Below are 115,343 nucleotides of genomic sequence, written 5' to 3' on the forward strand. Positions count from 1 at the left end.
GTGGTGGCGCGTTCCATCATGATCGAAATCCGTGAAGGTCGCGGCTGCGACGGCCCGTGGGGTCCGCACGCTAAGCTGAAACTCGACCACCTGGGTAAAGAAGTGCTGGAATCCCGTCTGCCGGGCATTCTCGAACTGTCCCGTACCTTTGCTCACGTTGACCCGGTTAAAGAGCCGATTCCGGTTATCCCAACCTGCCACTATATGATGGGCGGTATTCCGACCAAAGTTACTGGCCAGGCGCTGACTGTGAATGAGCAGGGCGAAGATGTGGTGATCCCGGGACTGTTTGCGGTAGGTGAAATCGCCTGCGTATCGGTTCACGGCGCCAACCGTCTCGGCGGTAACTCGCTGCTGGACCTGGTGGTGTTTGGTCGTGCGGTGGGTCTGCATCTGCAGGAATCTATCGCTGAGCAGGGTGACCTGCTGGATGCGACCGAAGATGAAATCGATGCTTCTCTGGCACGACTGAACCGCTGGAACGGTAACCGTAACGGTGAAGACCCGGTGGCGATTCGCAAAGCGCTGCAAGAATGTATGCAGCATAACTTCTCGGTTTTCCGCGAAGGCGATGCGATGGCGAAAGGTCTGGAAGAGCTGAAAGCGATTCGCGAACGCCTGAAAAATGCCCGTCTGGACGATACCTCCAGCGAGTTCAACACCCAGCGCGTTGAGTGTCTGGAGCTGGATAACCTGATGGAGACCGCGTACGCCACTGCAGTATCTGCAAACTTCCGTACCGAAAGCCGTGGCGCGCATAGCCGCTTCGACTTCCCGGAACGTGATGATGAAAACTGGCTGTGCCATTCCCTGTACCTGCCAGAGTCGGAATCCATGACGCGACGTCAAGTCAATATGGAACCGAAGCTGCGCCCGGCATTCCCGCCGAAGATTCGTACTTATTAATGCGGAGACAGGACAATGAAACTCGAGTTTTCAGTTTATCGCTATAACCCGGATGTTGACGACGCTCCGCGTATGCAGGATTACACCCTGGAGGCGGAAGAAGGGCGCGACATGATGCTGCTGGATGCATTGATGCAGCTGAAAGAAAAAGATCCGTCTCTGTCGTTCCGCCGCTCCTGCCGTGAAGGGGTCTGCGGCTCCGACGGTCTGAATATGAACGGCAAAAATGGACTGGCCTGTATCACACCTATTTCTGCGCTGAATCAGCCGGGCAAGAAAATTGTCATTCGCCCGCTGCCGGGTTTACCGGTTGTGCGCGATTTGGTGGTAGACATGGGGCAATTCTACGCACAGTATGAGAAGATTAAGCCTTACTTGTTGAATAATGGGAAAAATCCGCCGGCTCGTGAGCATTTACAAATGCCTGAGCAGCGTGAGAAGCTCGATGGGCTGTATGAATGTATTTTGTGTGCATGCTGCTCAACGTCCTGCCCATCATTCTGGTGGAATCCGGACAAGTTTATTGGCCCGGCAGGCCTGCTGGCCGCGTATCGCTTCTTAATTGATAGCCGCGATACCGAGACCGACAGCCGCCTGGAAGGTTTAAGTGACGCTTTCAGCGTATTCCGCTGTCATAGCATCATGAACTGCGTCAGCGTATGTCCTAAAGGACTGAACCCGACGCGCGCCATCGGCCATATTAAGTCGATGCTGCTCAAACGTAGTGCGTAAGTTTTTGTAGTCGTTGCCGGGGAAGTGATTCCCCGGTAGTACAGGAAACCTCTAAAAACTGCCATATGAGTAGTAATAATCGAGATGTTCAGAGCGAGACAAGACCGCAACGCAGTCGTAGCCTGAACAGCGAAGATTATTAGACAGTTTTTAAAGGTTCCTTAGCGGACGCAGATGACACGACAGTCCGCAACAAGTGAACCCCGGCACGCACATCGGTGTGCGTGGTAGTATCCACGGCGAAATACTCGTCATAGTTCACGTTGCATGTGCGTTGGCTGCACTTGCTCACCCTGGTCACTTACTGGATGTAAGCTCCCAGGGATTCGCAAGCTTGCCACCTTCCTGAAACGCGATCTATTTAGAGTATTAAATAAGCAGAAAAGATGCTTAAGGGATCACGATGCAGAACAGCGCTTTGAAAGCCTGGTTGGACTCTTCTTACCTCTCTGGTTCTAACCAGAGCTGGATAGAACAGCTCTATGAAGACTTCTTAACCGACCCTGACTCGGTAGATGCTAACTGGCGTTCGACGTTCCAGCAGTTACCTGGTACCGGAGTCAAACCGGATCAACTCCACTCAAAAACACGTGATTATTTCCGTCGGCAGGCGTTGATTACTCCACGTTACTCTTCTTCTATCTCCGACCCTGATGCCAATGTGAAGCAGGTTAAAGTCCTGCAGCTCATTAACGCCTACCGTTTCCGCGGTCATCAGCATGCGAATCTTGATCCGCTGGGACTGTGGCAGCAAGAAAATGTGGCCGATCTGGACCCGTCTTTCCACGATCTGACCGATGCGGATTTCCAGGAAAGCTTTAACGTAGGTTCTTTTGCCGGCGGCAAAGACACCATGAAGCTGAGCGACCTGGTTGTTGCGCTGAAACAAACCTACTGCGGCCCAATTGGCGCCGAGTATATGCACATCACCAGCACCGAAGAAAAACGCTGGCTTCAACAGCGTATCGAGTCTGGCCGTGCCGCATTCAGTAGCGAAGAGAAGAAACGCTTCCTGAGCGAACTGACCGCAGCAGAAGGTCTGGAACGCTACCTGGGCGCTAAGTTCCCGGGCGCGAAACGCTTCTCGCTGGAAGGCGGTGATGCGTTAATCCCAATGCTCAAAGAGATGATCCGTCACGCTGGTAACAGCGGTACCCGTGAAGTGGTGTTGGGCATGGCGCACCGTGGTCGTCTGAACGTTCTGGTTAACGTACTGGGCAAACGCCCGCAGGAACTGTTCGACGAATTTGCGGGCAAACATAAAGAACACCTCGGCACCGGTGACGTGAAGTACCACATGGGCTTCTCGTCTGATATCGAAACCGAAGGCGGTCTGGTACACCTGGCGCTGGCGTTTAACCCGTCGCACCTGGAAATCGTTAGCCCGGTGGTTATCGGCTCCGTACGTGCACGCCTGGATCGTCTGGACGAGCCGAGCAGCAATAAAGTACTGCCAATCACCATCCACGGCGATGCGGCGGTAACCGGGCAGGGCGTGGTTCAGGAAACCCTGAACATGTCGAAAGCGCGTGGTTACGAAGTGGGCGGTACCGTGCGTATCGTCATTAACAACCAGGTTGGCTTTACTACCTCTAACCCGTTGGATGCGCGTTCTACGCCGTACTGCACCGACATCGGTAAGATGGTTCAGGCACCAATCTTCCACGTTAACGCGGATGACCCGGAAGCGGTCGCTTTCGTGACGCGTCTGGCTCTGGATTTCCGTAACACCTTCAAACGCGATGTGTTCATCGATCTGGTGTGCTACCGCCGTCACGGCCACAACGAAGCCGACGAGCCGAGCGCAACCCAGCCGCTGATGTATCAGAAAATCAAAAAGCATCCGACCCCGCGTAAAATCTACGCTGACAAGCTGGAAGCGGACAAAGTCGCCACGCTGGAAGATGCGACCGAAATGGTCAATCTGTACCGTGATGCGCTGGATGCTGGTGAATGCGTGGTGAAAGAGTGGCGTCCAATGAACATGCACTCCTTCACCTGGTCGCCGTACCTCAACCACGAGTGGGACGAAAGCTACCCGAACAAGGTTGAGATGAAGCGTCTGCAGGAGCTGGCAAAACGCATCAGCACCGTGCCTGAAGCCGTTGAAATGCAGTCGCGTGTTGCCAAAATTTACGGCGACCGTCAGGCCATGGCCGCAGGCGAGAAGCTATTCGACTGGGGTGGTGCAGAGAATCTGGCTTACGCCACGCTGGTTGACGAAGGCATTCCGGTTCGTCTGTCGGGTGAAGACTCCGGTCGCGGAACCTTCTTCCACCGTCACGCGGTCATTCATAATCAGGCTAACGGTTCAACCTACACGCCGCTGCAGCATGTGCATAACGGTCAGGGCACGTTCCGCGTATGGGACTCCGTACTGTCTGAAGAAGCGGTACTGGCGTTTGAATACGGTTATGCCACGGCAGAACCGCGCACGCTGACCATCTGGGAAGCGCAGTTCGGCGACTTCGCCAACGGTGCGCAGGTGGTTATCGACCAGTTCATCTCTTCCGGCGAGCAGAAATGGGGCCGTATGTGCGGTCTGGTGATGCTGCTGCCGCACGGCTACGAAGGTCAGGGTCCGGAGCACTCCTCCGCGCGTCTGGAACGTTATCTGCAACTTTGCGCTGAGCAAAACATGCAGGTTTGCGTCCCGTCTACCCCGGCACAGGTCTACCACATGCTGCGTCGTCAGGCGCTGCGCGGTATGCGCCGTCCGCTGGTGGTGATGTCACCGAAGTCGCTGCTGCGTCATCCGTTGGCGGTGTCTACGCTGGACGAACTGGCAAATGGCACCTTCCTGCCAGCCATTGGCGAAGTCGATGAACTTGATCCGAAAGGCGTGAAGCGTGTCGTGATGTGTTCTGGTAAGGTTTATTACGACCTGCTGGAGCAACGCCGCAAGAACGACCAAAAAGATGTTGCCATTGTGCGCATCGAACAGCTCTATCCGTTCCCGCATAAAGCGGTGCAGGAAGCGCTGAAACCGTTTGCTCATGTACATGATTTTGTCTGGTGCCAGGAAGAGCCGCTCAACCAGGGCGCATGGTACTGCAGCCAGCATCATTTCCGTGAAGTAATTCCATTTGGGTCAGCTCTGCGTTATGCAGGTCGCCCGGCCTCTGCCTCTCCGGCAGTAGGGTATATGTCCGTTCACCAGAAGCAGCAACAAGATCTGGTAAATGACGCGCTGAACGTCGATTAAATAAAGGATAAATAATGAGTAGCGTAGATATTCTTGTTCCCGACCTGCCTGAATCCGTAGCGGATGCAACGGTTGCAACCTGGCACAAAAAACCGGGCGATGCAGTACGTCGTGATGAAGTACTGGTAGAAATCGAAACTGACAAAGTGGTACTGGAAGTACCGGCATCAGCGGACGGTATTCTTGATGCGGTTCTGGAAGATGAAGGGACAACCGTCACTTCTCGCCAGATCCTTGGTCGCCTGCGTGAAGGCAACAGCACCGGTAAAGAAACCAGCGCTAAGTCTGAAGAGAAAGATTCTACTCCGGCACAGCGCCAGCAGGCGTCTCTTGCTGAGCAGAACAACGATGCCCTGAGCCCGGCGATCCGTCGCCTGCTGGGTGAGCATAACCTCGAAGCCAGCGCTATCAACGGCACCGGTGTCGGCGGTCGTATCACGCGTGAAGATGTTGAAAAACATCTGGCGAAAGCCCCGGCTGCGAAAGCCGAAGCAAAAGCGCCGGCAGCAGCACCTGCACCACAGGCTCAACTGGGCGCGCGTGGCGAAAAACGTGTTCCGATGACCCGTCTGCGCAAACGCGTAGCCGAGCGTCTGCTGGAAGCGAAAAATTCCACCGCCATGCTGACCACCTTCAACGAAGTCAACATGAAGCCAATCATGGACCTGCGTAAGCAATACGGTGATGCATTCGAGAAACGCCACGGTATCCGTCTGGGCTTTATGTCTTTCTACGTGAAAGCGGTAGTTGAAGCGCTGAAACGCTATCCGGAAGTGAACGCGTCCATCGACGGCGATGACGTGGTTTATCACAACTACTTTGATGTCAGCATGGCGGTCTCCACGCCGCGTGGCCTGGTCACGCCGGTCCTGCGTGATGTGGATCTGCTGGGTATGGCAGACATCGAGAAGAACATTAAAGAATTGGCAGTTAAAGGTCGCGACGGCAAGTTGACGGTTGAAGATCTGACGGGCGGTAACTTCACCATCACTAACGGTGGTGTGTTCGGTTCCCTGATGTCCACGCCGATCATCAACCCACCGCAGAGTGCCATCCTGGGTATGCATGCCATCAAAGATCGTCCGATGGCGGTAGACGGCAAGGTTGAAATCCTGCCGATGATGTATCTGGCGCTGTCTTATGACCACCGTCTGATCGATGGTCGTGAGTCAGTAGGCTTCCTGGTAACCATTAAAGAGTTGCTGGAAGATCCAACGCGTCTGCTGCTGGACGTGTAGTTAATAAGAGTATCACCTGCCCCGTAGGTCTGGATGCCTATCAGACCTACGGGTAAAAGATAACGATTACCTGAAGGATGGACAGAACACATGAACTTACATGAATATCAGGCAAAACAACTTTTTGCCCGCTATGGCTTACCGGCACCGGTGGGTTATGCCTGTACTACTCCGCGTGAAGCAGAAGAAGCCGCTTCAAAAATCGGCGCTGGCCCGTGGGTAGTGAAATGTCAGGTTCACGCTGGTGGCCGCGGTAAAGCGGGCGGTGTGAAGGTTGTGAACAGCAAAGAAGACATTCGCGCTTTTGCTGAACACTGGCTGGGTAAACGTCTGGTGACTTACCAGACAGACGCTCATGGCCAACCGGTAAATCAGATTCTGGTTGAAGCCGCGACCGACATTGGTAAAGAACTTTACCTCGGCGCAGTTGTTGACCGTAGCTCCCGTCGCGTGGTCTTCATGGCCTCTACCGAAGGTGGCGTGGAAATCGAAAAAGTAGCGGAAGAAACCCCGCACCTGATCCACAAAGTGGCGCTCGATCCGCTGGCAGGCCCGATGCCTTACCAGGGGCGCGAGCTGGCGTTCAAACTGGGTCTGGAAGGTAAACAGGTTCAGCAGTTCACCAAGATCTTCATGGGTCTGGCGACTATCTTCCTGGAGCGCGACCTGGCGCTGATCGAAATCAACCCGCTGGTTGTCACCAAACAGGGTGACCTGATCTGCCTCGACGGCAAACTGGGCGCTGACGGCAACGCGCTGTTCCGCCAGGCTGACCTGCGCGAAATGCGCGACCAGTCTCAGGAAGATCCGCGTGAAGCGCAGGCTGCGCAGTGGGAACTGAACTACGTTGCGCTCGATGGCAACATCGGTTGTATGGTTAACGGTGCGGGCCTGGCAATGGGCACCATGGACATCGTTAAGCTGCACGGCGGCGAACCGGCTAACTTCCTCGACGTTGGTGGCGGTGCGACCAAAGAGCGTGTAACCGAAGCGTTCAAAATTATCCTCTCTGATGACAATGTTAAAGCCGTACTGGTTAACATCTTCGGCGGTATCGTACGTTGCGACCTGATCGCCGACGGTATCATCGGCGCGGTAGCAGAAGTAGGTGTAAACGTTCCGGTCGTGGTACGTCTGGAAGGTAATAACGCTGAACTCGGCGCGAAAAAACTGGCTGATAGTGGCCTGAATATTATTGCAGCGAAAAGTCTGACGGATGCAGCTCAGCAGGTTGTTGCCGCAGTGGAGGGGAAATAATGTCAGTTTTAATTAATAAAGATACCAAGGTTATCTGCCAGGGCTTCACCGGTAGCCAGGGGACATTCCACTCCGAACAAGCGATTGCTTACGGTACTCAGATGGTTGGCGGCGTAACGCCAGGTAAAGGCGGCACCACGCACCTGGGCCTGCCGGTGTTCAACACCGTGCGTGAAGCTGTAGAAGCGACTGGCGCTACCGCCACCGTTATCTACGTTCCGGCACCGTTCTGCAAAGACTCCATACTGGAAGCGATTGATGCTGGTATCAAACTGATTATCACCATCACCGAAGGCATCCCGACGCTGGATATGCTGACCGTGAAGGTGAAGCTGGATGAAGCTGGCGTGCGCATGATCGGCCCGAACTGCCCAGGTGTGATCACCCCGGGCGAGTGCAAAATCGGCATCATGCCGGGCCACATTCACAAGCCGGGTAAAGTGGGTATCGTTTCCCGTTCAGGTACCCTGACCTATGAAGCGGTTAAGCAGACTACCGACTACGGTTTCGGCCAGTCCACCTGTGTGGGCATCGGTGGTGACCCGATCCCAGGCTCTAACTTCATCGACATCCTGAAGCTGTTCCAGGAAGATCCGCAGACCGAAGCGATCGTCATGATCGGTGAAATCGGCGGTAGTGCAGAAGAAGAAGCCGCTGCATACATTAAAGATCATGTAACCAAGCCGGTTGTGGGTTACATCGCGGGTGTGACTGCACCGAAAGGTAAGCGTATGGGTCACGCGGGTGCGATCATCGCAGGTGGGAAAGGTACGGCGGATGAGAAATTCGCTGCGCTGGAAGCCGCAGGCGTGAAAACTGTTCGTAGCCTGGCCGATATCGGCGAAGCGCTGAAAACCGTTATTAAGTAATAAATAAAAAACAGCCCTGACTCTCTGCGTAGTCAAGGGCTGGTCCCGTTTCGACATGGTTGGCCATCTGATGATGGCCTTTTTTTATTTTTAGTTATCTGAATCTTGCAAATTACTCATAATCATCTGCATAAATGAGATTATTTTTTGCGGTGAACATCATTCTTTCTCTTGATTAAATTCTGCATATTACCGGCTTTAATTTCATTAATGCCGGAGGATACCGTGTCGTTGAAAATTCAGGATGATTACCTACAACGTTTTTTCTCAATAGCAAAGGTATTTTCCAGTGCGACTGGATTAGCCACCGTCGTGGTTGATGTTACCGGAAAAATTCTCTCGGATTGTCATAATTTTAATTCGTTCTGCACATTAATGCGGGCGGATGAACGCTATTGTGTGAGTTGTCAAAAGTGTGACAAGTATTGTGCTTTTGAAGGATTAAAACACCTTAAACCCAGAATACTCAGCTGTCATGCGGGGCTAAGTCTGTTTTCTATGCCATTAATTCGCGAGGGGAATCTGTACGGTTTTATGCTCTGTGGGCAGGTGCGGGCAAAATATCAGGAATATAAAACTATCATTATTGATAATGAATACTCATGGATGGATGAACCAAAAATAAAAACTGAATGGAGTAAGGTGGCGGTAGTCGATAATAATACGCTGGTGGCATCAGCAAATTTATTGAATTTTATTATTGATAATTTTGAGACAGAACAACAATCTGATGAGATTGTTATCCCAGCGACCAGTTACATGCGTCATTATTTTACAGAACCTTCCCGACACGAGAAAAAGCTACTGGCAGCGTTGCGTTATATCGATGAGAATTTGTATGGTGAATTATCCCTTGAATCCGTAGCAGCTCACGTCTGCTTAAGCGCAAACTATTTCAGCCGTTTTTTTAAGAAACGGCAGGGCGTTAACTTTAAAACCTGGGTGAATCAGAAAAAAATGCAAAAAGCGGGAGAGTTATTGCACGATCCCGTTCATTCCATAGACAGCATTGCCCGGAAACTCCAATACGCACAAACCAGCTACTTTTGCCGCGTTTTCCGGGCGGCGCATCAAACGTCGCCCCAGTCTTTTCGTCATGCCAGACTCTCACAGTAAAGGTTTTCTGGCAGCTTGAAGGCTTCAGGGATAAAAGAGAGCCGATCGCTCAGGGTTACCACATCACCAATCACTATCAGTGCAGGGGGAAGGATGTTAGCTTCCTGCGCCTTGCTCAGTAGTGAACCGAGCGTACAGGTCAGTCGGCGCTGATTATCGCGGGTGGCAGACATAATTAGCGCTGCAGGCGTATCTGCTGATTTTCCACCCATCAATAATTCCTCACAGATAAACGCCAGATTGGCGATGCCCATGACGATAACCAGCGTACCATTCAGTTTTGCCAGTTGACGCCAGTCCTGCTGTTGGTTGCCCTCCCGTGTATGGCCGGTAACTACGTGAAACCCCGAGGCGAAATCGCGGTGTGTTACCGGAATCCCGGCATAGGTCAGGCCACCAATGGTTGAGCTGATACCCGGCACCACTTCAAACGGGATGCCCGTCTCGACGAGATCCTCAACTTCTTCAGCCCCGCGTCCAAAAACATACGGATCGCCACTTTTCAGGCGTACAATATTATTGTGAGTTTGGGCATACTGGACAAGCAGCGCATTGATTTCATCTTGGGGTACACAATGGAAGCCTGGGTTTTTGCCGACATTGATAAGCATGCAATCTGGTAATGCCCATTCCAAAATTTTAGGATTGACCAGCCGATCGTAAATAATGACATCAGCCTGTTTAATGCACATCATTGCTTTGAGGGTGAGCAATGAAATATCACCGGGACCTGCCCCAACGAGCCAGACCTTTCCGAAAGTTTTCACATTGTGTCCTTTATCACATCGATCAAAAAAAGGCAGAAACTACATCAAGGAATGATAAAAAGCAGTCGTTTGCCCGTAAGTTATAACGTGAAATTATCCAAAATTATCGCACTGATAATATTGATTAATCTCGCAAAGTTTTTTCTGCAATAAACAAGATGACTTGAAAAATTATTAAGAACTTATTGGCACTATTTGCTTAAGTTTAACCTTATTTAAATTGTGTTTATTGTTTCCCTTAAGTATTATTGGTTAATATTCATCCACCATCAGTGTGAGCAAATCATGGATTGGATCAATGACATTAATGGATGAAATAAAATATAACTCTCGATGCTTATCTGGGTGTCTTGAATTATTTTTTATAAATTAAACTATTTTTGCACGCTGCATATGGAAGAGGTTATGAGAGGAAAAATACCTAAGACGGAGTTGCTGGTAACTTTTGAAGTTGTTGCGCGTCACGAAAGTTATACCCGGGCAGCTGAAGAGCTGGCCCTAACACAAAGTGCTGTTTTCCGCCAGGTAAATGCACTGGAGGATTTTCTCAATACCGCGCTATTTAATCACGCCAAAAAACGCATTTTTTTAAATGCGGCGGGCAAACACTATTTAAGCATCGTTAAAGAAACGTTAAATAAGCTTGAACGAGATACGACGACGATAATGACCTGGCAGCCGACGGTACAGGTTATTGAGCTGGCGGTGAATCCGACGTTCAGCACGCACTGGCTGATCCCAAACCTGCGGGAATTTAACAAACTTAATCCTGATATTATCGTGAACATTCATTCCCTGGCGAATATTGGTGATTTTCTCAATCGAGAGTATGACGCGGCAATCATGCGCGAAGACTTTTATTCGCCATGGTCAGGGGTTGAGTACCTGTTTGAAGAGGAGATTCTGCCGGTATGCAGTCGCTGTTTGCTGGCCGAACCGGAACGAAAACTGGCGGTAAACGAATTACTAAACGAATTCCCGCTATTGCACCAAAGCACGCGTATCAAAGGTTGGCAGGAATGGTTTGCGCTGTCAGATGTCAGCAGTCCGCTGGTGAATAAAGGTCCGAGATTTGATTTGTTATCGATGCTGATCGCGGCGGTCCGCTCTAATCTGGGCGTTGCGCTGCTCCCGCGTTTTGCCATTCAGCACGATCTGGACAGTGGCGATATGGTCATTCCTTGCGATGTTCCGATGCGTACCGGAAATCGATTTATTATGACATGGCGTGAAGAAAAATCGGAATCCGAGCATTTACAGATTTTCCGCAACTGGTTGCTCAGTAAGTCCGTAGTATCGGCTGCCTGAGGGTGGCTTATGCCTTATCAGGCCTACAACGATGGGTAGGCCGGATAAGACGCGTTAGCATCGTTATCCGGCAAAAGAACGGCTACCAGTCGATCCCAATCTGTGCCTGAATACCGCGGTCAAACGCGTGTTTGACCGGGCGTATTTCACTGACCGTATCGGCCAGTTCCAGTAACAGCGTATGGCATCCGCGTCCTGTGACGATAACGCTCTGACCGGCAGGACGATTTTCGATGGCGCTGATAACCTCTTGCGTATCCAGATAGTGGTAAGCCAGCATGTAGGTGAGTTCATCCAGCACCACTAGATCGTAATGCGCATCAGCCAGCATGCGCTTACTTTCCTGCCAGACAATTGTTGCCGCCTCGATATCTGCTTGCCGATTTTGGGTTTCCCAGGTAAATCCGGTACCCATAATATGGAATTCGACGCCGAGCGGTTGCAGTGTGTTGTACTCACCATTATCCCACTGACCTTTAATAAACTGCGCGATGCCAACGGTTTTTCCGTGACCCACTGCGCGCGTTGCCGTGCCAAAGGCTGCGGTGGATTTTCCTTTTCCGTTGCCGGTGAAGACAATCAGGATCCCTTTCTTCTCCGTTGCCGCCGCTACGCGGGTATCAACCTGCTCTTTCAGCTTCTGCTGACGCTGACGGTGTCTGTCGTTATTGGCGCGCGCTTCCATGGAAACTCCTTAATGCCCTGCCGGACAGGTTGCGCAGCGATGCTGCTGCTCGAACTGGCTGAAGAAGTTATTACCTTTGTCATCCACTAATACGAAGGCGGGCATATTTTTAACTTCCATCATCCACACCGCTTCCATTCCCAGTTCTGGATATTCAAGACACTGCAGACTCTTCACGTACTGTTGCGCCAGTAGGGCTGCGGCACCGCCAATGCTGCCGAGGCTAAATCCACCGTGTTTGTGACAGGCATCAGTGACCTGCTGGCTGCGGTTACCTTTGGTGAGCATAATGAGGCTGCCGCCTTGTGCCTGGAAAGCATCGACATACCCATCCATGCGCCCGCCGGTGGTGGGTCCCATTGAGCCACAGGCCTGATTTTCCGGGGTTTTGGCTGGACCAGCATAGTAAACGATATGCTTTTTCATGTATTCCGGCATCGGTTCACCGTTATCCAGTCGCGCTTTGATGTTCGCGTGAGCGATATCGCGAGCCACAACAATCGGGCCGCTTAACGACAGACGTGTACCAATGGGCAAGGCGGAGAGATCATGCAGGATCTCGCGCAGCGGACGGTTCAGATCCAGTTGTACGGTCTGGGCGCCGTTTTCTACCCGGTGAGAATCGGGGATAAATTTGCCCGGATTATGCTCGAGTTTTTCCAGCCAGATACCGTGTTTATTAATTTTGGCTTTAATATTGCGGTCGGCAGAGCAGGAGAGGGCCATCGCGATTGGGCAGGAGCCGCCGTGGCGCGGTAAGCGAATTACGCGAATATCGTGGGCAAAGTATTTGCCGCCAAACTGCGCCCCGATGCCAAACTCACGGCTGGCATTGAGCAACTCGGCTTCCAGCGCCGTATCACGGAACGCCTGGCCCAGCTCGTTCCCGCTGGTGGGCAGATTATCGTAATATTTGGTTGAAGCCAGTTTGGCGACTTTCAGCGTCTGGTCGGCGGATAAGCCCCCAACCACAAAAGCGATGTGATACGGCGGACAAGCGGCTGTACCCAGTGATTTCATTTTTTCGATCAGGAACGCGGTGAGCTTTTCCGGCTGCAGAATGGATTTGGTTTCCTGGAATAACGCCGCCTTATTGGCAGAACCGCCGCCTTTGTTGACGAACAGGAATTTATATTCATTGCCCGGCGTGGCGCTGATGTCGATTTGCGCCGGCAGGTTTGTCTGAGTATTGACCTCGGTATACATGTCCAGCGGGGCATTTTGCGAGTAACGCAGATTGTTTTCGGTGAAGGTGGTATACACGCCTTTGCTTAAGGCTTCGGCGTCATCGCCGCCTGTCCAGACATGTTGTCCTTTGCAGGCCACAATGGTTGCCGTCCCGGTGTCCTGGCAGTTAGGCAGTACACCTTTAGCTGAAACCTCTGCATTGCGCAGCAGCTGCAATGCGACGTACTTATCGTTACCGCTGGCCTGTGGGTCGTGCAAAATGCTGGCAATCTGTTTTAAATGTCCGGCGCGCAGGAAAAATGAAGCCTCATAAAACGCCTGCTGTGCTAACAAGGTTAACGCTTCCGGTGCAACCTTGATAACTTCCTCTCCGTCTAACTCCGTTACCGTAACGTGCTGGTTACTGAGTAATTCATATTCGGTACTATCTTTACTCTGAACAAAGAGTTCCTGCCAGACAAATGGTTTAGACATGTTTACTTCTCACCTCTTCGTATTGTTTGCCGGATAAGCAATGTGCCATCCGGCGTAAAGTTATTTGGCTAAAAAGACGTTGGCTTTTGTCGCTTCGGCGACATATTCGATAGTTTTTTGGGCACGAACGCTGTTTCCGGCTTCATCAAGCGGCGGAGAATAGACCGCAATCGCATATTCGCCTGGGACGACGGCAACCATGCCGCCGCCGACGCCGCTTTTCGCCGGAATGCCAACGGTGTACAGCCATTTACCGCTGCCGTCGTACAGTCCGGCAATTGCCATTTCTGCCAGTACCTGTGGAACATATTTCTCATTCAGCAACTGTTTGCCGTTGAACGGAGATTTGCCTTTGTTCGCCAGTACGGCACCCATTTTGGCCAGTTGCTCAACGGTGATATCCACCGAGCACTGGCGGGTATAAATTTCAACGGCTTCGTCAGTGTTGCCATAGAAGCTGTTATAGGATTCCATCAGTTTGGCCAGCGCCTGATTGTGCTGGTTGGTTTCCATTTCAGATTTGAAAACCGGTTCGTTTACGGTGAGAGTGGCGTCGGCCCAGACGTTCAGGTTGTCGAGGATTTTGTTCCAACGATCGGTTTTGTCTTTGGCTTCAATCAGGCTAACGGTGCTCATGGCCCCGGCGTTTACCAGTGGGTTTTCAGGCGCGCCTTTGGTCAGTTCAACGGCCAAACCTGAGTTGAACGGCATGCCGGTGGCATTGGCGCCAAGTTTATCCAGCACTACCTGTGGACCGTGCTGCTCCATGGCGAGCGCCATGGTGAACACTTTACTCAGGGATTCCATTGGGAAAGGTTTGTTAACATCGCCAACCTGGTAGATCTTGCCGTCCACCGTCGCAATGGTGATGGCAAAATTTTTCGGGCTATAGGTCGCCAGAGCAGGGATGTAGTCGGCGACTTTTCCATCGTTATTACTTTTGTACTTCTGATGAGCCTGTTCTATCAGCTTGGCGTAGTCGGGCGTGGTTTGCGCGAATGTGGTTGCGCTAAACAAGACGCTGAAAGAAAAGAGACTCACGCCGATAATTGTTTTATTCATTGTGCGTTCCTGTTGGTGTGCTCATCTTGATGCCGGATGGCGGCGTACCGCCTAATCCGGCCTACGGATAGTTAAACGTTATGTAGGCCGGATAAGCGCAAGCGCCATCCGGCAATAACGTAGTATCAGGACAAAGCGACTTCCGTTTCGGTAACCGGGCGTTCCTGTTCCGGTGACTTCACTGGCGCAGTTCCACGGCAACCCTGGCCGAAGTGTTCGCCTTCCCAACGGCCCACAATGGCAGCGCCCATGGCGTTACTCATGACGTTGGTAGCGGAACGACCCATATCGAGGAACGGATCGACGCCCATCAGAAGGATCAAACCCGCTTCCGGAATGTTGAACTGGTTCAGGGTAGCGGCGATAACGACCATCGAGGCACGCGGTACACCCGCCATCCCTTTAGAAGTCAGCATCAGAATTAACAGCATGGTAATTTGCTCGCCCATGCTCAGTTCGATGTTGCACGCCTGAGCAATAAAGACAGTGGCAAAGGAGCAATAAGCCATGGAGCCGACCAGGTTAAAGGAGTAACCGATAGGCAGAACGAAGCTGGCGATTTTTGAAGAAACACCGAATTTTTCCAGCTTGTCCAGCGTACCCGGGAAGGCGGCTTCAGAGCTTGAAGTGGTAAAGGCCAGCAGAGCGGGTTCGAGGATTGATTTAGTTAACCGTGCGATGCAAGGCCCGACGATCATAGTAGACAGGCCAATCAGGATCGCCCACAGCATACCCAGCGTCAGGTAGAACTCACCCATGAAGATCCCGGCGCTAACCATCACACCCAGACCACGTTCGGCAATCAGACCTGAAATAGCGGCAAAAACGGTCAGTGGCGCAAACAGCATGACGTAACCCGTCAGCTTCAGCATCACGTGCACCAGTGAATCCAGCACTTTCACAATAGGGTCGGCTTTTTCACCAATCGCAGCGAGGCTGCAACCAAGGAAGATTGAGAACACGACGATCTGAAGAATTTCGTTACGCGCCATCGCATCGACAATACTGGTCGGTACCGCGTGTGAGATGAACACTTTCAGCGTGAATGGCTCTGACTTAACGGCGGCAACAGCGCCGACATCATGTGGCACAAAGTTGATACCTGCGCCTGGCTGGAAGATATTTACGATAACCAGACCCAGCGCGATTGACAGCAATGACGCGCAAATAAACAGGAAGAAGGTTTTCGAAAATATACGTCCCAGCGTTTTAGCATCGCCCATTTTGGCAATACCCACAACCAGAGTTGAAATAACCAATGGTGCGATAATCATTTTCACCATACGTAAGAATATAGTGGTAAAAATGGAAATGTCTGCTGCATAAGATTTTGCTGTTTCAGCCGCGGCCATATTATTTATGGCCACCCCGGCAATCATGCCGAGTATCAGGCCTAATATGATCATCTTCGTTAAACTTATTTTCTTCATGTGTACTCCATCGGATAAAGGTTGGTAATTGGAATTGTGTAGGGTGGCGTGCGCCTGAGCCTGGACAGCAGCTTAGACGCACGCCTGTTGTGACCAACCGCATGAATAATTCGAAGCACTGTGATACAGCTGAATTCTGTGCCCCAATGGTTGTTATTGTGTTTTTTGTTACAAGTCGAACTCAATACTTAATAATGGTGCGTGTTGCTGTGCACCATAAACATCATTGTCACCGACGTTACCGGAAATAATATCGCGCGGCATGACGATTTTTACGGCATTCGCCGGATCGAACCATACAATATTGTGAATAAAGTCAGGTTTAACGTTATATAAACCGGCAATAAGCTGCGGTGTTAATTGCTCTGAGCGTTTTACGCGCTGATAATCTTCCCGGGTTTTAAATAAAATATCTAAAACCAGTTCGTACGGTCCGGCGTTTTTCGAGCGAATAACTTGTGCCAGTGAACAAATTGAGTGTTTCATGCCTGAACTCCTTCTGGCGTCACCTGTTCAATGTGGAAATCAAAACGCAGCGCATCACTCGCTTCAATCAGGTGATAGATCGAGAACTCATACACCGGCCCACTCTGAATATCAGATGGCGAGAACGGGAAGGCGAGGTTGCCCGCAGTCGCAATGCGATTTTCATAGCCGTAGTGCAGCAGGGTAGAGCGCACCAGCGAGCAAACGCTGTTGGCTATGTCCTGCGTCGGCGCAACGACATCCAGTAAAATTCCCAGTTCATGGCCCGCAGTTTTCATCGGCTCATGGTTGCCCATCACACCGTTCTTACCGTACAAGTGGAACGTCATGCGGATACTGTCGTCATTCAGGGAGAGGTTACGTGCAACGCTTGCCTGTACCTCTTCAAGAATCGTGTCAATCCCGGCAATCATAATCGGGTCGCGTGTTCCGGCGATGGTCAGGCAACGGAAGCCAACCTGGCGTGCACCTTCCAGTTTCAACGCATACGGTGTTTCTTCATGGCGTGAACCGCTGACATACACTTCACCCTCGTTAACCTGGGTAAAGGTGCACGCTTTTAGGTTCAGCACACCGCCTGGCCCTGGCAGGAAGTAAGGATCTGACTTCTCGTACAGGGTGTGCGCCGCAGCAGAAGTTTCAGTGAACTTACGCTTGGGATTGAACGCCTTCAGCGTAAAGCCGTTGTCGTCGATAATCCCCATCGCACAATCGGAGCCGGAGCCAGGGGTGGCGGCAATGGCAGCACACTCAAGGATCTTACCGCAATGAAGCGCCAGACCTTCATCAAAGCCCTGCATAATCGGCAGCGCGGCGAAGCAGGCCGGATCGTAGGCTCGTCCGCCCAGGACCACCTGTGCACCGGCTTTCAGCGCACGCTGGAAAGGCTCGACGCCCATCTGCGCGACAATGTAGGTGCTCTCTTCAATGGCCTCGTGAGTCAGTTCAGGCACAAAATCGAGCGCGGTGATTTTGCCGTTATCCAGTGCCTGATGAACGATTTCTTTGTCGACATCAGACGGAATTAGCGCCATTGAGAAAGACAGTTTTTCTTCCTGCGCGATCTCATGGATTATTTGGCGACACCACTCCAGATGCGGAGCTGCGCCAGAACCACCGGCTGTGCCGATCACTACCGGGATGTTGTTCTTAACGCCTGCCACAATCATATAGCGCAGATCGCGTTTCACACCGGCCCTGTCAGTAAAGGGTTTACCTGCCCCCAGGTAGTGGGGGCCAGGATCGGAGGAACCTGCGTCAACAGCAATAAGATCCGGTGACTCTTCCATGGCTTTACGAAAACTTTCTTCCGGGAAGCCATAACCCAGGATAGCCGTAGGCGATAAGATCTTAAATGTGCGTGCCATCTCTTAATCCTTAGTTTGCAACAGCGCGATGGTGCGGTTCATTTCGTTAAACACGATGTTGAGACCTTCATCGAAACCCATACCCGGTTTGATCAGCATGCGCATTGGACGCGCGGCCAGCGCGACGTGTACGCAGGTACGAGCACTGATTTCCGTTTCGTTACAGGTACCGCCCTGATAGGCTTCCATTCCGTGTTTGTTGCAATACAGCACTGCATCAACGATGTTGTGAATACCGCCCAGATCCGGGGTTTTAATCTGCACCATGTGGCAGCTGCCCGCGTCGGTGAAGTCCACGATGTCCTGATAGGTGTTACACCATTCATCCGCAACGATTTTCACGCCGGAACCCAGACGAGTCAGCTCCTGAGTGATCTCGGTTAACATGCGGATCTGATCCGGCTTGTTACCGGCATCAACCGGGCCTTCAATGTACAGCGGTAGACCTTGAGCTTCGGCTTCCAGGCTGGCGATGTATTCGGCGCAACGCACTGGATCCATATCGAAGATCAGACCAATGGTGCCGTAGACATCAATATGCAGCGTCGGGTGATAGCTTTCGTTGGTGCGCAGGCTCAGGATGCGGTTAGACAACCAGCGGACGTACTCACGCAGTTTTTCACCTTTAAAGCCCAGCTTCTCTTCAACGTTATTGATCAGGGCATGCGGCAGGACATCCACACCTTTGAGGATCATCTTGTCGACGGCGATATAACGGTCGTCGCCGCTCTGACCAAATAACGGAATGGCTTCCGGAACGCATGGCAGTTGCCATTCATCACAAACCACTTCGGCTTTCAGACGACCGGTAGCCAGTGCCGCCGCGTCGAGCAGTGCCTGAGACAGACCATAACGTACGGCGGTATGCAGCAGATGGCCGTCAATACGCAATTCATCAAAGAAACGGGCGTTGGTCAGGAACGAATCAACGTCACGACCTTCCAGCAACGGCTTGATGTGGTCGTTGAGGAACGGAATGAAGTTTTCAGCCAGGAACAGCGGGTCACGACCGCCTGCACCTGAATATTGCACCGCTGCGCAATCGCCCACAGCTACCGCGCCGTTTTCCAGAATCAGTTGTACGGAAACACATTCACCCGCCTGACGAACAGAGGTAAATCCAGGCGTGACCGGATCGCCGGTGTAGATAAACCCGTCATGACCGGCGCCATTTTTGATGGCCTGCTGATCGTCAAAATAAAATGAGGAGTAGCCAGCGGTGAAAAGGGCCTTTTTGATTTTCATTATGGTCTTCCTATTAATTTACTGTGGGATACGGCGTTGATGTCATCAATGACCATCTGGAAAGAAGGCTTGCGGCCTTCAAAATGTGCGCGCTCTGCGACATAGTCGTGGTGCAGGGCGAGAATATCTTTCGGCAGCGGCACGGCACCGGCTTCAAGAATACGGATTGCGCCTGTGTTATCGCGAACAGGCAGGATCTTACCGGCGTTACAGGCGGCAGGAGCGAAAGGTACATCCAGTACGCCAGCTTCAAAGGCCAGCACCGTACCGCGCGCAATGTCGCCATTGCCCAGTTCGAAGACTTTCTTCAACACCGCGCGGACTTCGCTCTTAATCAGGTCAACTTCCTGCTCCACGGCAGCGCACTGCGGGAATTTCTGGTCGCTGACCATGTTGAGCATCTGGCGTGACGCTTTCAGACCCTGGGCGTTAGCTGCGGCGGTTGGGATACCGAACGCTTCGTGCGGGCTTTTGGTTATCACTTTTGTGGCACCCGACATACCAGCAACCGCTGCACCCCAGGCGATAACGGAGAAGGCTTTCGCTTCATCTTCCGGGAATCCGCCCATCCACTGGTGGAAAACGGTGCTCAGTTCGTAATCGTCGAAGCCATGGTTATGGAAGTATTCGTGGGACAGTTCACGCAGCGCCTGAATAGCGGCGATATCCTGCGTCAGGCTACCGACCTGGCCGTAGCCGACGGTAATGGATTTCACGCCTTGTTCCAGCGCCAGCAGACCTTCAATAATCGCCACCGAGTGGGACATAAACGGCGGGATCAGGGTACCGGTCAGCGGGCCAAACGGCTCACGGTTGATGCGAATGCCGTTCTCTTCGTACAGACCCATCAGACGGTCGCAGTACTGCCAGTCGCGAATGGATTTTTCCAGGGTGACGCGTTTGGCGTAAGGGATGTTGTAGGAGATACCGCCGCCTTCGTAGCTGGTGAAGCCACTGGCCATGGCGATTTCTGCCAGCAGGCGCGCATCCGGTGTACCGTGGCGAACCTGGATCGGTTTTTCCAGCGATTCAGTCATCCGGCGGCAGGCAGCAACCCCGTGATTGACGACTGGTAAACCATTCAGCTTGGAAGTACCTGCTTCGATGGATTTCTGGATCCCGACAGCGGCTTCTTCATAGCGGTTCAGACGGGTATAGGCATCGATAGTACTCGGCAGGAGGTCGCACTCTTCCTGCAATGTTTTGAGCAGCGCAATATGCTCATCCATTAATGCTACGCCTGCACGCGGCTGGCTCAGGGTTTTACCTTCCTGATCGGCTCTCAGCAGGGCAAGGGAGAAGCGTTTTTTATCTGGAATTGATTGCTGGTACTTCACGCCATCTTCGAAGTTCTCAACGTCTTTGCCGGTTTCCCAGGTTTGTAATACCTGATGCCTTTCGGTCATGAATTCGTCATGGGTCAATTTTTTATTTCGAAGTTCCATTCGTAGCTGCCTTAAGTTTTATAGGGTTAAACACTGAATGCTGGTGCGAGCAGCGGCTTGCGGGTACAGCCTGGCGACGTTTGCCAGAAGCGGGAGCAGGCCATTTGAATCGCGGTAATACTCAAACTGATTCGGTAACAGAATTCTTTTCCCCTGGTCGTCCAGCTCCCGGTATTTGAGCCAGTTATGGATATCGAACTGGCTGGCGCGAGAGAGCCATCCCCCTGAACCGACGACTTTGCGTACGGTGGTGAGATCGCGACCCATCTGTAAATCCACGTTACCCACGCAGGTGCAAACCTGCTTTTTAGTGCCCGCGTGGCGCTCAGCGGCATAGCCCACGCATAAACCTGCCAGCAGGGTGTCGAAATATTTCTCTTCCTCACTGAGTGGCAGGTAATCCGGTTGCCCTACCAGATGGCGCAGGTAGCGATAAAACGCTTCCTCGCGCTGTGGTTGTTGGGCGAAGATGACTTTCACCATATCCTGCGTGCTTTCTCCCACCACGACGGCGGAAACGCGCATGCCCAGGTCGCCTTCTACTGTACGTTTGACGAACGGTTCAGGAACACCATGCAGGACGGTATCGGGGGAGAGGGTATTCGCGCTGGCCGAATAGACATCCGTGGTGGCTCCGCCCATATCAATCAGCATGAATTCCTTCCATGCGCTGTCGTAATCGCTAATGGCTTTGACTAACTCATAGACCGTCCATGGCGTCGGCATTGGCTCTTCGCCTGTTTCGCCAACAATGACGTCCAGACCTTTGCCTTTGACAATACGTGACAAGAACACATCACAAATCGCCTGGCGTGCGGCAAACGGATTCGGGTGATCGAGGTCAGGCAGAATGTTGTCTACCGTGGTCAAATCCTTATGTCCCAGAATCGTTTGTATTTCGTCCTGAATGTCCCGGTTTCCGGCGTAGATAATGGCGCAATCAAGCTTTGAGCCTGCCAGCGCATGCGCATTCGCCAGGCCGTAACTTTCTTCGCCACCGTCTGTACCGCCGGTAAACAGCAGAATATCTGGAGGGGATGACTCCAGCTCCTGGATGTCATGACGGTTCAGCTTGTACGAATAATATTGCGCGATTTTCGCTCCTGCCGAATGGGCGGTAACTTTTGCCGATTCCAACGTAATGGAAGGCACCAGCCCCATTGCTGCAACGGCAAGCCCACCTTTCGCTGAGGAGGAGTATTTCAACTGCACTTCACCACTTTTCAGTAACGGGCGAGCATCGGCAACATTCAGCACCTGATTCAGGCTGGCAAAAAAACCGTCTGCCAGATGATGTGTGGTGGTTGGGGTCAGGACATGGTTTACCAGGGTTAATTCCTCGCCTTCATGGGCGAAGAGGGCTGCCTTGGTCCATGTCGAGCCGATATCGACAGAAACTGTTTGCATCAGATGGCCTCTTCCAGGCAACGCTGTTCGAGGCCATTGTGTTGGTGAATATCATTAGTGATAAGCGCGCAAACATCTTCCAGATCGTGACTGGGGGCGAAGACCCGGTTAAAGCCCATCTCTTTAAACTTTACTTCCACATCGGCGAAGTCATGTTTACCGACGACCAGGTTGCCGCCGACGTACAGCAGAATGTCGCCAAGGCCGCGTTCGATGCAGCGCTCACGTAATCCGAGGCAATCAATGTCGCCATGACCGTAGATAGAGGACACCACGATGGCATCGGCGCCTGTTTCAATCGCAGCATCAATATATTCATCCTGGCTCACCATCACCCCGAGGTTGATTACGTGAAAATCATGAGCGGTAAAAACGCGATCCAGAACTTTATTACCTACTGCATGGCAGTCAGCACCGATGACGCCAATAACAAGTGTAGATTTCTTCATGGGTAATCCTCTGTAGGGCTGATGGTCAATAAGTGAAATTATTTTCTAATATTTAGAACATGGATTGTGACAACCTCTTAATAGGGTTGGAGTTTCTGTGGAAGCGAAAAAGGAAGCAATTGATCTATTTTCAAAATATCCTGAGAAAAATGATTGTTATATTTGGTTGTTATAAAATCCCTTTATAATCAGTAGGATGTATCATATTCTCTTGGCCGGTTTTAATTTATTAGAAAAATGGGTAATAAATTACTTGCCATGTTTGTGATCGAAATCTTATTTTGTTATGCGCGCCATTTATGTCGTGTTTTTAATAATTTCAAAAATCACAATTACTAATTAACTTGTGAACGACGTAACGGTTTTTTATTTTTTAATCTTATATGTCACAATTCATTTTTGTTAATTTTAGGATAAAAATGATAATGAAATGTTTGTGGCATATTTAATCTTTGCCACATAAGTGCAGAGTGGGCGTTAAAGATAACTTTCAGTGATGATTTAAGCGAAACGCCAGCGTTTTCTCGCAGAACACCAAACGCAATGCATCGGTCAATGTGGAACGTTTTCTCTTCCAGCTGAGATAGTTACATCTCGGTGTTAATTATAAGTAAAATTTAAATGAATAATTTGTATGAAATAACAAGTCCATGACTTGCTAAACAAAAAACTGTGAGCTACCTAGCATTAGTGATTCTTTATCTGCTATCAATTTTGTCAGCCGGGCTGGTTAAAAGATCGTGTACATTTAAATAAATATCCTATCATTTGTAGTAACGGCAATTACTCATTGAAAAACATGTTGTTAACATCGTATTCACTAGTCATGCGAGTGTTAAACACTATTAACATTAAATTTGAAAATTGATTTAAATCAATGTTTAAAACTTGGAAAACAGCATCAAAAGAGGTTAAATTGCTGCAGATCAAATTGGTCTGAAAGTGGTAAATTAGCTATAAATTGATCACTATCGAAAAATGCAAATTTGTCTCGATAAAAACCTGTTTATTGTAAGGATTTTACGGCGTAATATAATTGCGGGATCAATTTGAGTGTTTTATTAACATGTTTGTAACCTTTCTCCATTGTCCTTTCTTCACAAGAGAAGAAAGAGTAGCGGCGTAAGGAAGCAGATAAATTTGTATTGGGGCATGCGTGTGACCCTTTCTAACGGGGTTCACTCTCGGAGTCTTCATGCGATGAGCAAGGAGTCATGATGTTAGATATAGTCGAACTGTCGCGCTTACAGTTTGCCTTGACCGCGATGTACCACTTCCTGTTTGTGCCACTGACGCTCGGTATGGCGTTCTTGCTGGCCATTATGGAAACGGTCTACGTCCTTTCCGGCAAACAGATTTATAAAGATATGACCAAGTTCTGGGGCAAGTTGTTTGGTATCAACTTCGCTCTGGGTGTGGCTACCGGTCTGACCATGGAGTTCCAGTTCGGGACTAACTGGTCTTACTACTCCCACTATGTAGGGGATATTTTCGGTGCGCCACTGGCGATCGAAGGTTTGATGGCCTTCTTCCTCGAATCCACCTTTGTAGGTCTGTTCTTCTTCGGCTGGGACCGTTTGGGTAAAGTCCAGCATATGTGTGTCACCTGGCTGGTGGCCCTGGGTTCTAACCTGTCTGCGTTGTGGATTCTGGTTGCGAACGGCTGGATGCAGAACCCAATCGCAGCGGATTTCAACTTCGAAACCATGCGTATGGAGATGCTGAGCTTCTCTGAACTGGTGCTCAACCCGGTAGCACAGGTGAAATTTGTTCACACTGTGGCATCTGGTTATGTATGCGGCGCGATGTTCGTTCTGGGTATCAGCTCCTACTATATGTTGCGCGGTCGTGACTTCGCGTTTGCTAAACGTTCTTTTGCCATCGCTGCCAGCTTTGGTATGGCTGCCATTCTGTCTGTTATCGTTCTGGGTGATGAATCCGGTTACGAAATGGGCGACGTGCAGAAAACCAAACTCGCAGCGATTGAAGCAGAATGGGAAACTCAGCCTGCACCGGCTTCCTTTACGCTGTTCGGTATTCCGGACCAGGATGCGCAGGAAAACCATTTTGCGATTCAAATTCCTTATGCGCTGGGCATCATCGCCACCCGCTCTGTTGATACACCGGTCATTGGTCTGAAAGACCTGATGGTGCAGCACGAAGAGCGTATCCGTAACGGGATGAAAGCGTATCAGTTGCTGGAAGAACTGCGTGCTGGTACTACCGACCAGGTCGTTCGCGACCAGTTCAACAGCATGAAGAAAGACCTGGGTTATGGTCTGCTGCTGAAACGCTATACGGATAACGTCACCGACGCGACCGAAGCGCAAATTCAGCAGGCAACGAAAGATTCTATCCCTCGCGTTGCGCCGCTGTACTTCGCTTTCCGTATCATGGTGGCATGCGGCATTCTGATGCTGGCAATTATCGCGGTGTCCTTCTGGACTGTGCTTCGTAACCGTATCGGTGAGAAAAAATGGCTACTGCGCACAGCGCTGTACGCGATTCCTCTGCCGTGGATTGCTATTGAATCCGGTTGGTTTGTCGCAGAGTACGGTCGTCAACCGTGGGCGATTGGTGAAGTGTTACCAACAGCCGTAGCGAACTCTTCGCTGACTGCTGGCGACCTCATCTTCTCGATGCTGTTGATTTGCGGCCTGTATACCCTGTTCCTGGTGGCTGAACTTTATCTGATGTTCAAGTTCGCACGCCTTGGGCCGAGTAGCCTGAAAACCGGTCGTTATCACTACGAGCAGTCCACTGTGACTTCTCAGCCGGCACGCTAAGACAGGAGTCGTCAAATGATCGATTATGAAGTATTGCGTTTTATCTGGTGGCTGCTGGTTGGCATTCTGCTGATTGGTTTCGCGGTCACTGATGGCTTCGACATGGGGGTGGGCATGCTCACCCGTTTCCTCGGTCGTAATGATACCGAGCGTCGAATTATGATTAACTCCATCGCCCCGCACTGGGACGGTAACCAGGTTTGGCTCATCACCGCGGGTGGCGCACTGTTCGCTGCCTGGCCGATGGTGTATGCCGCTGCGTTCTCCGGTTTCTATGTGGCGATGATCCTGGTACTGGCGTCTTTGTTCTTCCGTCCGGTCGGTTTTGATTACCGCTCCAAGATTGAAGACATGCGCTGGCGCAACATGTGGGACTGGGGCATCTTCATTGGTAGCTTCGTGCCACCGCTGGTGATTGGCGTGGCGTTCGGCAACCTGCTGCAAGGGGTTCCGTTCCACGTAGATGACTACATGCGTTTGTACTACACCGGTAACTTCTTCCAGTTGCTGAATCCGTTTGGTCTGCTGGCAGGTGTCGTGAGCGTTGGGATGATCATCACCCAGGGTGCGACCTATCTGCAGATGCGTACGGTAGGTGAACTGCATCTGCGTGCTCGTGCAACTTCACAGGTTGCGGCGCTGGTGACTCTGGTCTGCTTCGCGCTGGCCGGTGTATGGGTGATTTACGGTATTGACGGTTATGTTGTGACCTCAGCCCTGGATCATCATGCCGCCTCCAACCCGCTGACCAAAGAAGTGGCTCGCGTGGCTGGCGCATGGATGGTGAACTTTAACAATGCACCTATCCTGTGGCTGGTTCCTGCACTGGGCGTGGTTCTGCCGCTGTTGACCATTCTGACTTCTCGTATGGAGAAAGGGGCCTGGGCATTCGTCTTCTCTTCACTGACGTTAGCCTGCATCATCTTGACTGCCGGTATCGCAATGTTCCCGTTTGTGATGCCATCCAGCACCATGATGAACGCAAGTTTGACCATGTGGGATGCAACGTCCAGCCAGCTGACGCTGAATCTGATGACGTATGTAGCTTGTGTGTTCGTACCGATCATTCTGCTGTACACCGGCTGGTGTTACTGGAAGATGTTTGGTCGCATCACTAAAGAAGATATTGAAAGTAACACCCACTCTCTGTACTAAGTAAGGAGCTTAAAATGTGGTATTTCGCATGGATTTTGGGAACGCTTCTTGCCTGTGCATTTGGGATAATCACAGCGCTGGCGCTTGAGCACGTTGAATCAGGCAAAGCCGGACAAGAAGATAGCTAATGACCAATATTATCGCGATGTTATACAACGCGATGGACAAGCGCCCCTTGCGGGCGCTTTCATTTGTGCTGGCAATCGTATTAGCCGGCTGCATATTCTGGGATCCGTCACGTTTCGCGGCCAAAACCAGTGAGCTTGAAATCTGGCATGGTTTTCTGCTGATGTGGGCGGTCTGCGCAGGCATCATTCACGGCGTTGGCTTTCGTCCTCGTGCCGTACACTGGCAGGGTATCTTCTGCCCGCTGATCGCGGATATCGTCCTCGTTGTTGGTCTGTTTTTCTTCTTCTTTTGAATAAGAAACATCCTTAAATATTTATGGGCTTGCATAAGCCCATAATTTTTTACTCTCCGTTTACTTTCCCCCATTCCAAAGCACCATTCCCGCGCGTATAGTAGCGAAGTTTGAAAGCACTAACCTTTTGTTGCATTACCGGGATGTAAAGTGAATACAACGCTGTTTCGATGGCCGGTTCGTGTCTACTATGAAGATACCGATGCCGGTGGGGTGGTTTACCACGCCAGCTACGTCGCTTTTTATGAAAGAGCGCGCACAGAGATGCTGCGTCATCATCACTTCAGTCAGCAGGTCCTGTTGGCTGAACGTGTAGCCTTTGTGGTGCGCAAAATGACCCTCGAGTATTTTGCGCCTGCCCGGCTCGACGATATGCTCGAAGTTCAAACCGAAATTACGTCAATGCGTGGCACCTCTTTGGTTTTCACGCAACGCATTGTCAACGCAGAGAACACCGTGCTGAATGAAGCCGAAGTTCTGATTGTTTGCGTTGATCCACTCAAAATGAAGCCTCGTGCGCTTCCCAAGTCTATTGTCGCGGAGTTTAAGCAGTGACTGACATGAATATCCTTGATTTGTTCCTGAAGGCAAGCCTTCTGGTTAAACTTATCATGTTGATTTTGATTGGTTTCTCAATCGCATCCTGGGCCATTATTATCCAGCGGACCCGTATTCTTAATGCTGCTTCACGTGAAGCCGAAGCATTTGAAGACAAGTTCTGGTCCGGCATTGAATTGTCGCGCCTGTACCAGGAAAGCCAGGGGCGTCGTGATAATTTGGCTGGCTCAGAACAAATTTTCTACAGCGGGTTCAAAGAGTTTGCTCGTTTGCATCGGGCAAATAGCCACGCGCCGGAAGCGGTCGTTGAGGGGGCTTCCCGTGCGATGCGTATCTCGATGAACCGTGAGCTGGAAACGCTGGAAACGCATATTCCATTCCTCGGAACCGTTGGCTCCATCAGCCCGTATATCGGTCTGTTCGGTACCGTTTGGGGGATCATGCACGCATTTATCGCGCTGGGCGCGGTAAAACAGGCGACGCTGCAAATGGTTGCACCGGGTATCGCGGAGGCGTTGATTGCAACGGCTATCGGTCTGTTTGCGGCAATCCCGGCGGTTATGGCCTACAACCGTCTGAACCAGCGCGTGAACAAACTGGAACTGAATTACGACAACTTTATGGAAGAGTTCACCGCGATTCTGCACCGCCAGGCGTTTACCGTTAGCGAGAGCAACAAGGGGTAAGCCATGGCCAGAACGCGTGGACGAGGTCGTCGCGAACTCAAGTCCGAAATCAATATTGTACCGCTGCTCGACGTACTGCTGGTGCTGTTGCTGATCTTTATGGCTACCGCACCGATCATTACGCAGAGTGTGGAAGTCGACCTGCCGGATGCGACCGAATCGCAAGCCGTCAGCAGTAACGACGAACCCCCGGTCATTATTGAAGTTTCCGGTATTGGGCAATACAGCGTGGTGGTTGAGAAAGATCGTATGGATCAACTGCCGCCGGAGCAGGTTATCGCGGAAGCGAAAAGTCGCCTGCAGACCAATCCGAAAACGGTCTTTTTAATCGGTGGTGCGAAAGACGTGCCTTATGATGAAATAATTAAAGCGCTGAACTTGTTACACAGTGCAGGCGTAAAATCGGTTGGCTTGATGACGCAGCCAATCTGATGACGGCGTTTTGCTGACTTGAAAGATAGCACGTAACAGGCGAACAGTTTTTTGGGAACCGAGAGTGTCAAAGGCAACCGAACAAAACGACAAGCTCAAAAGGGCGATAATTATTTCAGCGGTGCTGCATGTCATTTTATTTGCAGCGCTGATCTGGAGTTCGTTCGATGAGCACATTGATGCTTCAGCCGGCGGCGGTGGCGGTTCGTCCATCGACGCCGTTATGGTCGATCCTGGCGCCGTTGTGCAACAGTACGACAGGCAGCAGCAACAGCAGGCAAGCGCGAAACGTGCTGAAGAGCAGCGTGAAAAGCAGGCGCAGCAGCAAGCTGAAGAACTTCGCGAGAAACAGGCAGCTGAGCAAGAGCGACTGAAGCAGCTGGAAAAAGAACGCTTAGCCGCGCAGGAAAAAGTGCGCGAACAGGCGCAACAGCAGAAGCAAGCTGAAGCCGCCGCCGCGAAAGCGCAAGAGCAACAGAAACAGGCTGAAGAAGCTGCGACGAAGGCTGCTGCAGACGCGAAGGCTAAAGCTGATGCACAGGCGAAACAAGCGGCAGATGCCGCGAAGAAAGCCGCTGCTGACGCACAGAAAAAAGCTGAGGCGGAAGCTGCTAAAGCCGCTGCTGATGCGAAGAAAGTTGCCGAAGCACAAGCTGCTAAGGCTGCCGCGGACGCTGCGAAGAAAGCACAGGCTGAAGCCGCTAAGCAAGCAGCAGCCGAGAAAGCTGCCGCTGAGAAAGCAGAAAAAGCCGCCGCCGCGAAAGCGGCCGCTGCTGAAAAAGCGGCGGCTGATAAGAAAGCCGCAGCGGAAAAAGCAGCAGCAGACAAAAAAGCTGCAGCCGAGAAAGCCGCTGCCGATAAGAAAGCTGCGGCAGATAAAGCAGCAGCTGCTAAAAAGGCTGCGGCCGAAAAAGCCGCTGCAGCCTCTGGCGTTGACGACTTGTTGGGTGACCTGAGCTCCGGTAAGAATGCACCGAAATCGGGCGGTGGAGCGAAAGGAAACGGCCAACCGGCGAAAGATAGTGGTACAAGTGGTGCCAATGGCGGTGCATCTGGTGCTGATATCAGTGCTTACGCATCTCAAATTCGTAATGCGATCCAGAGCCGTCTGTATGGTGCAGATTTGTATGCAGGTAAATCTTGCGTATTACATATCAAGTTAGCACCCGATGGTCTGTTACTGGATGTGACCGAAGAGGGTGGGGATCCAGCATTGTGTCAGGCTGCGCTGACGGCTGCGAAAACCGCCAGAATTCCCAAACCGCCTAGCCAGGCAGTTTATGAAAAAGTAAAAGATGCCAAACTGGACTTCAAACTGTAATAACGACCCCTGAGAAATCAGGGGAAACGGTCTAAGGTTGATACTGAGTTGTGGTAGTTTTGTGTATTTGAGTTTGTTAACATTCTGCTAAATTATCGTGGGCTTTCCGTCCAGATAAGGGAGATATGATGAAGCAGGCATTACGAGTAGCATTTGGTTTTCTGATGCTGTGGGCAGCGGTGCTGCACGCAGAAGTACGTATCGAGATCACCCAGGGGGTGGACTCGGCGCGCCCGATTGGTGTTGTCCCCTTCCAGTGGGCAGGACCGGGTGCTGCACCTGAAGATATCGGTGGTATCGTAGGTGCTGACCTGCGTAACAGCGGTAAATTTAACCCGTTAGACCGTTCTCGTCTGCCTCAGCAGCCTGGTACCGCGCAGGAAGTTCAACCTGCCGCTTGGTCTGCGCTGGGCATTGATGCCGTAGTCGTCGGCCAGGTTACGCCGAACCCGGATGGTTCTTACAGCGTTGCCTATCAGCTGGTTGACACCGGTGGCGCACCGGGTACCGTACTGGCACAGAACACTTATAAAGTGAACAAGCAGTGGCTGCGTTACGCGGGGCATACTGCAAGTGACGAAGTGTTTGAAAAACTGACCGGCATTAAAGGTGCATTCCGTACCCGTATCGCTTATGTTGTTCAGACCAACGGTGGTCAGTTCCCGTACGAATTACGTGTGTCCGACTACGATGGTTACAACCAGTTCGTGGTACACCGTTCTCCGCAGCCGCTGATGTCTCCGGCGTGGTCTCCGGACGGTTCAAAACTGGCGTACGTAACCTTCGAGAGTGGTCGTTCTGCACTGGTTATTCAGACGTTGTCTAATGGCGCGGTTCGTCAGGTAGCGTCGTTCCCACGTCACAACGGTGCGCCTGCGTTTTCTCCGGATGGCAGCAAACTGGCGTTTGCCCTGTCTAAAACCGGTAGCCTGAACCTGTATGTCATGGACATTGGTTCCGGTCAGATCCGTCAGGTGACGGATGGTCGTAGCAACAACACGGAACCGACCTGGTTCCCGGACAGCCAAAACCTGGCCTTTACATCTGACCAGGCCGGTCGTCCGCAGGTATATAAAGTTAACGTCAACGGCGGTGCTCCGCAGCGCATTACCTGGGAAGGTTCGCAAAACCAGGATGCGGATGTGAGCAGCGACGGTAAATTTATGGTAATGGTAAGTTCGGCCAACGGTCAGCAGCACATTGCCAAACAAGATCTGGTAGCGGGTGGCGTACAAGTTCTGTCGTCAACGTTCCTGGACGAAACGCCAAGTCTGGCACCTAACGGCACTATGGTAATCTACAGCTCTTCTCAGGGGATGGGATCCGTGCTGAATTTGGTTTCTACAGATGGGCGTTTCAAAGCGCGTCTTCCGGCAACTGATGGACAGGTTAAATTCCCTGCCTGGTCGCCGTATCTGTGATAATAAATAATTGATTAATAAAGGAATCATTGAAATGCAACTGAACAAAGTGCTGAAAGGGCTGATGATTGCTCTGCCTGTTATGGCTATTGCAGCGTGTTCTTCTAACAAGAACGCCAGCAATGACGGCAGCGAAGGCATGCTGGGTGCCGGCACTGGTATGGATGCAAACGGCAGCGGCAACATGTCTTCTGAAGAGCAAGCGCGTCTTCAGATGCAACAGCTGCAGCAGAACAACATCGTTTACTTCGATCTGGACAAGTACGATATCCGTTCTGATTTCGCTGCAATGCTGGATGCTCACGCTAACTTCCTGCGTAGCAACCCGTCTTACAAAGTCACCGTAGAAGGTCATGCGGACGAACGTGGTACTCCTGAGTACAACATCTCCCTGGGTGAGCGTCGTGCGAACGCCGTTAAGATGTACCTGCAGGGTAAAGGCGTTTCTGCTGACCAGATCTCCATCGTTTCTTACGGTAAAGAAAAACCTGCAGTACTGGGTCATGACGAAGCGGCTTACGCCAAAAACCGTCGCGCCGTACTGGTTTACTAAGAGAATTGCATGAGCAGTAACTTCAGACATCATCTGTTGAGTCTGTCGTTACTGGTTGGCATAGCGGCCCCTTGGGCCGCTTTTGCTCAGGCGCCAATCAGTAGTGTCGGCTCAGGCTCGGTCGAAGACCGTGTCACTCAACTCGAGCGTATTTCTAACGCTCACAGTCAGCTTTTAACCCAACTCCAGCAACAACTCTCCGATAATCAGTCCGATATTGATTCCCTGCGTGGTCAAATTCAGGAAAATCAGTATCAGTTGAACCAGGTTGTTGAACGCCAGAAGCAAATATTGTTGCAGATTAATAATCTTGGCAGCGGTAGTGCGCCTGCGGCGCAGTCTGCAGGTAGCGATCAGAGTGGGGCAGCAGCAACCCCTACGCCTGATGCGGGCGCAGCGGCAGCGTCAGGAGCCCCGGCGCAGACTGGCGATGCGAACACTGATTACAATGCGGCCATTGCTCTGGTGCAGGATAAATCCCGCCAGGATGATGCGATTGAAGCATTTCAGAACTTCATCAAAAAGTACCCAGACTCGACTTACCTGCCAAATGCGAATTACTGGCTGGGTCAGTTGAATTACAACAAGGGGAAAAAAGATGATGCAGCGTTCTATTTTGCTTCAGTAGTTAAAAACTTCCCGAAATCACCAAAGGCTGCAGACGCGATGTATAAAGTCGGCGTCATCATGCAGGACAAAGGTGACACAGCAAAAGCTAAAGCCGTTTATCAGCAGGTTATCACTAAATACCCTGGCACTGATGGCGCGAAACAAGCGCAAAAACGCCTTGGCGCGATGTAATGAACACCATGCGACCAGAAATCGTGTTAATTCTGGTCGCGTCGTGTGATTCCTAAGCAGTTGAGCTATTTACATCGAAATTTTTGTTGCGCTAAAATCTGAAATCAGTAATATATGCCGCCGTTGCCAAGGGATATCAAACAGCCCGAAAGCGGCAAAAAAAGTGGGTCGTTAGCTCAGTTGGTAGAGCAGTTGACTTTTAATCAATTGGTCGCAGGTTCGAATCCTGCACGACCCACCAATCGCTAAGGTGGAACGCGATTGTAAAACGTGAAGGATAACGTTGCGTAAGCAACGGCCCGTAGGGCGAGACGAGGTCGAGTCATCCTGCACGACCCACCACTAACTCAGTTAGTAAGTAGTATCCAGCGTAGTATCGGGTGATTAGCTCAGCTGGGAGAGCACCTCCCTTACAAGGAGGGGGTCGGCGGTTCGATCCCGTCATCACCCACCACTCGGGGCGTTAGCTCAGTTGGTAGAGCAGTTGACTTTTAATCAATTGGTCGCAGGTTCGAATCCTGCACGCCCCACCAATTTATTGGTGGTACCGAGTAAAAATTTTCAGGTTATACCCGAGCGGGTCGTTAGCTCAGTTGGTAGAGCAGTTGACTTTTAATCAATTGGTCGCAGGTTCGAATCCTGCACGACCCACCAATCGCTAAGGTAGAACGCGATTGCAAAACGTGAAGGATAACGTTGCGTAAGCAACGGCCCGTAGGGCGAGGCAAAGCCGAGTCATCCTGCACGACCCACCATCCTGAAAGTATAAAAAAGTAAACCCCATAAGGGGGCGTTAGCTCAGTTGGTAGAGCAGTTGACTTTTAATCAATTGGTCGCAGGTTCGAATCCTGCACGCCCCACCAGTGTAAAAAGGCGCCCTAAAGGCGCCTTTTTGCTATGCGCAGAATCAACGATTCGAACCTGCTTGCCTGATGCGCTTCGCTTATCAGTCCTACAGACGACACTATTCACGTAGGCCGGATAAGACGTCAGTCGCCATCCGGCATTCATCACACGCAATTATTGTGACTTTCTTACGCCAATCCGCTATCTTGTTTAGCATATAAAACAAATCTAACCGAATATGGCGTGCGTCACGCTTTTAATCGGTTATTTCGTTAAGCTAGTAAAACGAGAAAGCAAGATGAGCGTGATGTTTGATCCAGAAACAGCAATTTATCCGTTTCCGCCGAAGCCAGCCCCGCTGAGTGTGGATGAAAAGCAATTTTATCGTGAAAAAATCAAGCGCCTGTTGAAAGAGCGTGATGCCGTTATGGTCGCGCACTATTACACCGATCCTGAAATTCAGCAATTGGCCGAAGAGACCGGTGGCTGTATTTCTGATTCTCTGGAGATGGCGCGGTTCGGCTCAAAACATTCTGCCTCTACGCTGTTGGTTGCAGGAGTGAGGTTTATGGGGGAAACCGCCAAAATCCTCAGCCCGGAAAAGACCATCCTGATGCCGACCTTACAGGCGGAATGTTCATTAGATCTGGGTTGTCCGATTGATGCTTTCAGCGCGTTTTGCGATGCGCATCCTGATCGTACCGTGGTGGTTTACGCCAATACCTCCGCTGCCGTTAAAGCGCGGGCGGACTGGGTTGTCACGTCCAGTATCGCGGTAGAACTTATTGAGCATCTTGATAGTTTAGGTGAAAAAATCATCTGGGCTCCGGACAGACATCTGGGCAACTACGTGCAAAAACAGACCGGTGCAGACGTTCTTTGTTGGCAGGGGGCCTGTATCGTCCACGACGAATTTAAAACTCAGGCTTTAACACGCATGAAGGGGCTTTACCCTGATGCTGCGGTGTTGGTGCACCCGGAGTCCCCTCAGTCTATAGTTGATATGGCCGATGCGGTTGGCTCAACCAGCCAGTTAATCAACGCAGCTAAATCGTTACCGCATCAACAGCTGATTGTGGCGACTGACCGGGGCATTTTTTACAAAATGCAGCAGGCCGTTCCGGATAAAGAATTGCTTGAAGCGCCGACGGCTGGCGAGGGGGCAACCTGTCGCAGCTGTGCGCATTGTCCGTGGATGGCGATGAACGGCCTCAAGGCGATTGCTGAGGGCCTGGAACAAGGCGGAGCGGCTCATGAGATACATGTTGATGCTGCGCTGCGAGAAGGGGCGTTGTTGCCGTTAAACCGCATGTTGGAATTTGCGGCTACACTTCGAGCTTAATTAATTTTTTTGCTCTGGGGGAAAAGATGGACTTTTTTAGCACGCAGAACATTCTGGTACATATTCCGATCGGCGCTGGCGGTTACGATCTGTCGTGGATCGAAGCTGTGGGGACGATCGCCGGGTTGCTGTGTATTGGTCTGGCGAGTCTTGAGAAAATAAGCAATTACTTCTTCGGCCTGATAAACGTCACGCTGTTTGCGATTATCTTCTTTCAGATCCAGCTCTATGCAAGCCTGTTGCTGCAAGTTTTCTTCTTTGCCGCCAACATCTACGGCTGGTATGCCTGGTCCAGGCAAACTAACCAGCATGAAGCGGAACTGAAAATTCGCTGGCTGCCGTTACCAAAAGCGATCGGCTGGCTGGCGGCTTGCGTGGTAGCGATCGGTCTGATGTCGGTCTATATCGACCCGGTCTTTGCATTCCTGACCCGCATTGCGGTGAACATTATGCAGGCATTAGGATTACAGGTTGTTGTGCCTGAGTTGCAACCCGATGCATTCCCGTTCTGGGACTCCTGCATGATGGTGTTGTCGATTGCGGCGATGATCCTGATGACGCGCAAATACGTCGAAAACTGGCTGCTGTGGGTGATCATTAACGTAATAAGCGTAGTGATTTTCGCCCTACAAGGCGTATATGCCATGTCGCTGGAGTATATGATCCTGACGGTTATCGCCCTGAATGGTAGCAGGATGTGGATTAACAGCGCGCGTGAGCGGGGTTCCCGCGCGCTGTCCCATTAATGGTGATGATGTGAATGGCCGGACACGCCTTGGTACAGGTGGCAGTCCGGCCCATTGCACGGCTGATACTCCATCTGGATCGTCGCGTGTTCAATCTGGTAGTGGTGGATAAGGAAATGCTGAATACGTTCCAGCAGGGCATCATGATCGTGCGGCGGGATCACCTGCACATGCAGCGTCATTACCGGTTTTTCACCCACCATCCAGACATGGACATGGTGTACATTGCGGACTTCGGGGATATCCCGGCTGAGATGGCGCTGCAGTGCGGCAATATCCAGCGTCAGCGGGGCACCTTCCAGTAATTCATTAACGCTATCCTTTAACAGTCGCCAGGCGCTGCACAGTACCAGCACGGAAACCAGAATCGAGAGAATCGGGTCCGCAGGCGTCCAGCCCGTCCAGATAATAATAAGCGCAGCGATGATCGCCCCGACCGAGCCGAGTAAATCGCCCATCACATGTAGTGCCGCAGCGCGGACGTTCAGGTTTTTCTCCTCACTGCCGCGGTGTAGAACCCAAAAAGCCAGCACGTTAGCGAGTAAACCCGCGACAGCTATAACCATCATCATGCCGCCTGCTACGGGGCGGGGCGTATGGAAGCGCTCAATGGCTTCCCAGACGATTAAAATAGTGATCACGACCAATGCGATGGCATTAACAAACGCGGCCAGTGTCGTGAGCCTCAGCCAGCCGAAGGTGTGTCGTATTGTGGGCGGTCGATGGGAAAACCGGACGGCCAGCAGCGCGAAAAGGAGCGCTGCGGCATCAGTGAGCATATGCCCGGCATCAGCCAACAAGGCCAGTGAACCTGAAAGTATTCCACCTACCACTTCAACCAACATAAATCCGGCTGTAATGCAGAATGCAAACATCAAGCGGCGGGCATTATTGTCCTTGGGTTGCTCAGAGGAATTATGAGTATGCGAGTGCGCCATTATGCCATCCCTTTGTTATTCTCATCTTTACTGTATGCCATCATACCGTTTTTGGGATGATAAAATTAAAAAGGAGAGCTATTGCTCTCCCGTTATTAGCTTTATTTTCAGCGTTACTGCGTAGTGCCATCAGTTTTTGTCTCGGCATCATTATTAATGCCGTTTCCGGTCTGAACCTTCTTATTCACATCAGGGCAGCGACCGTCCTTACACATGGTGTTTTTGTGCATCTCGTCTTTGGTCATCCCTTCATGGTTCATTGATGAACCGTTCGGGTGCAGCATTGTGCCACCCGAATTCACGTTACTGTTGTCGACATTATTTGGTGCCACGTTTTCGCGTGCGTCTGGGGCGACCTGACCGGCATCCGCCGAGGAATTTGCCTGGCCGTTATTGGACTGCGTATTGGTTTCAGCAGCCAGCGCCGCGCCGCTGGCGAGGCTGAGTGTAGCGGTAAGAAAGAGTGAAGCCAGCTTTGTCATATGCATAATATGCTCCTGTTATGGTCGATATGTCGGATAACGTCTTCCAACAGTGCATGTGCCAGTTACATCATTAATATGTGGTTAATAGTTTTGCCTGAGAAATCAAACCCAGCATAGAATCTTGAAATTTATGAAAATTAAAGCTGTTACAGTTATAAATTGTAGGTTGGATCTCGTTTTTCGCTACTTTATTGCGTTTTTTTGGCCAATTCCAGGATTAATCCGTCCAAAGTGTAAAACCCCGTTTACACTTTATGACTGAAGATATAGATTGGAGGGATTGCATTCATTTATATAAGTATGGCAACGCTGGAATAATCATGAATTATCAGAACGACGATTTACGCATTAAAGAGATCAACGAGTTATTACCGCCAGTCGCATTGCTGGAAAAATTCCCCGCTACTGAAAATGCCGCAAACACGGTGGCTCATGCCCGTAAAGCGATTCATAAAATTCTGAAAGGAAGCGATGATCGCCTGTTAGTGGTAATTGGGCCGTGCTCTATTCATGATCCGGCAGCCGCTAAAGAGTACGCCGCCCGCCTGCTGGCGCTGCGCGAAGAGTTAAAAGGCGAGCTTGAAATTGTCATGCGCGTCTATTTTGAAAAACCGCGAACCACCGTCGGCTGGAAAGGGCTTATCAACGATCCGCATATGGACAACAGCTTCCAAATCAACGATGGGCTGCGCATTGCACGTAAATTGCTGCTGGATATCAATGATAGCGGATTGCCGGCTGCGGGTGAGTTCCTCGATATGATCACGCCGCAATACCTTGCCGATCTGATGAGCTGGGGCGCGATTGGGGCTCGTACCACTGAATCTCAGGTACACCGCGAGCTGGCATCAGGTCTGTCTTGCCCGGTTGGTTTTAAAAACGGTACCGATGGCACGATCAAAGTTGCGATAGATGCAATCAACGCAGCAGGGGCGCCACACTGCTTCCTGTCTGTGACCAAATGGGGTCATTCGGCGATCGTGAATACCAGCGGTAACGGCGATTGCCATATTATTTTGCGCGGCGGCAAAGAACCAAACTACAGCGCTCAGCACGTTGCCGATGTGAAAGAAGGTCTGATCAAAGCAGGGCTCTCTGCACAAGTGATGATCGACTTTAGCCATGCCAACTCCTGCAAGCAGTTCAAAAAGCAGATGGATGTTGCGAAAGACGTTTGCGGACAAGTCGCTGGTGGAGAAAAAGCGATTATTGGCGTGATGATCGAAAGCCATCTGGTCGAGGGTAATCAGAACCCGGATAGCGGCGAGCCGCTGACCTACGGTAAGAGCATCACCGACGCCTGCATTGGCTGGGAAGACACCGATGCGGTGCTGCGCCAGTTGGCGGATGCGGTAAAAGCGCGTCGCGGTTAAAACGTTAGCCTTCCAGAAAAATAAAAAAGCGCGGATAATCCGCGCTTTTTTATGTGTCGCGAAGAAATTACTTTGCTTTACCCTGGTTCGCAACGGCCGCAGCTTTTGCGGCGATCTCGTCAGCGTTACCCAGATAGTAGTGTTTGATCGGTTTGAAGTTTTCGTCGAACTCATATACCAGCGGTACGCCGGTCGGAATGTTCAGTTCAAGGATCTCATCTTCGCCCATGTTATCCAGGTATTTAACCAGCGCACGCAGAGAGTTACCGTGAGCGGCGATAATCACACGCTCACCGCTTTTCATGCGCGGCAGAATGGTTTCGTTCCAGTAGGGGATAACGCGATCGATGGTCAGCGCCAGGCTTTCGGTAACCGGTAACTCTTTGTCGGTCAGCTTCGCATAACGCGGATCGTGACCCGGATAACGCTCGTCATCTTTGGTCAGTTCCGGTGGCGTTACCGCAAAGCCGCGACGCCATTGTTTAACCTGCTCGTCACCGTATTTTTCAGCGGTTTCAGCTTTGTTCAGACCCTGCAGCGCGCCGTAATGACGTTCGTTCAGTTTCCAGGATTTCTCAACTGGCAGCCAGGCCTGATCCAGTTCGTCCAGTACGTTCCACAGGGTGTGAATGGCACGTTTCAGCACAGAGGTATAAGCAAAATCGAAGCTGTAGCCTTCCTCTTTCAGCAGTTTACCTGCCGCTTTTGCTTCGCCCACACCTTTCTCGGACAGATCAACGTCATACCAACCGGTAAAACGGTTCTCGTTGTTCCACTGACTTTCACCGTGACGTACCAGAACCAGCTTAGTTACAGCCATACACTCACTCCTATAAATCATATTTAATGATAATAATTCTCATTATATTGCCGTAATGCGTCAGCGGCAATCCTTACGCATAACCATAGCGAAAATAGCGCCACAGTGTAAGGTTCTTGTGAACTCAAGGTTGCGATTTTGTCTTTGAACGGTGGGGATTTGAGCGGTTCTACTGTGATAAACAAGCAACAGGCCCGATACGTTACGTCATCGGGCCTGGGAGGGGGAACGATTAGGCTGGAATAAACCGGTATTCCGTCACGTTGGCATACTCTTCGCCAGGACGCAGGAAGCAGTCTGGCTGCGGCCATTCCGGATGGTTCGGGCTGTCCGGCAGGAACTCGCTTTCCAGTGCCAGACCTTGCCAGTCGGCGTAGGCATCAGGACCACGGGATGGCGTACCGCCGAGGAAATTCCCGGAATAAAACTGTAATGCCGGGGCGGAGGTGTAGACCTCCATCTGCAGTTTTTCATCCTGGGACCACAGTCGAGCGACCGGCGTATGCGTATTGCCCTGTGCCTGGAGCAGGAAGGCGTGATCGTAACCTTTTACCTTGCGCTGATCGTCATCGGCAAGAAATTCACTGCTGATGATCTTAGGCGTACGGAAATCGAAAGTGCTACCAGCGACGGATTTCAGTCCGTCGTGCGGGATGCCCATTTCATCAACCGGCAAGTACTCGTCGGCGAGGATTTGCAGCTTGTGTTGGCGCACATCCGTTTTGTCACCGTCGAGGTTGAAATAAACGTGATTCGTCAGATTCACCGGGCAGGGCTTATCGACCGTGGCGCGGTAGGTTATCGAAATACGATTATCGTCAGTCAGGCGATACTGCACGGTAGCGCAAAGATGGCCAGGGAAGCCCTGATCGCCATCGTCGGACGTTAAGGCGAACAGCACCTGGCGGTCATTTTGATTGACTATCTGCCAGCGACGTTTGTCGAAACCGTCCGGCCCGCCGTGCAGCTGGTTGTCGCCCTGACTTGGTATTAATTCAACGGTTTCGCCAGCAAAGGTATAACGGCTGTTGGCGATACGATTAGCGTAGCGACCAATCGAAGCCCCCAGAAATGCAGCCTGTTCCGGGTATTGTTCCGGGCTGGCGCAACCGAGTAATGCTTCGCGCACGCTACCATCGCTGAGCGGAATACGCGCAGAGAGTAGGGTCGCGCCCCAATCCATCAGCGTGACCACCATCCCTGCGTCATTGCGCAGGGTGAGCAGGCGAAACGGCTGACCGTCCGGAGCCTGCACGGGGATTTCGTTTAACATTGTCCGGCTCCTTGAGAAGGTTTGCAGACGTAGAATGTTTCTTTAATTCCAGTTTTTGCTTCGTACTGCTCAGCGACAGCTTGCTGTACGGCTGGCACCAAATCTTGCGGGATCAGCGCCACTATACAGCCGCCGAAGCCGCCGCCGGTCATGCGTACACCGCCTTTATCGCCAATGGTCGCTTTGACAATCTCAACCAGCGTATCAATTTGCGGCACGGTAATTTCAAAGTCATCGCGCATTGAGGCGTGAGATTCCGCCATCAGTTGGCCCATACGCAGCAGGTCGCCTTTTTCCAGCGCCTGTGCTGCTTCAACGGTACGCGCATTTTCCGTGATCACGTGGCGAACGCGTTTGGCGACGATCGGATCCAATTCGTGGGCGACGGCGTTAAACGCTTCAAGGTTAACATCACGCAGCGCTGGCTGCTGGAAGAAACGAGCGCCGGTTTCACACTGTTCGCGACGGGTGTTGTATTCGCTACCGACCAGCGTACGTTTAAAGTTACTGTTGATGATCACCACCGCTACGCCCTCAGGCATAGAAACTGCTTTGGTGCCAAGCGTTCGGCAGTCGATCAGTAGCGCATGATCTTTCTTACCAAGTGCCGAGATCAACTGATCCATAATGCCGCAGTTACAGCCGACAAACTGGTTTTCAGCTTCCTGACCGTTCAGGGCAATCTGCGCGCCGTCGAGCGGCAGATGATAGAGCTGCTGGAATACCGTACCCACAGCAACTTCCAGCGAGGCAGAAGAACTTAACCCCGCGCCCTGTGGGACGTTACCGCTGATCACCAGATCAGCGCCGCCAAAGGTGTTATTGCGCTTTTGCAGATGTTTCACTACGCCACGCACGTAGTTTGACCACTGCTGGCTGTCGTGGGCGATAATCGGCGCATCAAGCGAGAACTCATCAATCTGATTGTCGTAATCAGCGGCGATCACGCGGACTTTTCGATCGTCGCGTGCCGCACAACTGATAACGGTTTGATAGTTGATGGCGCAAGGCAGAACGAAGCCGTCGTTATAATCGGTATGCTCGCCGATCAGGTTTACACGACCCGGTGCCTGAATAGTATGGGTGGTAGGGTAGCCAAATGTTTCTGCAAACAGAGATTGTGTTTTTTCTTTCAGACTCATTATTTAAACTCCGGATTCGCGAAAATGGATGTCGCTGACCGCACGCAGTCGTTCAGCCGCTTGTTCTGCCGTCAGGTCGCGCTGGGTTTCTGCCAGCATTTCATATCCGACCATAAATTTACGCACAGTCGCGGAACGCAGCAGCGGCGGATAAAAGTGTGCATGCAACTGCCAGTGTTGGTTTTCTTCACCGTTAAACGGTGCGCCGTGCCAGCCCATGGAGTAGGGGAATGAACACTGGAACAGATTGTCGTAACGACTGGTCAGTTTTTTCAACGCCAGCGCCAGGTCAGCACGCTGTTCGTCGCTCAAATCGGTAATACGCAGCACATGCGCTTTCGGCAGCAGCAGCGTTTCGAACGGCCACGCGGCCCAGTAAGGCACAACCGCCAGCCAGTGCTCGGTTTCTACGACCGTACGACTGCCGTCCGCCAGTTCGCGCTGGACGTAATCAACGAGCATTGGCGCGCCTTGTTCGGCGAAGTACGCTTTCTGCAGGCGATCTTCACGTTCGGCTTCGTTAGGCAAAAAGCTGTTGGCCCAAATTTGTCCGTGTGGGTGCGGGTTCGAGCACCCCATCGCTGCGCCTTTATTCTCAAATACCTGCACCCAGGGATAGGTTTTCCCTAAGTCTTCGGTCTGCTCCTGCCACGTTTTTACGATTTCTGTCAGTGCAGGGACGCTGAGTTCCGGCAACGTTTTGCTGTGATCGGGTGAGAAGCAAATCACGCGGCTGGTACCGCGCGCTCTCTGGCAGCGCATCAACGGATCGTGACTGTCCGGCGCGTCCGGGGTATCGGACATCAGCGCCGCAAAGTCATTGGTAAAGACATAGGTCCCGGTGTAATCCGGGTTTTTGTCGCCGGTAACGCGCGTATTGCCAGCGCACAGGAAGCAGTCCGGGTCATGTGCAGGTAGTACCTGCTTAGACGGAGTTTCCTGCGCCCCTTGCCACGGGCGTTTGGCGCGATGCGGTGATACGAGGATCCACTGCCCGGTGAGCGGGTTAAAACGGCGGTGTGGATGATCGACAGGATTGAATTGCGTCATGATTGGTCCTTAATCCGAATATCCCTGTGGGTGGCGTGACTGCCAGTGCCAGGTATCTTGTGCCATTTCATCCAATGTGCGGGTCACGCGCCAGTTGAGCTCGCGATCGGCTTTGCTGGCATCAGCCCAGTAGGCCGGAAGATCGCCTTCACGGCGCGGGGCGAAATGGTAATTCACCGGTTTACCACAGGCTTTGCTGAAGGCGTGGACCACGTCCAGCACGCTGCTGCCGATGCCTGCACCGAGGTTATAAATATGCACACCCTGAATGCCTGCCAGTTTTTCCATGGCGGCAACGTGGCCGTCGGCGAGATCCATCACATGGATGTAGTCGCGTACGCCGGTGCCATCTTCAGTAGGGTAGTCATTGCCAAATATGGCAAGAGACTCGCGGCGGCCAACGGCAACCTGCGCGATGTAAGGCATCAGGTTGTTTGGAATACCTTGCGGATCTTCCCCCATATCTCCTGACGGATGAGCGCCAACTGGGTTAAAGTAGCGCAGCAGGGCAATGCTCCAGTCGGGCTGAGCTTTTTGCAGATCGGTCAGGATCTGTTCCACCATCAGCTTGCTTTTGCCGTACGGACTTTGTGGCGTGCCGGTGGGGAAGCTTTCAACGTAAGGAATTTGCGGCTGATCGCCATAGACGGTCGCGGAGGAGCTGAAAATAAAGTTTTTCACGTTGGCTGCGCGCATTGCATTCACCAGACGCAGAGTGCCGTTGACGTTGTTGTCATAGTACTCCAGCGGCTTGGCAACGGATTCTCCAACGGCTTTTAAACCGGCAAAATGGATGACCGTATCAATGGCATGATCGTGCAGAATTTCGGTTATCAGCGCTTCGTTACGGATGTCTCCTTCCACGAAGGTCGGATGCTTGCCGCCTAAACGCTCAATGACGGGCAGTACGCTGCGCTTGCTGTTGCAGAGATTATCCAGGATCACCACCTCGTGACCGTTTTTCAGCAACTGCACGCAAGTGTGGCTTCCAATGTAACCGCTACCACCTGTAACCAATACTCTCATAATTCGCTCCGTTAAGCCTATGGTATGCAATAACCATAGCATAACAAAGATGCGAAAAGTGTGACACGGAATAAATTAGTGGAATCGTTTACACTCCAGAATTTTCACTCGACGCTGCTAGTTAATTTATTATAAATCATTATGTTAGGTTGTTATTACAGCGATTGTCTGAAAAAAAAGCAGAAAAAAGGGCGTGATAAACGCCCTGGCATGAAAATTAACGCAGAGAAGTTTGTCGATAGCCGTAGATATCTCCCTCGGGTACAAACTCTAGCCGATGGGTAATGCAGGCCGGGGCATCTTCGGCGTGATGAGAGACGAACAAAAGCTGAGTTTCGCCTTCACCGATCAGGACATCCACAAACCGACGGATCAGTTGGCGGTTGAGCGGATCTAATCCTTGCAAGGGTTCATCGAGGATCAGCAATGTAGGATGTTTCACCAGAGCACGAACAATCAATGCCAGCCGCTGTTGTCCCCAGGAAAGACTATGAAATGGCGCATCCGCGGTACGTTTATCGATGCCAAGAATATCCAGCCACTGCTGTACCAGCTTGTGCTGCCTGTCGGAGACGGCCTGATAAATGCCGATTGAATCGAAATAACCGGAGAGAATAACGTTGCGAACTGTTGTACTTACCCGGTAATCCAAATGCAGGCTGCTGCTGACATAGCCAATGTGTTTTTTGATATCCCAGATAGTTTCACCGCTGCCCCGGCGTCGGCCAAACAGGGTCAAGTCGTTGCTATATCCCTGGGGATGATCGCCGGTGATTAAACTGAGCAGGGTTGATTTCCCCGCACCGTTGGGGCCGACGATTTGCCAGTGTTCTCCCGGATTTACCCGCCAGCTCAGATGATGCAGGATAGGGCGATCGTTATACGAGACGGTGCCATCGTTAAGCACAATGCGCGGCTCGTTATCTGACAATGTGTGGCGTACTGAAGGCTCATCCGGCTCGGGTAACTGGATGCCTTCCAGCCGCTCGCTATGGGCAAGCTGAGCGATTAATGCCTGTTGCAGAAGGTCGATTTTTGCGCCGGTTTCCGTCAGTGTGCAATCGGCAAGCACGCCGGCAAACTGCACGAATTCGGGAATTTCATCAAAGCGATTAAGCACCAGTACCAGCGTTAAGCCGGCCTGGTGCAGCTCATCGAGCAGTTCTGCTAACTGGCTACGGGACGCGACGTCCAGCCCGTCAAAGGGTTCATCAAGGATCAGCAAATCTGGCGTGGACATTAATGCCTGGCAGAGCAGAGTTTTGCGTGTTTCACCGGTGGAAAGATATTTGAAACGCCTGTTGAGTAAGGCTGAAATGCCAAACTGCTGCGCCAGCACAGCGCAGCGGGCGGGATCGTTGACCTCATCCTGAATGATTTCTGCGGTAGTGCGCCCTGTGTCGTCTTCACCGGGACTAAGAAGATCGGTGTTGTTCCGCTGCCACTCGTCGCTGACCAGCTTTTGGAGCTGCTCAAAGGAGAGTCGGGTAATACGTGTGAACTGGCAGCGGCGCTCGCCTTTCAGGAGCGGCAACTCGCCCGCCAGCGCGCGGGCCAGCGCAGATTTCCCGCTACCATTAGAGCCAACAAACGCCCAGCTATCACCTGCGTTTAACGTCAACGCATCTAACTGGAGCGTTTTTGTGTCGCTAAGACGAAACATGCCTTGCGAAATTTGCAACGATGACATTTTGTATCCCATTATTTGCAGCGATGAATAACAGGGATACGTGTTCTTAGGGCTGATGTCAATCAACTCAGCACAGCGTGGCGATAATCACTCTATCAGCATTAAAATATGCTGTGACGTTAGCGCCTTCAGTTAATGTGTGGGTCTGATCTATCGGCAACGTCGCGCAGAGCGTCTGGCCATCTGGCAACGTCATCAGCACTTCACACTGTTCCGCACCGCGTTCAATATGGCTAATCGTGCCCTGCAACTGGTTATCGGCAGCCTGAGCGATAGCGTCGTCCTGAGTGATTCCCACCCACGGCGCTTTCAGCAAAATCAGTACTTCTTTGCCTTCCTCAAGACCCAGACGCTCGCCGCTTTGCGCAGTGATTGCCACTTTCAGGCGCGTTTCGCCATCGGCCAGCAGGACGTCAACATGCTGCTGGACTTGATCGTGGTCGCGAGCGGTAATGGTGCCAAACCACTGGTTACGGGCGCTGGTTTGCAGTGAAAAACGCGAGATAGCTGCCAGCAGGCTGTTGAGCGGTAGCGCATCGTCATCGCTCAACACATCAAAAGCTTTTTGTTGGATTTGCGCCAGTAAATCATATAACTGGATTAAACGTTGGCCATAGCGCGTTAACACCGCGCCACCGCCGCCTTTACCGCCTGTGGCACGTTCAACCAGCGTCTGCTCGCTGAGCTGGTTCATTTCGTTAATCGCATCCCAGGCGCTTTTGTAGCTGATACCTGCATCCTTCGCGCCCTGACTGATGGAACCGGAAAGCGCAATGTGCTTAAGCAGAGAAATGCGACGGGGATCAGCAAACAGTTTTTGCTGAAGTTTCAGCGTAAGAAGGATTTCGGCCTGCATCACAAGCTCCTGGCAAAAAAGGGTATTGTGACGGAAAACCGTGCCTGAGCAAAGCCGACCGCACAAAAGGGGAGTGCTTTTCTGCGTTATGTGGTTAGAATACAACTAAGGACTATATCTGGAGTTGACCATGTTAGAGTTATTGAAAAGTCTGGTATTCGCCGTAATCATGGTACCTGTGGTAATGGCCATCATTCTGGGTCTGATTTACGGACTGGGTGAAGTGTTCAACATTTTCTCCGGTATCGGTCAGAAAGACCAGTCCAGACAGAATCATTGATTCCCCAAACGCCCGCTCAGTCGGGCGTTTATATTTTTTGCCTTCCTACTCGTTTTCTCTCGCTACAGTTTCTCAAGATCCTACTTTCCCTGCCGATATTTTCTTTGTGTAACCTCTAATTGGTATCAATAACCACTGGGAAAATCCTGGTTTAATCGTTATATTTGCGCCTACATAACGAAACGCAAAGGAGTTACAGATGGCACGTACATGGTTACGCTTGTTTGCAGGGGCAACTCTTTCTCTTACTGTTGCCGGACATGCGCTGGCGGATGAAGGAAAGATTACCGTTTTCGCAGCGGCTTCGCTGACCAACGCGATGCAGGACATTGCAACGCAATATAAAAAAGAGAAGAACGTTGATGTTGTCTCCTCTTTTGCTTCTTCTTCCACACTGGCGCGTCAGATTGAAGCAGGCGCACCGGCCGATCTGTTTATTTCTGCCGATCAGAAATGGATGGACTACGCGGTAGACAAGAAGTCGATTGATACCGCAACGCGTGAAACGCTGTTGGGTAACAGCCTGGTGGTGGTTGCACCGAAAGCCAGCGCACAGAAAGACTTCACCATCGACAGCAAAACCAACTGGACCAGTCTGTTGAACGGTGGACGCCTGGCTGTTGGCGATCCGGAACATGTTCCGGCAGGCATTTATGCCAAAGAAGCGCTGCAAAAACTGGGTGCATGGGATACCCTGGCCCCGAAACTGGCTCCTGCTGAAGACGTGCGCGGTGCGCTGGCGCTGGTAGAGCGTAACGAAGCGCCGCTGGGGATCGTCTATGGTTCTGACGCCGTCGCCAGCAAGGGCGTAAAAGTTGTGGCGACCTTCCCGGAAGATTCGCACAAAAAAGTGGAATACCCTATCGCGATTGTTGATGGGCACAAAAACGCAACGGTTAGCGCGTTCTATGATTACCTGAAAGGACCGCAGGCTACTGAAATCTTTAAACGTTATGGATTTACGACCAAGTAATGATACTGACCGATCCTGAATGGCAGGCCGTTATACTGAGCCTGAAAGTTTCTTCCCTGGCCGTGTTGTTTAGTCTGCCATTTGGGATCTTCTTTGCCTGGCTACTGGTGCGATGCAAGTTCCCGGGCAAAGCGCTGCTCGACAGCGTACTGCATTTGCCGCTGGTTCTGCCGCCTGTGGTGGTGGGGTATCTGCTGTTGGTCTCTATGGGACGGCGCGGATTCATTGGCGAATGGCTGTACGACTGGTTTGGCATCACTTTTGCCTTTAGCTGGCGTGGGGCGGTGCTGGCCGCTGCGGTGATGTCCTTCCCGCTCATGGTGCGGGCTATTCGTCTGGCGCTGGAAGGTGTCGACGTCAAGCTGGAGCAGGCGGCTCGCACGCTGGGAGCCGGACGCTGGCGCGTCTTTATGACCATTACGTTACCGCTGATGCTGCCCGGTATTATTGTTGGTACGGTGCTGGCGTTTGCGCGTTCCCTTGGGGAATTTGGTGCAACCATTACCTTTGTTTCCAACATTCCTGGTGAAACCCGCACCATTCCTTCGGCGATGTATACCCTGATCCAAACCCCGGGCGGCGAAAGCGCGGCGGCGAGGTTATGTATCATTTCCATTGTGTTGGCGCTGATTTCGCTGCTGATTTCTGAATGGCTGGCGCGTATTAGCCGTGAGCGGACGGGGCGATAATCATGCTTGAACTTAATTTCTCTCAGACGCTGGGGACGCATTGTCTGACGCTCAACGAAACGCTGCCAGCGAGCGGCATCACCGCTATTTTTGGCGTTTCCGGTGCGGGAAAAACCTCACTGATTAACGCCATCAGTGGTCTGACGCAGCCGCAGTCCGGGCGCATCGTGCTCAACGGTCGGGTCTTAAACGACGTCGAGAACGGTATCTGTTTAACGCCGGAAAAACGCCGGGTGGGCTATGTTTTCCAGGATGCGCGCCTGTTCCCGCACTATAAAGTGCGCGGCAACCTGCGTTACGGAATGGCGAAAAGCATGGCCGGACAGTTTGATAAGCTGGTGGCGTTGTTGGGCATTGAACCGCTGCTTGACCGTCTGCCAGGCGGTCTTTCTGGCGGTGAAAAGCAGCGTGTCGCCATCGGTCGGGCGCTGCTGACCGCGCCTGAGTTATTGCTTCTTGATGAGCCGTTAGCCTCGCTGGATATACCGCGTAAACGCGAACTGCTGCCTTATCTGCAACGCCTGGCGCGGGAAATTAATATTCCGATGCTGTACGTCAGCCACTCGCTTGATGAGATTTTGCACCTGGCAGATAAAGTGATGGTGCTGGAAAACGGGCAGGTCAAAGCGTTTGGTTCGTTGGAAGATGTCTGGGGCAGCAGCGTGATGCACCCCTGGCTGCCTAAGGAACAGCAAAGCAGTATTCTGAAAGTCAGCGTGCTGGAACATCATCCACACTACGCGATGACCGCGCTGGCGCTTGGCGATCAGCATCTATGGGTCAACAAGCTGGAGCAACCGCTGCAAACCGCGCTGCGTATTCGTATTCAGGCCTCTGATGTTTCACTGGTTCTGCAGCCGCCGCAACAGACCAGTATTCGTAATGTTCTCCGGGCAAAAGTCGCGCAATGCTATGACGATAACGGTCAGGTGGAAGTTCAGCTTGAGGTGGGCGGTAAGACGCTGTGGGCGAAGATCAGCCCATGGGCCAGGGATGAACTGGGTATCAAACCTGGCCTGTGGCTGTACGCGCAAATTAAGAGCGTATCGATTACCGCCTGATTACAGCAGGTGAGAGTAGATAAATTTCGCGATGCTGTCGGTGGTGTTATCACCAATCACGATGTTGGCGCGTGCTTTGACCGCGTCATCCGCGTTGCCCATCGCCACGCCAGTGCCTGCGGCTTCCAGCATGCTGATATCGTTAAAGTTATCGCCAAAGGCAATCACGTTTTCCATTGACCCGCCCTGTGCTTCTATCCACTGGGTCAAGCGTCGTCCTTTACTGTTGCCTTTACGGGCAATGTCGACCTGATCGTGCCAGGACCATTCACACTCCAGCCCCAGTTGTTGCTCGACATACCGGCCAAACTGCTGCAGTTTCGGAATATCTTCGTCGGTCAGAGCAAATTTCCAGACGGCGTTAACGTCATGCGCCGCCTGCGCCAGCGAAGGAACCTGGGTGAAGGTCGGGCGCTGTTCCGGCGGCAGCGTTTGTGCCCAGTTAGCAGTACGCACTACATGCCCGGTAGGGCGCTCATACAGCATGGCCTCATCCACATACATCAGCCCGTGGATCTGATGTTCATCCAGCATTTCGATCAGCTGTAATGCCTGGTCTACCGGAAGGGGATCGGATTCCAGCACCTTTTTTGCTTGATAATCATACAAATAGGTACCGTTACAGCAAATTGCAGGTGTATCCAGCGCCAGTGCCTGATAAAAAGGATGAATAGCAACGTGATGGCGACCTGTGACAATGATAAGTTGGTAGCCTGCTTCTCTGGCGCGCGAGAGCGCTTCGAGAGAGGATGGCAGCAAGGTTTTTTTCGGGGTCAAGAGGGTACCGTCTAAATCCAGGGCAATCACGCGTGCGGTCATAGGTTTATCCAGATTAAGGTTGAGAATTATGTCTGTTGGAATGGTACACCGAGACGGGAGCCGGACAAAATTCTGAGCCTTAATTAAGCATTCACCGTTAAAAGCGTCTACCCTAGGCGTGTGTCAGGCAATTGCAGCCACCTGCCAAAAAGTAAAGGAGTATTCATGAAGCAAACCGTTTATACCGCCAGCCCTGAAAGTCAGCAAATCCACGTCTGGAGCCTGAATCACGATGGTTCTCTGACGCTGACACAGGTGGTTGATGTGCCGGGTCAGGTACAGCCGATGGTCGTCAGCCCGGATAAGCGTTACCTCTATGTTGGCGTGCGCCCGGAGTTTCGCGTGTTGGCTTATCGTATTGCGCCTGATGACGGTGCGCTGACCTTCGCGGCAGAGTCTGCGCTGCCGGGTAGCCCGACGCATATTTCTACCGATCATCAGGGACGTTTCGTGTTCGTGGGTTCTTATAACGCTGGCAGCGTGAGCGTCACGCGTCTGGAAGATGGCCTGCCGGTGGAACTGGTTGACGTGGTTGAGGGCCTGGATGGTTGCCACTCAGCCAACATCTCTCCGGATAACCGTACTTTGTGGATTCCGGCGTTGAAACAGGATCGTATCTGCCTGTTTGACGTAAGCGATGATGGCCATCTGGTCGCGCAGGAACCGGCTGAAGTGACTACCGTGGAAGGCGCGGGCCCGCGTCATATGGCGTTCCATCCGAATAAGCAATATGCCTACTGTGTGAACGAGCTGAACAGCTCTGTTGATGTCTGGGAGCTGAAAGATCCGTACGGCAAAATTGAGTGTGTGCAGACGCTGGATATGATGCCTGCAGATTTCGCTGATACCCGTTGGGCAGCAGATATTCATATCACACCTGATGGGCGTCATCTGTATGCCTGTGATCGTACCGCCAGCCTGATTACGGTCTTTAGCGTGTCTGAAGACGGTAGCGTACTGACTAAAGAGGGTTTCCAGCCTACCGAAACTCAGCCGCGTGGTTTTAATATCGATCACAGCGGAAAATACCTGATTGCCGCCGGGCAAAAATCGCACCATATCGCGGTGTATAAGATTGCAGGCGAACAAGGACTGTTGACAGAGAACGGTCGTTACGCGGTAGGACAAGGCCCGATGTGGGTGGTGGTTAACGCGTACTAAAACGTCAGGTGTTACAAACGATCCGCAATCTTTTGAAGATTGCGGATTTTTTTATGTTCATTCAACAAGCGGTAAATTTTCATGACGTTCAGCAACGGATGTCCAAAGACAGTCTTTGTCATCTGCCCATAAATTAAGCAGAAGAGAGAAGAAACGTTCAGCGGGAGGTGAGAGAATAGCGTCTTTACGCCGAATAACTCCCAGCGTGCGTCTAATAACAGGCTCAACCAGTGGGATACCTGTCAGGGTGGGATGCGGCGTTTGCGGCATTGCTAACCCTGGTAACGCGGAAACGCCCAGTCCAGCTTCAACCAGACCCAGCGAAGTGGACAGATGACGAACCTCGTAAAACCAGTTCAACTTCCACGGTTTATCGGCCAAATGTTGTTCAATCAATAATCGGTTACCGCTTGAGGAGCGAACGCCTATCAATTTGTAATTCAGCAATTCCTGCCACTCCACCAACTGTTTATTGGCGAGTGGATGATCGCGCCGACAGGCCAGAACAAACGGTTCATTAACCAGTGGAGTGAACTCGATAGAGGAATTTGTGATGTTGTTCATATTTATTCCAAAATCAGCCTCATTGCAAAGTACGGATTCCATACAATTATTCGTACCTTGTTCAATAATTCGCACTTTGATATTGGGATACCGCTCATTAAATTTTCCTATTGCCAACGGCAAGAATTAGAAAACTGCGGTAGGAATACAGGATAATGTCACTATGCCATGATGATGAACATTCACATCGCTAATATTAAAAATAGTTTCATCTAATGCCCTGATTAATTCTCTGGCTTCAGGTAAAAGCATTTTTCCCGCTTTTGTTAATGTGACTTTGCGAGTTGTTCTTTCAAAGAGTTGAGTGTGTAAATACTCTTCCATCTTTTTAATTCTGCGTGTTAATGCAGGTTGCGTAATATTAAGTAACTTGGCGGCATTGTTAAAAGAATCGGACTCTGCCAGTGTGACAAACGCCTTCATGCTTGATAATTCGTGTTTCATTCTGACTCCGGACTAAATCGGGGAAGCCCCTGTCTAAGATGAAAGTGTTCAGTGTATCTGCAATTCATAACTTTTAATTAATAAAAATAAATCACTAATCACGAAAATGAAGTCATTAGTCACCCTAATCATGACATGCAACCATGTACATAGTGAAAATAATATCGAGAGCATAATCATGAAAAAAATACCTTGCGTTATGATGCGCGGAGGAACTTCAAGGGGCGCATTTTTATTAGCACAAGATCTACCACAAGAAGAAAAACTGCGTGATGAAGTATTGATTAAAATTATGGGTTCTGGCAATGCGCTGGAAATAGACGGCATTGGTGGTGGCAATCCGTTAACCAGCAAAGTAGCGATCATTAGTCGTTCAAACGACCCGAAAGCTGATATCGATTATTTATTTGCTCAGGTATTGGTGCATGAGCAACGGGTCGATACCACGCCGAACTGCGGCAATATGCTTTCCGCCGTTGGCGCGTTTGCTATCGAAAAGGGATTAATTAATGCCGCAACGCCGACCACCCGCGTTCGTATTCGCAATGTAAACACCAACACGTTTATCGAAGCTGATATACAGACACCAAACGGCGTTGTTGAGTATGAAGGAACAGCAAGAATTGACGGTGTCCCGGGAACATCGGCCCCGATTGCATTGACATTCCTGAATGCTGCAGGTTCTAAAACCGGGCATATTTTTCCAACGGGCCAACACATCGATTATATCAACTCCGTTCCCGTGACCTGTATGGATATGGCGACACCTGTCGTAATTATTCCTGCCGAATACCTGGGGAAAACGGGTTATGAATCCGCGCAAGATTTAGATGCAGACCGCGAATTATTGGCGCGCATCGAGTCTATTCGTTTACAGGCCGGTGAAGCTATGGGCCTGGGAAATGTCAGTAATAAGGTTATCCCTAAACCTATTCTCATCTCGGCACCTCAGCACGATGGCGCAATTAATGTTCGCTATTTTATGCCGCATTCTTGCCATAAAGCACTGGCAATTACCGGGGCGATAGCGATCGCCAGCAGTTGCGCCATTAACGGTACCGTTACGCGTCAGGTAACGGCAGGCGCGCATTACGGGAATATCACTATCGAACATCCAGGCGGCGCTCTTGATATTTATTTAACCAATGAAGGGGATGAGCCTGAAACTATCAGAGCTTCGGTTATTCGCACCGCCAGAAAAATATTCGCCGGTGATGTTTATCTTCCCTGACAGCATTGGCCACATGTTGCTGTGATTATGGAAAATCGAAAAACATTCTGTATTGCTTGTACAGATTATTCAGGACCCCAAAATGAACGTTAAATCATTATGGAAGCTAATATTAATATTGGCCATCCCTTGCATTATAGGACTTATGCCAGCACCGGCAGGATTAAGTGAACTGGCCTGGGTGCTATTTGGTATTTATCTCGCAGCCATTGTCGGGCTGGTGATCAAACCGTTTCCTGAACCGGTGGTATTATTGATTGCTGTTGCCGCTTCAATGGTGGTTGTCGGAAATTTAGGCAGCGGCGTACTTAAAACCAGCAGCGTGCTGAGTGGCTATGCTTCCGGTACGACATGGCTGGTGTTCTCCGCGTTTACTTTAAGCGCTGCTTTTGTGACGACGGGACTGGGCAAGCGAATTGCCTATATTCTGATTGGTAAAATAGGTAACACCACGCTTGGCCTGGGCTACGTGACCGTATTTCTTGACCTGGTATTAGCCCCGGCAACACCGTCAAATACTGCGCGTGCGGGAGGCATTGTCTTGCCCATCATCAATAGCGTGGCGGTGGCGTTAGGCTCTGAGCCGGACAAGAGCCCCCGCCGCGTCGGCCACTACCTGATGATGACGGTGTATATGGTCACTAAAACGACCAGCTATATGTTTTTTACTGCGATGGCAGGAAACATTCTGGCATTGAAGATGATCAACGATATCTGTCAGTTACAACTAAGCTGGGGAGGATGGCTCTTGCAGCTGCTTTGCCTGGACTGGTTATGCTGTTGGTAACGCCTTTAGTCATCTATTTTATGTATCCACCTGAAATTAAAAAGGTTGATAACAAAACTATCGCCAAAGCCGGGCTTCAGGATTTAGGGCCAATGAAAGGGCGCGAAAAAATGCTGCTGGGCATTTTCGTCCTCGCGCTATTAGGATGGATCTTTAGTAAAACTCTCGGCGTTGATGAATCAACGGTTGCCATTGTAGTAATGGGTACGATGCTTTTGTTTGGCGTAGTCACCTGGGATGATGTGGTTAAAAATAAGGGCGGCTGGAATACCTTAATCTGGTACGGCGGTATTATCGGTTTGAGTTCGCTGTTATCGAAAGTGAAATTCTTCGATTGGTTAGCCGAACTCTTCAAGAATAACCTCGACTTTGGTAACCACGGCAACGTTGCGTTCTTTGTTATTCTCTTTTTGAGCATTATTGTTCGTTATTTCTTTGCCTCTGGCAGCGCCTATATTGTGGCAATGATGCCGGTATTTGCCATGCTGGCGAACGTTTCTGGTGCACCACTGATGTTAACTGCATTGGCATTACTCTTTTCTAACTCTTACGGCGGTATGGTTACCCATTATGGCGGCGCCGCGGGACCGGTTATTTTTGGCGTTGGATATAACGACATCAAATCGTGGTGGCTGGTCGGCGCAATGCTGACGTTCTTGACGTTCCTCGTCCATATTACGCTGGGTCTTTGGTGGTGGAATATGTTGATTGGCTGGAACATGCTCTAACTATACCCGTCATACTTCAAGTTGCATGTGCGTTGGCTGCGCTCGCTCACCCCAGTCACTTACTGGAGTAAGCTCTTGGGGATTCGCTCCCTTGCCGCCTTCCTGCAACTCGAATTATTTAGGGTATAAATTACATCGTTCATTGGTTGTCTGTGCTCTGGTTGGAGCACAGCAATGTGGAGTATCTAATGATTAAATTATATGAGAAAGGGATTTACCTCTCCGGTAATAATGAAATTATCGCTGAGGATGAGGTGTCTGAACCAATCTGTAAAGAAGATGCGAAAAAAGGAACTATCGCGTGGTCGATTCTCTCAGCGCATAATACGTCCGGTGACATGAATAAGCTAAAAATTAAGTTTGATTCATTAGCATCACACGATATTACCTTTGTCGGTATTATTCAGACCGCTAAAGCATCAGGAATGGAGCGCTTTCCTTTACCGTACGTTCTGACGAACTGCCATAACTCATTATGCGCGGTAGGGGGAACCATTAACGGTGACGATCATATGTTTGGTCTGTCTGCGGCACAGCGTTACGGCGGAATCTTTGTGCCGCCACATATTGCTGTCATCCATCAGTACATGCGTGAAATGATGGCCGGGGGCGGCAAAATGATCCTCGGCTCAGACAGCCACACGCGTTACGGCGCATTAGGCACGATGGCGGTAGGAGAAGGGGGCGGTGAGCTGGTCAAGCAGCTGTTAAACGATACCTGGGATATTGATTATCCTGGCGTTGTTGCCGTTTATCTGACCGGCAAGCCTGTTGCGGGCATCGGCCCGCAGGATGTGGCTTTGGCTATCATTGGCGCAGTGTTTAAAAATGGCTACGTCAAAAATAAGGTCATGGAGTTTGTCGGCCCTGGCATTCGCCATCTCTCAACGGATTTTCGCAACAGCGTTGATGTAATGACCACCGAAACCACCTGCCTGAGCTCTGTCTGGCAAACGGATGATGAAACTCGCAGTTGGCTGGCATTACATGGTCGCGAACAGGATTATCGCCCGCTCAACCCGCAGCCGATGGCCTGGTACGATGGGTGTATTCATGTTGATTTGAGTGCGGTTAAGCCGATGATTGCGCTGCCATTCCATCCAAGTAATGTCTATGAGATTGCTACACTCAATGAAAATCTGACGGATATTCTCCGGGAGATTGAAGTTGAATCTTCGCGAATCGCGCAAGGTAAAGCCAGCCTCTCGTTGTTGGATAAAGTGGAGAACGGACGCTTAAAAGTACAGCAGGGGATCATTGCTGGATGCTCGGGCGGCAACTTTGAAAACGTGATTGCTGCGGCGCAGGCATTACGTGGTCAATCCTGCGGTAATGATGCTTTCTCGCTGGCTGTCTACCCCTCGTCACAGCCGGTGTTTATGGATTTAGCGCAGAAAGGTGTCGTTGCGGATTTACTGGGAGCGGGGGCCGTCATCAGAACCGCATTCTGTGGACCATGCTTTGGTGCGGGCGATACGCCAATCAACAATGCTCTTAGCATCCGCCATACCACGCGCAACTTCCCTAACCGTGAAGGCTCGAAACCGGGCAATGGTCAAATGTCAGCCGTTGCGCTGATGGATGCGCGATCAATTGCGGCTACGGCAGCAAATGGAGGATTCCTCACTGCCGCGACGGATCTGGACTGCTGGGAAGCTGTACCTGATTATGCGTTTAATCCTGCGCCATATAAGAGCCGCGTATACCAGGGGTTTGTTAAAGGGGCCACGCAACAGCCGCTCATTTACGGCCCGAATATTAAAGACTGGCCGGAACTGGGCGCGTTAACAGAAAATATTCTGCTGAAAGTGGCCTCAAAAATACTTGATGATGTGACAACGACGGATGAGCTTATCCCGTCCGGAGAAACCTCTTCGTATCGTTCCAATCCTTTGGGGCTGGCGGAATTTACCCTTTCCCGACGCGATCCCGGCTATGTTGGCAGAAGCAAGGCGGTCGCTGAACGGGAAAAACAACGTCAGGCGGGTGACGTTAGCGAACTGGCGTCAGTTTTCGCACGCATCCAGCAGATTACCGGTCAGGAAAACACGCGACCACTGGAGACTGAGATTGGCAGCATGATTTATGCCGTCAAGCCTGGTGATGGTTCTGCGCGCGAGCAGGCGGCAAGCTGTCAGCGAGTGATCGGTGGGCTGGCAAACATCGCCGAGGAATATGCTACCAAGCGTTACCGTTCCAATGTCATTAACTGGGGAATGTTACCGCTACAAATGGCTGAGAAACCCTCTTTTGAAGTCGGGGACTATATCTATATTCCCGGTATTCGCCGTGCGCTGGATGAGTGCAGTCGCGAGATAAAAGCGTACGTTCTTCATGCTGATGGCGCGATGAGTGAAATCAGCTTGTATATGGAAAGCCTGACCGCCGAGGAGCGTGAGATTATTAAAGCCGGGAGTTTGATTAACTTTAATAAATCGCGTTTGGTGTAACGCCATAAAAAAGGTCGCCAGCGTAAATATGGCGACCTTTTTTTTCTCTGGGATTACTGCTTCGGCTCGGCAACCACTTTGCTACCGATACCGCGGTTGTTGTATTCCCACATGCGGTTGAAGTTGGTGTCGTTCAGGTTGCGCTGGATTTCACCTTTGTCATCTTCCGCACCGGTATTACCGGCAAACGGGCGTTTTGCGATAACGCTGTCAGCCCATGGTTTTGCCATGTTAAAGCCTTCGTTAATCACGCTGTCACGGATAACGACCTGGCCGTTAGTGTTGGAATCGACATCCAGCGATCGGCCTAACTGCGCCACGCCATCGCCGCTTGCCGTGAAGCGGCTATTAATCGCCAGGAAACCGTAGTAGATGTTTGACAGAGTAGCCGGTGCGAACACGTAACCTTCCTGCTGCGTACGGGAATTCACAACACGGAAATCGGTGTTCTCGAACACCACTGCGCCACGACCAGAAACGATATCCACATCACCTTCAATGTAGCTGTTGGTTACCAGCGTGCGAGGCTGACGATCGTTTTCCAGACGGTTTTGTACGCCGCTGTTGGTTACAAAGAACGTATTCTGACGACCCAGAATATTGACCTTGTTGATCTGCACTTTATCACCATCGGTACGCAGTGCAACGGCCGGGTGGTTGCCTGCATCAACGCTATCACCCAGGTTGTTTTCGATGGTCAGGTTCTGCAATTGCAGACCGTTGTTTTGCGACCAGACGACGGCAGAACACATCACACCAATATTTGTGCCACGTTTGTTCTGGCAATTATCAAACATATACCACGCAGGTTTACCCGGCATATATTTACCGCCTGGGTTCACCGTACGACGCCAGTCTGCGGTGCTCATGTCACCGTCAATAGCCTGGCCAATTTTTACATCCAGCGGTTTTTCGCCCATACCGTACAGCGTCAGGCTACCCGTTGCTGCCGGGATGTATACCGTGCCCTGATACTCGCCCGGCATAATCGCGATGTACTGACGTTTGTTCGTACGTTTGATGATTGCCGCATCCACCGCAGCCTGAATGCTGGTATGGGTTACGCCCTGAGTGCCTGCCGGGCCAACGACGAAGTCAGGTTGTGCAGGCAGAGAAATTGAAGAAGGGCTCCATGGCGCGGTGTTTGGCGTCAGCGCGGAAAAATAGTGCGCAGCAACGAAGTTTTTCGCTTCATTGGCCGACAAGATCGGGCGCGAAGAGGTACCTGGCGCGGTCTGATCGGAAGGAATTTGATCGGGCGGCGTAGAGCTACAGGCGGTCAGCGTCACGCCAAAAGCCATTGCCAGCGCCAGACGGGAAACTGATGATATATTCACAGGTTGCTCCGGGCTTTGAAAGTTATCCATTAAAGCCTGCTTTTTTATACTAAGTTGAGCGAAACGGGAAGGCGAAAAGGTAAAAAGTTGTTTTTTATCGCAGCAATGTCTGGCGCGGAGAGTCTTTATATCACAAATAGATAACAATTATGGCTCTTCAGGTTGACAACATCCCTATAATCAAAAATAAATGTCTATACAACCTATGACAAGTGGTGAGTCGAATGCAGCAATTCTTCCCTGATGATGTTATCTGGCGCAATGTTCGTCTGGCGACTATGGATCCTGAACGTGGTACCCCATATGGGCTGGTGGATGGTCATGCGCTGATCGTCCGCCAGGGCAAGATTCGCGATATCGTCCCGGAATCATCGTTATATCTCACACATGACAATACTTTTGATATGCAGGGCCGGCTGATTACGCCTGGCCTGATTGATTGCCATACGCATCTCGTCTTTGGCGGAAACCGCGCAGGTGAATGGGAGCAGCGGCTAAATGGTGTCTCCTACCAGCAGATAAGCGCTCAGGGTGGGGGGATCAATGCCACCGTATCGGCGACCCGCAGCGCCACGGATGAACAACTCTTACACGTAGCCCATCAGCGGATGGAACAGCTGATCAAAGAAGGTGTTACGCTGTTGGAAATAAAATCAGGCTACGGCCTGGATTTGCCGACAGAAGAGAAAATATTGCGCGTGGTGGCAGCGCTGGCGGCAGAGAATATCGTTGAAATCAGTCCGACGCTGTTGGCTGCGCATGCGACGCCAACGGAATTCAGAGATGATCCTGACGGCTATATTACGCTGGTGTGCGAGACCATTTTGCCGCAGCTGTGGGAACAAGGGCTGTTTGAGACCGTTGATCTGTTCTGTGAAAGCGTTGGTTTTTCGTTGGCGCAGAGTGAGCGGGTGTTTCAGGCTGCGCAGGCGCTGGGCATCCCGATTAAAGGCCATGTCGAACAACTGTCATTGCTTGGCGGCGCACAGTTGGTAAGCCGCTACCATGGGCTATCCGCCGATCATATTGAATACCTCGATGAAGCAGGCGTGGCGGCAATGAGCCAAAGCGGTACGGTCGGCGTGCTGCTGCCCGGCGCATTCTATTTCCTCAAAGAGCAGCAGCGCCCACCGGTAGCGTTGCTGCGTCAATATCAGGTACCGATGGCGGTAGCGACAGATTTTAACCCCGGTACCAGCCCGTTTATCAGCCTGCACTGGGCGATGAATATGGCCTGCGTTCAGTTTGGCTTAACGCCGGAAGAAGCATGGGCGGGCGTAACCCGTCATGCGGCCCGGGCGCTGGGGCGTCACGCCACCCACGGTCAATTGAAGGCCGGGTTTGTGGCCGATTTTGTGGTGTGGGATGCCACACTTCCTGTTGAGATCCTGTATGAACCAGGACGCAACCCGCTCTACCAACGCGTATTCAAAGGACAAATAGCATGACTCACTGGCAACCTGCTTCACCTGCGCTATGGCAGGGACGTGATGACCGGGCCGAATCGCCGAATGCGCTGCGCCTGTTTCAGACTATCACCCAGAGCCCGACGTTTAGCCCAGAAATGTATCGCGAGCAGATAGCGTTGCTCGGGTTTGCCTGCGACGAAGGTGTTAAACGTAATCAGGGGCGCACGGGAGCTGCCGGAGCGCCCGATGTGCTGCGCAAGGCGCTGGCGAATTTAGCCAGTCACAATGGGCATCATCGACTGGTGGATCTGGGCAATATTGTGGCGCAGGCCCCCGATCTTGAGGGCGCGCAGCAGGCGCTACGGAATGCGGTACAGCGTTGCCAGCAGGAAAATATGCGCACCTTTGTTCTGGGGGGCGGACACGAAACCGCATATGCCCATGGCGCAGGTGTGCTGGACGCGTTCCCGCAGGCGAAAGTGGGGATAGTCAACTTCGATGCACATCTCGATTTGCGCCATGCCGGGCAGGCTACATCCGGTACGCCGTTTCGCCAGCTGGCGCAGCTTTGCGATGAACAACAGCGTGAATTTCACTATGCCTGTATCGGCGTCAGCCGGGCGGCAAACACCCAGGCGCTTTGGGATGAGGCCCAGCGGCTCGGTGTGACCATAGTGGAGGATCTGCATTGTGATACGGCGCAGGCGCAGTTAGCGCAGTTCATTGCCAATCTGGATGTCATCTATCTGACAATCGACCTCGACGTGCTGCCGGTGTGGGAAATGCCCGGTGTGTCGGCCCCCGCCGCGCTTGGCGTACCGTTGGCGACGCTGCTGAGACTGATTGAGCCTCTGTGTCGTAGCGGTAAACTACAGGCGGTGGATATGGTTGAATTTAATCCACGCTTTGACGATGATGGCAGGGCGGCGCGGGTTGCGGCGCGATTAGGCTGGCAAATCGCCCACTGGTGGCACTGATATACCTGATGGCGTTGCGCTTATCAGGTTCGGGTAATGCCTGTAAACTGTACCCACTCACATTTTCAGCTTAAGGAAGGCTCACGCATGCTCCCATCCCGTTCTGCTCCGGCTCCTTTTTACGAAAAGGTCAAACAGGAGATCAGCGAAAAAATTGCCAGCGGTATCTGGCTGCCTCACGATCGCATTCCGTCTGAGGCTGAGCTGGTGGCGCAGTATGGTTTCAGCCGCATGACCATCAACCGGGCGCTGCGTGAGTTAACGGATGAAGGTTTACTGGTGCGTTTGCAGGGCGTGGGGACGTTTGTCGCCGAGCCAAAAGGTCAGTCCGCGCTGTTTGAAATTCGTAGCATCGCGGATGAAATTAACGCCCGTCAGCATCAGCACCGGTGCGAAGTGCTGACGCTGGAAAGAACCCGGGCAAACGCGCAGCAGGCTTTGGTATTAAACGTCAAAGAAGGCACCTCTATTTTTCACTCTGTCATGGTGCACTACGAGAACGATCTGCCGGTACAGATTGAAGATCGCTGCGTGAATGCCGAAATTGTGCCCGAGTATCTGGGGCAGGATTACAGCCAGACCACGCCGCACGCTTACCTGTCGCTGATAGCCCCCTTGACCGAAGGTGAGCATATTGTTGAAGCGGTACGCGCCAGCGCCGAAGAGTGCGCGCTGCTGAACATCAAAGAACACGATCCCTGCCTGCTGATCCGCCGTAAGACCTGGTCCGCGTCATCCATTGTCTCTCATGCCCGTTTGCTGTTCCCTGGTTCCCGCTATCGACTGCAAGGGCGGTTTATGTCCTGATACAGGAGATGAAAACCGTGATTGCTGACGCAATATAATAAAAATGTATCTTAATTGTTAAAATCATCCTTGCAGTGACTTGTATAGACAAGTATATGTTACTTATCTATCCGACGTTCGCGAGGAGTTTTCTGTCATGTCCCATAGCAAATATCGTCAGCAGGATATTCGTGCCCCACGCGGCACCACCTTAACGGCCAAAAGCTGGCTGACCGAAGCGCCGCTGCGCATGTTAATGAATAATCTGGATCCCGATGTGGCGGAAAATCCTCATGAGCTGGTGGTTTACGGCGGGATTGGCCGCGCCGCACGGGACTGGGAATGCTATGACGCCATCGTCAACGCGCTGACCAAACTGGAGACCGATGAGACGCTGCTGGTCCAGTCCGGAAAACCGGTAGGCGTATTCAAAACTCACGACAACGCACCGCGCGTGCTGATTGCCAACTCCAACCTGGTGCCACATTGGGCTACCTGGGAACATTTCAACGAACTGGACGCCAAAGGGTTGGCGATGTACGGCCAGATGACCGCCGGGAGCTGGATCTACATCGGCAGCCAGGGCATCGTGCAGGGGACTTATGAAACCTTCGTTGAGGCCGGGCGTCAGCATTATCAGGGTAACCTGAGCGGGCGCTGGGTACTGACCGCCGGACTGGGCGGCATGGGCGGGGCGCAGCCGTTAGCCGCTACGCTTGCGGGGGCGTGTTCGCTGAACATTGAATGCCAGCAAAGCCGAATCGATTTCCGTCTGCGTACCCGTTACGTGGACGAGCAGGCGACATCGCTTGACGATGCGCTGGCGCGTCTCGACAAATACACTCGCGAGGGTAAAGCAGTCTCCATTGCGCTGTGTGCGAACGCCGCCGACGTTGTGCCGGAACTGGTGAAGCGCGGTGTGCGCCCGGATATGGTCACCGACCAGACCAGCGCCCACGATCCGCTGCATGGTTATCTGCCGTCTGGCTGGAGCTGGGAAGAGTATCAGGCAAAAGCGGTGTCCGATCCGCAGGGCACGGTGCAGGCGGCGAAACGTTCAATGGCAACGCACGTTGAGGCGATGCTGGCGTTTAGCAAAATGGGCGTGCCAACGTTTGATTACGGCAACAACATTCGCCAGATGGCCAAAGAGATGGGCGTGGAAAATGCCTTTGATTTCCCCGGCTTCGTACCTGCTTATATTCGACCGTTGTTCTGTCGCGGCATTGGCCCGTTCCGTTGGGTGGCGCTGTCCGGCGATCCGCAGGATATTTATAAAACAGATGCCAAAGTGAAAGAGATCGTGGCAGATGATAAGCACCTTCATCACTGGCTGGATATGGCGCGTGAGCGGATTAATTTCCAGGGTTTACCGGCGCGTATCTGCTGGGTCGGCCTGGAGTGGCGTCAGAAACTGGGGCTGGCGTTTAATGAAATGGTGCGCAGCGGTGAAGTATCCGCGCCAATTGTTATTGGCCGTGACCATCTGGACTCCGGTTCTGTTGCCAGCCCGAACCGCGAAACTGAAGCTATGCGCGACGGTTCAGACGCCGTATCCGACTGGCCGCTGCTGAACGCGCTGCTTAACACCGCCAGCGGCGCGACCTGGGTGTCGCTGCATCACGGTGGCGGGGTCGGTATGGGCTTCTCTCAGCATGCCGGGATGGTGATTGTTTGCGATGGCACCGATGAAGCCGCGGCGCGTATCGCCCGGGTCTTACATAACGATCCGGCGACCGGGGTGATGCGTCACGCCGACGCCGGATATGACATTGCGGTGGAATGCGCCGTCGAAGAAGGGCTGAATTTGCCGATGGTTGCCGCGACGCAGGAGAAACGCTGATATGAACACCATGACACTCACGCCGGGCCATCTGAGTTTTATCCAGCTACGTGAAATCTGGCAGCAGCCGGTCAAACTGAGTCTGGATGCCGGGGCGATCGATGCTATTAACGCCAGCGTCGCCTGCGTCAATAATATTGTCGCTGAAGGCCGTACGGCGTATGGCATTAATACCGGCTTTGGCCTGCTGGCCCAGACCCGTATCGCCACGGAAGATTTGCAGAATTTGCAGCGTTCGCTGGTGCTTTCCCATGCGGCAGGCGTCGGCGAGGCGCTGGACGACGCGATGGTGCGTCTGATTATGGTGCTGAAAATCAACAGCCTGGCGCGCGGTTTTTCCGGTATTCGCCTGAGCGTGATTGAAGCGCTGATTGCGCTGGTGAATGCCGAGGTGTATCCGCTGATCCCGGCGAAAGGCTCCGTGGGGGCATCGGGTGACCTGGCGCCGCTGGCGCATATGTCTTTGACGCTGTTGGGAGAAGGGAAGGCGCGCTGGCAGGGTGAATGGCTCCCGGCGACCGAAGCGCTGAATAAGGCCGGGCTGGAGCCGATAACGCTGGAGGCAAAAGAAGGGCTGGCGTTGCTCAACGGTACCCAGGCTTCGACGGCCTTTGCGCTGCGTGGGCTAATTGAAGCTCAGGAACTGTTTGCGTCTGCAACGGTGTGCGGGGCGCTGACCACCGAAGCCGTGCTGGGTTCCCGTCGTCCGTTTGATGCCCGTATTCACGCCGCGCGAGGGCAGCGTGGGCAGATTGATGCCGCAATGCTGTATCGTCACGTATTGACCGACACCAGCGCGCTTTCGCAGTCGCATCATAACTGTGAGAAAGTGCAGGATCCGTATTCTCTGCGCTGTCAGCCACAGGTGATGGGGGCATGTCTGACGCAAATGCGCCAGGTGATGGATGTTCTGCTGGTGGAAGCCAATGCGGTTTCCGACAACCCGCTGGTATTTGCCGAGGAGGGGGATGTCATTTCTGGCGGCAACTTCCATGCTGAACCGGTGGCGATGGCGGCAGATAATCTGGCGCTGGCGATTGCGGAAATCGGCTCGTTATCGGAGCGACGCATTGCGTTAATGATGGATAAACACATGTCGCAACTGCCGCCGTTTTTGGTGAAAAACGGTGGGGTGAACTCCGGCTTTATGATTGCTCAAGTCACGGCTGCCGCGCTGGCGAGTGAGAACAAAGCGCTGGCGCATCCGCATAGCGTAGACAGTTTACCGACGTCCGCCAACCAGGAAGATCACGTATCTATGGCTCCGGCGGCGGGGCGCAGACTGTGGGAGATGGCAGCAAATACGCGCGGCGTGATTGCCGTAGAGTGGCTGGCGGCGTGTCAGGGGATTGACCTGCGCGAAGGGTTAACCTCAAGCCCGCTGCTGGAGCAGGCGCGCCAGGCTTTACGCGAGCAGGTTGCTCATTACACGCAGGATCGCTTTTTCGCCCCGGATATCGAGTGCGCGACCGAACTGTTAGCGCAAGGAACGTTGCTGAAATTGCTGCCTGAATTTCTCTAGAGAATTGCCTGATGGCGACGCTGACGCGTCTTATCAGACTTACGGTCGGCTTTGTAGGCCGGATGAGGCTAAGTCGACATCCGGCATAACAGAACTTAGCTAAATATTGCGGTAACAGAAGCGCTGGCGAGCGAGTGGAAATGGACGTTAAATCCAACCATCGCGCCGCTGGCGTCCTCATCGACATCAATACGCTCCACATCCAGTGCGTGAACCGTAAAGATATAGCGGTGGTTTTCCCCCTTCGGCGGCGCAGCGCCACCATAACCGGCTTTACCAAAATCCGTGCGTGTTTGCAGCACGCCTTCCGGCAACGCAACCAGCCCCGAGCCGTAACCTTGTGGTAAAACCCGGGTATCTGCAGGCAGGTTAACCACCACCCAGTGCCACCAGCCGGAGCCGGTTGGCGCATCAGGATCGTAACAGGTCACGACAAAGCTTTTAGTCCCGGCGGGCACATCATCCCATGCCAGATGCGGGGAAATATTATCCCCGTCATATCCCATGCCGTTAAAGACGTGGCGATGAGGAAGCTTTTCGCCATCGCGCAGATCGTTACTGATTAGTTTCATGCTGACTCCTCTCGTTAGCCAAAAAGTGTAGCCAGAAACCGTAGAGCTTACCGCCGATTAATCGCTAAAAAATGTTGCATTGCGCACAGCCTCGTTGACGGCCTGCGTCAGGCTGCGCAGTTGTTCGGGCTTGATGATGTACGGCGGCATCAGATAAATGAGCTTACCAAACGGTCTTACCCACACGCCCTGTTCGACAAAGAACTTCTGTAACGCGGCCATATTCACCGGATGCGTGGTTTCTATCACGCCGATGGCACCAAGCACGCGCACGTCGGCGACCCAACGGGAATCTGCCGCCGGGGCGAGTTCTTCACGCAACTGCGCTTCAATGGCCGCGACCTGCGAGCGCCATTCGCCGGTTTCGAGCAGCGACAGGCTGGCAGAGGCGACGGCGCAGGCCAGTGGATTACCCATGAAAGTCGGGCCGTGCATAAAACATCCGGCTTCACCGTTGCTGATGGTTTCCGCAACCAGGCGCGTGGTCAGGGTGGCGGAAAGGGTCATCGTTCCGCCGGTTAACGCTTTGCCAAGGCACAAAATGTCCGGAGTGATATCAGCGTGCTCACAGGCAAACAGCTTGCCCGTGCGACCAAATCCGGTGGCGATTTCATCGGCAATCAGCAAAATGCCTTCCCGGTCACACATCTTACGGATGCGCTTTAACCACTCAGGATGGTACATGCGCATGCCGCCAGCGCCCTGCACAATCGGTTCAAGGATCACTGCCGCAATTTCGTGGCGATGTGCGGCCATCAGACGGGCAAAAGGCACCATATCCAGTTCGTCCCATTCGCCGCCCATCCGACTTTGCGGAGCGGGTGCAAACAGGTTATCAGGCAGATAACCCTTCCACAGACTGTGCATCGAGTTGTCAGGATCGCAGACCGACATCGCGCCGAAAGTATCGCCGTGATAACCGTTACGAAATGTCAGGAAACGCTGACGGGATTCACCTTTGGCCTGCCAGTATTGCAGCGCCATTTTCATCGCGACTTCCACGGCGACCGAACCAGAATCCGCGAGAAAAACGCACTCCAGCGCCTCGGGCGTCATCGCCACCAACTGGCGACACAGCGCAATAGCCGGGGCATGGGTAATGCCGCCAAACATCACGTGCGACATGGCATCAATCTGCGTTTTCATCGCGGCATTCAGCTGCGGGTGATTGTAACCGTGGATTGCCGCCCACCAGGATGACATGCCGTCAATCAGCTTCTCACCGCTGGCTAATATCAGTTCACAACCTTCGGCACGCGTCACCGGATAAACCGGCAGCGGGGAGGTCATGGAGGTGTAAGGGTGCCAGATATGGCGTTGGTCAAACGCAAGATCGTCCGTTGTCATAATCGACTTGTAAACCAAATTAAAAAGATTTAGGTTTACGAGTCTACACCAAACTAACAACGAAACGTATACCCATATGGCTCATTCTTCTCGCTGGACAATGTCGCAAGTCACCGAACTATTTGAAAAACCGCTGCTGGATCTGTTGTTTGAAGCGCAGCAGGTTCATCGTCAGCATTTCGATCCGCGGCAGGTACAAGTTAGTACGCTGCTGTCGATAAAGACCGGTGCTTGCCCGGAAGACTGCAAATACTGCCCGCAAAGTTCCCGCTATAAAACCGGACTGGAAACGGAACGTTTGATGGAAGTTGAACAGGTTCTGGACTCTGCCCGTAAGGCGAAACAAGCCGGTTCAACGCGGTTTTGCATGGGCGCGGCGTGGAAGAACCCTCACGAACGCGATATGCCGTACCTGGAACAAATGGTTCAGGGTGTGAAAGAACTGGGGCTGGAAGCCTGTATGACGCTGGGCACGCTGGACGAATCTCAGGCCCAGCGCCTGGCCAATGCGGGTCTGGACTACTACAACCACAACCTCGACACCTCGCCGGAATTTTACGGCAATATCATTACCACCCGTTCGTATCAGGAGCGCCTGGATACGCTGGATAAAGTGCGTGAGGCGGGCATTAAAGTTTGCTCCGGCGGGATTGTGGGGCTGGGTGAAACGGTGACCGACCGCGCGGGTCTGCTGCTGCAATTAGCGAATCTGCCGACGCCGCCGGAAAGTGTGCCGATCAACATGCTGGTGAAAGTGAAGGGCACGCCGCTTGCCGATAACGACGACGTAGATGCTTTTGATTTTATTCGTACTATCGCCGTCGCGCGCATCATGATGCCGACCTCATACGTACGTCTTTCTGCCGGGCGCGAGCAGATGAACGAACAAACCCAGGCAATGTGCTTTATGGCCGGGGCCAACTCGATTTTCTACGGCTGCAAACTGCTGACCACGCCGAACCCGAACGAAGATAAAGATTTATTGTTGTTCCGTAAGCTGGGTCTTAACCCGCAGCAAACGGCGGTGCTGGCGGGTGATAACGAACAGCAACAACGTCTGGAGCAGGCGCTGCGTACCCCGGATACCGACGATTACTACAACGCGGCAACCGTATGACCTGGCAGCAAAAAATCGACGATGCGCTAACGGCGCGTCGTCGTGCTGATGCGTGGCGTCGGCGCTATGCAGTGACACAGGGTGCTGGTCGCTTGTTACAGGCTGGCGGTCGTCAGTATCTGAATTTCTCCAGCAACGACTATCTCGGCTTAAGCCACCATCCGCAAATTATCTGCGCGTGGCAGCAGGGCGCTGAGCGTTTTGGCGTCGGCAGTGGCGGCTCGGGCCATGTCAGCGGTTATTCCGTTGCGCATCAGGCGCTGGAAGAAGAGCTGGCGCAGTGGCTCGGCTATTCCCGGGCGCTGTTGTTCATCTCCGGTTTTGCCGCTAATCAGGCAGTGATAGCCGCATTGATGGAAAAAGACGATCGCATTGTCGCCGACAGGCTTAGCCATGCCTCGCTGTTGGAGGCCGCCAGCCTTAGCCCTGCTGTTTTACGTCGCTTTACCCATAACGATCCGCAACACCTGGAGCGTCTGCTGACTTCCCCCTGTCCGGGGCAGCAGCTGGTGGTCACTGAAGGCGTATTCAGCATGGATGGCGATAGTGCGCCGCTGGCAGAAATCCACGCGGTGGCGAAACGGCAGGGCGCGTGGCTGCTGGTGGATGATGCGCATGGGATTGGCGTAAGCGGTGAGGAAGGGCGTGGCTCGTGCTCTCGACAGCAGGTGAAACCTGAGCTGCTCGTGGTGACGTTTGGCAAAGGGTTTGGCGTCAGCGGTGCGGCGATCCTGTGTTCTGATAGCGTGGCCGACTATCTGTTGCAGTTTGCCCGCCATCTGATCTACAGCACCAGTATGCCTCCGGCGCAGGCGCAGGCCTTACGCACCGCGCTGGCGGTCATCCGCAGCTGTGAAGGCGATGAACGCAGGGAAAAGTTAGCGATGCTGATCCAGCGTTTTCGCGCTGGGGTGAATACTACGGATTTGACGCTGGCGCATTCAGATAGCGCTATTCAACCGCTGATCGTTGGCGACAATCATAAAGCCCTGCAACTGGCACAGACGTTACGGCAACAGGGATGCTGGGTAACGGCAATTCGCCCACCAACGGTGCCAACCGGTACGGCCAGATTACGGCTGACTTTGACCCAGGCGCATGAGGTGCAGGATATCGATCGTCTACTGGAGGTGTTGCATGGTGCAGGTCAATAAACAGGCGATTGCCGCCGCGTTTGGCCGCGCTGCCACCCACTATGAGCAACACGCAGAGCTACAGCGTCAGAGCGCCGATGCGTTACTGGCACAACTCGATGGCCGGGCGTTCTCACGGGTTTTGGACGCGGGCTGTGGGCCTGGGCGTATGAGTCGCTACTGGAGGGAGCAGGGGAGTGAGGTCTGTGCGTTGGATCTTTCGGCGCAAATGCTGGCTGAAGCACAGCGTCACGATGTTGCCCATCACTATCTGCTGGCGGATATCGAAGCCATTCCGCAGGCCGCTGCCACTTTCGACCTGGCCTGGAGCAATCTGGCCGTGCAGTGGTGCAGCGACCTACGCGGTGCGTTAAGCGAGCTATACCGGGTGGTGCGTCCTGGCGGAACGGTGGCGTTTAGTACCCTGGCGCAAGGTTCGATGCCGGAACTTCGTCAGGCGTGGCGAACAGTTGATGACCGGGAGCATGCCAACCGTTTTTTGCCCGTGGAGCAACTGGAAAACGCGCTGTGCGGCTGGGACGTTGAATACCAGTCTCATGCCGTCACGCTGTGGTTTGACGATGCGCTGAGCGCCATGCGCTCGTTGAAGGGTATTGGTGCGACGCATTTGCATGATGGACGCGAGCAGCGTGTGCTGACCCGCTCGCAACTGCGTCAGCTACAGCTCGCCTGGCCCTGTCAGCAGGGGAAATATCCGCTGACCTATCATCTTTTTTTGGGAGTGATTCAACGTGACTAACACGTATTTTGTCACCGGGACGGACACTGAAGTAGGTAAAACTATCGCCAGTTGTGCGTTGCTTCAGGCGGCGGGACAGTTGGGATTGCGAACCGTCGGCTATAAGCCGGTGGCGTCAGGCAGTGAAATGACTGATGAAGGTCTGCGAAACAGTGATGCGCTGGCGCTACAGCGCAACAGCGTTGTAGCCGTGGATTATGCAACCATCAATCCGTATACCTTCGCGGAACCTACCTCACCGCATATCATCAGTGCTGACGAAGGGCGCCCCATTCAGGCCTCCGTGATGTCTGCGGGTTTACGCTTGCTTGAAGAACAGGCTGACTGGGTATTGGTGGAAGGTGCAGGCGGATGGTTTACGCCGCTTTCGCCTACGCTGAGTTTTTCTGACTGGGTAAAAGCGGAACAACTGCCGGTGATTCTGGTGGTTGGCGTTAAGCTCGGTTGTATCAATCATGCCATTTTGACCGCTCAGGCGGTGCAGCAGGCCGGGCTGACGCTCGCCGGATGGGTTGCCAATGATGTGACGCCACCCGGCAAGCGTCATGCTGAATATATGGCGACGCTAAAGCGTGCGCTTGCGGCTCCGCTGCTGGGGGAAATTCCCTGGCTGGCAGAAGAGCCGGAGCAAGCATCGACAGGTCGTTATATCGATCTTAGCGTTTTGTCTCTGGCATCCACCAGTCGTTGATTAGCGGGTCGCTGAATTGTGTTATTTGCCCTTGAGCCACGTTGCGGCCACGATGTAACAAGCAATAGCAGTCGGCGACCCGACGAATGAACGGCAGGCTCTGCTCCGCGAGCATAATGGTGATGCCAAGCTCCTGACTTAGCCTCACAATCAGATTCCCCAGTTTGTGGATATACGCCTGGCCTGTTCCTCGTGTGGGCTCATCGAGGATCAGCAGACGCGGGCGAGTGACCAACGCACTGGCGAGTGCAAGCTGGTGCTGATTTTCCTCCGACAATGCCACCCCTTTGGCCTGACGCAGTACAAACAGCTGTGGAAACAGGCGGTAAATATCGCTGCTGTTCATTGCTTCGCTTTCCTCAACCGCCTGGCGCGCAATGTGCAGATTTTCCTCTACCGTCAGTTGCGAAAAAATTCGCCGCTCCTGTGATACACAGTTAATACCTAGTGCAATGCGCTTTGCCGCCGGAATCTGAAGCAGATCGCAAGGTGGTGCGCCAGCCTGATGCCAGAACATAGTTCCGCTCTCAATCGGTAAATTGCCGATGATGCAATTGGCAAGCGTAGTCTTTCCCATCCCTGGAAGACCCAGCACGGCGGTACATTTACCGGGCAACAGGTCGAGATCGACATCCCAAAGCGAGTGTTGATTACCGTAATAGTGATTCACTGCACGAAGACTCAACATAGATTTCTCCCTCATGATGATATCCGCCTCGCGGACTGGTGGTCGGGAGAAAACTGCAAATCTCTTGCCAGAAGCGGAATTGGGGAAAAATACAGCAGGATGGCGTGCAGCGCTGGCGGTAAATTCTTACTGACCGCATTCCTGACGTTCTTTTGTGCACATTGGCAGTGCCTGGTGGTGTCGTGATGGTGCAGGCAGGAAAATGATGAAAATGCGAGCAAGATCTCGGCCATCCGAGGTCGCTTCGTTAGCTGATAAATATCAAAAAATAGCGATAATTTTTTTTTATCCCACCAGAAAAGACCATCAGGACGTTTTTGCCAGGCTACAGTCCATACGGGCTGGAGGCAGTTATCCACTATTCCTGTGGATAACCTTGTGTATTAGGGTTAGAAAACACAATGTAAGCGAGAGAAGACGCGGCCTGCGACTAAATTGATGCGAAAGACGGCTCGAGATAATAATCATTAAATTACAGGATGTTAGATAAATGCAATGGCTGTCGCAGAAGTGTCATGCGTTGCCACAAAACTTTCATCGAGTAGCTTGACAAATGTTAAAAAAGTCATTGGTTTGGGGATAACACATTTTTGCTGGTGTTTTATCTTGCCTGCGGACAAATTTTAGCCTGTAGTCACGGCCATTTTGCTGGGGTAACAGAAATATTCTGGCGCGTTACTGTTTTTTCATCCAGTATATTTTACTGGCAAAATATACTGCTGCGAGTAAAATTACACACCTGCCCGCCCATTGCTTCAGGTAGCTGCTCATGAGTAAACCGTTCAAACTAAATTCCGCTTTTAAACCCTCTGGCGATCAGCCTGAGGCGATTCGTCGCCTGGAAGAAGGTCTGGAGGATGGTCTGGCGCATCAGACGCTACTGGGGGTGACGGGGTCGGGGAAAACATTCACCATCGCTAACGTGATTGCGGACTTGCAGCGTCCTACCATGGTGCTGGCCCCCAATAAGACACTTGCTGCTCAGCTGTACGGTGAGATGAAAGAGTTCTTCCCGGATAATGCGGTGGAGTATTTCGTCTCTTACTACGACTATTATCAGCCGGAAGCCTACGTACCCAGTTCTGACACCTTCATCGAGAAAGATGCTTCGGTCAACGAACATATTGAGCAGATGCGCCTGTCGGCAACCAAAGCGCTGCTGGAACGTCGCGATGTCGTTGTCGTGGCGTCGGTTTCCGCGATTTATGGTCTGGGTGACCCGGATCTGTACCTGAAAATGATGCTGCACCTGACGGTGGGGATGATTATCGACCAGCGTGCGATCCTGCGTCGTCTGGCGGAGCTGCAATATACCCGCAATGATCAGGCATTCCAGCGCGGGACCTTCCGCGTGCGCGGTGAAGTGATCGACATTTTCCCAGCAGAATCCGATGACATCGCGCTGCGCGTGGAACTGTTTGATGAAGAGGTCGAACGTTTATCGCTGTTTGACCCGCTGACCGGACAGGTCGAATCCACAATTTCGCGCTACACCATCTATCCTAAAACGCACTACGTGACGCCGCGAGAACGTATCGTGCAGGCGATGGAAGAAATCAAAGTTGAGCTGGCAGAGCGACGTAAAGTCCTGTTGGCAAATAACAAACTGCTGGAAGAACAGCGCTTAAGTCAGCGTACCCAGTTCGATTTGGAAATGATGAATGAGCTGGGTTACTGCTCGGGGATTGAAAACTACTCCCGCTATCTGTCCGGGCGCGGCCCTGGCGAGCCGCCGCCGACGCTGTTTGATTACCTGCCTGCCGATGGCCTGCTGGTGGTGGATGAATCCCACGTGACTATCCCGCAAATTGGCGGCATGTATCGCGGCGATCGGGCGCGTAAAGAAACCCTGGTCGAATACGGATTCCGTCTGCAGTCGGCGCTGGATAACCGTCCGCTCAAATTTGAAGAGTTCGAGGCGCTGGCTCCGCAAACTATCTACGTTTCGGCGACGCCGGGCAACTATGAGCTGGAGAAATCCGGTGATGAAGTGGTCGATCAGGTGGTACGACCGACCGGCCTGCTGGATCCGGTCATTGAGGTGCGTCCGGTGGCGACGCAGGTTGACGACCTGCTGTCGGAGATCCGCACCCGTGCGGCGATTAACGAACGTGTGCTGGTCACCACGCTGACCAAACGGATGGCAGAAGACCTCACAGAATACCTCGAAGAACATGGCGAGCGGGTGCGTTATCTGCACTCTGACATCGATACCGTCGAACGTATGGAAATCATTCGTGACCTGCGTCTGGGCGAGTTTGACGTGCTGGTGGGTATCAACCTGTTACGTGAAGGTCTGGACATGCCTGAGGTCTCCCTGGTGGCGATTCTGGACGCAGACAAAGAAGGGTTCCTGCGTTCTGAACGTTCGCTTATCCAGACCATCGGTCGTGCGGCGCGTAACATCAACGGTAAGGCTATTCTCTACGGCGATAAAATTACCGCCTCAATGGCTAAAGCGATTGGTGAAACCGAACGTCGTCGTGAGAAACAGCAACTCTACAACGAAGAGCACGGTATTACGCCGCAGGGCCTGAATAAGAAAGTGGTCGATATTCTGGCGCTGGGTCAGAATATTGCGAAGACCAAGGCGAAAGGCAAAGGGAAGTCACGTGCAGGCGCGAAGTCTGAAGTTGTTGAACTGGATATGACGCCAAAAGCGCTGCAGCAGAAGATTCACGAGCTGGAAGGGCAGATGATGCAGCATGCGCAGAATCTTGAATTTGAAGAGGCAGCGACGATCCGCGACCAGTTGCATCAACTGCGCGAGTTGTTTATCGCAGCATCGTAAGAGTGTGCCGGATGCGGGGTAAACCCCTTATCCGGCCTACGGCAAAGATCGCGTTCGTAGGTCGGATGACGGAGCAGAGCGTTTTGTAGGCCTGATAAGCGCCGCGCATCAGGTAAATCCGTTTAGCCTAGCGCCTGCACCGCTTTCTCCAGCGCACTATGCAATAGCTGGCGGTCATGGCGGTAGGGAATATCGCTGGCTTCCAGCACTTCCTGAATTACAACGCGGTCGGTAACGGCGGAAGCATCCACTTTCGGCCCCACAACCACCGCATCAATCACTTTCTTCCCGACGTACTGTTCAATAATGGCCAGCTTATCGCTAAGCGTCAGGCTGGCTGCTGGCAGGCTTAATTCGCGCCCAAGATTGCCTATATAGACCATCGGAGCCGGTGTGCGACGTAATGCCTGTGACATTTCATCGAGTAACAGAATCGGCATCAGGCTGGTGTAAAAACTGCCAGGTCCTATCAGAATCAAATCCGCTTCGGCGATAGCCTCAACCGCCTCCCGCGTGGTGGGGACTTTTGGCGACAGCATCAGTTCCTGAGGCGGGACGGTGAGCTGATCGATATTGACTTCGCCATAAACTTCATGTCCCTGATCGTCGATAGCCATCAAATCCACCGGCAGCTCCGACATCGGAATTAAATGCGCATCGACCTTCAACAGGCTTCGAATTAAATTGATGGCTTCCAGAGGCCGCACGCTGAGGTGATCGAGCGCTTTTAACATCAGATTTCCGAGGTTATGCCCGGAAAGTTCGCCATTACCCCCAAAACGATACTCAAACATGGCGGATGCAACGCTGGGTTGGGTAATTAACTGGTTCAGACAGTTACGCATGTCTCCCCAGGCTATCCCTCCTTCAGAGCGACGAATACGACCTGTCGACCCGCCGTTATCCGTGGTGGTGACGATACCCGTCAGGCGTGAGCCTAGAGGGGAAAGTGAGGAGAGAACGCGTCCTAATCCATGCCCTCCGCCGAGAGCGACAACGCGGTCCAGATCTGCCAGCGTGCGAGTGCGCATATATTTTCCTGATATCAATTGATCGGCGCTACAGTAACGTAAATAGTGTGTTTTCAGCAATTATCCAGTCGGCATCAGCCGTAATTTTTTTCTGCAATCTACTCCTTTCTGACGAGATCCACCTGATGGCAAGATGATGTATATCAATGCAAAACTGTGGTTTTTGCTTATTCTGTAGCGAAATTGCACGATCATGTCGTTATGTATGTATTTATACAGCGAAAGTGTACATGGCAAAAGCGTCATTTACACGCTAGTATCGGCATAACCACTAAGTACTCTTAATAATTTGAGTTGCCGGAAGCCAACGCATCTGCAACACGAAGTATGACGAGTATAAACACTCTAGCCTCTGCACCTGGGTCAAATGATACGGTGCTTTGGCCGTGACAAGACTTGAAAAAGTTTGTCACCAGGGCGCAGGAAGAAATGACTACGTCTCCCGTATTTGGAAAGGTGTACATGGGCTCTCAACTTACCGATGCTTTCGCACGTAAGTTTTACTACTTACGTTTGTCGATTACCGATGTGTGTAACTTTCGTTGCACCTACTGCCTGCCGGATGGCTATAAGCCCGGTGGGGTCACCAATAACGGCTTTCTGACCGTTGATGAAATTCGCCGTGTCACGCGCGCGTTCGCCAGTCTGGGAACGGAAAAAGTGCGTCTGACAGGGGGCGAACCTTCACTGCGTCGCGACTTTACGGACATTATCGCCGCCGTGCGCGAAAACGACGCCATCCGTCAGATTGCGGTAACCACCAATGGTTATCGTCTGGCGCGCGATGCTGCTGCCTGGCGCGATGCCGGACTGACCGCGCTCAACGTCAGCGTCGACAGCCTGGATGCCCGTCAGTTTCATGCCATTACCGGGCAGGACAAGTTTCAACAGGTGATGGCAGGCATTGACGCCGCCTTTGATGCGGGTTTTGAAAAAGTGAAAGTCAACACCGTGCTGATGCGCGACGTAAACCATCATCAACTAGACACCTTCCTTGCGTGGATCCAACCTCGGCCAATCCAACTGCGTTTTATTGAACTGATGGAAACGGGCGAGGGCAGCTCTCTCTTCCGTAAACACCATATCTCCGGACAGGTACTTCGCGATGAGCTGCTGCGTCGCGGCTGGATCCACCAGATCCGACAGCGCAGCGACGGCCCGGCTCAGGTTTTCTGTCATCCTGATTATGTTGGTGAAATTGGTCTGATCATGCCTTATGAGAAAGACTTCTGCGCCACCTGTAATCGTCTGCGCGTTTCCTCTGTTGGCAAGCTTCATCTGTGTTTATTTGGTGAAGGCGGCGTAAGCCTGCGTGATTTGCTGGAAGATGACGCTCAGCAGCCGGCGCTGGAAGAACGTATTTCAGCCGCGCTGCTGGAGAAAAAGCAGACCCATTTCCTGCATCAGAACAATACCGGTATTACGCAAAACTTATCTTACATTGGCGGCTGATCGCTAAAAGGAGTTTTTCATGAGTCAGGTAAGCGCTGAATTTATCCCGACACGCATTGCTATTCTTACTGTTTCCAATCGTCGTGGCGAAGAAGATGACACCTCCGGCCATTATCTGCGTGACTCGGCGCAAGAAGCGGGTCATCAAATAGTCGACAAGGCGATTGTCAAAGAGAACCGTTACGCCATCCGCGCCCAGGTTTCTGCCTGGATTGCCAGTGATGATGTACAGGTAGTGCTCATTACCGGCGGTACCGGGTTAACCGAAGGGGACCAGGCGCCGGAAGCGCTGCAACCGCTGTTTGACAGAGAAGTTGAAGGGTTTGGCGAAGTCTTCCGTATGCTGTCGTTTGAAGAGATTGGCACCGCGACGCTGCAATCCCGCGCGATTGCCGGAGTGGCCAATAAAACGCTGATTTTCGCCATGCCGGGTTCGACCAAAGCGTGTCGTACCGCCTGGGAAAATATCATTGCGCCGCAGCTTGATGCCCGTACGCGTCCGTGTAATTTCCACCCACATTTGAAGAAATAAGTATGTCGCAACTGACTCATATTAACGCCGCTGGCGAAGCGCATATGGTGGATGTCTCCGCCAAAGCGGAAACTGTACGCGAGGCGCGTGCTGAAGCATTCGTGACTATGCGTAGCGAAACGCTGGCGATGATTATCGATGGCAGCCACCATAAAGGTGATGTATTCGCCACGGCGCGTATTGCGGGTATTCAGGCCGCCAAACGTACCTGGGATCTCATCCCGTTGTGCCATCCGCTGATGCTGAGTAAGGTGGAAGTCAATCTTCACGCTGAACCGGAGCACAACCGCGTACGGATTGAAACGCTGTGTCGCCTGACCGGTAAAACCGGCGTTGAAATGGAAGCGTTAACGGCGGCCTCCGTGGCGGCGTTGACCATCTACGATATGTGCAAAGCGGTGCAAAAGGATATGGTGATTGGTCCGGTGCGTCTGCTGGCAAAAAGCGGCGGCAAGTCCGGAGATTTTAAGGTAGATGCGCATGATTAAGGTTCTCTTCTTTGCTCAGGTACGCGAACTGGTAAACACCGATGCGTTAGAGGTTGCCGCCGAGTTTGCAACGGTAGAAGCGCTGCGCAAGCATCTTGCGGCAAAAAGCGATCGCTGGGCGTTGGCGCTGGAAGACGGCAAGCTGCTGGCGGCGGTAAATCAGACGCTGGTCAGTTTTGATCATCCTCTTAACGCGGGTGATGAAGTCGCTTTCTTCCCGCCCGTAACCGGAGGCTAAAATGACTGAAACGCGAATTGTTGTTGGCCCTGCGCCGTTTCGCGTCGGGGATGAGTATCCCTGGCTGGCAGAGCGCGATGAAGATGGCGCGGTAGTCACTTTCACCGGTAAAGTGCGCAATCACAATCTCGGTGACAGCGTTAAGGCGTTAACGCTGGAACACTATCCGGGAATGACCGAAAAAGCGCTGGCGGAGATTGTCGACGAAGCGCGTTTGCGCTGGCCGCTGGGTCGGGTGACGGTGATTCATCGCATTGGCGAACTGTGGCCGGGTGACGAAATCGTGTTTGTTGGCGTGACCAGTGCGCATCGCAGCAGCGCGTTTGATGCCGGGCAGTTCATGATGGATTACCTGAAAACCCGCGCGCCGTTCTGGAAGCGCGAGGCCACGCCGGAAGGTGAGCGCTGGGTTGATGCCCGCGATAGCGATAAGCTAGCAGCAAAACGCTGGTAGAGTACAATTGTTGTAGGCTCATACTGATTCAGGAGATTGTCATGGACCGATTCCCACGATCCGATTCTATTGTACAGGCCCGTTCCGGCCTGCAAACGTATATGGCGCAGGTGTACGGCTGGATGACCTGCGGACTGTTGCTGACGGCGTTTATCGCCTGGTATGCGGCAAATACGCCCGCGGTGATGATGTTTGTCTTCTCCAGCAAAATCACCTTCTTTGGCCTGATCATCGCTCAACTGGCGCTGGTGTTCGTCCTGTCCGGCATGGTGCAAAGGCTGAGCGCGGGTATGGCGACCACGCTGTTTATGCTCTATTCGGCATTAACCGGGCTGACGCTATCAAGCATTTTTATCGTCTATACCTACTCGTCTATCGCCAGCACCTTCGTGGTTACCGGAGGGATGTTCGGGATCATGAGCTTGTATGGCTACACCACTAAACGTGATCTGAGCGGCTTCGGCAATATGCTGTTTATGGCGCTGATCGGTATTGTGCTGGCCTCACTGGTTAACTTTTGGCTGAAGAGCGAAGCGCTGATGTGGGCGGTGACCTATATCGGGGTGATTGTGTTTGTTGGTCTGACCGCCTATGACACGCAGAAGTTGAAAAATATCGGTGAGCAGATTGACCTGCGCGACAGCTCCAATCTGCGTAAATACGCGATTCTTGGGGCCTTAACGCTGTATCTGGACTTCATCAACTTGTTCCTGATGCTGCTGCGTATTTTCGGCAATCGTCGTTAATTCTCTGTTGCCGGATGGCGCAGCGCTTATCCGGCCTACCGCTTGGTATCAAAAGTAGGCCGGATAAGGCGTTAAGCCGCATCCGGCACTATATACACCATCATTTCGCCATCGCCTTCTCGTTCTTTGCTCGTAGCTTTTTCGCCCGACTCTCCAGCAGCAAATAACACATTAGCGCCAGCAGCAACGGAATAAAATAGTACAATACGCGATACGCGAGCAGGGCAGCAATGATCGTTCCCTGAGACGAGTCCTCTCCCGCCAGCAGCGCCATAAACACCGCTTCCAGCACGCCGATCCCCGCCGGAATATGTACGATTACGCCGGCAATACTGCTCACCAGCAGCACGCCCAGCACGAAGAAATAATCGATATTCTGACCGAGCAACAGCCAGATAATCGCCCCCATTACCATCCAGTTCGCACTGGATATCGTCATTTGCGCGAGTGCAAATTTCCAGGAGGGCAGCACCAGTTTTTGGCCCTTGATGGTGATGTGACGATGTTTAGCGAAGGCGCAAAACCACAGATAAACAACAATAATCAGCAGCAGCGCAATGCCTAAGATGCGCAATGTGCCTTCATCGATATACCAGTGTGCGGGCAGTTCGACGACGCCGAAGGTAAATATAAAACCGCCCAGCAGAATATAGCCCAGCCAGTTAGTGGTAATACTCAGCGAAAAAATCCGCGTTATTGTGCCCCCCGGCAATCCGAGGCGCGAGTAAAGGCGATAACGCATCCCTATACCACCCACCCAGGTGCTCAACGTCAGGTTGAAGGCGTAACAGATAAATGACACCAGCATGACCTGGCGTTTTGCCAGTTTGTGGCCGCAGTAGTAGCGCCCGAGCAGATCATAACAGCCGTAAAGTAAATAACTGACGATCACCAACCCCACGGCGCTGAGCAGGGCGATCCGATTGTAATCGCGAATTACCGTCCACACTTCCTGCCAGTTGACCTTGCTGGCATAAACAACCAGCAGCACGATCACCGCAATAAAAAACAGCCATGTGAGGATCTTTTTCGCTAACCGCCAGCGTCGGTGGCTTTTTGCCATCAGGTTTTCCCTCCTGCATCCTCAGTTTGTATACGGTCTTGAGTTTCCAGAGCAGGCTGCGCGGGCGGCTCTACCTCGGCCAGATGCGGGGTATGCGCCGGCAGCCAGCCGACCAGCGCCGGGAAGTGGCGTAAAAAGTGGAAGGCCAGTACGCTCTTGGTCAGGTTCCACCAGGTGCGTTTTGGCAGCATGGATTCATCAACCCGCTTGCAGTCCTGCGCAATAATAGGATTCAGGTTGTCACGCAGGGTCTGATTAAACGTGCGGTCATGAATAATCAGATTTGCCTCCAGATTCAGTGACAGGCTCAGTGGATCAAGATTGCTGGAACCCACCGTCGCCCAGTGATCGTCCATCAGCGCCACTTTGCCATGCAGAGGTTTACGGCGGTATTCATAGACATGGACGCCGCCTTTTACCAGATAGTTGTACAGCAGGCGGGCACCCACTTTCACAATCGGCATATCCGGTTCACCTTGCACGATGAGTTTTACCCGCACGCCCCGTCGGGCCGCTTTACGCATGGCATGCAGAAAGCGATAGCCGGGAAAGAAGTAGGCATTGGCGATGATCACTTCCCGCCGTGCCTGGGTCAGCATTTTCAGATAGTGGCGTTCAATATCATCACGATGTTCTTCGTTATCGCGCCAGACAAACAGCGCCTGCGCTTCGCCGGGTCGATGATTGTCGATTGCCCGGTGATGACGTCGCCACCAGCGTCGTACAGCGCTCTGTCCGGGCAAGTTTTCCAGCACGAATTTCAGAATGTCAGCAACGACTGGACCTTCAACGCGCACGGCGTAATCCTGCTTGGCCTCCGGACCGTAATCAGACATGTGTTCAGCGGAGTAATTGATGCCGCCAACAAAGGCAACACGATCATCAATGACCACAATTTTGCGATGCATACGGCGAAAGAGATTAGTGCGCATCCCGAACAGACGCGGACGCGGATCGTAGTAGCGGAAAACAACGCCGGCTACGGTGAGCTCTTCGACAAAACTGTCGCTAAGATCCGGCGAGCCGTAGCCATCCAGCAGCACCTCTGCTTTGATTCCTCGCCGGGCGGCTTCGAGCAACGCGGCATGCAGCTGTTTTCCTACCGCATCTTCAAACCAGATAAAGGTCTCGAGGATTATTTTTTGCTGTGCCTGTTCAATGGCGTCAAAGACGGCGGGGTAGAATTGATCGCCGTTTTCCAGCAGTTGAATTTGATTGCCTTCACGCCAGCCATATTTCATAAATGAATCTCCGCACTCAGAGGGGCATGATCGGACAAATGTCGCCAGTGACGCAGCGCCAGCGTCGTTGGGGTACTGGCATTCGCGTTTTTCACATAGATCCTGTCCAGACGCAGCAGGGGAAACTGCACCGGAAATGTTCGCGCTGGGCGGCCGTGGGCGCGGGTAAAAATCTCGTCAAGGCCAGCTTTGGCTTTCAACGGGCGATTGGCCGTTTGCCGCCAGTCGTTAAAATCCCCGGCAATCACCACCGGCTCCGCGTCGGGCAGGGCGTTAACCCAGTCTGCCAGCATCGCGAGCTGGGCCTGGCGGTGAGCTTCACGCAGGCCGAGGTGCACACACATCACATGGATGGGGTGGGAGAGCATTGGCGGTACGATTCGGCAGTAAAGGACTCCGCGCTTTTCACTCGCGCCGACCGACACATCACGATTTTCATAATGCTCAATGGGATACCGCGACAGCACAGCATTACCGTGATGTCCCTGCGGGTACACGGCGTTACGCCCGTAGGCGAAGTCGCTCCACATCGTGTCCGCCAGAAATTCGTAGTGGCTGGTATCCGGCCAGTTCTCAATGTGCAGCGAATGAGCTTCGTGCGCACCCATCACTTCCTGTAGGCATACAATGTCTGCACCGACCGTTCTGACGGCCTCCCTTAGCTCAGGTAAAATAAAACGCCGGTTGAAGGCGGTGAACCCTTTGTGAGTATTAATGGTGAGCACATTGAATGAAAATTGAACTCCCGATCCGCTCATGAGCCTCCCGTTGGCGTCACTTCCTAAATAAAATAGTGTAGTCATCGTCACAAAAAGATGCAGTGTTGCGGAATTTTCCGTAAAGTCCGGTACTCTGAACAATTAGTTGAAAATCCTTCAGGAGAAAAGCCATGAGGTGGCAACAACGTGTTCGTGTCGCAACGGGTCTAAGTTGCTGGCAGATTGTGTTGCATTTACTGGTAGTGGCGTTGCTGGTAATGGGCTGGATGAGCGGCACGCTGGTGCGCGTCGGCCTGGGATTATGCGTCGTTTACGGCGTAACGGTTTTATTAATGCTGGCCTTGCAACGTCACCATGAACAACGCTGGCGTGATGTCGCTGATGTGCTGGAAGAGCTGACTACCACGTGGTATTTCGGTGCCGCAATGATCGTGCTGTGGTTGCTGTCGCGCGTGCTGCAAAACAACGTCTTGCTGGCACTGGCGGGTCTGGTGATCCTGGCCGGACCCGCCGTGGTCTCGCTGCTGGCGAAAGACAAAAAGCTACATCACCTTACGTCGAAACATCGCATACGCCGCTGAGCCGGTTGTGGCCGCTATCACCAACAGCGGCCACAAACTTCCCCAGACAATCTGCAGACTCGCATCCTTCAGGTAAATCTGTTTCGTGATGTCCGTAAAATGGCGGATCGGGTTTATCCACGTCAGATTCTGCAACCAGACCGGCATGTTTTCGACCGGTGAGACGTAGCCCGAGAGTAAAATCGCCGGCATCATAAACACAAATACGCCGATAAACGCTTGCTGCTGGGTGGCGCACAGCGATGAAATCAGCAGACCAAAGCCGACCAGCGACAATCCGTAAATTACCATTGTGAAATAGAACAACCCCAGTGAACCGGCAAATGGAATGTCATAAGCCCAGATACCAATTGCCAGCACAATGGTGGCCTGAAAAGTAGCCACAATCAGCGCGGGAACTGCTTTGCCGATGAAAATCTGCCAGGTGGTAAGTGGGGAAACCAGCAGCTGATCCAGCGTACCTTGCTCGCGCTCGCGAGCAACCGAAAGCGAGGTGACGATCATTACGCCGATAGTGGTGATCATGGCGATCAGCGACGGCACCACGAACCATTTATAATCCAGATTCGGGTTGTACCAGTTACGCACGACCAGCTCGCTGTTGTTTGGTTTCGGCTTGCCGTCCATCAGCTCCTGCTGATACGTCTTAACGATTTGCTGCAGGTAATTGGCGGCAATTTGCGCGCTGTTGGAGTTACGCCCGTCGAGGATAATCTGCATGGGGGCCTGCTGGAAGGTGTCCAGGTTGCGCGAAAAATTGGCCGGGAAGCGCACCAGCAGCAGGGCTTTTTGCGTATCGATGGTAGGCTTAATCTCCTGCGGGCTTTTCAGCAGCAGAACATGCGTAAAAGCGCTGGCGCGGGCGAAGCGCTGGGTAAGCTCAACCGAATGTTTACCGTTGTCTTCGTTATAGATAGCGATCGTGGCGTTGGTGACTTCCAGCGTTGCCGCGAACGGGAACAGGATCACCTGAATCAGCACCGGTAAAATCAGAATGGCTCGCGTCTGCGGTTCGCGTAATAGCGATTGCAGCTCTTTGCGAATTAATGTCCATAAGCGATGAAACATGCCCGTCCCCTTAATCCAGCCGACGTTTGGTTTTAAGCCACGTCAGGCCAATAAACATCACCGCCGAAGCGATTAAAAACAGCACGTTAATAATCAGCACCACCGGAATATTTCCCGCCAGAAACAGGCTTTGCAGGGTACTGACGAAATAACGAGCCGGAATAATGTAGGTTACCGCCCGGATAATCGCGGGCATGCTGTCTATCTGGAAGATAAAACCTGACAGCATAATCGAGGGCAGGAAAGCGGCGTTCAGCGCGACCTGCGCGGCGTTAAACTGGTTGCGGGTGATGGTGGAAATAAGCAACCCCATGCCAAGCGTACTGAGCAGAAACAGGCTGGTAATGAAAAACAGGATCAGCAACGAGCCGCGATAGGGCACGCCAAGAATAAATACCGACACCAGCATACACAGCAGCATCGCCAGCATGCCGAGGAAATAATAGGGGATCAGTTTACACAGCAGTAATTCGACGCGGGTAACTTCGGTAGAAAGCAGTGCCTCCATGGTTCCGCGTTCCCATTCGCGCGCCACCACTAATGAGGTGAGGATCGCGCCAATCACCGTCATGATGATGGTTACCGCCCCGGGAATAATAAAGTGCTGGCTGATGGCCGCCGGGTTAAACCAGTAGCGTGTTTGCACGTCGATCAAAGGCTCGAACGATTCCCCACGATCTTCCGCCCGCTGTTGCTGCCAAATCTGCCAGATGCCTTCGACATAACCCTGCACAAAGTTGGCGGTATTGGGTTCGCTGCCATCGGTGATCACCTGGATCGGTGCCACGTCATTAGGTCGCGCCATCTGCTGGGCAAAATCCACAGGGATCACCACCAGCCCGCGAATGCGCCCAGCCTGCATTTTCTCAATCAATTCCTGCCGGTTATCGCTGATAGTGGCGTCAATATACGGCGAGCCGGTCATGGTATGGGTAAAATCCAGCGCCTCCTCGCTTTGCTGTTCGAGCAAAATCCCGATCCGTAGCTTGCTGGAGTCGAGGTTGATCCCGTAGCCGAAAATAAACAGCAGCAGCAACGGGATCACCACCGCAATCAGCCAACTGCTGGGATCGCGGACGATCTGGCGGGTTTCTTTCACGCACAGCGCGCGTACGCGACGCCAGGAGAGAGCGGAATTACTCATGCGCGTGCTCCTTATCCCAGTCATTGATTAGCGTGATAAACGCCTGTTCCATGGTCGGGTCCGGAGTGTCGCTGTCGGCAGCCTGAGCTTTCAGGTCGTCCGGTGTTCCGCTGGCAATCAGTTTGCCGCGATACACCAACCCGATGCGATCGCAGTATTCCGCCTCGTCCATAAAGTGGGTGGTCACCATCACCGTGACGCCTTTTTCCACCATGCTGTTGATATGCAACCAGAACTCACGACGGGTGAGGGGATCGACCCCGGAAGTGGGTTCATCAAGGAACAGAATGTCGGGTTCATGCATCAGCGAGCAGGCCAGCGCCAGACGCTGCTTAAACCCCAGCGGCAGTTCGTCGGTGGCGTGGGAAGCGATACTCTTCAGGCCAAATGCCTCGCTCATTCGATCGATTTTCTCCTTCTGCGCCCGACCACGCAGGCCGTAGACGCCGGAGAAAAAGCGCAGATTTTGTTCAACCGTCAGGTTACCGTACAGGGAGAATTTCTGCGCCATATAGCCCAGATGCTGACGCGCTTTGCCGGAGCTGACTTTCAGGTCCATATCCAGCACCAGCGCTTTACCGGAGGTGGGGACCAGCAGGCCGCACATCATTTTAAAGGTGGTGGATTTGCCGGCACCGTTGGGTCCTAGCAGACCAAAAATCTCGCCGCGCTGTACGGAAAAGTCTACGTGGTCGGTCGCGGCAAAATCGCCAAACTTCTTGGTCAGCGCTTTGGCTTCGATCACCGTTTCGCCAGGCGTGCCTTCTACGGTATGCAGGATAGCGCCCAGCGGGGATTCCGATGTTCCGGCTCCGCCGAGTAAATCGATAAAGGCATCTTCGAAGCGGGGTGCAGTTTCATTGATGGTTATCTGCGGCATGCCGTCAGCGTTTTGGATCTGCTGAGCTGTCGCCTCTTTTTTCAGGATTAAACGGACGGATTTCCCCTGAATCATTCCGTCGCTGACCAGCGGTAGTTTTAACGCGCGTTGCAGCAGTCGGCGGTTATTTTCCTGTGGACTGCTCATCAGGAAGCTGCGACCAGCCATGGTTTGCGTAAGCTGAGTAGGATCGCCCTGGTATAACAATTCGCCTTCGTTCATCAGCAGCACATCACGGCATTGCTCTGCTTCATCCAGATACGACGTACTCCAGAGGATCAGCATGCCGTCTCCGGCCAGTTCGTGGACCATTTGCCACAGTTCGCGGCGGGAAATTGGGTCCACACCCACACCTGGCTCATCCAGCAGCAACACTTTGGGTTCGCCGACCAGCGTACAGGCTAGCCCGAGCTTCTGCTTCATGCCGCCGGAAAGTTTGCCGGCCAGTCGTCCGGTAAATGGCCCCAGTGAGGTAAACTCCAGTAGTCGGGCAAAGGTTTTTTCTCGCGCCTCACCGGTGACGCTGCGCAAATCGGCATAGAGATTGAGGTTCTCCATGACGGTCAAATCTTCATACAGACCAAATTTCTGCGGCATATAGCCCAGCACCGCGTGCAGCGCGCTGTCGTCTTTGATGGGGTCAAAACCAATTACCGCAGCACTTCCGGCATCAGGTTTTAATAATCCCGCCAGCATGCGCATCAGCGTGGTTTTGCCCGCGCCGTCCGGCCCGACAAGCCCGGTCACGTAGCCCGCATGCACGATACAGTCGAGCGGGGCGACGGCCGGTTTTTCCATTCCAGCAAAGTTTTTCGTCAGCCCTTTAAGCGTAATGACGGCGTCATTCATGCCGTGCCTCATCGCCAAATTTTATCGTTACCGGCATTCCCTGACGTAGCGCATCGTCCGCGTCGGTTACGACAATTCGCAGGCGATACACCAGATCGGTGCGCAGATCAGGAGTCTCGACCGTTTTCGGCGTAAATTCGGCGGTTGGTGACACAAAGCCGATTTTGCCGTGATACGGTTTGTCCGGGCGACCGTCGGTATAGAGCAGGATCTCACGTCCTGGCTGCGCCTGGCTCAGATTGCGTTCGTCAACGTAGGCGCGGACCCATACCGGACGCGTGAGCGACAGCGTCAGTACCGTGCTCCCTTCGTTCAGCATGCTGCCGGGTTCAACCGCGCGGGTGAGAAGCGTGCCGTCAGACGGCGAGGTCAGCGTGGTGTCATGCAAATTAAGTTCTGCCTGTGCCAGCTCGGCCTGAGCTTGTTCGAGCGTGGCTTTTGCCTGCTCGATGTCCTGCACACGGTTACCGCTGCGATATTGCGTGAGTTTATCCTGTGCGGATTTCAATGAAGCTAACGCCTGATCGCGAGATGAACGCGCATTTTCCAGATCGTTGGCAGAAATGGTACGGCTTTTCCACAATCCTACCTGCCGATTGTAAAAATTCTGCGCGTAATCATAGGCGGCCTGCGCCTGTTTGACTGCCGCCGCGGTTTGCGCGATCTCTTCTTCGCGATACCCTGCCAGCATCAGATCGTATTGCGCCTGCGCGGCGGCAACGTTGGCTTTTGCCTGCATCAATGCGTTTTCATACGGTGCGCGGTCCAGTTTACCCAGCACCTGACCGGCGGTAATCGCATCGCCTTCATCAACCGCCAGCGAGGCCAGTCTGCCGCCGACGCGAAAACTCAGGTTGACGCTACGGATATCGACATTGCCGTATAGCGTCAGGCTGTTATCTTGCCGACTCTGATACCACCACGTTCCACCGGCAATCACGGCAACGAGGGCCGCGATAACCAGCCCGAGAACGACAGGTTTTTTCATGACTCCAGACTCCTTTGCGTTAAACCTTGCAGAATAAGATCGATGTGACAGGTGATCGTTTGGTCAATCAGCGCGGTTTTATCCTCATCAAATTGTGACCAGCCCGTACGCAACAGAATGGTTTCTTTCCCCAGACGAAAAGCCAGCACCTCGCCGAGGATGGCGTGGGTATGCAGAATCATTTGGGTATCGTTGGCATCGCCGCCGGTATAGGCGGCAATCAGGCGCGTCAGGTGTGTATGCAGCGGATTGATAACCTGGTCGTGCACCAGTTGATAAGCCGCCGTGGGGGAAAGCTGTTCACGCGAGATAAATTTACTCAGGTTAACGGTGTCGTCCTGGGTTAACAGCATGATCATATTTTTGCAGGCGCGCAGGATCAGTTCACGCATCGCGCCACGATCCGGTTCTGGCTGAGCGAATAAACGCTCGGCCTCTTCAGCGTGCGGACGAAACTGTGAGCCGATAAAATCTGCAATCCACTGGGCGCAGGCGAGATATAAATCCTCTTTTGAGCCAAAATAGTAGGTGATAGCCGCAATGTTTTGCCCGGCCTGTGCAGCGATATCGCGCGTCGTGGCGTGCAGACCATACTCGCCGAATTGCGCCAATGCGGCGGCAATGAGCTGGTTCTTCGCCTGTTCACCTTTGGTTGTCATGGTGGGTGTATTCATGGCACGACTCTGATCTTAATCAATCGATTGATTAAGATTATGACTGATGTGCAGCCTTGTCCAGTCCGGACGGTTATTTTCCAGTGAAGGGATAATTTATGCGGCACATCACAAAAACTGCTACACTCCGCCCCTTCATGACATTGTGGTTTTTGTCATCTCTATTGTATGTATCTCCCTGAAAACGACACCGGTAACGGTCAGGGCGGTTCGGAGTTGTTATGTCTTTTGATTCCCTTGGTTTAAACCCTGAAATTTTACGTGCCGTTGCCGAGCAGGGTTACCGTGAACCTACCCCTATTCAGCAGCAGGCTATTCCTGCCGTGCTGGAAGGCCGCGATCTGATGGCCAGCGCCCAGACCGGTACGGGGAAAACGGCAGGTTTTACCCTGCCGCTGTTGCAGCACCTGATTACCAATCAGCCGCATGGTAAAAGCCGTCGTCCGGTTCGTGCACTGATCCTCACGCCAACCCGTGAACTGGCGGCCCAGATTGGCGAAAACGTCCGTGATTACAGTAAGTATCTGAATATTCGCTCGCTGGTGGTCTTCGGCGGCGTCAGCATTAACCCGCAGATGATGAAACTGCGTGGCGGTGTGGATGTACTGATTGCCACCCCGGGTCGTTTGCTCGATCTGGAGCATCAGAATGCGGTAAAACTGGATCAGGTGGAGATCCTGGTACTGGATGAAGCTGACCGCATGCTGGATATGGGCTTTATTCACGATATTCGTCGCGTTCTGGCAAAACTGCCGGCAAAACGTCAGAACCTGCTGTTCTCGGCAACGTTCTCTGATGACATTAAGTCGCTGGCCGAAAAACTGCTGCATAACCCGCTGGAAATCGAAGTGGCGCGTCGTAATACCGCGTCCGAGCAGGTAACTCAGCACGTTCATTTCGTCGATAAAAAACGTAAACGTGAACTGTTGTCACAGATGATTGGTCAGGGCAACTGGCAGCAGGTGCTGGTGTTTACCCGTACCAAACATGGCGCGAACCATCTGGCAGAACAGCTGAATAAAGACGGCATCCGCAGTGCGGCAATCCACGGTAATAAATCTCAGGGGGCACGTACACGTGCGCTGGCTGATTTTAAATCCGGTGATATACGCGTGCTGGTAGCGACCGATATTGCCGCGCGAGGTCTGGACATTGAAGAGTTACCGCACGTGGTGAACTACGAGCTGCCAAACGTCCCAGAAGATTATGTGCACCGTATCGGTCGTACCGGGCGTGCCGCTGCTACCGGCGAAGCGTTGTCTCTGGTGTGCGTCGATGAACACAAGCTGCTGCGTGACATCGAGAAGCTGCTGAAAAAAGAGATCCCGCGTATTGCAACGCCAGGCTATGAGCCAGATCCCTCCATTAAAGCTGAGCCGATCCAGAATGGTCGCCAGCAGCGTGGCGGCGGTGGTGGTCGCGGGCAGGGCGGAGCAGGGCGTGGCCAGCAGCCGCGTCGTCAGGATGGCGGTGCGCCAAAAGCGAAGCCGCGTAATGGCGAAGGCAAACCGGCAGGCGATAAGCCTCGTCCGCCGCGCCGTCCGCGCAAACCGTCCTCAGCGCAGTAATTGCGAGCCCGGCCGAAAGGTCGGGCTTTTCTTTTTGCGACACGGGATAGAAAGTGCCACAATAGTGGCTGTTTATACAGTATTTCAGGTTTTCTCATGGCACTTACGGCTGCGTTAAAAGCGCAAATTGCCGCCTGGTATAAGGCGCTTCAGGAACAGATCCCCGACTTTATCCCTCGTGCACCGCAGCGGCAGATGATTGCTGACGTCGCGAAAACGCTGGCAGGTGAAGAAGGGCGGCATCTGGCGATTGAAGCGCCGACCGGGGTGGGGAAAACTCTGTCGTATCTGATTCCCGGTATTGCCATCGCGCGTGAAGAGCAAAAAACGCTGGTGGTCAGCACCGCCAACGTCGCTTTGCAGGATCAGATCTACAGCAAAGATTTACCGCTGCTGCGCAAAATTATCCCTGACCTGCGTTTTACCGCCGCGTTTGGTCGCGGACGCTATGTCTGCCCGCGTAACTTAGCGGCGCTGGCCAGTACTGAACCCAATCAGCAGGATCTGCTGGCTTTTCTCGACGATGACCTAACGCCCAACAACCAGGAAGAACAAAAGCGCTGCGCCAGGTTAAAAGGCGATCTCGACAGCTACAAGTGGGACGGGCTGCGCGATCACACCGATATCGCCATTGACGACGGACTCTGGCAGCGTCTGAGCACCGATAAAGCTAGCTGTCTGAATCGCAACTGTCACTATTATCGTGAATGCCCTTTTTTTGTCGCCCGCCGGGAGATTCAGGAAGCTGAAGTGGTGGTGGCTAATCATGCGCTGGTGATGGCGGCGATGGAAAGCGAAGCCGTTTTGCCGGAGCCGAAAAACCTGTTGCTGGTACTAGATGAAGGCCACCATTTGCCGGATGTCGCGCGCGATGCGCTGGAGATGAGCGCGGAAATCAGCGCACCCTGGTATCGGCTCCAGTTGGATCTGTTTTGCAAATTAGTGGCGACCTGTCTGGAACAGTTTCGCCCGAAAACCACGCCGCCGCTGGCGAATGCCGAGCGTCTGAACGGTCACTGTGAAGAGCTGTATGAACTGATTTCATCGCTCAATAACATTCTTAATCTGTATATGCCTGCTACTCAGGAGGCGGAACACCGCTTTGCGATGGGCGAACTGCCTGCAGAAGTGATGGAGATTTGTCAGCGTCTGGCAAAGCTTACGGAAATGCTACGCGGGCTGGCGGAACTGTTCCTCAACGATCTCAGCGAAAAAACCGGCACTCACGATATTGTGCGTCTGCATCGGGTTATTTTGCAGATGAACCGGGCGCTGGGCATGTTTGAGGCGCAAAGCAAACTGTGGCGGCTGGCATCGCTCGCGCAGTCGTCAGGCGCGCCGGTGAGTAAATGGGCGACGCGCGAGGTGCGTGACGGGCAGATCCACGTCTGGTTCCACTGCGTGGGGATCCGTGTGAGCGATCAGCTCGAACGACTGCTGTGGCGTAGCGTCCCGCATATTATTGTCACTTCCGCAACGCTGCGCTCGCTCAACAGCTTCTCGCGTTTGCAGGAGATGAGTGGTCTGAAGGAAAAAGCAGGGGATCGGTTTGTCGCGCTGGATTCACCGTTTAATCACGTTGAACAGGGCAAAATCGTCATTCCGCAGATGCGCTACGAACCGTTAATTGATAACGAAGAGCAACATATCGCGGAAATGGCCGCCTATTTCCGCGAACAGCTGGAAAGTAAAAAGCATCAGGGGATGCTGGTACTCTTTGCCAGCGGTCGGGCGATGCAGCGTTTTCTTGAGCATGTTACCGATCTGCGCCTGCTGTTGTTGGTGCAGGGCGATCAGCCGCGCTATCGTCTGGTAGAGTTGCACCGCAAACGGGTGACCAACGGCGAGCGCAGCGTGCTGGTTGGGCTGCAATCTTTCGCTGAAGGTCTGGACTTGAAAGGCGACCTGCTGACCCAGGTGCATATTCACAAAATTGCTTTTCCACCGATCGACAGCCCGGTGGTGATCACCGAGGGCGAGTGGTTGAAAAGCCTGAACCGCTACCCCTTCGAGGTGCAGAGCCTGCCCGCGGCGTCGTTCAATTTGATCCAGCAGGTTGGGCGACTCATCCGTAGCCATGGCTGCTGGGGAGAAGTGGTTATTTATGACAAACGTTTATTGACCAAAAACTATGGCAAGCGTTTACTGAACGCGTTACCCATATTTCCGATAGAGCAACCTGCTGTGCCAGACGTTATAGTAAAACCAAAAGAAAAAGCGAAACCCACGCGCCGCCGTCGGCGTTAACGATGCGAGCAACAGGCAAGGAGTTATCGATGGATTACCGCAAAATCATTAAAGAGATTGGGCGAGGAAAAAATCACGCGCGTGACCTGGACAAGGATATTGCTCGCGGACTGTATACCCATATGATGAACGGCGACGTACCTGACCTTGAGATGGGCGGGGTGCTGATTGCGCTACGTATTAAAGGCGAAGGCGAAGCGGAGATGCTGGGCTTTTACGAAGCGATGCAAAACCACACCATTCGCCTGACTCCGCCAGTAGCCAAACCCATGCCGATTGTCATTCCCAGCTACAATGGTGCACGCAAGCAGGCGAATTTGACGCCGCTGCTGGCGATTTTACTGCATAAGCTCGGTTTCCCGGTAGTCGTGCACGGTGTCAGTGAGGATCCAACCCGCGTGCTGACAGAAACCATTTTTGAACTGATGGGGATTACGCCAACGCTGCATGCCGGGCAGGCGCAGGCAAAGCTGGATGGTCATCAGCCGGTGTTTATCCCGGTGAGCGCGTTGTGCCCTCCGCTGGAGAAACAGCTGGCGATGCGCTGGCGCATGGGCGTGCGTAACAGTGCGCACACACTGGCTAAATTAGCCACGCCGTTTGCTGAAGATGCGGCGCTGCGTCTTTCCAGCGTGTCCCACCCGGAATACGTCTCGCGTGTGGCGAAGTTCTTCGGCGATATCGGTGGGCGCGGCCTGTTGATGCATGGTACCGAGGGCGAAGTGTATGCCAACCCGCAGCGCTGCCCGCAGATAAGCCTGATAGATTCATCCGGCGTGCGAGTGTTACAGGACCGACAGAGCGAGATGCCTGACGAGCCAGTACCGCTGCCGGTGGCAAAAGATCCGGAAACCACCGCGCGCTGGATTGAGCGTTGTCTGGCTGGCAGTGAGCCGGTCCCGGCATCGTTGAAAATTCAGATGGCCTGCTGCCTGGTGGCAACTGGTGAATCCGCCTCGCTTGCCGAAGGACTTGCCCGCGTCGAGCAAAGTTTCTGATTCATTTGTTATCCCGACGGGCCTTTTACCTGGTCTGTCGGTTTTCTCTTTTCGGCAACGTGAAATTTCTGCACGTTTATTGACCTCCTGAGCGCCGTGGCGCAGCATAGTTTGTTGAAAAATAAGAAACACAACAAACACGCGACACAACAGGAGATAACAATGAACAGTGGACATCGCTTCCATGTGCCAACGCTGCACGCTTTTATCCAGGCCGTTTTTCATCAGATGGGAAGCAATGATCAGGAGGCGCGGCTGGTGGCCGATCATCTGATAGCCTCTAACCTCGCCGGTCACGACTCCCACGGCATCGGTATGATCCCAAGCTATATTCGTTCATTCTCGCTGGGGCATCTACAAATCAACCGTCATGCCAAAGTGGTAAAAGATGCAGGGGCGGTGATTACGCTTGATGGCGATTGTGCCTTTGGTCAGGTGGCGGCTCACGAAGCCATCACGCTGGGGATTGAAAAAGCTCGCCAGCACGGTATCGCCGCCGTGGCATTACATAATTCGCATCATATCGGACGTATTGGCTACTGGGCGGAGCAATGCGCGGCGGCAGGTTTTGTCTCAGTGCATTTTGTGAGTGTGGTCGGGATCCCGATGGTTGCACCGTTTCATGGCCGCGATAGTCGTTTTGGCACTAACCCCTTCTGCGTTGTTTTTCCGCGTAAAAATACCTTCCCGCTATTGCTCGACTATGCAACCAGTGCCATCGCGTTTGGCAAAACCCGTGTGGCATGGCATAAGGGCGAGCCGGTAGCTCCTGGATGTCTGATTGATGTGGAGGGGATGCCTACAACCGATCCTGCGGTAATGCAGGTTTCTCCGCTGGGATCGTTGCTAACCTTTGCCGAGCACAAGGGGTATGCGCTGGCGGCGATGTGCGAAATTATGGGTGGTGCGCTTTCAGGGGGTAAAACCACACATGAAGAGAGCCTGCAGACCAGCCCGGACGCCATCATCAACTGTATGACCACTATTATTATGAATCCGGAACTGTTCGGCGCGCCGGACTGCGACAACCAGGTCGCAGCATTTGCTGAGTGGGTGAAAGCGTCCCCGCATGCTGAAGATGCCCCGATCCTGTTGCCAGGTGAGTGGGAAGTGAATACTCGCGAGGAACGGCTGGAACACGGTATTCCGCTGGATGCAGGAAGCTGGCAGGCGATTTGCGAGGCGGCGCTGCAAATAGGCATGCCGGACGCCGTATTGCAGGAATTCCGTCAACGACTTGAACACTAAGCAAAAAAAAAGCCCGTCCAGTGGCGGACGGGCAAACAAAGGGTAACAAACAGGGTCAATGAGGGTTGGAGCATTGGGTCGTACAGGTAATCTTTCGGTTATTTATAGATAACCGCGGTGCCGCTCATTTTGTCTTTACCGACAGCGGAAGTGATGCTGTAACCAGTTGCGCCAGCAGCAGCCGCTTTCTCAGCCAGTTTGGCTTCCAGGCCATCCAGTGTGGTGGCGCCATCAGCAGAAACTACACCAATTTTATTCATGCTTTGTGCCTGAGTGGAGGAAACCGGCTCGGCAGCGAAAACGCCAAATGACAGGGTAGACAGGGCGATGGCAGCAACAGCAAATTTGATATTTTTCATGATTAATCTCTCGCAGGGTTGTTCTGTTAGTAGTCAGTGTTCTTTAAGAAGACGTTGTTTCGTCGATGTGATAAGTATCACGTTTTTTTTGGTGAGAGAAAATCGAATAGAATTGACGACATCAATCAAAAAAATTGAATGACAAATAACTTATTGAATATTAATAAATTCAGGCGAGGGATTTACAGTTCTTGTCATTGCGCTTTACAGAGAAACCAACAACGGCACATTTTGCCACACAGAGTGCGAAAAAGCGTGCTCGTAAAGGAAATCGTATGCGCTGAAACTTTTGGTAAAGATGAGTCAACGTAGCTGGCTATCTTTCGAACCTCTGCGATTATATCCTGAAAATGCCGCGCTATGTGAATCTTTATCCTGTTGGCAAGTGATGCACAAGCGTACCCCAGGTACGGCCTCACGTCTGGCCTGAGGGATAGGATTGCCACATTCTTCGCATTCATACAGACTTTCCCCCGTCGGTAACTCACCGCGGGCACGGGCAACAGCATCTTCAATAGTATTGTTGATCTGTTCGTTTACAGCGTCGTCATTTGCCCATCCGGATGCCATGTGTACCTCCTGCAGATGTCTACAGACTAAGTATAGCGAAGATGATGGCTGAAAAACGACCATGCGCCAGCAGTATCAGATTTCAGACCATTCGCGCAGCAGGTTATGGTAGAGATTGAGTAATGACAGGATCTCGTTGCTCTCTCCATGATGAGCCTTCAGGGATTGAATGTTTTTATCCAGTTCAAAAAGCATGGCGCGATTTTTGTCGTCACGGATCATCGATTGTACCCACATAAAGGACGCCACACGAACGCCATGGGTTACTGGCGTGACGCAGTGCAGGCTGCTGGAAGGGTAAAGCACCAGATCGCCTGCCGGAAGCTTCACCGCATGCTGGCCGTAGGTGTCATTAACCAGCAGCTCTCCGCCTTCATAATCATCCGGATTACTCAGGAATAAGGTTGCGGAAAGGTCTGTGCGCATCCAGCCGTTCTCCGGATGGCTACGCACCGCGCCGTCAACGTGAAAACCGTAGGTCTCGTTGTCCTGGTAGCGATTAAACAGCGGCGTGGAGAGCGTTTTCGGTAGTGCCGCGGCGAAGAAAAGCGCGCTGTTATTTACCGCAGTCTGTACCGCCTGTTGTAAAACGTCGTAGCGTTCACTTTGCGTATTCACCTGCTGGTTGTTTTTAACCTGCGCCCCCTGAGCGCCGGTGGTTGCGCGGCCATCAACCCAGTCGGCAGCGTCCAGTTGTTCGCGAAACCAGGCTACATCCTGCGCCGACAGAACGCCGGGAATGTGGTACATCATCAGTGTTTCTCCTGAAAGTGGGGCTTTCGCCCCACGCGATGGATCAGAAATGCATATTGGCGGTGAGCAGGAAGGTTCTTGGCTCGCCTGGATGATAACGGTATCCACTCTTGTTTATGGAGGATACATAATCGGTGTCGAACAGGTTATAGACGTTTAGCTGGAAATCGAGATTGCGATTCACGCGATAGCCCAGTTTGGCGTCTGCGACCCAGTAACCTTCAGTGTAGGATGGCGTACCCACGGCGCCGTCCGAACCGCGATGCATACTGCCCACGTAGCGTGCGCCCGCGCCAACAGAAACATCGTCGGTTGCCTGATACTGGCTCCACAGCGTGAACGCATGTTCCGGTGTATACGGCAGGGATGAGGAGCCATCCTGAGCAACATTTTTACCGCTGTGGATGGTTGCGCGTTGCTGGGTGTAACCCCCAATAATCTGCCATGCGGGGGTGATGTTGCCTGCTACCGAGAGCTCGTAGCCTTCAACGCGTTTCTCCCCGTACTGGGACCAGGTTCCGTCGTCGTTCTGCTCAACCTCATTCTCAATATCCGTGCGGAAAATTGCGGCGGTTAACAGCAGGCGCTTATCCAGCACCTCCCATTTGGTGCCAATCTCGCTGGTTTTCGCTTTCTGCGGTTTGAAGTCGGTACGGTTTGCGCTGTTACCGCTTCCGCCCTGAGCAAGGGCAAAGTTGCTGCCGCCCGGCGGTTGCTGAGAAACGGCATAGTTAATGTAGACATTGCCGTTATCGGTCAGGTGATACAGCGCGCCCGCTTTCCAGTTCACCAGATTGCCTGATTTGGCAGTATCCACAGTGGTGACCGGGGAACCTTTGGCGACGCCTGTCGGACATGCCACTGCACCACGGCCAGAAGCGCCGCAAGCGGTGGCGCTGTCATATTCAGTGCGGTAATTGTCGAGGCGAATACCACCGTTCAGCTCAAACTCACGGGTAATTTGTAGCGTATCAAAAGCGTATACGCCAAAGGTATCGGTTTGCCCGTTAGCGTTGGCGCCGTTACGCGATAATCCGCCGATATTCACGTCGCTGTTGGGATGATAAATATTAACCGGCGGCGGGGTAATCGGGGCTACGCCATAGTTGGTTTGTGTTTCGCGCGTCAACTCCACGCCGGTGCTGATGTCGTGACCGATGGATCCCGTGTAAAACTTTGAGGTCAGGTTGGTCTGGTTGGTCAGGATTTTGTTACTGACATCTTTGGTATTTGCCAGGCGTGACCATGTCCAGGTGTCGACGCTGCTGGTGGGTTGCGTAATATTAGACGCACCGCCCATCACCGCCGTCATCAGATAATCCTGTTTAATGCGCGACCAGCGGGTGGTGTTGCGAATCGTTGTGCTGTCGCTCAGGTCATGTTCAAAACGCATCGTCGCGGTATCGGTCGTCGAATCGTCGTAATCCGAGTTGGTGCCGTAGAAGTTATGCGTATCAACTTTTCCTGAATGATTCAGTGCAGACGTCCCTGCGGAAGGCGCGGAGTAACCCGGCAGGCCGATGGTGGGAATGCCTCCATCCGGTGTGTTGTGTTGAGTAACGTGCAGATAGTTCAGATACAGTCGGTTCTCGGTGCCTAAGCCAAAAGCAAGTGAGGGGGCCACGCCGTAACGTTCATTCTTAACATTATCGCGACCGGCATCATGTGTTTTTTCACCCATCAGGTTTAAACGTGCGGCGGTGGTCTCGCCGATAACCTGGTTAATGTCCAGTGTACCACGGCGGAACCAGGCGCTACCGACGCTGGCCGACGCATCGATTCCTGAGTCGGTACGCGGCTGTTTGCTGATCATATTGATAGAGCCAGTCGGTGCGCTACGTCCATAGTCGGTACCGGAAGGACCTTTAATCACTTCGACCTGTTCGGTATTGAAGGTATCGCGCGTGACGCTGCCGATATCACGAACACCGTCGATATAAATACTGTTCGAAGTATCCGCGCCACGCATATAAACCGCATCACCGGTAGTGGAGTTGCCGTTTTCACCAGCGAAAAACGCGCCAACGCCCGGTACGTTTTTCAGCGCATCGGTCAAATTTGTTGCGCCTTGATCCTTAATCACCTGCTCAGAAATCACCGTCATGGTGCGGGTGGTATCCGCCACCGGGCGGGAGAATTTAGGGTCGGCAGACTGTGTTGGGGCGTACAGCGAAGGTTTGGCCGCTTCAACGACCAACGTATCTTCTTGTTTTTTATCCTGATCGCCTGCTGCGACAGCCTGGGCTACCGGAGACAGGCCAATGCACAGACCGGCAAAAAAAGTCAGTGAATGAAAACTACTGGACGGCAAGTTGCGATTTTTATCCATTTTAATTAATGACTTATTATTTTTTGAGTAGACGGTTTCACTCACGCGAAGGGACATCTCTGTGGATGTTGTACCCTGCAGGTCTCGCGAAAATGAATGTGTAATTGATAATGATTTTAATAATCATTTCTAATCAGTTCGACGTTTTAACATTCATTAATTCAAAAATAAATACATTTATTTACATTGGATTCAAAATGCCAACACATTGATTACAAATTGAGCTGCAATGAAGTGAACAGCGCGCACATAACTGCATTCGGGATGAATGCAGTTAGGCTAAGGAAGGGGAGTTATTTATAGATAGTTGCGGTGCCGTACATCTGATTTTTACCGCCAGCAGAATTAACGACAAAGCCTTTTGCTCCTTGCTCTTTCGCTTTCTCTGCCAGCTTGTCTTCAAGGTCGCTCAGGTTAGAGGCGCCGGTAGCGGATACTGTGCCGGAAGCTTGTAGCTGACCGGTAGCTGGGCTGGTGTATGGCTGTGCAGCAAAGGAGGCAAATGTCATGCCGGTAAGTACGGTAGCGGCAAGTAATGTGAGGCATTTCTTCATGGTGATATCCTCTGAAAAACAACAGGTGTGCCTGATAAGTTTAGGTCGTCAGCGGATGGCATTTACCGCAAAAAACTGGTGATGAACTGTCTGTTTTTCGAACAATCAGCAAAGCGTCAAACAGGCGTAAAAAATCAAATTTCCTTGTTGTGTGTGTTTACCGCGTGGCGTTATGCGGGTATCTTACGCCGCTGTTAAAAGGAGAATGCTATGTCCGCCCAGAAACCGGGATTACACCCACGCAACCGCCACAATGGCCGTTATGATCTTGCGACTTTATGCCAGATTACCCCAGAGCTGACGCAATTTCTCACCCTCACGCCCGGCGGGGAGCAGAGTGTTGATTTCGCCAATCCGCAGGCAGTAAAGGCGCTCAATAAAGCACTGCTGGCGCATTTTTATGCGGTGAAAAACTGGGATATTCCGGACGGTTTTCTGTGCCCGCCGGTGCCTGGTCGTGCTGACTACATTCACCACCTGGCCGACCTGTTGGGGGAAACCAGCGGAACCATTCCGGCAAATGCGAGCATCCTGGACATAGGCGTAGGGGCAAACTGTATTTATCCGCTGATCGGCGTGCATGAATACGGCTGGCGATTCACGGGCAGTGAGAGCAGTAGCGAAGCGTTTAACAGCGCTCAGGCGATCATAAACGGCAATCCGGGGTTAACCCGTGCTATTCGTCTGCGTCGTCAGAAAGATGCTTCGGCAATCTTCAACGGTATCATTCACAAAAATGAGCAGTATGAAGCCACATTGTGTAATCCGCCATTCCATGATTCTGCGGCCTCAGCCCGCGCAGGAAGCGAGCGTAAACGTCGTAATCTGGGGCAAGATAAAGATGATGCGCTGAACTTTGGCGGACAACAGCAGGAGCTGTGGTGTGAAGGCGGCGAAGTAGCGTTCATCAAAAAAATGATCGTCGAAAGCCAGGCTTTTGGCCGTCAGGTTATGTGGTTTACCACGCTGGTTTCTCGCGGCGAGAACTTGCCTCCGCTGTACCACGCATTAACGGATGCGGGCGCGGTGAAAGTGGTCAAGAAAGAGATGGCCCAGGGGCAAAAGCAGAGTCGCTTTATTGCCTGGACCTTTATGGATAACGATCAGCGTCGTCGTTTTATGGCGCGTAAACGCTAAAGCGTTGGCTCGGTTGGCGGCAGCGGTTCGCTTGCCGCAGACGTTGGGCCATTCCCTGGTGCAGGCAACACTTGATAGGTCTGTACCGGGGCGCGTATGTTGGCCAGATCGAAGTATTTCTTCACCTGGCTGTCGAGCGCAAAACGTACCGTCCACTGCTTCAGCGGCAAGGTGGTAAACGAGACCCGTAGTGTGAATGCCGTATTGGTTAATCCTACAATCCCGGCAAACGACGGCTCGCCAATAATCAGCCCGCGAATATCATCTTTTTCCATCACCGCAGCAACCGCATCTTTCAACGCCTGATTCGCTTTATCCGCATCCTCATGGCGGTCTACGTCGTAATTGGCGACGACCGATCCAATTCCCCGCACAAAGTTGGCGAAGGTCGTTATCGATGACCAGGGAATGATATGGTACGCCCCGGTGTCCTGACGCACGCCCACAGAACGGATGGACATCCGTTCAACCGTACCGGTGAGTGGGCCAATGGTCACCAGGTCGCCGGTGTTCATGCCATTTTCAAACTGAATAAAAATCCCGGTAATAATATCTTTTACCAGCGTTTGCGAGCCGAAAGAGATAGCCAGCCCCAGCGCCCCGGCCCCGGCCAGTAGGGGGGCGATATTGACGCCAATTTCCGACAACACAATCATGATGGTGATCGTGCTGATAATCACCGCCAGTGCGTTACGAAACAGTGTCAGCAGGGTGCGGGTACGCGCGCTGGGTAACGGGCGACCATGAATATCGGAAGCCAGACGATTTTCAATCAGGCTGGCAAGGATTGTCCAGCCGATGGCGGAGAAGAATAAAATCAGCGCGATACGGATCAGGATATCCACTGTTTTTTCTCCTGCGCCGTAATGCAGCCAGTTCCAGAAGTCGAACAGCCCCCAGGCATTCAGTAGCAGCATCACCGCAACGCACACCGTCAGGATCCTGGCTACGCTTAACGCTGTCGACAGCCAGCCATTCAGCCGCTTTTGTAGTTCCGGATAGCTGCGCTGGGTGTGTGGTGAAAGGGTAATAGTTTTGGCTATCCAGCGGGAAAACATGCCGGAAACAAAGGCGGCAATTCCAATGATTACCAGGCTGCGCAGCGTAGCGCCCATCATGAATTTCAGGCTGTTGCCCGGATCAAACAGCGAAAAGAAAAACAGCACAATGAAATAGGCGCTGGCCAGCCAATGCCATACCAACGCAAAAGCACGAATAAACAGACTGAAAAAAGCGAGGGATCTTTCCGCCAGATTCAGCAAATGCTGCGTTATCTCTTTCTTGTTTCTGAAAATCAGGTACAGCGCCCATAGCGTGATACATAACATGATGATGACGTTGGCCATCGCGCCGACCTGCACATTGACCTGATTCGAGATAATGGGTACGGCAACGATAAGCCCGTAGCCAATCAGGCTGCTCAATGAACTCAAACGGCGATTCCAGTAGCGTGCGCCAGCATCCTGAATGTTAAACGGGCGTAGCTCCGCCACCATTGGGCAAAATATCAGGCGCAAAATGGCCTTGAAGAATTCAATCAGGGCGAAGGCATTGAGAAACAGACTTTGCTGAAAGGCGATCGTGCGACTGCCAGCGTTCATTTTGTCGCTCAGTATCTGCCCGACAAATAATGTCAGCGCCAGCAGAAGCAAATCGATAACGAATGCGCCAACGATCATCGCCGGAAGCTGAAGCCAGTTGCTGCGTTCGCGGTTTTTGCGTCGTGCCCATTGTCCCATTTTGCGATACAACGGTAGCGCGCACAGACGAACCAGCCAGAAAAAACCGAACACTGACACTGCCAGCATTAAAAAATGCGTCAGAGCATTGGTGAACGTTTGCGGATTAAAGGTCTTATGCGGGGCATCGGTAATATTGCGATAAAGCTGGGCAAAGCGGCTGGAGAGCGCCTCACCGTAGTGGCGGGTGACGTCCGTGACGTTTTCCAGTACCGTTTTTTCTTCCGTTAACGTGGGCGGGACAATGGTCGGCACCGGCTCGGCAGGAGGGGCAGTGGCCACTTTGCGTAACTGGCCGATCAGCTCCTTCCGCGAGGTGTCATTTTCCAGCACATCGGCCAGTGCGCCGTAAGCCGCTTTTTTCTGTTCAATATCCGGCTCTTTCGCCGCTGTGGTTTGCGCGTTGGTTGATGTTGGCGTGGTGACGCCAGGAATTGTCACCGCCTGGGTCGGAAGACTCAACAGACAAACAATGATGAACAGGATCCCGCGCATGACTCCTCCCATGAGAAAATAAATACAAAAGGATAAGTATAGATGTCAGGGCGGGAGAGAATTGAAATGAGAGGATTCTGGTGAAAAACCTCCCTTCGGGCGAAGGGAGGCAGAACGATCAGGAAACGTGCTGCAAGAATTCCTGTAAGCGTTGGCTGGGCGGATTTTCAATCAGGGCCTGCGGATTACCGTCTTCGGCAATTCTTCCCTTATCAATGAAAATCAGGCGTGAAGCCACTTTTTCGGCAAAACCGATTTCGTGGGTCACAATCACCATGGTCATCCCTTCTTCCGCCAGATCCTGCATAACTTTCAGAACCTCATGACGCAGTTCCGGGTCCAGCGCAGAGGTTGGCTCATCAAACAGCATCATTTTCGGTTTCACCGCCAGCGCACGGGCAATAGCCACACGCTGTTGTTGACCGCCGGACAGCTCAGAAGGGTAGTGATGGGCGCGCTCGGCCAGACCCACTTTCGCCAGCAGTTCTTTCGCCAGTTTCTCGGCCTGTTCTTTATTCGCCCCGCGTACGCGCTGCGGCCCGAACATGACGTTTTCCAGCGCCGTCAGATGCGGGAACAGATAGAACTGCTGAAATACCATCCCGGCTTCCTGGCGGATTAACCGCTCGTCTACCTTCGGATCGTTCACTTTCAGACCGTCGACGATCAGATCGCCAGAGGTTATCTCTTCCAGTTTGTTAATGCAGCGTAGCAAGGTAGATTTACCGGATCCTGACGGCCCGATAATCACCACTACTTCACCCTGTTGAATGTTCAGGTCAATATTGTGCAGCACCTGGGTTGGACCAAAGTGCTTAGAAACGTTTTTAAATTCAATCACAGGATTTTCATCCTTCTTTCCAGACGACGCAGAATGAAGCTCAGCACCAGCGTTATGATCAGATAGAACACCGCAACGGCGCTCCAGATTTCCAGTGCGCGGAAGTTACCGGCAATGATTTCCTGGCCCTGACGGGTCAGTTCAGCGACGCCAATGACAATAAACAGCGAGGTATCTTTAATGCTGATGATCCACTGGTTGCCCAGCGGCGGCAGCATACGACGCAGCGCGAGAGGCAAAATAACGTGGCGAATAGTCTCTGTGCGTGAAAGTCCAAGGGCAAGTCCGGCTTCGCTGAATCCTTTATGGATTGAGAGCACCGCACCGCGGGTGATTTCCGCAATATAGGCACCGGAGTTGATCATGATGGTGACAACGGCGGCGCTAAAGGGGTCAATGCGTAAATCGTTAAATGCCATTGGTAGAGCGAAGTAAATAAACATTACTTGCACAACGATTGGCGTACCGCGAATGACTTCGATAAACACCAGCGCTACGTGGTTGGCGATCCAACCGCCGAAAGTGCGCGCAAACCCTGCTGCAAGTCCGATTATCAGACCGCCAGCCAGACCGAGGACCGAGATCCACAGGGTCATTTTGGCGCCTTCAATCAAAAGCGGGATGGCGGGCCAGATGGCACTCCAGTCAAACTGCATATGTCGTTCCTGTTACCGTGGTGTAAATATTCAAATGCCCGTTTTGCCGGATGTGCTGGGCTTATCCGGCTTACAGGTCTCAAAAATCCAGGCGTAGGCCCGGTAAGCATCACGCCACCGGGCAACGCTACCGGTTATTATTTAGGTTCAGTACCGAACCATTTTTTGTAGATTTCGTTGTAAGTACCGTTCTCTTTCAGCGTTTTCAGCGCGCCGTTCACTTTCTCACGCAGGTCGTCGCTGCCTTTCGGGAAGGCGATGCCGTACTGCTGGGCTTCCAGTGATTCGCCTACAGCTTTGAACTGACCATTGCTAGCTGTTTTGATGAAGTAAAGAATGTTTGGTGTGTCGTGCAGCACGGCGTCTGCGCGGTTGGTGCCCAGTTCCATATAGGCGTTATCGATGTTCGGGAACTGACGCAGGTCCTTGGTTTTGATATTCGCTTTCGCGTAATCAACGGAACCGGTGCCGCTCTTAACTGCAACGACTTTACCATCCAGATCTTTTACGCTTTTGACGTCGTTGTTATTTGCTTTCACCATCACTAATAGACCGCTTTTGTAGTAGCCATCGGAGAAGTCGATCGCTTTTTTACGCTCATCTGTGATGGTGATACCCGCCAGCGCCAGGTCGACGTTTTTGGTTTGCAGAGCCGGGATGATGCCGCTGAAATCCATTGGTTTCAGTTCATAATCCAGTTTCAATTCTTTGGCGACGGCAGCCCACAGATCCACATCAAAACCAACGTATTTGTCACCCTGTTTGAATTCAAACGGTACAAACGCGGTGTCGGTTGCGACAACCAGTTTCTTGTCTGCGGCATGGGAAGACACCGCAAAAGCCAGGGTAAGTGCAGCCAGTGAAACTTTTAATACAGACTTCATAGGATTTCCTTTTATATCCACGGGGCGATCCCCTGCGAGAACATATGGCTTAATGAAAGAATCGTGCCAATTTTGCAACTCATTGTTTTAACAAGAGGGTATCTCGTTTCTCTGCACAATAAGTAGGGCAAAGCGAGTAATTTGCACTGTTTTGGGGCACTCATTTGGTGCGAACCAGCCATGGTGCAAACGGTATGACTATTTAGCGTAAAAATTGTTGATAAAACAATCTTTCGTTAACGATTGTGTGAGGTGATTATTACAAATAATTTACTTTGGAGTGACGAACGATCAATGTTATGCACCATAGATGTGCAAAACCCCCGCCGGAGCGAGGGTTATATAGGTAATTCTTATGTCTGCTGTTACTCAATGTTGGCTTCGATAAACCACAGGAATTTATCGAGGTCGCGAGAAGCTGCGGTAAAGATATCTGCGGTATCTTCGTCTTTTGCTTCGCTAATAGCCTTACGTACGCTGTTTGCAACTACGGCATAACGTTCAGCCAGTTCTTTTAAGTGGTCCTGTACGCTATGGATATCCAGCGGGTAACTTTTCAGAGGCGTTTTGCTATTAATAACCTGAGTTGTGCCCAGTGCCACTCCGCCCAACTGTACGGCGCGTTCAGCCATCGTGTCGAGGTGATCGGTCAGGGCTGTACGGAAGCCATCCAGCATTTCATGTACCGCAATGAAGTTTGCGCCGCGCATGTTCCAGTGAGCCTGTTTGGTGATCAATGACAGGTCAATGAACTGGATTACTTGCTGATTCAGCAGTTCTACGGTCGCTTTCTTTTCGCTATCAGACACATCGTTGCGGGTATAAAGGAGAGCGGATGCTTTTGTTTTTACCAGTTTCGCGGTACTCATATTTTCATATCCTCTTGATATTTATGTCCCAACTCTTCAACGGAATTAAGTATAGCGCTAAATTTGGATTTTTTTTTCCGGTGTTGCCTATTACTTTAATAGCGAAGAAAGGATAAATATAAAATACCTAGTAAAATCAATGCATTGATTGTTGTGTTTCTTGCGTGGTGTTATTTTTATGTTAATTTTGAGATTAAATGAAATATGCGGATGAGAAAATTATATTTTTTAGAATTATTATCACGCAGATTTACAATTGGATATTCTGCATGATTATGCAAACCATGCAGAATATTACGTGGTTAATTCACGTCGACTTGTTTTATTTGTGGCTCTTTACGAATAGTGAGCGTAGAGCCCATTGATGCGACGATAATGGCACCCAGAGCGAGTGTCTGGATAAGCGTCAGCGTTTCACCGAGGAAGATCATTCCGGAAACCGCTGCCAGGGCAGGTTCCATACTCATCAATGTACCGAAAGTACGCGTCGGCAGGCGCGTCAACGCAATCATCTCCAGTGAATAGGGAAGTGCAGTAGAGAGGACTGCAATGGCCAGGCCTAACGGCAGAATGGACCAATGCCACAAGGCATCACCAGCCTGGATCGCGCCGATTGGCACAAATACCAGTGCTGCAATTAATGATCCTACTGCGACGGTTGCCGGACCGTGTTCCGCCCCGGCCCGCTGCCCGGTAAGAATATAGATAGCCCAGCAGGCACCAGCCCCCAGCGCTAGCGCAGCGCCGGTTAAATCGACGTGAGAAACGTCCTGACCTAATGGCAGCAGGAACCACAGTCCGAGTACAGCCAGTGCAACCCAAATGAAATCCACCGGGCGCCGGGATGAAAACAGCGCTACCGCCAGCGGGCCGGTAAATTCCAGCGCCACGGCAATTCCCAGTGGCACGGTCTGGATTGACAGATAGAAGAGATAGTTCATCCCGCCCAGAGACAGGCCATAAAACAGAAGGGGCAGGCGCTGTTCTTTGGCGAATCGCAAACGCCAGGGTTTAAAGAAGGCGATAAGGATGAGGGTGCCCAACGCAAGGCGCAACGCGGTGACGCCCGGCGCGCCGACGAGCGGGAACAGCGATTTCGCCAGAGATGCTCCGCTTTGAATGGAGGACATAGCAATTAGCAAAACCAAAATAGGCAACCAGACTGGCGCTTTACGTGACGACCCCGGCATCCTTTCTCCTGTCAAATTATGTCAATAGAAGTAAAACAGCGAGTGTAATGGAAATACACACATGTGGTTGAGTATTCGTTGAAAAAAAAATTGCTCAGTTCCGTACAATGGCATGAAAATGATGGATTAATAATCTGTGTGATTAGGAATAGTCTGGATGAATGTGCCATATTGTGCGCGCAATAATGGCATTTTACGTTAGAAAAGTGATGTTAATTGAAAGAGATAGCGGATTTCTGAAATGTTCTGTTACATGAAAGAACCCGTTAGACATCGCTAATCGCAAAGAGTTTCCCATCAATTTTTGGTATATTTAAAACTTAAGATTTACTTGAAGCACATTTGAGGTGGTTATGAAAAAAATTGCATGTCTTTCAGCACTGGCCGCTGTTCTGGCTTTCTCCGCAGGTACTGCTGTAGCTGCTACTTCTACCGTTACCGGTGGTTACGCTCAGAGCGATGCTCAGGGCGCAGCGAACAAAATGAACGGTTTCAACCTGAAGTATCGCTACGAGCAGGACAACAACCCGCTGGGTGTTATCGGTTCCTTCACTTACACTGAAAAAGATCGTACCGATGCTTCTGGCGACTACAACAAAACCCAGTACTACGGCATCACTGCTGGTCCGGCTTACCGTCTGAACGACTGGGCAAGCATCTACGGTGTAGTGGGTGTTGGTTACGGTAAATTCCAGAACGCAGCATCCCCGGCTGACAATCACACCACCAGCGACTACGGTTTCTCTTACGGTGCTGGTCTGCAGTTCAACCCGATCGAAAACGTTGCTCTGGACTTCTCCTACGAGCAGAGCCGTATTCGTAGCGTTGACGTTGGCACCTGGATCGCTGGCGTGGGTTACCGCTTCTAATCACTTCGGTGATATGAAAAATCCGCCTCTCGGGGCGGATTTTTTTTGCCTGCAATATGAGCTGTTAACGAGATTTGGTTTCGAAGATGTCGGTACCAAGGTGGTTGTAGTCCACCTTCTGCAGCTTAAAGTTGGTGATGTACACCGGCCCGGCTTTTTTCTCTGAGATAAAGCGGTAGCTGTTGGTGATTTCTTTTGCGCTGATCCCTGTCCACTGCGAGAAAAAGCTGAGGAAATCATTGGCGGATCGACGGGCCTTAATCACCCGATGCGCTTTATCATCACTCGAAAGCACCATGAAAGGTACCTGGAAATTCTGCTGGAACTGATCGTCATGCGCCAGGTACTGCACCTCTTTTCCCCGTTCTTTAAACGCGAGGCCATGATCGGAGAAATAGACCATCGAGAAGCTGGTACCGCTATTACGTAGCTGATCGTATAGCTGGCGCAGTAGGTCATCCGTTTGCGTCATGGTGTACAGGTAGCAAGACGTCTCTTTTGACTGGACGAAAGCCTCGTACTTACCCTGCGTACGGTCGCAGGCCTGCGGATGTGAGCCCATTAAATGCAGTACAATAAGCTGCGGCTGAGTGCGCTCGGTTGCCAGCACCTGAGCGGTCATCTTCAACAGCGCTTCGTCACGGGTATTTTTATCCGCTTCGAAGTCACCGTTCTTGAGGAACTGAACTTCATCAGCGCGTTTTGCAATGCTGGCGATGGCCGTGTCGTATTCACCAATTTGTCCCTGATTGGAAAACCACCATGTCTGGAAACCCGCGCGGTTGGCCAGAGTGACAAAGTTATCCTGGAACTGGGGCTTATTGTCGACCACCCGATTCAGCGTCAGGCCGAGTGACTTTTGCGTTGAACCGCTGGCAGCAATGTAATCCGCAAAGATGTAGCCGTTAACAGAGCTTGCAAACGGGGTGTTATCCCAGTGGCCGCCAAACGCGCCTAACGCATCGCGGCGGGCGCTTTCGCCGATCACCACGACGTAGGTGTGATACTTCGGCTTCACGGCGGTTACGGTCCAACTGTCTTTCACGCTCGACAGCTTCGCCATACGCTCTTGTTCGTCGAGCACTTCGTTGTTATTGACGATCACGTCCTTGGCAAAGCGGAATACCGGATAGCCAGTGTCTTTCAGCTTGAACACGCCGCCCCAGGCCAGGTTTTGTACCGGGGTAACAAAGAATGCGACAATGCTGAACAGCAAACAAACGCTGTCGAACTTGTTCCAGCCACGCTTTTGTTCATCTTTTTTACGACGTACGGCGATAACGCCGAGGGCGAAAATAAACACCCCAACCAGATAACTGTACCAGGGGAAGATGGTCAGGATTTCGGTGGACTCTTCCATATTGGTTGAGTGCAGCGCCAGCAAGGTATTGAAGTTCGGTGAGCCGTAAGCCTGGCCGAACGGAAAGTACATTGCCGCAATCAGCGAGCAAAGGCCAATCAGCACTTTCTGCGCGCGCGGCGCGCTGCGCCACATCAGCATTAATATACAGGTGAAAGCAACGCTATAGAGCAGGCTAAGCGGATAGCCCAGCGCAAGATTGATCAGCAGAGACTGTAAGAAATAGAGGCCAGTCCACGGACTAATCGCCCGGCTGCGAGCAATGATTGAATCTTTGAGGGTTAAATTCATATGCCACTGTTACAAAAACGCCATGTGCTTACCCTGGCGCTAAGGGTCATTGCCTGCCTGAGAGAGCGAGAAGAGGGATAGGGTCCGCATCCGCGAGCCGCAATATATGCAGGGCTGCGAAAAGATAGAGTGTGCGCAAGAGAAGGTCAACTACTACAAAGAAATTGTTTTGCGAGGAACGTGGCAAAACTGACAAAAAGAAGGGTTATTGAGATGAAAACCACCACCGTACCCGGATGACGGCAGGAAAATGAAGCGGCGTACCGCGACGCCGCATTATTTTTCTGAAGGTTTATCCTTCTCTGGTTTGCTGTTAATCATGTCACACAGCATAGAGATCAGCATCAACCGTACTTTAAAGGGAGAGTGGCTAAACACGCGTATACACCTCTTAAATTCATTCATGTAAACCTCCTGACTTCATGATCCCATCAATCCTTGAGGGATGTCTTTATTATATACAGATATAGCACAGGCTATATTATATAGCTATTGCTAAAACGTTAATTTTTTGTGCCCGCGCAACTCTGGTTTACAATGAGTGCTCTCTAATCAGATGCCGTTAACGCGTCACAGTAACGAGGAAGCAGAATGAGTCGTCGCGCAGGTACGCCAACAACAAAAAAAGTGACGCAATTGGTGAATGTCGAAGAACACGTTGAAGGGTTTCGTCAGGTTCGGGAGGCGCATCGCCGTGAGCTGATTGATGACTACGTAGAGCTGATTTCCGATCTCATTATTGAGGTAGGTGAAGCGCGCCAGGTGGATATGGCCGCACGGCTTGGGGTTTCCCAGCCGACGGTTGCTAAAATGCTAAAGCGTCTTGCTTCAGTCGGATTGATTGAAATGATCCCCTGGCGAGGCGTGTTTTTAACCGCAGAAGGTGAACGACTGGCTCAGGAAAGTCGGGAGCGTCATCAGATTGTGGAGAATTTCCTGTTGATGTTAGGTATCAGTCCGGAAATTGCCCGTCGCGACGCGGAGGGGATGGAACATCACGTCAGTAAGGAAACGCTGGAGGCTTTTAGCCGGTTTACGCAACAGCAAGGAACAGGCTCTGAATGAGTTTTCCTTTATTACGCGCCTTACAGCGCGATCGTTTTTTCCAGCTGTTAATCATCGTTGGGGTTGTACTGAGCCTGTTCACGCCATTTACACCCCGGTCGTGGCCGGGAGCGATTGACTGGCACACAATTATCACACTCAGTGGCCTGATGTTACTGACCAAAGGCGTGGAGCTAAGTGGTTACTTCGATGTGTTAGGGCGCAAGATGACCCGCCGTTTCAAAACAGAGCGCCAGCTGGCGATATTTATGGTGCTGGCGGCGGCGTTGTTGTCGACGTTTCTGACCAACGATGTTGCGCTGTTTATTGTTGTTCCGCTGACCATCACCCTGAAAAAATTGTGCGCTATTCCGGTGAATCGCCTGATTATCTTTGAGGCGCTGGCGGTTAACGCCGGATCGTTGCTCACGCCAATAGGCAATCCACAAAATATTCTGATGTGGGGACGCTCAGGCTTATCGTTTACCGCGTTTACCTGGCAAATGGCGCCGCTTGCGGGGGCCATGATGCTGACGCTGGTGGTGCTGTGCTGGTTCAGTTTCCCGAATAAAGCGTTGCATTATCATACCGGTACGCGCGCACCTGACTGGCAACCGCGTCTGGTGTGGGGCTGTCTGGTGTTGTATATCATCTTCCTTGCAGCACTGGAGTTAAAACAAGAGCTGTGGGGTCTGGCGATTGTGGCGGCAGGGTTCATGGTGCTGGCTCGCCGCGTGATCCTCAGCGTAGACTGGACGCTGCTGTTGGTGTTTATGGCGATGTTCATTGATGTGCACTTGCTGACGCAGCTTCCGGCCCTGCAGGGGATAACCCACCAGATTGGCGCGCTTTCAGCGCCGGGACTTTGGCTGACCGCCATTGGCCTGTCTCAGTTTATCAGTAATGTGCCCAGTACGATTTTGCTGCTGAACTACGTCCCGCCAACGCTGCTTCTGGCCTGGGCGGTCAATGTGGGCGGCTTTGGGCTGTTGCCAGGATCGCTGGCGAATCTCATTGCGTTACGGATGGCAAACGACCGCCGGATCTGGTGGCGTTTTCATTGGTATTCGGTACCGATGCTGATATGGGCGGCGCTGGTGGGTTATGGTTTGTTGCTGATGATGTAATTGATGTGGTGTGCCGGATGGCGGCTGGCGCCTAATCCGGCCTACAGTGTTGGTAGGCCCGATAAGCGTAGCGCCATCGGGCATGTATAGCTGATTAGTTCAGGCGAACCGGCATACCAGAACGGTTCTGTACTGCCTGCTCAACGACGGCCTGATCGACGTCAGGCTGACCGGTGATGCTGGTAATGCTCTTGGTCAGGGTAATCGGTACAATTTCCCCGCCTTCGAACTGTGCTTCAGTCGTAGACAGCGGGTTATGTACTTCGATGTAACGGCTACCGTCTGGTTCGGTAGTGGCTTTTACCGGCTCATCAATAAACTGTACACGGGTGCCGACCGGCACATTTTCAAACAAGAATTTGATGTCGTCGTTACGCAGACGTACGCAACCGTGGCTGACACGTAAGCCGACGCCGAAGTTAGCATTGGTACCGTGGATAGCATACAGTCGACCGATATACAGCGCGTACAGTCCCATCGGGTTATCCGGACCAGCCGGAACAACGGCTGGCAGCGGCTCGCCTGCAGCGCGGTATTCCGCATGCATTTTCGCCGTTGGCGTCCAGGTTGGGCCTGCTTTTTTACGTTCTACTTTGGTGGTCCAGTTGATTGGCGTGTCTTTGCCCAACTGGCCGATACCGATCGGCAGAACAATGACGGTGTTGGTGCCTTTCGGGTAGTAGTACAGACGCATTTCAGCGCTGTTGATAACAATACCTTCATGCACGGTATCCGGCAGGATTAACTGCTGAGGAATGTTCAGCACGGTGCCGCCTTTCGGCAGGAAGGTATCCACGCCCGGGTTGGCTTCCAGCATGTTAGACAGACCCATCTGATACTCTGCCGCAAAATACTCCAGCGGTTGGGTGTTGCCTTCAGGAATAGTAATGACCTGGTTTTGGCCAATCAAACGGCTACCATCGGTCGGCAGCGGGTACGTGACGGCTGAAGCGGTATTACAAAAACCAACTATTGCGAGTGCCGCCGCGAAAAGCGTTGTTAATTTCATATTCATATTCATGTATGCGAGATTCAGTGCCAGGCAGGCTAGTGGGTTGAGATTTATGTAGTGTTGGGCACGCATTATATGTGCAATCTGAGCAACAAGGAATTCGGATGTGTACTAAATCACATTTTTTTCCTTTTGGTTTCACTTTATCCCTTCCGCATGAAGACGCGATCTTCTTGCAGACTTATGGCATAATAAGCGGTTTGTCACATATTTCTTTCTCTTTCAGGATACGCCAGTGTTAGTTTCCAGCAACGTCACCATGCAGTTCGGCAGTAAGCCGCTGTTTGAAAATATTTCCGTCAAATTTGGCGGCGGCAACCGTTACGGCCTGATTGGCGCGAACGGTAGCGGTAAATCCACTTTTATGAAAATTCTCGGCGGCGACCTCGAACCGACGCTGGGTAACGTTTCCCTCGATCCTAACGAGCGCATCGGTAAGCTGCGTCAGGATCAATTCGCCTTTGAAGAATTCACCGTGCTTGACACCGTGATCATGGGTCACGCTGAACTGTGGGAAGTGAAGCAGGAGCGCGATCGCATTTACGCCCTGGCTGAGATGAGCGAAGAAGACGGCTATAAAGTTGCTGATCTCGAAGTTCAGTATGGCGAAATGGACGGCTACTCTGCGGAAGCGCGTGCGGGTGAACTGCTGCTGGGCGTAGGTATTCCGGTAGAACAGCATTACGGCCCGATGAGCGAAGTCGCGCCCGGCTGGAAGCTGCGTGTGCTTCTGGCGCAGGCGCTGTTCTCTAACCCGGACATTCTGCTGCTCGACGAACCAACGAACAACCTGGATATCGACACCATTCGCTGGCTGGAGCAGACGCTGAACGAGCGTGACAGCACCATGATCATCATTTCGCACGACCGTCACTTCCTGAACATGGTCTGTACGCACATGGCGGATCTGGACTATGGCGAACTGCGTGTTTATCCGGGTAACTACGACGAATACATGACGGCGGCAACGCAGGCGCGTGAACGTCTGCTGGCCGATAACGCCAAGAAGAAAGCACAGATTGCCGATCTGCAATCCTTCGTCAGCCGCTTTAGCGCCAACGCTTCTAAATCTCGACAGGCGACCTCTCGTGCGCGTCAGATTGATAAGATCAAGCTCGACGAAGTGAAAGCGTCCAGCCGTCAGAACCCGTTCATCCGCTTCGAACAGGATAAGAAACTGTTCCGTAACGCGCTGGAAGTGGAAGCGCTGGCGAAAGGTTTTGATGAAGGTCCGCTGTTTAAAAACTTCAACCTGCTGCTGGAAGTAGGGGAGAAGGTTGCCATCATTGGTGCCAACGGCGTGGGTAAATCCACCATGCTGAAAACGTTGGTTGGCGATTTGCAGCCGGACAACGGTACCGTTAAGTGGTCTGAAAACGCCCAGGTGGGTTACTACGCGCAGGATCATGAATACGAGTTTGAAAACGATCTGACCGTCTTCGAATGGATGAGCCAGTGGAAACAAGAGGGCGATGATGAGCAGGTTGTGCGCAGCTTCCTTGGCCGTCTGCTTTTCAGCCAGGACGATATCAAGAAACCTGCAAAAGTGCTCTCCGGTGGTGAAAAAGGACGCATGCTGTTTGGTAAGCTGATGATGCAGAAACCGAATATCCTGGTCATGGATGAACCGACCAACCACCTGGATATGGAATCTATCGAGTCGCTGAACATGGCGCTGGAAATGTATCAGGGCACGTTGATCTTTGTTTCTCACGACCGTGAGTTCGTCAGTTCCCTGGCGACCCGCGTGATTGAGATTACGCCGGAACGCGTGATCGACTTCACCGGCAACTACGAAGATTACCTGCGTAGTAAAGGTATTGACGGTTAATTCACCCGTCGTCTTTCGTGTTACAGGTGTGTTGGCTGCACCTGTTCACCCCGGTCACTTACTTATGTAAGCTCCCGGGGATTTACAGGCTGGTCGCCTTCCTGTAACGCGAAATACCTAGGGAAAATTGTGTAAGCTACATATTAAATAATCCCCAGCGCGCGTTTACCGTGGATATTCAAATCCTCCAGCGTGAAGCGTCCTTCCCAGTTAGTTTCATAATCCTCTCTCGGGAAATCACCCGGCGATGCGCCTTTTTCCAGCGCAGCTTTCACTTTGTGGGCGTAGGCCAGATTTTTTTCGCACATCGGGGCGGCAGGGATATACATAACGTTACCCCAGCCCTGCTGATTTTCTACAGGCGCGACGGAGTGAATCACATCGCAATGCCACCACACGGAGTCTCCGGCGTCCAGTTGTGGAATGCTGGTTAACGCTTCAATCAGCAACGGATGCCATTGCGCAGAAATCGGCAGGACTCTGCCGGGCGCTACGCCGCAAAGCTCATCTTCCGGCACATCGTCAAGCAATGGGCGTAACAGCACATACGCCATCGCTTCAGGAATCGGAACCACGTGCAACAATCCCTGACCTGGCAGCATATCGGACAACGCAGTCCAGCCCTGGAAGGTACGGAACACTGAACATTTGGTGGTGTTATCCACCGTGTACTCTTCTACTTCGGTGCGATGCGCAGCCTGCCATGG

105 protein-coding genes, 5 tRNA genes, 2 pseudogenes and 1 riboswitch (2 of these 113 only partly in view) are annotated in these 115,343 nt (G+C 52.4%); of the genes and pseudogenes, 61 read left to right on the plus strand and 51 right to left on the minus strand.

The window, feature by feature from the left end; translation table 11 throughout:
* The 7 genes from sdhA to OGV98_RS16555 all read left to right on the plus strand — a co-directional run.
* Positions 1-906, plus strand: the 3' portion of a protein-coding gene (gene sdhA / locus OGV98_RS16525; protein WP_003022919.1) for a succinate dehydrogenase flavoprotein subunit. The gene continues 861 nt to the left of window position 1, outside the view; only the last 906 of its 1,767 coding nucleotides appear in the window; its start codon lies off the left edge, out of view; the stop codon is at positions 904-906.
* Between the two features lie 15 nt (positions 907-921).
* Positions 922-1,638, plus strand: coding sequence for a succinate dehydrogenase iron-sulfur subunit SdhB (sdhB, locus tag OGV98_RS16530; protein ID WP_003022921.1), 717 nt, complete (start codon positions 922-924; stop codon positions 1,636-1,638).
* A gap of 403 nt (positions 1,639-2,041) precedes the next feature.
* A complete protein-coding gene (gene sucA, locus OGV98_RS16535) occupies positions 2,042-4,843 on the plus strand; it encodes a 2-oxoglutarate dehydrogenase E1 component (protein WP_003022923.1) in 2,802 nt (933 codons plus the stop codon).
* Between the two features lie 14 nt (positions 4,844-4,857).
* Complete coding sequence (gene odhB, locus OGV98_RS16540) at positions 4,858-6,081, plus strand: 2-oxoglutarate dehydrogenase complex dihydrolipoyllysine-residue succinyltransferase (RefSeq protein ID WP_003022925.1); 1,224 nt, start codon at positions 4,858-4,860, stop codon at positions 6,079-6,081.
* Positions 6,082-6,171: 90 nt separating this feature from the next.
* A complete protein-coding gene (gene sucC / locus OGV98_RS16545; RefSeq protein WP_003022927.1) occupies positions 6,172-7,338 on the plus strand; it encodes an ADP-forming succinate--CoA ligase subunit beta in 1,167 nt (388 codons plus the stop codon).
* A complete protein-coding gene (sucD, locus tag OGV98_RS16550) occupies positions 7,338-8,207 on the plus strand; it encodes a succinate--CoA ligase subunit alpha (RefSeq protein ID WP_003022929.1) in 870 nt (289 codons plus the stop codon). The genes sucC and sucD overlap by 1 nt, the downstream gene beginning before the upstream one ends.
* Before the next feature lie 225 nt (positions 8,208-8,432).
* A complete protein-coding gene (locus OGV98_RS16555; protein ID WP_049014667.1) occupies positions 8,433-9,323 on the plus strand; it encodes a PocR ligand-binding domain-containing protein in 891 nt (296 codons plus the stop codon).
* Here the strand turns inward: OGV98_RS16555 and cobA are convergent.
* On the minus strand, positions 9,302-10,090 hold the full coding sequence (cobA, locus tag OGV98_RS16560; protein ID WP_202580678.1) for a uroporphyrinogen-III C-methyltransferase: 789 nt from the start codon (positions 10,088-10,090) through the stop codon (positions 9,302-9,304). The two genes, OGV98_RS16555 and cobA, sit on opposite strands and share 22 nt — an antisense overlap.
* Positions 10,091-10,495: 405 nt before the next feature.
* Between cobA and OGV98_RS16565 the strand changes: the two genes are divergently transcribed.
* On the plus strand, positions 10,496-11,398 hold the full coding sequence (locus OGV98_RS16565; RefSeq protein WP_003022936.1) for a LysR substrate-binding domain-containing protein: 903 nt from the start codon (positions 10,496-10,498) through the stop codon (positions 11,396-11,398).
* 82 nt (positions 11,399-11,480) lie between these two features.
* Here the strand turns inward: OGV98_RS16565 and cobO are convergent, their stop codons facing one another.
* From cobO to glmS, 10 genes are all read right to left on the minus strand, one after another.
* Entirely contained in the window at positions 11,481-12,083 is a 603-nt protein-coding gene (cobO, locus tag OGV98_RS16570; protein ID WP_044701041.1) for a cob(I)yrinic acid a,c-diamide adenosyltransferase, read from the minus strand.
* Between the two features lie 9 nt (positions 12,084-12,092).
* Positions 12,093-13,745, minus strand: coding sequence for a class I fumarate hydratase (locus OGV98_RS16575; RefSeq protein WP_003022941.1), 1,653 nt, complete (start codon positions 13,743-13,745; stop codon positions 12,093-12,095).
* 60 nt (positions 13,746-13,805) lie between these two features.
* The gene (gene glsA / locus OGV98_RS16580) at positions 13,806-14,807 is read right to left on the minus strand and encodes a glutaminase A (protein WP_003022944.1); all 1,002 of its coding nucleotides are present in this window, start codon (positions 14,805-14,807) and stop codon (positions 13,806-13,808) included.
* A 125-nt stretch (positions 14,808-14,932) separates the two neighbouring features.
* Positions 14,933-16,237, minus strand: a complete 1,305-nt coding sequence (locus tag OGV98_RS16585; protein ID WP_003022946.1) for a dicarboxylate/amino acid:cation symporter — start codon at positions 16,235-16,237, stop codon at positions 14,933-14,935.
* Between the two features lie 168 nt (positions 16,238-16,405).
* The gene (locus OGV98_RS16590) at positions 16,406-16,723 is read right to left on the minus strand and encodes a DUF4387 domain-containing protein (RefSeq protein WP_008320068.1); all 318 of its coding nucleotides are present in this window, start codon (positions 16,721-16,723) and stop codon (positions 16,406-16,408) included.
* Complete coding sequence (locus OGV98_RS16595; protein ID WP_003022951.1) at positions 16,720-18,090, minus strand: acyclic terpene utilization AtuA family protein; 1,371 nt, start codon at positions 18,088-18,090, stop codon at positions 16,720-16,722. The genes OGV98_RS16590 and OGV98_RS16595 overlap by 4 nt, the downstream gene beginning before the upstream one ends.
* Before the next feature lie 3 nt (positions 18,091-18,093).
* Complete coding sequence (locus OGV98_RS16600) at positions 18,094-19,335, minus strand: methylaspartate ammonia-lyase (protein WP_003022953.1); 1,242 nt, start codon at positions 19,333-19,335, stop codon at positions 18,094-18,096.
* Complete coding sequence (locus OGV98_RS16605; protein ID WP_202580677.1) at positions 19,335-20,780, minus strand: methylaspartate mutase subunit E; 1,446 nt, start codon at positions 20,778-20,780, stop codon at positions 19,335-19,337. The genes OGV98_RS16600 and OGV98_RS16605 overlap by 1 nt, the downstream gene beginning before the upstream one ends.
* Before the next feature lie 18 nt (positions 20,781-20,798).
* On the minus strand, positions 20,799-22,187 hold the full coding sequence (gene glmL, locus OGV98_RS16610) for a methylaspartate mutase accessory protein GlmL (RefSeq protein WP_003831429.1): 1,389 nt from the start codon (positions 22,185-22,187) through the stop codon (positions 20,799-20,801).
* Complete coding sequence (glmS, locus tag OGV98_RS16615; protein WP_003022963.1) at positions 22,187-22,636, minus strand: methylaspartate mutase subunit S; 450 nt, start codon at positions 22,634-22,636, stop codon at positions 22,187-22,189. Before glmS ends, glmL begins: the two co-directional genes overlap by 1 nt.
* 1,217 nt (positions 22,637-23,853) lie before the next feature.
* On the opposite strand from glmS, the gene cydA reads away from it, so the two are divergent.
* From cydA to pnuC, 18 genes are all read left to right on the plus strand, one after another.
* Positions 23,854-25,422 carry a cytochrome ubiquinol oxidase subunit I gene (gene cydA, locus OGV98_RS16620; protein WP_286551873.1) on the plus strand — a complete coding sequence of 523 codons (1,569 nt, stop codon included), beginning with the start codon at positions 23,854-23,856 and terminating at the stop codon, positions 25,420-25,422.
* Between the two features lie 15 nt (positions 25,423-25,437).
* A complete protein-coding gene (gene cydB, locus OGV98_RS16625; RefSeq protein WP_003022968.1) occupies positions 25,438-26,577 on the plus strand; it encodes a cytochrome d ubiquinol oxidase subunit II in 1,140 nt (379 codons plus the stop codon).
* Between the two features lie 14 nt (positions 26,578-26,591).
* Positions 26,592-26,705, plus strand: a complete 114-nt coding sequence (gene cydX, locus OGV98_RS16630; protein ID WP_003022970.1) for a cytochrome bd-I oxidase subunit CydX — start codon at positions 26,592-26,594, stop codon at positions 26,703-26,705.
* Complete coding sequence (gene ybgE / locus OGV98_RS16635; RefSeq protein WP_003022971.1) at positions 26,705-26,998, plus strand: cyd operon protein YbgE; 294 nt, start codon at positions 26,705-26,707, stop codon at positions 26,996-26,998. The genes cydX and ybgE overlap by 1 nt, the downstream gene beginning before the upstream one ends.
* Before the next feature lie 150 nt (positions 26,999-27,148).
* Complete coding sequence (gene ybgC, locus OGV98_RS16640) at positions 27,149-27,553, plus strand: tol-pal system-associated acyl-CoA thioesterase (RefSeq protein ID WP_003835413.1); 405 nt, start codon at positions 27,149-27,151, stop codon at positions 27,551-27,553.
* Complete coding sequence (tolQ, locus tag OGV98_RS16645; protein ID WP_003022976.1) at positions 27,550-28,242, plus strand: Tol-Pal system protein TolQ; 693 nt, start codon at positions 27,550-27,552, stop codon at positions 28,240-28,242. Before ybgC ends, tolQ begins: the two co-directional genes overlap by 4 nt.
* 3 nt (positions 28,243-28,245) lie before the next feature.
* Positions 28,246-28,674, plus strand: coding sequence for a colicin uptake protein TolR (gene tolR, locus OGV98_RS16650; protein WP_003022978.1), 429 nt, complete (start codon positions 28,246-28,248; stop codon positions 28,672-28,674).
* A 64-nt stretch (positions 28,675-28,738) separates the two neighbouring features.
* Positions 28,739-29,995, plus strand: coding sequence for a cell envelope integrity protein TolA (tolA, locus tag OGV98_RS16655; RefSeq protein WP_138828327.1), 1,257 nt, complete (start codon positions 28,739-28,741; stop codon positions 29,993-29,995).
* A 128-nt stretch (positions 29,996-30,123) separates the two neighbouring features.
* The gene (gene tolB / locus OGV98_RS16660; protein ID WP_003022981.1) at positions 30,124-31,416 is read left to right on the plus strand and encodes a Tol-Pal system beta propeller repeat protein TolB; all 1,293 of its coding nucleotides are present in this window, start codon (positions 30,124-30,126) and stop codon (positions 31,414-31,416) included.
* Positions 31,417-31,450: 34 nt separating this feature from the next.
* On the plus strand, positions 31,451-31,969 hold the full coding sequence (gene pal / locus OGV98_RS16665; RefSeq protein WP_003022983.1) for a peptidoglycan-associated lipoprotein Pal: 519 nt from the start codon (positions 31,451-31,453) through the stop codon (positions 31,967-31,969).
* A 9-nt stretch (positions 31,970-31,978) separates the two neighbouring features.
* Positions 31,979-32,770, plus strand: a complete 792-nt coding sequence (gene cpoB / locus OGV98_RS16670) for a cell division protein CpoB (protein ID WP_003847309.1) — start codon at positions 31,979-31,981, stop codon at positions 32,768-32,770.
* Between the two features lie 165 nt (positions 32,771-32,935).
* A tRNA-Lys gene (locus tag OGV98_RS16675) sits at positions 32,936-33,011 on the plus strand.
* 137 nt (positions 33,012-33,148) lie between these two features.
* Positions 33,149-33,224: transfer RNA gene (locus tag OGV98_RS16680), tRNA-Val, on the plus strand.
* 3 nt (positions 33,225-33,227) lie between these two features.
* Positions 33,228-33,303: transfer RNA gene (locus OGV98_RS16685), tRNA-Lys, on the plus strand.
* A gap of 45 nt (positions 33,304-33,348) precedes the next feature.
* Positions 33,349-33,424 (plus strand) — tRNA-Lys (locus OGV98_RS16690).
* 133 nt (positions 33,425-33,557) lie between these two features.
* Positions 33,558-33,633: transfer RNA gene (locus OGV98_RS16695), tRNA-Lys, on the plus strand.
* Positions 33,634-33,914: 281 nt separating this feature from the next.
* A complete protein-coding gene (gene nadA / locus OGV98_RS16700; RefSeq protein WP_061548840.1) occupies positions 33,915-34,958 on the plus strand; it encodes a quinolinate synthase NadA in 1,044 nt (347 codons plus the stop codon).
* Between the two features lie 26 nt (positions 34,959-34,984).
* Positions 34,985-35,704, plus strand: a complete 720-nt coding sequence (gene pnuC, locus OGV98_RS16705; RefSeq protein WP_003022990.1) for a nicotinamide riboside transporter PnuC — start codon at positions 34,985-34,987, stop codon at positions 35,702-35,704.
* On the opposite strand, the gene zitB is transcribed toward pnuC, so the two are convergent.
* Positions 35,701-36,642, minus strand: a complete 942-nt coding sequence (zitB, locus tag OGV98_RS16710) for a CDF family zinc transporter ZitB (RefSeq protein WP_202580676.1) — start codon at positions 36,640-36,642, stop codon at positions 35,701-35,703. The genes pnuC and zitB overlap by 4 nt on opposite strands.
* A gap of 113 nt (positions 36,643-36,755) precedes the next feature.
* Positions 36,756-37,130 (minus strand): YbgS-like family protein, encoded by a 375-nt coding sequence (locus tag OGV98_RS16715; RefSeq protein ID WP_003845358.1) that lies wholly within the window; start codon positions 37,128-37,130, stop codon positions 36,756-36,758.
* 317 nt (positions 37,131-37,447) lie between these two features.
* Between OGV98_RS16715 and aroG the strand changes: the two genes are divergently transcribed.
* Complete coding sequence (gene aroG, locus OGV98_RS16720; RefSeq protein ID WP_003837108.1) at positions 37,448-38,500, plus strand: 3-deoxy-7-phosphoheptulonate synthase AroG; 1,053 nt, start codon at positions 37,448-37,450, stop codon at positions 38,498-38,500.
* Between the two features lie 67 nt (positions 38,501-38,567).
* Here aroG and gpmA read toward each other — a convergent pair whose 3' ends face one another.
* The 7 genes from gpmA to modE all read right to left on the minus strand — a co-directional run bounded on the left by gpmA (position 38,568) and on the right by modE (position 46,357).
* Positions 38,568-39,320, minus strand: a complete 753-nt coding sequence (gpmA, locus tag OGV98_RS16725; protein WP_003022999.1) for a 2,3-diphosphoglycerate-dependent phosphoglycerate mutase — start codon at positions 39,318-39,320, stop codon at positions 38,568-38,570.
* A 232-nt stretch (positions 39,321-39,552) separates the two neighbouring features.
* Positions 39,553-40,593 (minus strand): galactose-1-epimerase, encoded by a 1,041-nt coding sequence (gene galM / locus OGV98_RS16730; protein ID WP_202580674.1) that lies wholly within the window; start codon positions 40,591-40,593, stop codon positions 39,553-39,555.
* On the minus strand, positions 40,587-41,735 hold the full coding sequence (gene galK, locus OGV98_RS16735) for a galactokinase (RefSeq protein ID WP_202580673.1): 1,149 nt from the start codon (positions 41,733-41,735) through the stop codon (positions 40,587-40,589). The genes galM and galK overlap by 7 nt, the downstream gene beginning before the upstream one ends.
* Positions 41,736-41,738: 3 nt before the next feature.
* On the minus strand, positions 41,739-42,785 hold the full coding sequence (gene galT, locus OGV98_RS16740) for a galactose-1-phosphate uridylyltransferase (protein WP_202580672.1): 1,047 nt from the start codon (positions 42,783-42,785) through the stop codon (positions 41,739-41,741).
* Between the two features lie 9 nt (positions 42,786-42,794).
* On the minus strand, positions 42,795-43,811 hold the full coding sequence (gene galE / locus OGV98_RS16745) for a UDP-glucose 4-epimerase GalE (RefSeq protein ID WP_003837100.1): 1,017 nt from the start codon (positions 43,809-43,811) through the stop codon (positions 42,795-42,797).
* A gap of 217 nt (positions 43,812-44,028) precedes the next feature.
* The gene (gene modF, locus OGV98_RS16750) at positions 44,029-45,501 is read right to left on the minus strand and encodes a molybdate ABC transporter ATP-binding protein ModF (protein WP_202580670.1); all 1,473 of its coding nucleotides are present in this window, start codon (positions 45,499-45,501) and stop codon (positions 44,029-44,031) included.
* 67 nt (positions 45,502-45,568) lie between these two features.
* A complete protein-coding gene (gene modE, locus OGV98_RS16755) occupies positions 45,569-46,357 on the minus strand; it encodes a molybdenum-dependent transcriptional regulator (RefSeq protein WP_003023018.1) in 789 nt (262 codons plus the stop codon).
* Positions 46,358-46,487: 130 nt separating this feature from the next.
* Here modE and OGV98_RS16760 point away from each other — a divergent pair, with 130 nt between their 5' ends.
* The 4 genes from OGV98_RS16760 (at position 46,488) to modC (ending at position 49,360) form a co-directional block, all read left to right on the plus strand.
* On the plus strand, positions 46,488-46,637 hold the full coding sequence (locus tag OGV98_RS16760; RefSeq protein WP_003023026.1) for an AcrZ family multidrug efflux pump-associated protein: 150 nt from the start codon (positions 46,488-46,490) through the stop codon (positions 46,635-46,637).
* A gap of 199 nt (positions 46,638-46,836) precedes the next feature.
* Positions 46,837-47,610: a molybdate ABC transporter substrate-binding protein gene (gene modA, locus OGV98_RS16765; protein WP_202580669.1), complete on the plus strand. Its 774-nt coding sequence runs from the start codon at positions 46,837-46,839 to the stop codon at positions 47,608-47,610.
* On the plus strand, positions 47,610-48,299 hold the full coding sequence (gene modB / locus OGV98_RS16770; RefSeq protein ID WP_003023032.1) for a molybdate ABC transporter permease subunit: 690 nt from the start codon (positions 47,610-47,612) through the stop codon (positions 48,297-48,299). Before modA ends, modB begins: the two co-directional genes overlap by 1 nt.
* A gap of 2 nt (positions 48,300-48,301) precedes the next feature.
* The gene (modC, locus tag OGV98_RS16775; protein ID WP_003837092.1) at positions 48,302-49,360 is read left to right on the plus strand and encodes a molybdenum ABC transporter ATP-binding protein ModC; all 1,059 of its coding nucleotides are present in this window, start codon (positions 48,302-48,304) and stop codon (positions 49,358-49,360) included.
* On the opposite strand, the gene OGV98_RS16780 is transcribed toward modC, so the two are convergent.
* A complete protein-coding gene (locus tag OGV98_RS16780; RefSeq protein WP_003845370.1) occupies positions 49,361-50,179 on the minus strand; it encodes a pyridoxal phosphatase in 819 nt (272 codons plus the stop codon). It abuts the gene before it with no gap.
* Between the two features lie 165 nt (positions 50,180-50,344).
* Here OGV98_RS16780 and pgl point away from each other — a divergent pair, with 165 nt between their 5' ends.
* On the plus strand, positions 50,345-51,340 hold the full coding sequence (pgl, locus tag OGV98_RS16785) for a 6-phosphogluconolactonase (protein ID WP_286551717.1): 996 nt from the start codon (positions 50,345-50,347) through the stop codon (positions 51,338-51,340).
* 57 nt (positions 51,341-51,397) lie between these two features.
* On the opposite strand, the pseudogene OGV98_RS16790 reads toward pgl, so the two are convergent.
* Positions 51,398-52,348: pseudogene (locus OGV98_RS16790) on the minus strand (LysR family transcriptional regulator).
* A gap of 178 nt (positions 52,349-52,526) precedes the next feature.
* Between OGV98_RS16790 and OGV98_RS16795 the strand changes: the two are divergent.
* The 3 genes and pseudogenes from OGV98_RS16795 to OGV98_RS16805 all read left to right on the plus strand — a co-directional run bounded on the left by OGV98_RS16795 (position 52,527) and on the right by OGV98_RS16805 (position 57,544).
* Entirely contained in the window at positions 52,527-53,579 is a 1,053-nt protein-coding gene (locus OGV98_RS16795) for a 4-oxalomesaconate tautomerase (protein ID WP_049002440.1), read from the plus strand.
* 145 nt (positions 53,580-53,724) lie between these two features.
* Positions 53,725-55,094 (plus strand): annotated as a pseudogene (locus OGV98_RS16800) (anion permease).
* A gap of 188 nt (positions 55,095-55,282) precedes the next feature.
* Positions 55,283-57,544 carry a hydratase gene (locus tag OGV98_RS16805; RefSeq protein WP_202580668.1) on the plus strand — a complete coding sequence of 754 codons (2,262 nt, stop codon included), beginning with the start codon at positions 55,283-55,285 and terminating at the stop codon, positions 57,542-57,544.
* A gap of 53 nt (positions 57,545-57,597) precedes the next feature.
* Here the strand turns inward: OGV98_RS16805 and OGV98_RS16810 are convergent, their stop codons facing one another.
* Complete coding sequence (locus OGV98_RS16810; RefSeq protein WP_003837077.1) at positions 57,598-58,881, minus strand: putative acyl-CoA thioester hydrolase; 1,284 nt, start codon at positions 58,879-58,881, stop codon at positions 57,598-57,600.
* Positions 58,882-59,105: 224 nt separating this feature from the next.
* Here OGV98_RS16810 and hutI point away from each other — a divergent pair, with 224 nt between their 5' ends.
* The 5 genes from hutI to hutH all read left to right on the plus strand — a co-directional run bounded on the left by hutI (position 59,106) and on the right by hutH (position 65,418).
* Positions 59,106-60,329, plus strand: coding sequence for an imidazolonepropionase (hutI, locus tag OGV98_RS16815; RefSeq protein ID WP_003023053.1), 1,224 nt, complete (start codon positions 59,106-59,108; stop codon positions 60,327-60,329).
* A complete protein-coding gene (gene hutG, locus OGV98_RS16820; protein WP_149911569.1) occupies positions 60,326-61,267 on the plus strand; it encodes a formimidoylglutamase in 942 nt (313 codons plus the stop codon). The genes hutI and hutG overlap by 4 nt, the downstream gene beginning before the upstream one ends.
* 87 nt (positions 61,268-61,354) lie before the next feature.
* Positions 61,355-62,074, plus strand: a complete 720-nt coding sequence (locus OGV98_RS16825) for a histidine utilization repressor (RefSeq protein WP_149911568.1) — start codon at positions 61,355-61,357, stop codon at positions 62,072-62,074.
* A 136-nt stretch (positions 62,075-62,210) separates the two neighbouring features.
* Positions 62,211-63,896, plus strand: a complete 1,686-nt coding sequence (hutU, locus tag OGV98_RS16830; RefSeq protein WP_003845382.1) for a urocanate hydratase — start codon at positions 62,211-62,213, stop codon at positions 63,894-63,896.
* 1 nt (position 63,897) lies between these two features.
* Positions 63,898-65,418 carry a histidine ammonia-lyase gene (hutH, locus tag OGV98_RS16835; protein ID WP_202580667.1) on the plus strand — a complete coding sequence of 507 codons (1,521 nt, stop codon included), beginning with the start codon at positions 63,898-63,900 and terminating at the stop codon, positions 65,416-65,418.
* 95 nt (positions 65,419-65,513) lie between these two features.
* Here hutH and OGV98_RS16840 read toward each other — a convergent pair whose 3' ends face one another.
* Both OGV98_RS16840 and bioA read right to left on the minus strand, forming a co-directional pair.
* Positions 65,514-65,990, minus strand: a complete 477-nt coding sequence (locus OGV98_RS16840; protein ID WP_003845384.1) for a kinase inhibitor — start codon at positions 65,988-65,990, stop codon at positions 65,514-65,516.
* A gap of 57 nt (positions 65,991-66,047) precedes the next feature.
* Positions 66,048-67,337 (minus strand): adenosylmethionine--8-amino-7-oxononanoate transaminase, encoded by a 1,290-nt coding sequence (bioA, locus tag OGV98_RS16845; RefSeq protein ID WP_058842497.1) that lies wholly within the window; start codon positions 67,335-67,337, stop codon positions 66,048-66,050.
* 76 nt (positions 67,338-67,413) lie between these two features.
* On the opposite strand from bioA, the gene bioB reads away from it, so the two are divergent.
* Genes bioB through bioD form a run of 4 tightly spaced genes read left to right on the plus strand, consistent with a single transcriptional unit; the run spans position 67,414 to position 71,038 of the window.
* Positions 67,414-68,454 carry a biotin synthase BioB gene (bioB, locus tag OGV98_RS16850; RefSeq protein WP_003837062.1) on the plus strand — a complete coding sequence of 347 codons (1,041 nt, stop codon included), beginning with the start codon at positions 67,414-67,416 and terminating at the stop codon, positions 68,452-68,454.
* The gene (bioF, locus tag OGV98_RS16855) at positions 68,451-69,608 is read left to right on the plus strand and encodes an 8-amino-7-oxononanoate synthase (RefSeq protein WP_199998444.1); all 1,158 of its coding nucleotides are present in this window, start codon (positions 68,451-68,453) and stop codon (positions 69,606-69,608) included. The genes bioB and bioF overlap by 4 nt, the downstream gene beginning before the upstream one ends.
* Entirely contained in the window at positions 69,592-70,347 is a 756-nt protein-coding gene (gene bioC, locus OGV98_RS16860; protein ID WP_057102174.1) for a malonyl-ACP O-methyltransferase BioC, read from the plus strand. The genes bioF and bioC overlap by 17 nt, the downstream gene beginning before the upstream one ends.
* Positions 70,340-71,038, plus strand: coding sequence for a dethiobiotin synthase (gene bioD, locus OGV98_RS16865; RefSeq protein WP_202580666.1), 699 nt, complete (start codon positions 70,340-70,342; stop codon positions 71,036-71,038). Before bioC ends, bioD begins: the two co-directional genes overlap by 8 nt.
* Here the strand turns inward: bioD and OGV98_RS16870 are convergent.
* Positions 71,004-71,726 (minus strand): ABC transporter ATP-binding protein, encoded by a 723-nt coding sequence (locus tag OGV98_RS16870; RefSeq protein ID WP_003035181.1) that lies wholly within the window; start codon positions 71,724-71,726, stop codon positions 71,004-71,006. The genes bioD and OGV98_RS16870 overlap by 35 nt on opposite strands.
* Positions 71,727-71,737: 11 nt before the next feature.
* Positions 71,738-72,085: a hypothetical protein gene (locus tag OGV98_RS16875; RefSeq protein WP_149029355.1), complete on the minus strand. Its 348-nt coding sequence runs from the start codon at positions 72,083-72,085 to the stop codon at positions 71,738-71,740.
* A gap of 410 nt (positions 72,086-72,495) precedes the next feature.
* Between OGV98_RS16875 and uvrB the strand changes: the two genes are divergently transcribed.
* Positions 72,496-74,517 carry an excinuclease ABC subunit UvrB gene (gene uvrB / locus OGV98_RS16880; protein WP_286551726.1) on the plus strand — a complete coding sequence of 674 codons (2,022 nt, stop codon included), beginning with the start codon at positions 72,496-72,498 and terminating at the stop codon, positions 74,515-74,517.
* 122 nt (positions 74,518-74,639) lie between these two features.
* Here the strand turns inward: uvrB and yvcK are convergent, their stop codons facing one another.
* Complete coding sequence (gene yvcK, locus OGV98_RS16885) at positions 74,640-75,548, minus strand: uridine diphosphate-N-acetylglucosamine-binding protein YvcK (RefSeq protein ID WP_003831525.1); 909 nt, start codon at positions 75,546-75,548, stop codon at positions 74,640-74,642.
* Positions 75,549-75,877: 329 nt separating this feature from the next.
* A riboswitch (molybdenum cofactor riboswitch) is annotated at positions 75,878-76,023 on the plus strand.
* On the opposite strand from yvcK, the gene moaA reads away from it, so the two are divergent.
* The 6 genes from moaA (at position 76,011) to OGV98_RS16915 (ending at position 79,458) form a co-directional block, all read left to right on the plus strand.
* Positions 76,011-77,000, plus strand: coding sequence for a GTP 3',8-cyclase MoaA (gene moaA, locus OGV98_RS16890; RefSeq protein ID WP_032934386.1), 990 nt, complete (start codon positions 76,011-76,013; stop codon positions 76,998-77,000). Its footprint overlaps the riboswitch before it by 13 nt.
* Before the next feature lie 19 nt (positions 77,001-77,019).
* Positions 77,020-77,532: a molybdenum cofactor biosynthesis protein B gene (gene moaB, locus OGV98_RS16895; RefSeq protein ID WP_003035187.1), complete on the plus strand. Its 513-nt coding sequence runs from the start codon at positions 77,020-77,022 to the stop codon at positions 77,530-77,532.
* A gap of 2 nt (positions 77,533-77,534) precedes the next feature.
* Entirely contained in the window at positions 77,535-78,020 is a 486-nt protein-coding gene (gene moaC / locus OGV98_RS16900) for a cyclic pyranopterin monophosphate synthase MoaC (RefSeq protein WP_003035188.1), read from the plus strand.
* Complete coding sequence (moaD, locus tag OGV98_RS16905; protein WP_032948888.1) at positions 78,013-78,258, plus strand: molybdopterin synthase sulfur carrier subunit; 246 nt, start codon at positions 78,013-78,015, stop codon at positions 78,256-78,258. Before moaC ends, moaD begins: the two co-directional genes overlap by 8 nt.
* Position 78,259: 1 nt before the next feature.
* Complete coding sequence (gene moaE / locus OGV98_RS16910) at positions 78,260-78,712, plus strand: molybdopterin synthase catalytic subunit MoaE (RefSeq protein WP_202580665.1); 453 nt, start codon at positions 78,260-78,262, stop codon at positions 78,710-78,712.
* Positions 78,713-78,753: 41 nt separating this feature from the next.
* A complete protein-coding gene (locus OGV98_RS16915; protein WP_003831536.1) occupies positions 78,754-79,458 on the plus strand; it encodes a Bax inhibitor-1/YccA family protein in 705 nt (234 codons plus the stop codon).
* Between the two features lie 100 nt (positions 79,459-79,558).
* Here the strand turns inward: OGV98_RS16915 and OGV98_RS16920 are convergent, their stop codons facing one another.
* The 3 genes from OGV98_RS16920 to OGV98_RS16930 are packed head-to-tail and all read right to left on the minus strand — an operon-like array spanning position 79,559 to position 82,520.
* Positions 79,559-80,521: a lysylphosphatidylglycerol synthase domain-containing protein gene (locus OGV98_RS16920; protein ID WP_202580664.1), complete on the minus strand. Its 963-nt coding sequence runs from the start codon at positions 80,519-80,521 to the stop codon at positions 79,559-79,561.
* Positions 80,521-81,762 carry a cardiolipin synthase ClsB gene (gene clsB / locus OGV98_RS16925; RefSeq protein ID WP_003845400.1) on the minus strand — a complete coding sequence of 414 codons (1,242 nt, stop codon included), beginning with the start codon at positions 81,760-81,762 and terminating at the stop codon, positions 80,521-80,523. Before clsB ends, OGV98_RS16920 begins: the two co-directional genes overlap by 1 nt.
* Positions 81,759-82,520, minus strand: a complete 762-nt coding sequence (locus OGV98_RS16930) for an endonuclease/exonuclease/phosphatase family protein (RefSeq protein WP_003035201.1) — start codon at positions 82,518-82,520, stop codon at positions 81,759-81,761. Before OGV98_RS16930 ends, clsB begins: the two co-directional genes overlap by 4 nt.
* Before the next feature lie 131 nt (positions 82,521-82,651).
* Between OGV98_RS16930 and OGV98_RS16935 the strand changes: the two genes are divergently transcribed.
* Complete coding sequence (locus OGV98_RS16935; RefSeq protein WP_003035203.1) at positions 82,652-83,062, plus strand: YbhQ family protein; 411 nt, start codon at positions 82,652-82,654, stop codon at positions 83,060-83,062.
* Here the strand turns inward: OGV98_RS16935 and OGV98_RS16940 are convergent.
* The 5 genes from OGV98_RS16940 to cecR are packed head-to-tail and all read right to left on the minus strand — an operon-like array spanning position 83,024 to position 88,665.
* Entirely contained in the window at positions 83,024-84,130 is a 1,107-nt protein-coding gene (locus OGV98_RS16940; RefSeq protein ID WP_003837035.1) for an ABC transporter permease, read from the minus strand. The two genes, OGV98_RS16935 and OGV98_RS16940, sit on opposite strands and share 39 nt — an antisense overlap.
* Positions 84,131-84,140: 10 nt before the next feature.
* On the minus strand, positions 84,141-85,274 hold the full coding sequence (locus OGV98_RS16945) for an ABC transporter permease (protein ID WP_046669898.1): 1,134 nt from the start codon (positions 85,272-85,274) through the stop codon (positions 84,141-84,143).
* On the minus strand, positions 85,267-87,003 hold the full coding sequence (locus OGV98_RS16950) for an ATP-binding cassette domain-containing protein (RefSeq protein WP_101741857.1): 1,737 nt from the start codon (positions 87,001-87,003) through the stop codon (positions 85,267-85,269). The genes OGV98_RS16945 and OGV98_RS16950 overlap by 8 nt, the downstream gene beginning before the upstream one ends.
* Positions 86,996-87,991 (minus strand): secretion protein HlyD, encoded by a 996-nt coding sequence (hlyD, locus tag OGV98_RS16955; RefSeq protein ID WP_032938552.1) that lies wholly within the window; start codon positions 87,989-87,991, stop codon positions 86,996-86,998. Before hlyD ends, OGV98_RS16950 begins: the two co-directional genes overlap by 8 nt.
* On the minus strand, positions 87,988-88,665 hold the full coding sequence (gene cecR, locus OGV98_RS16960; protein WP_003035216.1) for a transcriptional regulator CecR: 678 nt from the start codon (positions 88,663-88,665) through the stop codon (positions 87,988-87,990). The genes hlyD and cecR overlap by 4 nt, the downstream gene beginning before the upstream one ends.
* A 221-nt stretch (positions 88,666-88,886) precedes the next feature.
* Between cecR and rhlE the strand changes: the two genes are divergently transcribed.
* From rhlE to OGV98_RS16980, 4 genes are all read left to right on the plus strand, one after another.
* Positions 88,887-90,233, plus strand: coding sequence for an ATP-dependent RNA helicase RhlE (gene rhlE, locus OGV98_RS16965; RefSeq protein ID WP_003035219.1), 1,347 nt, complete (start codon positions 88,887-88,889; stop codon positions 90,231-90,233).
* Between the two features lie 96 nt (positions 90,234-90,329).
* Positions 90,330-92,480, plus strand: coding sequence for an ATP-dependent DNA helicase DinG (gene dinG / locus OGV98_RS16970; protein WP_003035224.1), 2,151 nt, complete (start codon positions 90,330-90,332; stop codon positions 92,478-92,480).
* Positions 92,481-92,509: 29 nt separating this feature from the next.
* A complete protein-coding gene (ybiB, locus tag OGV98_RS16975; RefSeq protein WP_210943535.1) occupies positions 92,510-93,478 on the plus strand; it encodes a DNA-binding protein YbiB in 969 nt (322 codons plus the stop codon).
* Positions 93,479-93,640: 162 nt separating this feature from the next.
* Positions 93,641-94,726, plus strand: a complete 1,086-nt coding sequence (locus OGV98_RS16980; protein WP_003845417.1) for a malate/lactate/ureidoglycolate dehydrogenase — start codon at positions 93,641-93,643, stop codon at positions 94,724-94,726.
* A gap of 98 nt (positions 94,727-94,824) precedes the next feature.
* Here OGV98_RS16980 and ybiJ read toward each other — a convergent pair whose 3' ends face one another.
* The 5 genes from ybiJ to mcbA all read right to left on the minus strand — a co-directional run bounded on the left by ybiJ (position 94,825) and on the right by mcbA (position 99,291).
* Complete coding sequence (gene ybiJ, locus OGV98_RS16985; RefSeq protein WP_003035231.1) at positions 94,825-95,085, minus strand: DUF1471 family protein YbiJ; 261 nt, start codon at positions 95,083-95,085, stop codon at positions 94,825-94,827.
* Positions 95,086-95,388: 303 nt separating this feature from the next.
* Positions 95,389-95,655, minus strand: a complete 267-nt coding sequence (locus OGV98_RS16990) for a DksA/TraR family C4-type zinc finger protein (RefSeq protein WP_003035233.1) — start codon at positions 95,653-95,655, stop codon at positions 95,389-95,391.
* Positions 95,656-95,730: 75 nt separating this feature from the next.
* Entirely contained in the window at positions 95,731-96,408 is a 678-nt protein-coding gene (gene ybiX, locus OGV98_RS16995; protein WP_149911559.1) for a PKHD-type hydroxylase YbiX, read from the minus strand.
* Positions 96,409-96,451: 43 nt separating this feature from the next.
* Positions 96,452-98,737, minus strand: a complete 2,286-nt coding sequence (locus tag OGV98_RS17000) for a catecholate siderophore receptor Fiu (RefSeq protein ID WP_088903361.1) — start codon at positions 98,735-98,737, stop codon at positions 96,452-96,454.
* A gap of 293 nt (positions 98,738-99,030) precedes the next feature.
* Complete coding sequence (gene mcbA / locus OGV98_RS17005) at positions 99,031-99,291, minus strand: DUF1471 family periplasmic protein McbA (protein ID WP_003035239.1); 261 nt, start codon at positions 99,289-99,291, stop codon at positions 99,031-99,033.
* 210 nt (positions 99,292-99,501) lie between these two features.
* Here mcbA and rlmF point away from each other — a divergent pair, with 210 nt between their 5' ends.
* Positions 99,502-100,428 carry a 23S rRNA (adenine(1618)-N(6))-methyltransferase RlmF gene (rlmF, locus tag OGV98_RS17010; RefSeq protein ID WP_003845423.1) on the plus strand — a complete coding sequence of 309 codons (927 nt, stop codon included), beginning with the start codon at positions 99,502-99,504 and terminating at the stop codon, positions 100,426-100,428.
* Here the strand turns inward: rlmF and ybiO are convergent.
* The 6 genes from ybiO to rhtA all read right to left on the minus strand — a co-directional run bounded on the left by ybiO (position 100,425) and on the right by rhtA (position 107,102).
* The gene (gene ybiO / locus OGV98_RS17015) at positions 100,425-102,662 is read right to left on the minus strand and encodes a mechanosensitive channel protein (RefSeq protein ID WP_138828342.1); all 2,238 of its coding nucleotides are present in this window, start codon (positions 102,660-102,662) and stop codon (positions 100,425-100,427) included. The two genes, rlmF and ybiO, sit on opposite strands and share 4 nt — an antisense overlap.
* Positions 102,663-102,780: 118 nt before the next feature.
* Complete coding sequence (gene glnQ, locus OGV98_RS17020; protein WP_003035246.1) at positions 102,781-103,503, minus strand: glutamine ABC transporter ATP-binding protein GlnQ; 723 nt, start codon at positions 103,501-103,503, stop codon at positions 102,781-102,783.
* Positions 103,500-104,159, minus strand: a complete 660-nt coding sequence (gene glnP / locus OGV98_RS17025) for a glutamine ABC transporter permease GlnP (protein WP_003035248.1) — start codon at positions 104,157-104,159, stop codon at positions 103,500-103,502. Before glnP ends, glnQ begins: the two co-directional genes overlap by 4 nt.
* A gap of 137 nt (positions 104,160-104,296) precedes the next feature.
* Positions 104,297-105,043: a glutamine ABC transporter substrate-binding protein GlnH gene (gene glnH, locus OGV98_RS17030; protein ID WP_286551733.1), complete on the minus strand. Its 747-nt coding sequence runs from the start codon at positions 105,041-105,043 to the stop codon at positions 104,297-104,299.
* 365 nt (positions 105,044-105,408) lie between these two features.
* On the minus strand, positions 105,409-105,912 hold the full coding sequence (gene dps / locus OGV98_RS17035) for a DNA starvation/stationary phase protection protein Dps (RefSeq protein ID WP_003035253.1): 504 nt from the start codon (positions 105,910-105,912) through the stop codon (positions 105,409-105,411).
* 302 nt (positions 105,913-106,214) lie between these two features.
* Positions 106,215-107,102: a threonine/homoserine exporter RhtA gene (gene rhtA / locus OGV98_RS17040; RefSeq protein ID WP_003035255.1), complete on the minus strand. Its 888-nt coding sequence runs from the start codon at positions 107,100-107,102 to the stop codon at positions 106,215-106,217.
* 353 nt (positions 107,103-107,455) lie between these two features.
* Between rhtA and ompX the strand changes: the two genes are divergently transcribed.
* Complete coding sequence (gene ompX / locus OGV98_RS17045; protein ID WP_003035257.1) at positions 107,456-107,971, plus strand: outer membrane protein OmpX; 516 nt, start codon at positions 107,456-107,458, stop codon at positions 107,969-107,971.
* A 64-nt stretch (positions 107,972-108,035) separates the two neighbouring features.
* Here ompX and OGV98_RS17050 read toward each other — a convergent pair whose 3' ends face one another.
* Together OGV98_RS17050 and mntS are read right to left on the minus strand one after the other, a co-directional pair.
* Positions 108,036-109,622, minus strand: a complete 1,587-nt coding sequence (locus OGV98_RS17050; protein ID WP_121571553.1) for a phosphoethanolamine transferase — start codon at positions 109,620-109,622, stop codon at positions 108,036-108,038.
* Between the two features lie 276 nt (positions 109,623-109,898).
* Positions 109,899-110,027, minus strand: coding sequence for a manganase accumulation protein MntS (mntS, locus tag OGV98_RS17055; RefSeq protein WP_003035262.1), 129 nt, complete (start codon positions 110,025-110,027; stop codon positions 109,899-109,901).
* A gap of 186 nt (positions 110,028-110,213) precedes the next feature.
* Between mntS and mntR the strand changes: the two genes are divergently transcribed.
* The gene (gene mntR, locus OGV98_RS17060; RefSeq protein WP_003035264.1) at positions 110,214-110,687 is read left to right on the plus strand and encodes a manganese-binding transcriptional regulator MntR; all 474 of its coding nucleotides are present in this window, start codon (positions 110,214-110,216) and stop codon (positions 110,685-110,687) included.
* Positions 110,684-111,793, plus strand: a complete 1,110-nt coding sequence (locus tag OGV98_RS17065) for an anion transporter (RefSeq protein ID WP_048241350.1) — start codon at positions 110,684-110,686, stop codon at positions 111,791-111,793. The genes mntR and OGV98_RS17065 overlap by 4 nt, the downstream gene beginning before the upstream one ends.
* Before the next feature lie 94 nt (positions 111,794-111,887).
* Here OGV98_RS17065 and ldtB read toward each other — a convergent pair whose 3' ends face one another.
* Positions 111,888-112,808, minus strand: coding sequence for a L,D-transpeptidase (gene ldtB, locus OGV98_RS17070; protein ID WP_003845438.1), 921 nt, complete (start codon positions 112,806-112,808; stop codon positions 111,888-111,890).
* A gap of 232 nt (positions 112,809-113,040) precedes the next feature.
* On the opposite strand from ldtB, the gene OGV98_RS17075 reads away from it, so the two are divergent.
* Positions 113,041-114,636 carry an ABC-F family ATPase gene (locus OGV98_RS17075; RefSeq protein WP_003035269.1) on the plus strand — a complete coding sequence of 532 codons (1,596 nt, stop codon included), beginning with the start codon at positions 113,041-113,043 and terminating at the stop codon, positions 114,634-114,636.
* Between the two features lie 143 nt (positions 114,637-114,779).
* On the opposite strand, the gene OGV98_RS17080 is transcribed toward OGV98_RS17075, so the two are convergent.
* A protein-coding gene (locus OGV98_RS17080; protein WP_048998119.1) for a DUF1479 domain-containing protein crosses the window boundary here: on the minus strand, positions 114,780-115,343 show its end. Its footprint extends 699 nt past the window's final position; only the last 564 of its 1,263 coding nucleotides appear in the window; its start codon lies beyond the right edge, outside the window — the gene reads right to left on this strand; it ends in the stop codon at positions 114,780-114,782.

The sequence above is a fragment of the Citrobacter sp. Cf136 genome, from assembly GCF_030333815.1.
In the GTDB taxonomy this organism is placed as follows: domain Bacteria; phylum Pseudomonadota; class Gammaproteobacteria; order Enterobacterales; family Enterobacteriaceae; genus Citrobacter; species Citrobacter freundii.

Bases quoted from the DNA above. Each gene is read 5' to 3' on its own strand.
- sdhB (WP_003022921.1), top strand. From the start codon at position 922: ATGAAACTCGAGTTTTCAGTTTATCGCTATAACCCGGATGTTGACGAC.
- sucA (WP_003022923.1), top strand. From the start codon at position 2,042: ATGCAGAACAGCGCTTTGAAAGCCTGGTTGGACTCTTCTTACCTCTCT.
- odhB (WP_003022925.1), top strand. From the start codon at position 4,858: ATGAGTAGCGTAGATATTCTTGTTCCCGACCTGCCTGAATCCGTAGCG.
- sucC (WP_003022927.1), top strand. From the start codon at position 6,172: ATGAACTTACATGAATATCAGGCAAAACAACTTTTTGCCCGCTATGGC.
- sucD (WP_003022929.1), top strand. From the start codon at position 7,338: ATGTCAGTTTTAATTAATAAAGATACCAAGGTTATCTGCCAGGGCTTC.
- OGV98_RS16565 (WP_003022936.1), top strand. From the start codon at position 10,496: ATGAGAGGAAAAATACCTAAGACGGAGTTGCTGGTAACTTTTGAAGTT.
- cobO (WP_044701041.1), bottom strand. From the start codon at position 12,083: ATGGAAGCGCGCGCCAATAACGACAGACACCGTCAGCGTCAGCAGAAG.
- OGV98_RS16575 (WP_003022941.1), bottom strand. From the start codon at position 13,745: ATGTCTAAACCATTTGTCTGGCAGGAACTCTTTGTTCAGAGTAAAGAT.
- glsA (WP_003022944.1), bottom strand. From the start codon at position 14,807: ATGAATAAAACAATTATCGGCGTGAGTCTCTTTTCTTTCAGCGTCTTG.
- OGV98_RS16585 (WP_003022946.1), bottom strand. From the start codon at position 16,237: ATGAAGAAAATAAGTTTAACGAAGATGATCATATTAGGCCTGATACTC.
- OGV98_RS16590 (WP_008320068.1), bottom strand. From the start codon at position 16,723: ATGAAACACTCAATTTGTTCACTGGCACAAGTTATTCGCTCGAAAAAC.
- OGV98_RS16595 (WP_003022951.1), bottom strand. From the start codon at position 18,090: ATGGCACGCACATTTAAGATCTTATCGCCTACGGCTATCCTGGGTTAT.
- OGV98_RS16600 (WP_003022953.1), bottom strand. From the start codon at position 19,335: ATGAAAATCAAAAAGGCCCTTTTCACCGCTGGCTACTCCTCATTTTAT.
- OGV98_RS16605 (WP_202580677.1), bottom strand. From the start codon at position 20,780: ATGGAACTTCGAAATAAAAAATTGACCCATGACGAATTCATGACCGAA.
- glmL (WP_003831429.1), bottom strand. From the start codon at position 22,187: ATGCAAACAGTTTCTGTCGATATCGGCTCGACATGGACCAAGGCAGCC.
- glmS (WP_003022963.1), bottom strand. From the start codon at position 22,636: ATGAAGAAATCTACACTTGTTATTGGCGTCATCGGTGCTGACTGCCAT.
- cydA (WP_286551873.1), top strand. From the start codon at position 23,854: ATGTTAGATATAGTCGAACTGTCGCGCTTACAGTTTGCCTTGACCGCG.
- cydB (WP_003022968.1), top strand. From the start codon at position 25,438: ATGATCGATTATGAAGTATTGCGTTTTATCTGGTGGCTGCTGGTTGGC.
- cydX (WP_003022970.1), top strand. From the start codon at position 26,592: ATGTGGTATTTCGCATGGATTTTGGGAACGCTTCTTGCCTGTGCATTT.
- ybgE (WP_003022971.1), top strand. From the start codon at position 26,705: ATGACCAATATTATCGCGATGTTATACAACGCGATGGACAAGCGCCCC.
- tolR (WP_003022978.1), top strand. From the start codon at position 28,246: ATGGCCAGAACGCGTGGACGAGGTCGTCGCGAACTCAAGTCCGAAATC.
- tolB (WP_003022981.1), top strand. From the start codon at position 30,124: ATGAAGCAGGCATTACGAGTAGCATTTGGTTTTCTGATGCTGTGGGCA.
- pal (WP_003022983.1), top strand. From the start codon at position 31,451: ATGCAACTGAACAAAGTGCTGAAAGGGCTGATGATTGCTCTGCCTGTT.
- cpoB (WP_003847309.1), top strand. From the start codon at position 31,979: ATGAGCAGTAACTTCAGACATCATCTGTTGAGTCTGTCGTTACTGGTT.
- nadA (WP_061548840.1), top strand. From the start codon at position 33,915: ATGAGCGTGATGTTTGATCCAGAAACAGCAATTTATCCGTTTCCGCCG.
- pnuC (WP_003022990.1), top strand. From the start codon at position 34,985: ATGGACTTTTTTAGCACGCAGAACATTCTGGTACATATTCCGATCGGC.
- zitB (WP_202580676.1), bottom strand. From the start codon at position 36,642: ATGGCGCACTCGCATACTCATAATTCCTCTGAGCAACCCAAGGACAAT.
- OGV98_RS16715 (WP_003845358.1), bottom strand. From the start codon at position 37,130: ATGCATATGACAAAGCTGGCTTCACTCTTTCTTACCGCTACACTCAGC.
- aroG (WP_003837108.1), top strand. From the start codon at position 37,448: ATGAATTATCAGAACGACGATTTACGCATTAAAGAGATCAACGAGTTA.
- gpmA (WP_003022999.1), bottom strand. From the start codon at position 39,320: ATGGCTGTAACTAAGCTGGTTCTGGTACGTCACGGTGAAAGTCAGTGG.
- galM (WP_202580674.1), bottom strand. From the start codon at position 40,593: ATGTTAAACGAAATCCCCGTGCAGGCTCCGGACGGTCAGCCGTTTCGC.
- galK (WP_202580673.1), bottom strand. From the start codon at position 41,735: ATGAGTCTGAAAGAAAAAACACAATCTCTGTTTGCAGAAACATTTGGC.
- galT (WP_202580672.1), bottom strand. From the start codon at position 42,785: ATGACGCAATTCAATCCTGTCGATCATCCACACCGCCGTTTTAACCCG.
- galE (WP_003837100.1), bottom strand. From the start codon at position 43,811: ATGAGAGTATTGGTTACAGGTGGTAGCGGTTACATTGGAAGCCACACT.
- modF (WP_202580670.1), bottom strand. From the start codon at position 45,501: ATGTCATCGTTGCAAATTTCGCAAGGCATGTTTCGTCTTAGCGACACA.
- modE (WP_003023018.1), bottom strand. From the start codon at position 46,357: ATGCAGGCCGAAATCCTTCTTACGCTGAAACTTCAGCAAAAACTGTTT.
- OGV98_RS16760 (WP_003023026.1), top strand. From the start codon at position 46,488: ATGTTAGAGTTATTGAAAAGTCTGGTATTCGCCGTAATCATGGTACCT.
- modA (WP_202580669.1), top strand. From the start codon at position 46,837: ATGGCACGTACATGGTTACGCTTGTTTGCAGGGGCAACTCTTTCTCTT.
- modB (WP_003023032.1), top strand. From the start codon at position 47,610: ATGATACTGACCGATCCTGAATGGCAGGCCGTTATACTGAGCCTGAAA.
- modC (WP_003837092.1), top strand. From the start codon at position 48,302: ATGCTTGAACTTAATTTCTCTCAGACGCTGGGGACGCATTGTCTGACG.
- OGV98_RS16780 (WP_003845370.1), bottom strand. From the start codon at position 50,179: ATGACCGCACGCGTGATTGCCCTGGATTTAGACGGTACCCTCTTGACC.
- pgl (WP_286551717.1), top strand. From the start codon at position 50,345: ATGAAGCAAACCGTTTATACCGCCAGCCCTGAAAGTCAGCAAATCCAC.
- OGV98_RS16795 (WP_049002440.1), top strand. From the start codon at position 52,527: ATGAAAAAAATACCTTGCGTTATGATGCGCGGAGGAACTTCAAGGGGC.
- OGV98_RS16805 (WP_202580668.1), top strand. From the start codon at position 55,283: ATGATTAAATTATATGAGAAAGGGATTTACCTCTCCGGTAATAATGAA.
- hutI (WP_003023053.1), top strand. From the start codon at position 59,106: ATGCAGCAATTCTTCCCTGATGATGTTATCTGGCGCAATGTTCGTCTG.
- hutG (WP_149911569.1), top strand. From the start codon at position 60,326: ATGACTCACTGGCAACCTGCTTCACCTGCGCTATGGCAGGGACGTGAT.
- OGV98_RS16825 (WP_149911568.1), top strand. From the start codon at position 61,355: ATGCTCCCATCCCGTTCTGCTCCGGCTCCTTTTTACGAAAAGGTCAAA.
- hutU (WP_003845382.1), top strand. From the start codon at position 62,211: ATGTCCCATAGCAAATATCGTCAGCAGGATATTCGTGCCCCACGCGGC.
- hutH (WP_202580667.1), top strand. From the start codon at position 63,898: ATGAACACCATGACACTCACGCCGGGCCATCTGAGTTTTATCCAGCTA.
- OGV98_RS16840 (WP_003845384.1), bottom strand. From the start codon at position 65,990: ATGAAACTAATCAGTAACGATCTGCGCGATGGCGAAAAGCTTCCTCAT.
- bioA (WP_058842497.1), bottom strand. From the start codon at position 67,337: ATGACAACGGACGATCTTGCGTTTGACCAACGCCATATCTGGCACCCT.
- bioB (WP_003837062.1), top strand. From the start codon at position 67,414: ATGGCTCATTCTTCTCGCTGGACAATGTCGCAAGTCACCGAACTATTT.
- bioF (WP_199998444.1), top strand. From the start codon at position 68,451: ATGACCTGGCAGCAAAAAATCGACGATGCGCTAACGGCGCGTCGTCGT.
- bioC (WP_057102174.1), top strand. From the start codon at position 69,592: ATGGTGCAGGTCAATAAACAGGCGATTGCCGCCGCGTTTGGCCGCGCT.
- OGV98_RS16870 (WP_003035181.1), bottom strand. From the start codon at position 71,726: ATGTTGAGTCTTCGTGCAGTGAATCACTATTACGGTAATCAACACTCG.
- uvrB (WP_286551726.1), top strand. From the start codon at position 72,496: ATGAGTAAACCGTTCAAACTAAATTCCGCTTTTAAACCCTCTGGCGAT.
- yvcK (WP_003831525.1), bottom strand. From the start codon at position 75,548: ATGCGCACTCGCACGCTGGCAGATCTGGACCGCGTTGTCGCTCTCGGC.
- moaA (WP_032934386.1), top strand. From the start codon at position 76,011: ATGGGCTCTCAACTTACCGATGCTTTCGCACGTAAGTTTTACTACTTA.
- moaB (WP_003035187.1), top strand. From the start codon at position 77,020: ATGAGTCAGGTAAGCGCTGAATTTATCCCGACACGCATTGCTATTCTT.
- moaC (WP_003035188.1), top strand. From the start codon at position 77,535: ATGTCGCAACTGACTCATATTAACGCCGCTGGCGAAGCGCATATGGTG.
- moaD (WP_032948888.1), top strand. From the start codon at position 78,013: ATGATTAAGGTTCTCTTCTTTGCTCAGGTACGCGAACTGGTAAACACC.
- moaE (WP_202580665.1), top strand. From the start codon at position 78,260: ATGACTGAAACGCGAATTGTTGTTGGCCCTGCGCCGTTTCGCGTCGGG.
- OGV98_RS16915 (WP_003831536.1), top strand. From the start codon at position 78,754: ATGGACCGATTCCCACGATCCGATTCTATTGTACAGGCCCGTTCCGGC.
- OGV98_RS16920 (WP_202580664.1), bottom strand. From the start codon at position 80,521: ATGGCAAAAAGCCACCGACGCTGGCGGTTAGCGAAAAAGATCCTCACA.
- clsB (WP_003845400.1), bottom strand. From the start codon at position 81,762: ATGAAATATGGCTGGCGTGAAGGCAATCAAATTCAACTGCTGGAAAAC.
- OGV98_RS16930 (WP_003035201.1), bottom strand. From the start codon at position 82,520: ATGAGCGGATCGGGAGTTCAATTTTCATTCAATGTGCTCACCATTAAT.
- OGV98_RS16935 (WP_003035203.1), top strand. From the start codon at position 82,652: ATGAGGTGGCAACAACGTGTTCGTGTCGCAACGGGTCTAAGTTGCTGG.
- OGV98_RS16940 (WP_003837035.1), bottom strand. From the start codon at position 84,130: ATGTTTCATCGCTTATGGACATTAATTCGCAAAGAGCTGCAATCGCTA.
- OGV98_RS16945 (WP_046669898.1), bottom strand. From the start codon at position 85,274: ATGAGTAATTCCGCTCTCTCCTGGCGTCGCGTACGCGCGCTGTGCGTG.
- OGV98_RS16950 (WP_101741857.1), bottom strand. From the start codon at position 87,003: ATGAATGACGCCGTCATTACGCTTAAAGGGCTGACGAAAAACTTTGCT.
- hlyD (WP_032938552.1), bottom strand. From the start codon at position 87,991: ATGAAAAAACCTGTCGTTCTCGGGCTGGTTATCGCGGCCCTCGTTGCC.
- cecR (WP_003035216.1), bottom strand. From the start codon at position 88,665: ATGAATACACCCACCATGACAACCAAAGGTGAACAGGCGAAGAACCAG.
- rhlE (WP_003035219.1), top strand. From the start codon at position 88,887: ATGTCTTTTGATTCCCTTGGTTTAAACCCTGAAATTTTACGTGCCGTT.
- dinG (WP_003035224.1), top strand. From the start codon at position 90,330: ATGGCACTTACGGCTGCGTTAAAAGCGCAAATTGCCGCCTGGTATAAG.
- ybiB (WP_210943535.1), top strand. From the start codon at position 92,510: ATGGATTACCGCAAAATCATTAAAGAGATTGGGCGAGGAAAAAATCAC.
- OGV98_RS16980 (WP_003845417.1), top strand. From the start codon at position 93,641: ATGAACAGTGGACATCGCTTCCATGTGCCAACGCTGCACGCTTTTATC.
- ybiJ (WP_003035231.1), bottom strand. From the start codon at position 95,085: ATGAAAAATATCAAATTTGCTGTTGCTGCCATCGCCCTGTCTACCCTG.
- OGV98_RS16990 (WP_003035233.1), bottom strand. From the start codon at position 95,655: ATGGCATCCGGATGGGCAAATGACGACGCTGTAAACGAACAGATCAAC.
- ybiX (WP_149911559.1), bottom strand. From the start codon at position 96,408: ATGATGTACCACATTCCCGGCGTTCTGTCGGCGCAGGATGTAGCCTGG.
- OGV98_RS17000 (WP_088903361.1), bottom strand. From the start codon at position 98,737: ATGGATAAAAATCGCAACTTGCCGTCCAGTAGTTTTCATTCACTGACT.
- mcbA (WP_003035239.1), bottom strand. From the start codon at position 99,291: ATGAAGAAATGCCTCACATTACTTGCCGCTACCGTACTTACCGGCATG.
- rlmF (WP_003845423.1), top strand. From the start codon at position 99,502: ATGTCCGCCCAGAAACCGGGATTACACCCACGCAACCGCCACAATGGC.
- ybiO (WP_138828342.1), bottom strand. From the start codon at position 102,662: ATGCGCGGGATCCTGTTCATCATTGTTTGTCTGTTGAGTCTTCCGACC.
- glnP (WP_003035248.1), bottom strand. From the start codon at position 104,159: ATGCAGTTTGACTGGAGTGCCATCTGGCCCGCCATCCCGCTTTTGATT.
- glnH (WP_286551733.1), bottom strand. From the start codon at position 105,043: ATGAAGTCTGTATTAAAAGTTTCACTGGCTGCACTTACCCTGGCTTTT.
- dps (WP_003035253.1), bottom strand. From the start codon at position 105,912: ATGAGTACCGCGAAACTGGTAAAAACAAAAGCATCCGCTCTCCTTTAT.
- rhtA (WP_003035255.1), bottom strand. From the start codon at position 107,102: ATGCCGGGGTCGTCACGTAAAGCGCCAGTCTGGTTGCCTATTTTGGTT.
- ompX (WP_003035257.1), top strand. From the start codon at position 107,456: ATGAAAAAAATTGCATGTCTTTCAGCACTGGCCGCTGTTCTGGCTTTC.
- OGV98_RS17050 (WP_121571553.1), bottom strand. From the start codon at position 109,622: ATGAATTTAACCCTCAAAGATTCAATCATTGCTCGCAGCCGGGCGATT.
- mntS (WP_003035262.1), bottom strand. From the start codon at position 110,027: ATGAATGAATTTAAGAGGTGTATACGCGTGTTTAGCCACTCTCCCTTT.
- mntR (WP_003035264.1), top strand. From the start codon at position 110,214: ATGAGTCGTCGCGCAGGTACGCCAACAACAAAAAAAGTGACGCAATTG.
- OGV98_RS17065 (WP_048241350.1), top strand. From the start codon at position 110,684: ATGAGTTTTCCTTTATTACGCGCCTTACAGCGCGATCGTTTTTTCCAG.
- ldtB (WP_003845438.1), bottom strand. From the start codon at position 112,808: ATGAATATGAAATTAACAACGCTTTTCGCGGCGGCACTCGCAATAGTT.